Raw genomic sequence first — 115,343 nt, 5'->3', positions numbered from 1 at the left:
CCGGCGGTGCGGGTCGTCGACACCACGGCCGCGGGCGACAGTTTCGCGGCCGGCTATCTCGCCGCGCGCATCGCCGGGCTGGCACCGGAGGCCGCCGCCGGCGAGGCCCATCGCCTCGCCGGGGCGGTGATCGGGCATCGCGGCGCCGTGATTCCCCGGGACGCGATGCCGGCACCCGCCGTCCGGCAGCCCGCTCCGGACGCCTGAGGGTCGCCGGGACCGGGGGCCGCCCTTGAGGCGGACAGGCGCAACCGCTACCTCTGCTCCCGGGGGACGATCCCCGCAGCTTCATCGCCGCGCGTGGTGCGGCCGAGAGGGCACCCGTGGCGCCGAGTCCCCCGCCGATTCCCCCGCCGATCCAGATTCCCGAGCCCGACGCCGCCGCGGGCGGCGGCGCCCCGAAGACGCGGGTCAGCGCGCGCGGCCGGCTGCGCACCTACTTCCTCACCGGGATCATCGTCGCCGGCCCCCTCGCCATCACCGCCTACATCACGTGGTGGTTCATCGCGCTGATCGATTCGTTCGTGAAGCCGCTGGTGCCGGCGAGCTACCTGCCGGACCATTACCTGCCGTTCTCGATCCCGGGCCTCGGCCTCGTGATCGCCTTCCTGGCGGTCACGCTGCTCGGCTTCCTCACGGCCAACCTCGTCGGCCGTTCGGTGATCGAGTTCGGCGAAGTCCTGCTGGCGCGGACGCCGGTGATCTCCGGCCTCTACAAGGGCCTGCGGCAGATCTTCGAGACCCTGTTCTCGGCCAACGGCACGTCGTTCCGCACGGTGGGGCTGGTGGAGTTCCCCGTGAAGGGCACATGGTCCGTGGTCTTCCTGTCGGCTCCCGCCGGCCACGAGGTCGAGGGCGCGCTGCGCGCCCGGGGCGCCCCCGCCGACGAACTCGTCGGCGTCTTCCTGCCCTGCGCCCCCAATCCGACCACGGGCTTCTTCTTCTACCTGCCCCGCGCCGAGGTGGTGGAACTCGCCATCAGCGTCGACGACGCCGCCAAGCTGGTGATGTCGGCCGGGGTGATCCAGCCCGAGGATCCGCAGGGGCGCCTCAACGCCATGGCGGCGACCCTGCGGACGGCCCAGCAGGCCGGCGGAACGGTGTCGCGTCGGGAGCCGCAGGACGCGTGAGGCCGCGCTTCCGGGCCAGGCCCGCTTCGGGCGCGTCGCCCGCCCGGCTCCGAGACCGACCCGTCACCGCGCGCACAACACGGCGACCCGGTCGCGGCCACCCGCGCGGCGTGACGCGCCGCCGGATTGCGTCGTCTCCCTCGCAAAGCCCCTGAAGGCGGGGCCGATGCCGCCTGCAGGGCGGACGAAAAAGGCCGGCCCGCACAGGTGCGGACCGGCCTGGAATGCCTTGGAAATCCCGTCCGTTCCGCGGCGGCTCAGCGCTGCAGCGAAGCCGTCTGCGGAGCGATGGTCGGCGGGGTCGCCTGCGCGACCGTCACGGCGCTGCGGGGGGGCGTCGGCCCCCAGCCGGCGGCGCATTGGAGCGTGAGGGCGAGACCCAGCGCGATGCACAGCCCGTTGGCGGCCAGCCAGAAGGGGCGGGCGGCCCGCCGCACGGCGGCCTGCAACTCGTCCGCGGTCTTGCCGGCCGCCTCGGCGGCGCGATCCGAGATCGGCAGCAGCCAGGGCTCGGTCGGCAGGGCTTGGATACCGGCCATCTCGTGGGAGCCCGGCAGGTTTTGGAACAGTCCGTTCGACATGTCCGTCCTCCAGATTCGTCCGTGATGTCCCGGCTTACCGGGCCATTCGTTCATCTCCAGTTAAGGGAAGAATATGGCTGATGCAAGATCGCGCGGCCTGTCCGGAGCCTGCCGGGCCGCCGCCAAGACGCGGCCAAGCTTCCGCCTAATCCCAACAAGTTCTTAATAAGATTGGTCTTTCCCGAGAGCCTGTGACATTGCGGCATCGGCCTCCCGGCTTGGCCGAGCGAGGGCGATTCCAGCCCCCCACCGTTCAGGAACACCGGACTTTCCTGAACGAAACCGTTCATCCGGCGCCGATCAAGCGGATCGCAGCCTCGCGCTCGAACAGGTAGAGCAGCACCCGCAGCGCCTGCCCGCGGGGGCTCTTCAGTCCGGGGTCGCGCTCGACGATCATGCGGGCATCGTCGCGGGCGGCTTCCAGCAGGGCGGCATCGCTCTCCAGGCGGGCGAGCCGGAACGCGGCCATGCCGGATTGCCGGGTGCCCAGCACTTCCCCCTCGCCGCGGAGCTTCAGGTCGGCCTCGGCGATGCGGAACCCGTCCTCGCTCGCGCGCATCATCTCGAGCCGGGCCCGCGACACCTGCCCGAGCGGGCCCCGGTAGAGCAGCAGGCAGGACGAGGCCTTCGAGCCGCGCCCGACCCGGCCGCGGAGCTGGTGCAGCTGCGCCAGCCCGAACCGCTCCGCGTGCTCGATCACCATGATGGTCGCCTCGGGCACGTCGACGCCCACCTCCACCACGGTGGTCGAGACGAGGAGCTTGGTCTCCCCGGCGGCGAACCGGGCCATGGCGGCATCCTTCTCGGGGCCGGGCATCTTGCCGTGGATCAGCCCGACCGCATCGCCGAAATGCTGCCGCAGGTCGTCGAAGCGCTCGGCCGCGGCGGCAAGGTCGACGAACTCCGATTCCTCCACCAGCGGGCAGATCCAATAGACCCGCTCGCCACCCGCGATGGCCCGGGCGAGGCCGGCCACCACCTCGTCGATCCGCTCGGTGGGCAGGGTGATCGTGCGGATCGGCTGGCGGCCGGCGGGCTTCTCGTCGAGGATCGAGACGTCCATGTCGCCGAAGAAGGTCAGCGCCAGGGTGCGGGGGATCGGCGTCGCGGTCATGACCAGGAAGTCCACCGCCTCGCCCTTGGCGCCCAGCGCGAGGCGCTGATGGACGCCGAACCGGTGCTGCTCGTCCACCACCGCGAGGCCGAGATCGCGGAAGGTGACCGCCTCCTGGAACAGGGCATGGGTGCCGACCAGGATGTCGATCTCGCCCGCGGCGAGGGCGGCGAGCGTGCTCTTGCGCTCCGCGGCCCGGTCGCGGCCGGTCATCAGGCGCAGGCGCAGACCGCCGGCCAGGGGCTTGAGCCGCTCGAAATGCTGCCGGGCGAGGATCTCGGTGGGGGCCATCAGGGCGGCCTGACGGCCGGCCTCCACCGCCGAGGCCATGGCCAGCAGCGCCACCGCGGTCTTGCCCGAGCCGACATCGCCCTGGAGCAGGCGCAGCATCCGGCGGGGCGCGGCGAGATCGGCGCGGATCTCCGCCACCGCGCGCGCCTGGGCGCCGGTCAGCGCGAAGGGGAGGGCGGCCTCGATGCGGGCGCTCAGGGCGCCGTCGCCGGCATTGACCCGGCCGGCCTTTCGCCGCTGGCGGGCGCGCAGGAGGGCGAGCGCGAGCTGCGAGGCCAGGAGTTCATCGTAGGCCAGCCGCTTCCGGGACGGGGTCGCGGGCGGCGGCTGGAGCGGATCCTCGGCCTTCGGGGGCGCCTCCTCGGGGCGGTGCTCGAGGCGGAGCGCATCCGCGAAGGCCGGCAGGCGATTCTTCTCCAGCCAGGCCGGGTCCTGCCATTCCGGCAGGACCGGCAGCCGGTCGAGGGCCGCCACCGCGAGCTTGTTGATCGCCCGCGAGGTCAGCCCCTCCGTGGCGCCGTAGACCGGCTCGACGGCGGGCAGCTCGGCGAGTCCCGCCTCGTCCACGATCCGGGACGGGTGGACCATCTGGCGGGTGCCGTCCCAGAGGTCGATCCGGCCGGTGATGTAGCGGTGTGCCCCGAGCGGCAGCATCTTCTCCACCCGGGCGCGGGGCATGCCGAAGAAGACCAGGGAGATGTCGCCGGTGGCATCCTCCACCAGAACCCGGTGCGGGCGCCGGCCCGAACCGATCTGGGCCGGCCGGTGCGCCACCACGGTGACGCCGATCGTCACCGGCTCGCCGACGGGCGCGTCGCTGATCGAGCCCATGAGCTTCCGCGCCACGCCGCCCTGGGGCAGGTGGAACAGCAGGTCCACGACCCGGGCCTCGCGCTCGGGGGTGCCGAGCAGCTTCTCGATGAGGGGCGCCATCTTCGGGCCGATGCCCGGCAGGGCGCGGGCCGGCGCGAACAGGGCGTCGAGAATGCTCGGGCGCAGGGCGGGTGCGTCGGCCGATGCGGCGGGGCGCGCACGGGCGGCCTCGCCCTCGGACGACTCGGCCGCGTCGGGGTCCTTCAAGGCCGGGTCCTGAGTCGCGCGTGCATCTGTCATGGCGGTTCGGCGGACATGGTGCCGGAGGCGCCTTATCATCCGGTGCATCCCGGCGCGCCAGTGCGGCCGATGAAGACCGAGCCCAGAGACCGATCCCATGGCCAGCGACTTCCTGCCGGGCTTCGACCGGCACCGGATCGAGACCGCACCGGGCGTGACGATCCATGCCCGCTCGGCCGGCTCGGGCCCGCCGGTGCTGCTGCTGCACGGCCATCCGCAGACCCTCTCCACGTGGCTCCACGTCGCCCCGCAACTCGCGGAGCGCCACAGCGTGGTGGCGATGGACCTGCGCGGCTACGGGGATTCGTCGAAGCCCCCGGGCGGGGACCGGCATACCAATTACGCCAAGCGCGCCATGGCGGCCGACGCGGTCGCGGTGATGCGGGCGCTCGGCCACGACCGCTTCGCCGTGGTCGGGCACGACCGGGGCGGGCGCGTCGCCCACCGCCTCGCCCTGGACCATCCCGCCGCGGTCGAGCGGATCGCCCTGTTCGACATCGCGCCGACCGCGACCATGTACGCGCGCACCGACAAGGATTTCGCCACCCGGTACTTCTGGTGGTTCTTCTTCATCCAGCCCCATCCCCTGCCGGAGACGCTGATCGGGGCCGATCCGGAATACTTCCTCCGCCACCACGTCGAGGGCCAGTCCAAGACGCCCGGCTCCACCCCGCCGGACCTCTTCGCCGAGTATCTGCGCTGCTACGCCGACCCCGCCTGCCGCCACGCGATCTGCGAGGATTACCGGGCGGCGGCCGGGATCGACCTGGAGCACGACGCCGCCGATGCGGAGGCGTGCGTCGCGGCGCCCCTGCTGGCGCTCTGGGGCGCGAAGGGCGTCGTCGGCCAGACCTACGACGTGCTGGCGACCTGGCGCGAGAAGGCCACCACCGTCTCGGGCCGGGCGCTTGATTGCGGCCACACCCTCCAGGAGGAGCGGCCGGACGCGGTCGTCTCGGAGCTGACGGCGTTCCTGGGCTGACGGCGGTCAGCCGCCCGGAACAGATCGACCGCGAGGTGGGCCGACAGGGTCTCGGCCCGGTCGAGATCGCCGGGCTCGGCTGCCGCCCAGGCCTCCGTCGCGGCGGGCGCCCGGGCGTCGGCCACCGCGGAGAGGACGGTCCGGCCGGGCGGGATCGGTCCGGGCCCGGCGCACCCGCGCCACCGCGATGCCGTATCCCGCGACCGCGTAGCCCCCTGCGACGAGGGGCAGGGACATCGGCCCGGTGCCGCAGCAGGCGTGGCGGCGCGCCTCCGGGATCCGGCGCGTGGCGCCGCAGCGCGGCGCCACGCTGGCGAAGCGGGAGGTCGGATCGAATCGCGACGGCATGCGGATCTCCGGGCGTGCGGCGCTGTGGCCTGCGCGGATCGGGCTTGGCAGAGAGGGCGGAATGCTCAGATACGGGCATGGGCCGCGCCGACGGGAGACCGTGGCGGCGGCCATCTCCCGGACGGGGGGCGCGGAGCCCGGCCGACCCAGGAACGAGCGGAGCGCGTGCGGGGCAACATGTCCGAAGGAGCCAAGGTCGAAGCGGGCCAGGTCGGAGGCGCCGCGACGCCGTTCGAGGTCGCCGTGGTCGGGGCCGGGGCCGCGGGTCTCGCCGCGGCGCTGGCGGTCGCCCGGGAGGGGATCCCCACGGCGCTGGTCGGCCGCCACGCCCCCGTGGCGGACGGGCGGACCGTCGCGCTCCTCGATGGGTCCGTGCGCTTCCTGGAGGCGCTCGGCGCCTGGGAGGCGGTGGCGCCGCACGCGAGTCCCCTCTGCGAACTCCAGATCGTCGACGACACCGGCAGCCTGTTCCGGCCGCCGCCGGCACGCTTCCGCGCCGCCGAGATCGGCCTCGACGCCTTCGGCTGGAACGTCGAGAGCGCCCGGCTGGTCGAGAGCCTGCGCGCCCGCGCCCGGGCGCAGGACAACCTCACCCTGGTCGAGGCGGACGCCGCCGGCGCCGTGCCCGGCGAAGCGACGGCACGCATCGCCCTGGCCGATGGCGCCGCGGTCGAGGCCCGGCTGGTGGTGGCCGCCGACGGCGCGCGCTCGCCGCTGCGGACCGCCAGCGGCGTCCGCGTGCGCGACTGGACCTACCCACAGAGCGCGATCACCACGATCCTGGCCCATGCGCGCCCGCACCGGGACGTCTCCACCGAGTTCCACACCCGGTCCGGTCCCTTCACCCTGGTGCCGCTGCCGGGCGGTCACCGGTCCAGTCTGGTCTGGGTGACCGGGGAGGGCGCGGCCCGGCGTCTCGCAGCCCTCGACGACGCCGCTCTGGGCCAAGCCGTGGAGCGGCAGGCCCGGGCGATGCTCGGCGCCATGCGGGTCGACGGCCCCCGCGGCCTCGTGCCCATGCGCGGCCTCGCGGTGACCCGGCCGGTGGCGAATCGGCTGGTTCTGATCGGGGAGGCGGCCCACGTCTTCCCACCCATCGGCGCCCAGGGGCTCAATCTCGGCCTGCGCGACGCAGCGACCCTGCGCGATACCCTGCTGGTCGCCGCCCGGGACCGCCGCGATCCCGGCAGCCGCCCGGTGCTCGACACCTATGCGCGGGCGCGCCGGGTTGACACGGCGGCGCGCACCGCCGCGGTGGATCTCCTCAACCGCAGCCTGCTCACCGGCCTGCTGCCGGTGGACGCGCTCCGCGGCCTCGGCCTGCTGGCGATGACGCAGCTCGGACCGCTGCGCCGGCTCGTGATGCGGGAGGGCGTGCTACCCCGGCTCGGCGCCCCGGAGCTGATGCGGGCGGCCCGCTGAACCGCGGGCGCCGCGACAGCCGGCGTCTTTGCGCGCGCCGCAATCCCCCGGGGCATTTCGGCGCCCGACGGCGCACGCGGCCCTGAGATCGATTCGCTGCGCGCGCACGGACGAGACGGTTCAGGGACGCCCGTTAAGGCGGTACGGGGACCTACGGCCTCAGAGATCCGGCTGGGCGGCCACGTAGGCGCCGAGGCGGGTCGCAAGGTCCACCGGGCCGCCGGCCCGGGCCCCGCCCGGATCATTGATGAGGATCACCGGGATGCCGCGGTCGCGGAGATGGCCGCGGAGGCGGGCGGCGCGGCGGGCATAGGCGGGATCGCGGCGGGTGGGCGCCTGAAGCAGCACCGCGGCCGGCCGGGCGATCACGGCCAGCACGTCGTCCGCCGCCTCCATCGAGGCGGTCACGCTCGCATAGCCGAGGCTGGCCAGCTCGCCCGAGAGGGACCGGTCCACGGCGCGGACGCCGTCGTCGACCACGAGCACTTGTTGCAGCGCACCCATAAGCTTGAGCGGTACTCCATCCCGGACGACTTGGAAAGATAGCCGTCACGACAATCCGATGCAGAACCCGCCAACAGGCGGTTCGGATCCCGTGGGTCCGTGTGCAGATGCGAGATTATCTGCGCCGCCTGAGCGCCGGATGAACCGGCGCGGCGCCGCCGTTCAGGTCGCCGCGACCGCCACGGCCGTCCCGCCCGACAGGAGCAGGCGGTAGCCCGAATCTCGCCACGCGCGCGGATCCGTCTCCGGGTTTCCGCTCCGGGGAAGCGCCTGTGCGGCGCAGGCCGGCCCACGACAGCCGAGGCCGCCCGCGGGCCCGTGGCCGACGTCCAGGAGCGTGCGCGGCAGGAGCGCGTCCTCCGGATGGGCCAGGGTCGCGGCGAGGTCCTCCAGGCCGGGGCGCGTGAGCACCAGCGCCTCGCCCAGGACCAGCGAATCGAGGCGCTGCGGGCCCGCGAGCCCGGCGCTCCGCCGGGTCAGCCGCGCGGGCGCACGATGGACCACGTCGAGGACGCGGACGGTCCAGGGCAGCGGCAGAGCGGCAATGGCCGATTCGACCAGGGCCGGGACCACGAGCCGGGTGGGCACCGGCCGCAGGAGGGCGGCGCGGAACCCGGCCTCGTCGAAGGGCAGCACGGTCTCCAGGCCGGCGCCCGCCGCCAGGGCGGCGCCGAGGCCGGTCACGAGGCCGCGCAGGTCGTGGCCGGGCAGGAGCGTCAGGACCCGCTCGTCCGCGGACAGGGGCAGCGCGTCGAGATGGGCGGCGATCGCCGCCGCGAGCGCCGCGGCGCTGCGGTAGACGGGCCGGCCGGGATCGCCGCCCGCGAAGGTGACGAGGCCGCGGCTCGGCGCCGGTTCGACCACGCCCCGCTCCAGGGCCATCGCGTCGAGGCTGATCACGCCGTCCGGCACGCTCGGACCGAAGGCCGCGAGGTAGCGCAGGCCGAAATGGCGCATGGCCGCGCGGGTGAGGTCCTCCGCGGGCCGACGCGCGCCGCGGCGGCCCTCCGTCAGAACGGCCACGAGGCCGGCGGACTCGATCCCGGCGGAGAGCTCGGCGCAATCCCAGACGGCCGGCATCGCGCAGGGGAGGTGGCCCGCCGCCTCGACGGCGAGATGGGCGAGGGTCGATTCGGCGCCCCCCGAGAACCACAGGCCGATCCGGCTGCCGGCGGGAAGCCGCCACGCGCCGATCCCGCGGGCGAGCCGCCCGACGATCTCGGCGGCGGCCGCGTAGGTCCAGGTGATGGCCGGGCGCCCGCACCAAGCGACGCGGTCACCCGAATCACGCAGGACCGTGCGCTGGGGGCCCGTCAGAGCCGCCGCGAAGAGGCGGGCCGCGAGACCCTCGGACAGGCCGCCGAAGAAGCTTTCGGACAGGCCTTCGGGCGCGTCCTCGGATCGCGCGGACGCGTCCAGTGCGGCGTCGGCCGCCCACTCCGCCACCGCCAACGCGCTCACACCCGCCGCCCCCGCCGATCCTGCAGAACTCCTACCATCTCGGCCCGGCAGGGTTAACCGACCGCTAAGGGGGCCGCCGCCGGAGGGCGGCCGCCGGCGGCCGACGGCGTGCCCCGATCACGCGCTCGTGCCTCGCGCCCGCGCAACGTCGTGCTTGCGGCCGGGCGTATGGGGGCCTATCGGGGGCCGGGCGCGGCCAGGACGGTTCCGACAGCCTCCCCGGCCGCGGTGTCATGCCTTCGCCTCATTCAAGGGGAAAGGCAGGCCGCCCGGTCGCCGGGGTGAGGGATGCGCGCAGACGGGCGCCCGTCCCGCCCGATGGCCGGACCGATTCATCCGGAGTTCCGGGCGGCACGCCAACGCGGCGGGCATCCGGACGGTCCGGCGGACCTGCCGCCAGGCCGGCTCCGCATCCTGCCAGCCACACCACGTCTCTTCCAAGGGGTCAGAGCCGATGTCCTTCACCCGCACCGCGACGCTCGCGCGCGCCGCTCTTTTCGGCCTCGCGGGCCTCGGTCTCGCGGCCGCGCCGGCCCTGGCGCAGCCGAAGAAGCCCGCCGCTCCCGCGCCGGCCGCGCCGGCGCCGACCGCCCCGGGCACCCCGGCGGCGAACACCCCGGCCGCCCAGACCGGCCCGCAGATCGTCGCCGTGAAGTCCGAGCCGAGCCAGGCCGACTGGACCAAGGTCTGCGGCAAGGATCAGGGCTCGGGCACCGACATCTGCTACACGACCCGCGACTTCGTGTCCGACCAGGGCCAGCCCGTGCTGGCGGTGGCGGTCTACGAGATGAAGAACGCCGCCCAGAAGCAGGAGGTGCGCGTGGTGCGCTACCTGCTGCCGCTCGGCCTGCTGCTGCAGCCGGGCATCCGCTTCAGCGTCGACGGCCAGGCGGCGACCGCCGGTCGCTTCGCGGTCTGCTTCCCGAACGGCTGCTTCGCCGAGGCAGGCGGCGTCGATGCCGGCGTGATCGCCGCGATGAAGAAGGGCACGACCCTCAACGTCTCGGTCCAGAACCAGACCCAGCGCGAGGTCACCTTCGCGGTGCCGCTGACCGGCTTCGGCAAGGCCTTCGACGGCCCGGCCATCGACCCGAAGGTCCTCGAGGAGCAGCAGAAGAAGCTCCAGGCCGAGCTGGAGAAGCGCTCCGAGGACATGCGCAAGAAGCTGGAGCAGCAGCAGGGCTCCGCTCCGGCCGCCGGTGCCGCGGCGCCGGCCCCCGCCGCCAAGTAAGGGCTTCTCGTCCGCGGTCCTCCGGGACCGCGAGCGCCATCGACCCGCCGCGCGGCGGGTCCGTATCGGGGGCCGGACCGCGAGGTCCGGCCCTTCGCGTTTGAGGCGCCCGGCGCCGGGATCTACCGGGTCCCCGCCGGGCCCGAACCCGGCTGGACGATCAGCACGCGCAGATCCTGGTCGGGAACGTAGTCCCGGGCCTCCCAGCGGAACGTGGTCGGCCCGGTCTTCCGGATGCCCGTGCGGCAGAAGCTCACCACCGCCTCCGGGCTGCCCTTGTCGACCGTGAGGGTGAAGCGCCCGATCGGCGCGGCCCAGTTGCGCGCCGTGGTGACGATGTAGGGCACCACGGTGGCGCGCAGGTAGCCGCTGGGATCCGCCGCCTTCGCCTGCAGGCGCCGGATCGCCGTGAGCCCGGCCTCGTCCAGGCAGTAGGTCGCCCGGTAGCCCTCGCGGGAGGCGTCCTTGAGGTCGAGGAAATGGAAGCCGTTCACCGGCGCGTAGCTGTGCGCGATGCGGACATCCTGCCCGGGCGGGAAGGTCTGGAGCCAGTGGAACTTCGCCTCGCTGCGCCACAGGCCCTCGGTCATGCGATCGGTCATCCCCTCGGATTCGGGGAACAGGCCGGCCTTGACCAGTTCGGCCCACGCGGCGGTGCCGATCCGCTTCTCGGCCGCCTTGATCGCGTCGAAGCGCAGCGGGTTCAGGGGCAGGTCGTGGCGGCGGAGGAGGTCCGTCACCTCGCGCTCGCCCACGAAGGCCCGCTCCTCCAGCTCCGGTGCGAGCGGCTTTCCGTCCACCGTCACGGTGAAGCCGACGAAGTTCGGGCTTTCGGGCTGCGGCAGCGCGAGGGCCGAGAAGCTGAGTTCGCGCCCGTCGATGGGCGGCAGCGGGAAGGCGATCCGCACCGTGCGGGGCTCCTGCCCCTGATTGCGGAACAGGTAGGAGACGCCGATCCGGTCGCTGGCGATCGACAGGTCCTCGCTCGCCAGCGCGATTCCGGGCTCGCGCCTCAGGACCAGCCCGCCGGCATCGAGTTCGGCGGCGCTATCGTTGGCGCGGGCCTGGATCGAGAGAAGGCCGGCGGCCAGAAGCGCGGCGGCGACAGGTCGGATCATGGCGTCGGGCCCGTGCGACGGCACGGGCCGTCACGGAAGGCTATCGCGGCGGCGTTGCCAGGATCTTGACGAGTCCCGGCCCGCTCAGTTCGTGGGGCGGTCCCGCATCCGGTATGCGCCGGCGGCGTCGCGCTCGAACATCTCGGCGATGCCGGCATGGCGCAGGGCTTCGCCCGACGTGTCGGGCAGGAGGTTCTGTTCCGACACGTAGGCCACGTACTCGGTCTCGGCGTTCTCGGCGAGCAGGTGGTAGAACGGCTGGTCCTTGCGCGGCCGGACCTCCTCGGGGATCGCCAGCCACCATTCCTCGGTGTTGTCGAACACCGGGTCGACGTCGAACACGACGCCGCGGAACGGGTAGATCCGGTGGCGCACCACGGCGCCGATCGCGAATTTCGCGGTTCTCAGTGTTACGTCCGTCATGGTTCAGTCCGTCCAGAACGGACAGATAGGTCCGTTGACGGGGCCTGTCACCGGGTCGGTGCCGCCGACCGGTAACGGCGCGCACCGGCCTGCGCGTCATCGGGTGACGGACGCGGGTTCGGGAGGCCGGATGCCGCGTTCGGCCGCGATCGCCCGGGCGGTGGCCTCGCGCCGAGCGGTGAGGTCGGCGGCGGCCGCCCGCGCCCGCGCCACGATGGCCGGCGGGGCCGTCCGGGGCGTGCCGCTGTCGAAGGGCGGCTCGGGGGCGTATTGCATGCCGAGCTGGATCGCCTGCGCGGCCTCGTCGCCGCGCAGCGCGGCGGCGAGCCGCAGCGCCCCGTCGATGCCCGCGGTGACCCCGGCCGCGAACACCCAGGTGCGGCCGTCCGCGTCGCGGTCGATCACGACGCGCTCATCCACCGGCTCGGCCCCGAAGAACGGGAGCAGGTGGACGGCGTTCCAGTAGGTCGTGGCCCGCCGCCCCACCAGCAGACCGGCCGCACCGAGGAGGAGCGCGCCGGTGCAGACCGAGAGGACGTGGCCGGCCCCGGCCGCCTGGTCGCGGATCCAGCCGAGCACGGCCGCGTCCCGCATCAGGGCCTCCTGGCCCTGGCCGCCCGGGACGTGCAGCACGTCGAGCCGCGGGGCCTCCGCCAGGGTGGCATCCGGCAGGATCCGGAGGCCGCGGACGTCGCGGACGGGGTCCAGGCTCGGCGCGTAGACCCGGTAGGTGCTGTTGGGCACCCGGGACAGGACCTCGAACGGGCCGGTGAGGTCGATCTGGTCCAGCCCCTCGAACAGGAGCGAGCCGATCTGCAGATGGGTGTCGGGCGGGATCATGCCGGGCCTCCGTGGTGGACCGGGACACCCTACCGCGTCAGGATCTGGCTGAAATGCCAAAGAGCCCTCGTTTCTCGCCAGATCCGCCGCGACCGGTCGAGGTGCTGGCCTTCCCGTCGGTGCAGCTCCTCGACGTGGCCGGGCCGCTCCAGGTCTTCGCCACCGCCAACGAGCACGGCGGCGCCGGGACCCCATACGCGCCGCGGGTGATCGCGGCCGGCGACCCGGGGCTCACCGCCTCGGCGGGCTTGCGGCTGGTGGCCGACCCGCTGCCGGATCTCGCGGCGCCGGTGGACACGCTGGTGATCGCGGGCGGCCCCGGCGTCGTCGCGGCCTGCGACGACGCCGCCCTGGTGGCCTGGGTGCGGGCCCGGGCGGGCCGGGCCCGCCGGGTCGCCTCGGTCTGCACCGGCGCGTTCCTGCTCGGAGCGGCGGGGCTCCTCGACGGGCGGCGGGCCGTGACCCATTGGAAGCATTGCGGCGCGCTCGCCGCGCGCTACCGGCGCGCCCGGATCGAGCCCGACCCGATCTTCGTGCGCGACGGCCCGGTCTGGTCCTCGGCGGGGGTCACGGCGGGCATCGACCTGACCCTGGCGCTGGTCGAGGAGGATCTCGGCCGCGCGACCGCCCTGGCGGTGGCGCGCCACCTCGTGATGTTCCTCAAGCGCCCCGGCGGGCAGGCGCAGTTCAGCGCGGCGCTGGCCCTGCAGGCGGGCGAGGAGCGGTTCGGGCGGCTCCACGCCTTCATGGCGGACAACCTGTCCGGCGACCTGTCGCTGCCGGCGCTGGCCGCGGCGGCCGGGATGAGCGCGCGCAGCCTGAGCCGGCACTATCTGGAGGCGACCGGCCTCACCCCCGCCAAGGCCGTGGAGCGCCTGCGGGTGGAGGCGGCCCGGCGGGCGCTCGCCGAGACGGCGCAGCCGGTGAAGCGCATCGCCCGGACCTGCGGCTTCGGCTCCGAGGAGACGCTGCGGCGCAGCTTCCTGCGGCACGTCGCGGCGACGCCGCAGGCGTATCGGGCGCGGTTCGGCGGGTGAGGGGGGACTAGACCGTGTCGCGGCGTTCGAGGGCCGCCAGGATCGTCTCGCGCACGCCGTCGCGATGGTCGTGGATGTCCGCGTTCGGGATGCGGAGCAGGGCGAAGCCGAAAGATTCGAGGATTTCGGTCCGCATGGCGTCTCGGACGAGCTCGGCATCCGTGGAATGCGTTGCCCCGTCCACTTCGACGATGAGTTTGGCCTCTATGCAGGCAAAATCGACGATGTATCGGTCGATCGGGTGCTGGCGGCGGAATTTCCAGCCGTTCAGGGCGCGGTTTCGCAGAATGCGCCAGAGCTTGGCCTCGGCGGATGTCTGGGTGCGGCGCAGGCTTCGGGCTCGCGGGGTCGACTTGATCACTGGACTGGCCCGAAAGGGTGATTGCGAGTCCAGGCGAGGTTACTGGCACATCGCTTGTGCGGGGCCACCTCCAGCTTGAATTCCTTGCCACCGGCTCAGAACAGAGCGCGGGTCCCCTCTCCCGTTCGGGAGAGGGACAGGGTGAGGGGTGCGACCTATCCGGAAAAACCTGATCCCTCACCCCAACCCTCTCCCGCACGGGAGAGGGGGCACGTCGTGGCTTGCGGACACCGATCTGTAATCAACAGGGGGGCGCACTCGGCAGCCGCTCACCCCAGCTTGTAGACCGCCGCCAGCTCCGGATCCTTCGCGGCCACCAGCTTGGCGAGATCCACGATGACCTTGGCCTGCTTCCAGGTGGCGTCGTCCTGCATCTTGCCGTCGAGCATCACGGCGCCGGTGCCGTCCGGCATGGCCTCGACGATCCGGGCCGCGAAGGCCACCTCGGCCGGGTCCGGCGCGAAGACCCGCTTGGCGATCGCCACCTGGCTCGGATGCAGCGTCCAGGCGCCCGCGCAGCCCATCAGGAAGGCGTTGCGGAACTGCGCCTCGCAGGCCGCGCCGTCGGAGAAGTCGCCGAACGGGCCGTAGAACGCCTTGATGCCGTTGGCCATGCAGGCGTCGACCATCTTGGCGATGGTGTAGTGCCAGAGGTCCTGCTGGGCGCTGGCCCGGGGCGCGTCGCCCGCCGGGTCCGCGATCACCCGGTAATCCGGGTGGCCGCCGCCGACCCGGGTGGTCTTCATGCCGCGGGACGCCGCGAGATCCGCCGGCCCGAGGCTCATCCCGTGCATCCGCGGCGAGGCCGACGCGATGGCGTCGACGTTGGCGACGCCCTCGGCGGTCTCCAGGATCGCGTGGACCAGGATCGGCTTCGTCACGCCGTGGCGCGCCTCGAGCTGGGCGAGGAGCTGGTCGATGTAGTGGATGTCCCACGGCCCCTCGACCTTGGGCACCATCACGACGTCGAGCTTGTCGCCGACCTCGGCCACGATCGTGAACAGGTCATCGAGAATCCAGGGCGAGTTGAGGGCGTTGATCCGGGTCCAGAGGCCGGTGCCGGTGGCGGCGAAGTCGGTGGCCTGGGCCATCGCCACGAAGCCCTTGCGGGCCGCCTCCTTCTGGTCGGCCGGGACCGCGTCCTCCAGGTTGCCCAGCACCACGTCGACCGTGCCGGCGAGCTCCGGCACCCGGGCGCGGACCTTGTCGTTGTGGGGCGGCACGAAGTGGATCATCCGCTCCAGCCGCACGGGCAGCTCGCGGAACGGGGCCGGCGCGCCGGTGGCGAGGGGCTGGAAGAAGCGGCGGGGCAGTTTCATCGGGTGCCTCTTGTCAGGGCTGGCGTCTGAGCCCCGTTAAGGCAGCTGGGGCGGGCGCGTAAAGCCGCGCCGCGCCGAAGAAGTCTCGAACTTTCGGCTCAGGCGGTCGTCAACCCTGTCGCGCTTCAGCCCCGGCTGCCGCGGCGCCCGGCCAGGCCGATCCGGTTGAGGATGCCGCCGGCCTCGCTGCCGGCCACCACCACGAGGCGCCGGACCTCGCCGCGCAGGAAGGCCTGCAGGAAGCGGTTGTAGTCGCGGAAGGAGACGCAGCCGTTCGAGGCGCCGGGCTGCCGCAGCATGTAGGTGTGGGCCAGCAGGCCGTCGCGGCCGTGGATCGCGGCGCTGCCGCCCACCGGGTTGAGGCGGATCGCCCGGACCCCGTGGAACAGGCGCTCGCGCTCGGTCAGCGTGTAGGTGCCGGGCGGCGTCGAGCCGCGCATGCGCAGGTGGACGTAGCGCGGGTTGTCCATGGCCTCGCCGAGTCCGGAATGGGCCTCCAGCACCTCGCCGGAGGGCAGCGTCACCGTGCGGGCGGTGATGTCGTAGACGGCCGTGCCGGCCACCGAATCGGGCTCCGGGCTGATCCGGGTGCGCGGCGCCTCCTGCGGCAGGGCGTCCGGGCTGGCATAGGCCAGCGCCTGACGGGGCTCCTGGCGGCTGTCCTGTGACGGGGCCGCGGAACCGACGCCGAACAGCTTCTCGAAGAAGGACGGCTCCTCGGCCATCGCGGCGCGGAACACGTCGCGGGTCCGGGGCAGGGCGCGGGTCGCCACCCGCGTGGCCGGGACCGCGGGCGCACGCCGCAGCTCGGGCGGACGCGACACCGGCAGCGGCACGAGGACGGAGGCGGGCGCGAGGGCGGCGGGCGTGGGCTCGGCCGCGGCGATCCGGACCGGGGCGGCCGGCGCCTCCGCGGTCGTCTCGCCCATCTTGGCCTGGGCGATCCGGCTCTGGGCCATCCGGATCTGGGCCTGCTCGGCCGTCTGCGCGGCCTTGGACTGCTCGGCCCGGGCAACCTGCCGGGCGATCTCGCGGATCGCCGGGGACGGCTCGGCACGGGCGATCTGGAAGGTGGCGGTCGGCGGGGCCTCGCCGAAGGCCGTCGCGGAACCGGAGCCCAGCGCCGGGCTCGGATCGAGCATCCAGGCGATGCTCGGCTTCGGCGCGGCGTTGCGAGCGGCGTGCCGGATCGGGGCGGCGACCGGCGGGAGCCCGGACATCGCCCCGGTCGCGGCGACGGTCTGCTGGTCGATCCGGGCCGGCCCCTGCGGGTGGCTGAACACGGCCCAGCCGGCCAGGGTTATGCCCGTCAGGGAGATGAGCGCCGTCAGCCGGGCGCGGCGGCGCGCGCGCCGCATGGCGCTCGGGTAGGGTGCCCGGGTGCGGATGACGGGATCGTAGACGGTCTCGACGTAGGTGATGCGCGGCGGCGCCCGGCGCAGGGGCGCCGCGCTCGGATACGCGGTCTGGAACGCGGCTTGGGACAACGCAGCCTGGGCCATTCGGGGAACTCGCGTACGCGCTTCCCCGTGGGCAGCCGCCGCCGTTCGCCCGCGAAAGCTTGTTTCCGCGCACGTGGCCTGGGTCGCCCGTCTGGGGAGGACATCAACCGTCCACCCCATTAAGCCGTGCTGTGGTTAATCCCCGCTAAAGAGACAGTTTCCGCGCGCGTTCCCGTGTTGGGACACAGCCTCAGATCGCCTGTCCGGGCGTGTCCATGGGCCCGTGGCGGCGCGCGACCAGCAGGCAGAGCAGGGCCACCGGCACGCCGATCAGGGACGTGCCGACGAAGAACCACGTGAACCCGGTCCGCTCGATCACGAAGCCCGAGAACCCGGCGAGCAGGCTGCCCGGCAGGGCGCAGAGCGAGGTGAGCAGGGCGTACTGGCTCGCCGCGTGCGCGGTCGCCGAGAGCCGCGACATGTAGGTGATCAGCACGATCGACGCGAAGGCGTAGGCAAAGCCGTCGATCCCCACGGTCAGCGCGAAGGTCCAGAACGCCGCCCCGCCATGGCCGCCGTGCCACGCGAGATAGGCCAGCGCGAGGTGCGAGGCCGAGGCCGTCACGGTGCCGATCAGCAGGCTCGCCATCATGCCGATCCGCGGGATGATGGCGCTCGCCAGGAAGGTGCCGCCCAGCGCGATCCAGAAGCCGAACAGCTTCGTCACGGTGGCGATGTCGGTGTTGGAGTAGCCGAGCGTCTTGAACAGCGGGATCGCCATGGCGTTCGAGACGTAGCCGGGCATCCGGAAGCCCGCGACCAGCGCCAGCACCGGCACGGCCAGCGGCCCGAGCCGGGCGAGGAGGTCGCGGATCGGCGCCCACACGGTCTCGACGAAGCCGCCGGTGGCGGGCGTCTCGGGGGCGGGGGGCTCGGGGGCGAGCAGGGCCGCGATCGTGCCGGGGGCCATCAGGGCGGCCATGCACAGGTAGGCGGCGCGCCAGCCATAGGCGTCGGACAGGTAGAGGGCGCCGGCGCCCGCCGCGAGGTTGCCGATCCGGTAGCCGATCTCCGACCACGACGACATCAGCGCCTGCCGCTCCGGGGGCGCGGCGGTGATGCGCCAGCCGTCGATCACCACGTCCTGGGTGGCGCCGGCCACGCCGAGCGCCAGGGAGAACGCCACCGTCCAGGCGAGCCAGTGGGCCGGATCGCCGAAGGCGACGCCGGCCAGCGCCAGGGCCACCAGGATCTGCGTGGCGACGATCCAGCCCCGGCGCCGCCCGAGCCAGCGGCCGATGAGCGGCGCGTCGTGGCGGTCGAGGAAGGGGGCCCAGAGGAACTTGAGCTTGTAGGCGATGGTCAGCTCGCTCATCAGCCCGATCGTGGCGAGCGGCACCTTGGCCTGGACGAGCCACGCCGACTGGGTCGCGTAGACGAGCAGGAACGGGATGCCCTGCGCGAAGCCGAGCCCGAGCACCGCGGCGACGCGCCGGTCGGTGAACAGGGGGGTGAGGAAGGCGTTTTTCTCGGATCTTGCCGGATCGGACGGGGCGCTGGCTGCGGCCGGGTTTGCCATCCACGCGTCTCCTGGGATTCGCGACGGAGAGAGCAGAGATGGGCGGGCGCTGCAACACACACGGCTTTCACACCTGCCCCCTCATCCTGAGGTGCCGAGGCCCGCTGACGCGGGCACCTCAGGATGAGGGAGTCTATCGGGCGGATCGTTACGCCGCCTTCTTCCCCCGCTCGGCGATCTTCACGAGGCTGCGCAGCACCTCGGTGGCGGTCTTGAGCCGGGCCGGGACCGTATTCAGCTCGCGCACGAACACGACGCTCATGTCGGGCCGCACCTTCGCGAAGGAGGCCTGCTCGGCCACGTAGGCGACGAGCCCCTGCGGGTTGGCGTAGGAGCGGTCGCGGAAATGGACCACCACGCCCTTCGGCCCGGCCTCGACCTTCTCGACATTCGCCTTGAGGCAGAGGATCTTGATCGTGCCGATCTTGAGGAGTTGCTCCACCTCCGGCGGCAGCGGCCCGAACCGGTCGATGAGTTCGGCGCCGAAGCTCTCCATCTCGGCATCGTCCTGGAGGGTGGCGAGGCGCCGGTAGAGCGCGAGCCGCGCGCCGAGATCCTCCACATAGGTCTCCGGGATGGTCACCGGGGCGCCCAGCGCGATGGTCGGCGACCACGCCTCCTCGGGCACGTCCTCGATGCCGGCCTTGAGCGCCGTCACCGCGTCCTCCAGCATCTGCTGGTAGAGTTCGTAGCCGACCTCCTTGATGTGGCCGGACTGCGCGTCGCCGAGCAGGTTGCCGGCGCCGCGGATGTCGAGATCGTGGCTCGCGAGCTGGAAGCCCGCGCCCAGGGTGTCGAGGCTCTGGAGCACCTTGAGGCGCTGCTCCGCCTGGGCGGTGAGCTGGCGGTTCGCCGGGGTCGTGAACAGCGCGTAGGCCCGGGCCTTCGAGCGCCCGACCCGGCCGCGCAGCTGGTAGAGCTGGGCCAGCCCGAACATGTCGGCCCGGTGGACGATCAGCGTGTTGGCGGTGGGGATGTCGAGGCCCGATTCCACGATCGTGGTCGAGAGCAGCACGTCGAACTTGCCTTCGTAGAAGGCCGTCATCACGTCCTCGAGCTGGCCCGCCGCCATCTGGCCGTGGGCCACCGCGACCTTGATCTCGGGCATCTCGGCGTCGAGGAATTTCTTGACCTCCGCCAGATCCTCGATCCTGGGAACCACGTAGAAGGACTGGCCGCCGCGGTAGCGTTCGCGCAGCAGGGCCTCCCGGATGGTCAGCGGGTCGAAGGGCGTCACGAAGGTGCGCACCACCAGCCGGTCCACCGGCGGCGTCGCGATGATCGAGAGCTCGCGCACCCCCGTCATGGCGAGCTGGAGCGTGCGCGGGATCGGCGTCGCCGACAGCGTCAGCACGTGGACGTCGGCCTGGAGCGCCTTCAGCCGCTCCTTGTGGGCGACGCCGAAATGCTGCTCCTCGTCCACGATGATCAGGCCGAGATCCTTGAAGGCGATGTTCTTGGCCAAGAGAGCGTGGGTGCCGACCACGATGTCGACCGTGCCGGCGATGAGCCCCGCCCGCGTCTGCTTCATCTCCCCGGCGGAGGCGAAGCGGGAGAGCTGCGCCACCTGGACCGGCAATCCTTTGAAGCGCTCCGCGAAGGTCCGGTAGTGCTGGCGGGCCAGCAGCGTCGTGGGGACGATCACCGCCACCTGCTTGCCGGAGATCGCCGCCGCGAAGGCGGCGCGCAAAGCCACCTCGGTCTTGCCGAAGCCGACATCGCCGCAGACCAGCCGGTCCATCGGCCGGCCGGCATTGAGGTCGTCCAGCACCGCGTCGATCGCGTTGGCCTGATCCTCGGTCTCCTCGAACGGGAAGCGGGCGGCGAATTCCCCGTAGAGCCCCTCCGGCGCCTTGAGGGCCGGCGCCTTCCGGACGAAGCGCTGGGCCGCGACCTTGATCAACTCGCCCGCCATCTCGAGGATGCGGCGCTTCATCTTGGCCTTGCGGGCCTGCCACGCGCCGCCGCCGAGCCGGTCGAGGGCGACCTCGGAATCCTCCGAGCCGTAGCGGGTCAGGAGCTCGATATTCTCCACCGGCAGCAGCAGCAGGCCGCCGGTGTATTGCAGCTCCAGGCAATCGTGCGGGGCACCCGCGGCGTGGATCGTCTTGAGGCCGACGAACCGACCGATGCCGTGGTCGGCATGGACCACGAGGTCGCCGGGCTGGAGCGCCTGCACCTCCAGGATCACGTCCTGGGGCCGCTTGGCCTTGCGCTTCTGGCGGACCAGCCGGTCACCCAGGATGTCGCCCTCGGAGACGACGGCCAGCTCGCCCGCGGTGAAGCCCGCCTCCAGGCCCCAGACGGCCACTGCCGCGTCGGTGCCGCGCTTGAGCGCGTAGACGTCGGTGAGCCGGGTGATCGCCACCGGCTTCTTGAGGCCGTGGTCGGTGAGCACGCCGCAGAGCCGGTCGCGGGATCCGTCGGACCAGGCGCCCAGGATCACGTGATGACCGGATCCCTGGAGGTCGCGGATATGCGCCACCGCGGCGTCGAACACGCTGGCATTCTCGTCGGCCCGCTCGGGGGCGAAGCTCCGCCCGGCCTTGGCGCCGCAATCGATCACGGCGCGCTCCGCGGATTCGGGCTGCGCGAAGGGCGTCAGCCGCGCCACCGTGGCGGTGGCGATCCGCTCCTTCAGCTCGTTCGGCGTCAGGTAGAGGGCCCGGGGCGGCAGCGGCTTGTAGGGAGCGACGCCGGCCTGCGGCGTCTTCATCGCGCCCTCGCGGGCCTGGTAATAATCCTGGACGAGGCTGATCCGCTCGGCGGCGGCGTCCTCGACCTGCGGGTCGAAGACCAGCGGCACGCCGCCGAGATAGTCGAACAGCGTGTCGAGGTGGTCGTAGAACAGCGGCATCCAGTGCTCGAGGCCGGCGTAGCGGCGCCCCTCGCTCACGGTCTCGTAGAGCCGGTCGTCCCGGGTCGCCGCGCCGAAGCTCTGGATGTAGCCCTGGCGGAAGCGCCGGATCGTCTCGGTGGTGAGCTGGACCTCGCTCATCGGCATCAGGTCCAGCGAGCGGAGCTGCCCGGTGGTGCGCTGCGTCTCCGGATCGAAGGCGCGGATCGATTCCAGCGTGTCGCCGAAGAAGTCGAGGCGGATCGGCGCGGCTAAGCCCGGCGGCGACAGGTCGAGGATGCCGCCGCGCACCGCATACTCGCCGGTGTCGCGCACGGTGCCGGTCCGCAGGAAGCCGTTGGCCTCGACCCAGGCGACCACGTCGTCCATGGACACGACGTTGCCGATCGCCGCCGAGAACGCCTCCTTGGCGATGTGGGTGCGGGGCGGAACCCGCTGCACCAGGGCGTTGACCGTGGTGCAGAGGATCCGCGGGCGGTCCTCGGCGGAGCGGGTGCGGGCGAGGCGGGCGAGCGCCGTCATCCGGGCGGCGGCCGTGGCCGTGGTCGGCGAGACCCGGTCGTAGGGCTGGCAATCCCAGGCCGGCAGGCTCATCACGTCCATCTCGGGCGCGACGAAGCCGAGCGCCGCCTGGAACGAGGCCGAGCGTCCGGAATCCCGCGCCACGTGGACCAGCACGGCCGGCGCGTCGACGGTGGGCGCCAGGGCGCGGGCGAGGTCGGCGAGCGCCAGCGCGTCGAAGCCCTCCGGGGCGTTCGCCAGGACCGGGCTGTCGCCGCGCTTCAGGGCGTCGATCGCCCGGGCGAGCGCCGAGGATTTCGGCAGGGCGAAGCGCGCGACCTGCGGCTTGGCGGCGGGGGCGGGGGGCTTCGGCTGAGGCTTGGCCATCGGGTCTTTCGCGGGAAATCCCGCCGGGCGCGTCAGGGGTAGAGGTCGGGTGGCGTTAGCCGATCGGGCCGCCGCGATAAAGCATGGCGGCGGCGGCCGGGCGGCGGGACAGAGCCTATATGGACGCTCCGTCGCGGCAGGGAACGGCCCTGCGCCGATGGGCGGCCGATCGTCGGTGAGCCGGGCCCAGGATGGCGCGCGGGTCCCCTCTCCAGCATGGGAGAGGAGACCCGCGCCGCATCGGGGCCGGGGATACCCCGGCGCACGCCCCTCAGGCGTCCGGCCCGACGATCTCCGCCAGCGCCGCCTCGACCCGGCCGCGGAAGAAATCCGCGTTGGGCATGTGCTCGGTCATCGCCCCGGCGCGCACCGTCGCCTGCCGCAGGATCTCGGCGCGGAGCGCCGGATCGGAGCGCTCCATCATCTCCAGCATGATCCGCACCACCAGCTCTGTGGCGATCGACCGGGCCGGGTGATCGTAGTTGGGCTTGGGTTCGTCCATCGCGGGCACTCTCGACCGGTCGCTCTCAGGAATGGATCGGCGCGTCGTGCCGGTGGAACGCCCGCACCCGCCGCCAGACCGACGTGTCGTAGTTCGACGGCGTCTCGACCTCGCCGGTGAGCCACTTGAACAGGTCGCGGTCCGGCACCTCGATCAGCGCCTCGAACTGGTCGAGCTCCGCCTCCGACAGGTCGCCGATCTCGGCATCGGCGAAGCGGCCCATGATCAGGTCCATCTCGCGGATGCCCCGGTGCCAGGCGCGGTAGAGGAGGCGGCGGCGGCGCGGATCGAGGTCGGCGCTCGTGCGGGTGGTGCCGGACATGGATCTCGGACCTCGGTTGAGGAAGGGCAGGAGCAGGGACGAGGGCTAGATAGGCGCCCGGGACCGGCGGATCCAGAACGGCGGCGCCCCTGGGCGGGTTACAACCGGCGCACGGGCGGCGTACGGGGGCCCAAAAACGAATTGCCTCCGGCGGGCGCTCCGTTATCTCGGGCTGCAACGCCCCGGACGGGGCGGCGAGCGGGAGCAGGACGATGCCGAAGGCGATCCGGGTCTACGAGTACGGCGGCCCCGAGGTGATGCGCTTCGAGGACGTGCCCCTGGCCGAGCCCGGCCCCGGGCAGATCCGCGTCAAGCAGGCCGCCATCGGCGTCAACTTCATCGACATCTACTTCCGCACCGGCGCCTACAAGTCCCCGCACATGCCCTACACCCCCGGCAAGGAGGGCGCCGGCACCGTCACGGCGGTGGGCGAGGGGGTCTCGCAGTTCAAGCCCGGCGACCGGGTCGCCTACGGCTCGGTGGCGGACGGCTGCTACGCCGAGGAGCCGGTGATCCCGGCCTCCGCGGCCGTGCCGATCCCCGAGGGGGTCGACGAGAAGACCGCCGCCGCCATGATGCTCAAGGGCCTGACCGTCGAGTACCTGCTGCACCGGACCTACGCGGTGAAGCCCGGCGACACGATCCTGTGGCAGGCGGCCGCCGGCGGCGTCGGCCTGATCGCCTGCCAGTGGGCCAAGCACCTCGGCGCCACCGTGATCGGCACCGCCGGCAGCCCCGAGAAGGCGGAACTCGCCAAGCAGAACGGCTGCGACCACGTCATCCTCTACCGCGAGGAGGATGTCGCCAAGCGCGTGCGCGAGATCACCGGCGGCAAGGGCGTGCCGGTGGTCTATGACGGCGTCGGGCAGGCGACCCTGATGGGCTCGCTGGACAGCCTCGCGCCGCTCGGCCTCCTGGCGAGCTTCGGCTCGGCCTCGGGGGCGATCACCGGGCTCGACCTCGGCCTGCTGGCCCCGCGCGGCTCGCTCTACGTGACCCGCCCGACGCTGGCGACCTTCACGTCGGACCGCGCCACCCTGGAGGAGGCGGCCGCCCGCCTGTTCAAGGTGGTGCGCGACGGCGCGGTGAAGATCGCGGTGAACGCCACCTACCCGCTGGCCGAGGCGCAGCAGGTCCACCGCGACCTCGCGGGCCGGGAGACCACCGGCTCGATCGTGATGCTGCCCTGAGGCCCGCGACCGTGACGCCCGGCAACGCCGACCTGCTCCTCGTCGTCGACGTGCAGGTCGATTTCCTGCCGGGCGGGGCGCTCCCCGTCCCGGGGGGCGACGCGGTGGTCGAGCCGATCAACGCGCTCCAGCACCGCTTCCGGCATGTGGTGCTGATGCAGGACTGGCACCCGGCGGATCACGTCTCCTTCGCCGAGACCCATCCCGGTCGGGCGCCGTTCGAGACCATCGTGCTGCCCTACGGGCCGCAGGTGCTGTGGCCCCGGCACTGCGTCCAGGGCAGCCGAGGCGCCACCTTCGCGCCGGGGCTTGCCACCGACCGGGCGAGCCTAGTGGTGCGCAAGGGGCTCGATCCCCGGGTCGACAGCTACTCGGCCTTCCTCGAAGCCGACCGGGCCACGCGCACGGGCCTCGCGGGGGCGCTCAGGGAGCGCGGCATCACCCGCGTCGCCGTGTGCGGCCTCGCCACCGATTTCTGCGTCGCCTGGAGCGCGCTCGACGCCCGCGACGCCGGCTTCGAGGTCCTCGTGGTGGAGGATGCGGTGCGCGGGATCGACGTGGACGGGTCGCTGGCGCAGGCCTGGGCGCGGATGGAGGCGGCGGGCGTCCGCCGGATCGCGGCGGCGCAGATCGGCTGAGCGCCCCCGGGGCGCGGGAGGCGAACCGCCGCATGCCGCGCGGGAGACCGCCCCCGCCCCGACGCGTTGGCCCGACATCGGCATCCGGGCAGGATGCCAGTCAGGAGCCAGCATGTCAGGCAAGCACCCGAAGACCGACACGCCCACGGACGCCGACCTCAAGGGCAATCCCGGGATCGGCACCTCGAAGGGGATGAGCGGCGCCGACCCGGCGGATCTGCAGGCGGATTCGACCTTCGAGGGCGACGTCGACAACGAGACGAAGCGCGACGGCGGCGTCGACCCGGACCACCGGCCGCGCAAGAACGCCTGACCGAGCCGGGGTGACGGCACGCCCGGGCCGGCCCGGCCCGGGCGATCCCGGTCAGCGGGCGCGGGCCGGCGGCTTCGGCCGCTGGGGCGCCGGGCCGGTCGCGAACCCGGCGGATGGGCCACTCGCCGGGACGTAGAGCTGGGCGGGGCTCGCGGTGTAGCCCAGGAGCTGCGCCGCGTTGGCGGCCCCGAAGGCGGCGGCGCCGTCGGCGCGGGCGGCGCCCACCGGGACGGTCAGCAGGAGCGCGGCGGACAGAGCCAGGACGGCGGGCTTCGACATGGGACGGACCCTTCGGTGCGCGCGGTCCCGGGAAATGCCGGTCCGCGCCGGATGGATCCCATGTGGGGGCGGCCGCGCGGGCCCGGCGTGCGCGACCGCACGACGATCCCGCGTCGCATCAGCGCGGGCCGCGCGACGGGGCCCCGCGACGGGGCGCCCCGTCAGAGCGCCAGCCCGAGCTGGAGCGGCGCCTCGGGCGCGTCCTGCGCGAAGCCCGACAGCGACACCCCGATCAGCCGCGCGCTGCGCCGCAGGGGGAACAGGCCGGCGAGCAGGTCGAGGCCGATCCGCTCCAGATTGGCCCGGTCGGCCACGGGAACGGTGAGCGATTTCGCCCGGGTAACCTGGGCGAAATCCGAGAACTTCAGTTTCAGGGTCACGGTCCGGGCGCGCATCCCCTTGGCCTCGGCCCCCGCCCAGACCTTGTCGAACAGCGGCGCCAGCCGGGCGGCCAGGACCTCGAAGGCCGCCGTATCCTCCGAGAAGGTGGTCTCCGCCCCGATCGACTTGCGCACCCGGTGGGCGCGGACCGGCCGCTCGTCGATCCCCCGGGCGACCGCGTGGTAGTAGGCGCCCGCGGAGCCGAAGGTCTCGCGCAGGCGCTCCGGCGTCCAGGCGCGGAGATCCGCCCCGGTCTCGATCCCGAGCCGCTTCATCTTCGCCTCGGTGACCGGACCGACGCCGTGGAACCGGCCGATCGGCAGTTCGGCCACGAAGTCCGGCCCCATGGCGGGGGTGATGACGAACAGGGCGTTCGGCTTCCTGTGGTCGGACGCCACCTTGGCGAGGAACTTGTTGTACGAGACCCCGGCCGAGGCCACGAGCCCGGTGCGCTCCAGGATCTCGGCCCGGATCGCCTTCGCCACGGCCGTCGCCGTCGGCAGGCCCAGGAGGTTCTCGGTGACATCGAGATAGGCCTCGTCGAGGGCCACCGGCTCGATGAGCGGCGTGTGCCGGGCGAAGACCGCGCGGATCTCCTCCGAGACCGCCCGGTAGACCTCGAAGCGCGGCTTCACGAACAGCAGGTCCGGGCAGAGCCGCCGGGCCGTGGCCGACGGCATGGCCGAGCGCACGCCGAACTTGCGCGCCTCGTAGCTCGCCGCCGCCACGACGCCCCGCTCCCGCGAGCCGCCCACCGCCAGGGGCTTGCCGCGCAGGGACGGGTCGTCGCGCTGCTCCACGGAGGCGTAGAACGCGTCCATGTCGATGTGGATGATCTTGCGGAGCGCGACCTCCGGATCCATCGCCGCCTCGGAGATCCGCGGTGAGTTCCTGCTCTGTTCCAAAGACCGCGGTGGGCCAGCGGGGTCAAGCCGCGTCGGAGAGGGCTTCAACAGGAGTCCGGCCCGCGCCCGTCATCGCGAGCGCAGCGAAGACGGGAATAGCCTTACGCCACGCTGCCGTAGAGGTCGTAGGCCTCGGCCCGGTCGATCTTCACGGTGACGATGTCGCCGACCCGCACCGGGCGCCGGAAGGCGGCGTGGACGGTGCCGTCGATCTCCGGCGCGTCGGCCTTGGACCGGCCCCGGGCGACCCCGCCCTCGACGGCATCGACGATGATCGGCAGCCGCTTGCCGACCTTGGCGCGCTGCAGCCGCAGCGCGATGCCGTTCTGCGTCTCCATGAACCGGCGCTTGCGCTCGGCCTTCACCGCCGGCGGCACGAGGTCGCCGAGCGCGTTGGCGGTGGCGCCCGCCACCGGCTCGTACTCGAAGCAGCCGACCCGATCGAGCTTGGCCTCCTGCAGCCAGGCCAGCAGCTCCTCGAACTCGGCCTCGGTCTCGCCGGGGAAGCCGACGATGAAGGTCGAGCGGATCGCGAGGTCCGGGCAGGTCTGCCGCCAGCTCCGGATCCGGTCGAGCTGGCGCTCCTGGTTGCCGGGCCGGCGCATGCGCTTGAGCACCGAGGGGCTCGCGTGCTGGAGCGGCATGTCGAGGTAGGGGAGCACCTTGCCCTCGGCCATCAGCGGGATGACCTCGTCCACGTGCGGGTAGGGGTAGACGTAGTGGAGCCGCACCCAGGCCCCGAGCTCGCCGAGCTCCTTGGTCAGGTCGTAGAACTTGGCCCGGACCTGCCGGTCGCGCCACGGGCTCTCGGCGTAGCGGATGTCGACGCCGTAGGCGCTGGTGTCCTGCGAGACGACGAGCAGCTCCTTCACGCCGGCCTTCACCAGCTTCTCGGCCTCGCGCAGCACGTCGGCGGCGGGGCGGCTGACGAGGTTCCCGCGCAGGGACGGGATGATGCAGAAGCTGCAGCGGTTGCTGCACCCCTCCGAGATCTTCAGGTAGGCGTAGTGGCGCGGGGTGAGCTTGATCCCCTGCGGCGGCACGAGGTCGAGGAACGGGTCGTGGGCCGGCGGCACCGCCTCGTGGACGGCGGCCACCACCGACTCGTAGGCCTGGGGCCCGGTCACCGCCAGGAGATCCGGATACTTCTCGCGGATCTCCTCCGGCTGCGCGCCCATGCAGCCGGTGACGATCACCCGGCCGTTCTCCGCCATGGCCTCGCCGATGGCCGAGAGCGACTCCGCCTTGGCCGAATCGAGGAAGCCGCAGGTGTTGACGATCACCACGTCGGCGCCGTCGTGCCGGCGGGCCAGCTCGTAGCCCTCGGCGCGCAGGTGGGTGAGGATCCGCTCGGAATCGACCAGCGCCTTCGGGCAGCCCAGCGACACGAACGAGATCTTGGGGGCCGTGATTTTGGATTCGGCTCCGGAAGCGGGGCCGCGGGGAGCAGGCGTGGCGGTCATGGCATTCGGGTCGGACAGGCCCGGCGCGGGCAACCGAGGATCGGTCGCCCGAAGCGCGAGGACGGGAATTCGGGATCGCGGTTCCTATACAAGCTCCCGCGCCGCCGCGCGAGACCGGCCGCCGCAGGGGTGACCGGACCGGCGCGCGCCGCTGACGCAGAACCGGAAACTTGGCCGTTTGACCAGGACTTTGCGCGCCTGCCCTGACATCCCACATGAAGCCGCGGGGACGCGGTCTGCGTCGGAAGCACGCCCTGTCTGCCCCCCGGGGCGGTCCCTGCGTGCAACTGCCGCTTCCCCCGCGGCATCGCCTGTGCGACGGCAGCGTGACAGGATCTGCCCCGCCCTCGCCCAGGACAACAGCCCGAACCCGGTCATGTGGACCCGAGAGATCCCCTTCATCGATCCCGTCGCGGCGGCGGCCCGGCTGCGCGCCCTGCCCGGGCTCGCCTTCCTCGACAGTGCCATGCGGCACGACTCCCTGGGTCGCCATTCGATCGTGGCCGCCGAGCCGTTCGCACGCTTCCGCTACCGCGACGGGCGGGCGACCCTCGACGGAAATCCGGTGCCGGGCGGTCCCTTCGCGGCTCTGCGGGCGTGCCTCGCGCCGTACCGGATCGAACCGGACGCCGAAGAACCCTTCCCCGGCGGGGCGATCGGCTATCTGGCCTATGACCTCGGGGCATCGCTGGAACGGGTGGCGCCGCCGGCCCGGCGGGCGGGGCTCACCGACGACATCGCCCTGAACTTCTACGACACGGCCCTGGTGATCGATCACGCCGCGGGCACCTGCCGGCTCGTCGCCACGGGGTTCCCGGAGACCGCACCGGCCCAGCGGCAGGCCCGCGCGGAGGCGCGGCTCGCCCGATTCGCCGACCGGCTCGGCGGCGCGGAGATCCCGAGCGCGGCCGCCGCCGGAGCGCCGGAGCCGCTCACATGGCGCTCGAACTTCGACCGACAAACCTATGAAGAGGCTGTCGAAAAGGTCCGCGCCTACATCCGGGCGGGCGACATCTACCAAGCCAACATCGCCCAGCGTTTCACCGCCGATCTCCCGGCCGGCTTCGATCCGTTCGCCCTCTACCGGCGGCTGCGCGCCACCAACCCGGCGACCTTCGGCGCCTATCTGGAGCTGGAGGGCCTGACCGTCGCCTCGTCCTCGCCCGAGCGGTTCATCCGCCTCGACGGCCGTCACGTGGAGACCCGGCCGATCAAGGGCACCGCCCGCCGCGCGGATAACCCCTCGGACGACCCGGCGGCCGACCGGGCGGCGGCCGAGGCGCTCCAGGCCAGCGTGAAGGAGCGGGCCGAGAACGTCATGATCGTCGACCTGCTGCGCAACGATCTGTCCCGGGTCTGCGCGCCGGGCAGCGTCGCCGTGCCGACGCTCTGCGGCCTGGAGACCTACGCCAACGTCCACCATCTGGTGTCGGTGGTGACCGGAGAGCTCCGCGACGGGCTCGACGCCCTCGACCTCCTGGAAGGGACCTTCCCGGGGGGCTCGATCACCGGCGCCCCGAAGATCCGCGCCATGGACATCATCACCGAGATCGAGGGCGACGCCCGGGAACTCTATTGCGGCGCCATCGGCCGGATCGGCTTCGACGGGGCGCTCGATACCGCGATCGCGATCCGCACGGTGTTCATGGACGACCGACAGGCGGTCCTGCAGGCCGGGGGCGGGGTGACCCTGCTGTCGGAGCCCGGCCCGGAATACGACGAGACACTCGCCAAGGCCGCCCGCGTCTTCGAGGCCTTCGCATGATCCTCGTCCTCGACAACTACGATTCCTTCGTCTTCAACGTCGTCCGCTACCTGGAGGAGCTGGGCGAGGAGGTCCGGGTCGTGCGCAACGACGCCCTGGACGTCGCCGGCATCCGGGCGCTGGCCCCCGAGGCCCTGGTGGTCTCGCCCGGCCCCTGCACCCCGGCGGAGGCCGGCATCTCCCTGCCGGCGATCCGGGAGCTGTCGGGGGCGGTGCCGATCCTCGGCGTCTGCCTCGGCCACCAGGCGATCGGCGCGGCCTTCGGCGGCACGGTGGCGCGGGCGCAGCGGCCCCTGCACGGGCAGATGACGCCGATCGCCCATACGGGCGAGCGGCTGTTTTCCGGGCTGCCGGCGCCGATGCCGGTGGGGCGCTACCACTCGCTCGTGGTGACCCCCGGCCCCGAGATGGAGAAGCACCTCTCCGTCGACGCGGTCTCGCAGGAGGGGGAGGTGATGGCCCTGTCGCACCGGACCCACCCGACCTACGGCATCCAGTTCCACCCGGAATCGGTCCTGACCGAGGGCGGCCACGCCCTGTTCGCCAATTTTCTGGGGCTGGCCCGGGCCTGGCGGGAGGGACAGCGCGATGCTGTGGCGTGACGGCGCCCTCGTCGCGGGGACGACCGCGCCGCTGGACCTCACCGACCGCGGCCTGACGCTGGGCGACGGCCTGTTCGACACGGCGCTGGCGCTGGGCGGCCGGGTCGCCTTCGCGGAGGCCCACATCGCCCGGCTCGTGACCTCCGCGGACGCGCTGGGGATCCCCGCCGCGCCGGACCGGATCCGGGAGGCCATGCGGGCGCTGGCCGGCGCGAGGAGCAGGACCGGGGAGCGGCTCGCGATCCGCACCACCCTCACCCGCGGTTCCGGCCCACGCGGCCTGAAGCCGCCGGAGGATCCGAGCCCGACCCTGTTCGCCACCGCGGCGCCGAGCGCCCGCAGCGCGGCCTTCGCGCCCCTGCGCCTGTGGCCGACTTCGATCGCCCGCAACGACACGTCCCCGGCCGCCCGGCTGAAGACCTTGGGCTACGGCGACGCGGTGCTGGCCGCCCGCGACGCCGCCGCGGCGGGGTTCGACGAGGCGCTGTTCTGCAACACCCGGGGACGCGTCGCATGCGCGGGCACCGGCAACCTGTTCGGCCTGTTCGGGGAGATCCTGGTGACGCCGCCGCTGACCGACGGCGTCCTCGCCGGGATCGTGCGGGCGGAGATCCTGGCGCTCGCCGCCGGATGCGGGCTCCGGGCGGAGGAGCGGTCGCTGAGCCTGCCCGACCTGATGGGCGCCGAGGCCGTGTTCCTGACCAATTCCCTGCGGCTCCTCGCCCCCGTGACGGCGGTGGGCGAGACGGCCTTCGCCAGCCTCGGGCACCCGGCGGTTGTCCGCCTCAGGGCGGCGCTCCGCGAGTCGGTGGCCCGCGCCTGCGGGGTGACGGAGGAGTCCGTCGCGTGACCGGGCAAGCGGTCGAGACGGGCCGCCGCCGGCTCCGCTACGGGCTCGCGGCCCTCTACGCCTTCATCGGGGTGGTGCATCTCGTGGCGACCGACGCGATGCTGCCGCTGATGCCCGACTGGGTGCCGCAGCCGCGGCTCGTCATCCTGGCGACCGGCCTGTGCGAGATCGCCGGCGCCGTCGGCCTGCTGACGGGCCGGTTCCGCCGGGCGGCCGCGCTCGGCCTCGCCCTCTACGCGGTCTGCGTCTACCCGGCGAACCTCAAGCACGCCTTCGACCACGTCGCCATCGCCGGCATCCCGGATTCCTGGTGGTACCACGGCCCGCGCCTGGCGTTTCAGCCGGTCTTCGTCTGGGCGGCGCTCTGGGCCGGCGGGCTGATCGACTGGCCGTTCGTCGGGGACCGCGGATCCGCCGGCGGCGCGCCCCGGACCGCCCGCGCTCCGCAGCGCCCGCCGACGCCACCGGGACGGGACGCGCAGGCCCCCATCCGGGATCCCTGATCACAGGATCCCCGGATCCCGGCAGGCCCTGATCACAGGATCCCGGGCGATGGACCGGCCGCCAGGCGGCCCGGAAGACCGCCCCCAGGCCCCGAACGGCGGACGACAGGCCGACGCGTCGCGACCCGGACCCGCCCGTCTCTGCCCGACGCGGTGGGGGGCGCCTTCGAAACCGCCCTCGACTACCTGTGCCCGGATCCGGCCGGAAGACGCGCCCGGACGGGGCGGCCGCCAAAACCCCGAAAGGTTCCTCCACAGGCCGAAGATATCGCCCGGATACAGCCGGCCGGACCGGGGTTCACCGAGGAGGCCGCCGACACCGACGGTGGCCCTTCAACGGAGACAGACCGCCATGGCCAAGCAGAAAACGCTGCAGGACGCCTTCTATGAGACCCTGAAGGACGTCTACTATGCCGAAAAGCAGTCGGTGAAGGCGCTCAAGAAGTCCGCCAAGGCGGCGGAGCACGACGCGTTGCGCCAAGCCTTCGAGACCCATGCGGAGGAGAGCGCCCAGCAGGTGGAGCGCCTGACGCAGGTCTTCGAGATCATCGGCAAGCCGGCCCGGGCCAAGACCTGCGAGGCGATGCAGGGGATCGTCTCCGAGATGGAGGAAGACCTCGACGACTTCGCGGGCAGCCCGGCGGCCGACGCGGTGCTGGCCGCCTGCGCCCAGGCGGTGGAGCATTACGAGATCGCCCGCTACGGCACCCTGAAGACCTGGGCCGCGCAGCTCGGCTACGCGGATGCCGCCAAGCTCCTGGACGAGACCCTGCAGGAGGAGAAGACCACCGACGCGCTGCTCTCCCGGATCGCCGGGACGATCAACGCGGCGGCCGATGCCGGGGAGGGCGAGGCGGAACCGGCGAAGGGCAAGGGCAAGAAGGGCGCCTGATCGCCCACGGGGCCCGGCGCCCCTCGCGGGTGCCGGACAGCGGGGCCGCCCGCCGGCCGGGCCCGGCTCAGTTCGCCTTCTCGATGGCGCTGAGCGGCGTCCAGTAGCAGCGGTCCTGCGCGTCCTTCAGGGCGAGGCAGCCGTAGCTCATCGTCCGGGACTCGAGCCGGACTTCCTCGCCGGGCTTGAAGGACCGGCACTCGCCGCTGGCGAGGCTGCCCTTCAGCAACTGCCCGAACCCGGATTCGTCGCCCGCCATGACCAGCTTGAACAGGCGGTCGGTGACCTCCTGGCTGTGGCAGCCGAACCGCTCCTGGACGACCGTCTCGGCCGCGGCGGGCCGGGACAGGGCGGCGGTGACAGCGAGGGCGGCGAGGACGGGCAGGGCGAAGCGCATGCGCGGAACATATCCGCGGACCGCCCCGTGTCGAGCCCTCGGCGCGCCGGGGAGCCGCGGAGGATCGCCGCGGGTAACCCCGGCGCGGATCGCGGCGCGGTCGATCAGGAACGTGGCACCGCTCGGCCTCGGAACCTGGACGGGGGAGGTTCCTTCAATCCGAGCCGGCGCGTCCGGAGCGGGAATCCCGGCGTCGGCGGTCCGCCGACGCGCGCCCGGAAGCCCCTTGTCGAGAGCGCGGGTGCCTCGCGGGATCAAGCCGCCCCCGGCTGCCGCGAAGGCCGCCGTCGCCGGAGTGCCGGGCGGCGAGGACGGGCAGTGCCGATTTGCCCTACGCGGCGACGGGCCTGACCACGACGTCCTCGGCATAGACGAGGGTTGCCATGACGCCGGACCGGATCCGATCGAATACCGCGTCGAGATCCCCGACGCTCTGCATCAGCACGGCGCACGAGAGGGCGACGATCTGCGGGGTGCGATCCGTCCCTTCGGCGAGGAAGTCGCGGATCGCATCGACGAGGGACGCGGTGGCGTCCGCCTCCGCGGAGGCGCCGAGGACATGCAGGCAATCCTGCCGCAGGGACACGAGATTGCCGTCAACGACCGAGACCCATTGCCGGTCGTGATCGTAGATGAGCCAGCGCACCGATCCCGCCGCCACGGGAGCCAGTCCCGCGAGATAGCGCTGAGCGGCTGCATCATCGAACATGGCGCGGGTTTAACGCCCGGCGGCCGGAACGCCAACGCGTCGGATCACCGTTGCGGAGCCCGGCGGATCCGCCGCGACGAGCCCGCAGATCGGGCCGCGGGCGTTCGAGCGGCGCGGCCTGACAGCGCCGCTCGAACGCGGACAGACGAAGGTCCCGGTCGCGGATCTCGCGAGGCGGTCGCCCGATTCGGATCCGGGCCACGCGCCGCTACGGCCCACCCCCCGCCTCGTCGCGCTTGGCCGCCTGCCACGCCGCCTCCATGGCGGCGAGGTCGGAGCGGCCGAGGGCGCCCCCGGAGGCCGCGAGGTGCCGCGCCATGGCGGCGAAGCGGCGCTCGAACTTGGCGGTCCCGTCGCGCAGGGCGGTCTCCGGGTCGATCCCGGCATGCCGGGCGAGGTTGGCCACCGAGAACAGGAGATCGCCGATCTCCTCGGACAGGGCCTGCGGGTCGCCCGCCGCCAGGGCCTCGGCGACCTCGTCGGTCTCCTCGCGGACCTTGTCGACGACCTGGGCGGCCTCGTCCCAGTCGAAGCCGTAGGCGGCCGCCCGCCGGGAGATCTTCTCCGCCCGGGCGAGGGCCGGCAGCGCCCGGGCGACGCCGCCGAGCGGGTCCGGCGCCGGATCCGGCGCGGCGCCTGTGTCCTGCCGCGCCTCTTGCCGCGCCTCTTGCCGCTCTTCCTGCCGCTCTTTCTGCCGGGCCGCCCGTTCCTGCGCCTTGATCGCCGCCCACTGGGCCTCGACCTGGGCCGGATCGCGCAGGGGCGAGCCGGCGGGCAGGGGCGTGCCGTCCGGGGTGAAGACGTGGGGGTGGCGCCGGACCAGCTTGTCGCCGATGGCGCGGGCCACGTCGTCGAAGGCGAAGGCGCCCTGCTCCTCGGCCATGCGGGCGTGGAACACCACTTGGAGCAGCAGGTCGCCGAGTTCGTCCCGCAGGTCGCGCAGATCCCCCCGCGCCACCGCGTCGGCGACCTCGTAGGCCTCCTCGATCGTGTAGGGCACGATGGTGGCGAAGCTCTGCGCCACGTCCCAGGGGCAGCCGGCGACGGGATCGCGCAGGGTCGCCATCAGGCGCAGGAGCCGGCTCAGAGGCGCCTCCTCCGCAGCACCCGCCGCCTTCGCCCCGCCCGGCCCAGGCCGGCCCGCATCGCGTGTCTCGCTCATGCGGATGGCGTTAGAGCATGGCGCGGCGCAGGGAAATCCGCCCGCCGGCGTGCCCCTCGGGATCGCGATGCAGGTCCGGCCGCGCCAGCGGGCCATCGACGCGCGGGCCCCGGGGGCATCCGACTCCGGCGGCCGTCAGCGCGTCGCCCGGACGCAGAGCGGCTCCCGGGGCAGCGCCAGGGTGAACGACCAGAGGATCCGGCCGGCCGAATCCGTCAGCACCGCGCCCCGGTCAGGAGCATGGGGCTGGCGGTCCGGCCCAGCTCCCGGGCACCACGGATCGCCGCCTCCACGCCGTCCGCCTCCAGGTGGTCGCTGGCGAAGGCGAGGCCGCAGCGGCCGTCCGCATGCTCAAGGGTGTGTCGGAGGCAGAAGGCCGGCATCGCTTGGGCCGCCGCGAGGCGAATCACCGGCCGCCCGGGGCGCGGGCACGAGCCGGGCGCCGACGTGAGCGGTGCCGCCGGTCGGCGCGACTGATCCAGATCAAGCGGAGGCGCATGCGCCGCCGTCCGGCCCGCGCGCCGTGTCGCAGGGTGTCGCAGGCCGCCCGCGCCGGGCCCGCCGCCCGCTGCGGGAGGTCCGCGCGAGGCCGTGCCGGGTCTTGTTCCAGCGCAGCGGGGCGCGGACCAGCTCGATCAGCGCCAGCCACGCGGCCAGGCTGACCAGCAGGAAGTAGACCGGCATCCACGGGACCGACTGGGCGAGGTCCCCCCAGCCGCGCCGGGCGCAGCCGGCGAGGGCGGGCAGGACCAGGGCGGCGAGCCCCGTCCCGAACAGGGTGATGGCGAGCCCGGTGGGCAGGTTGTCCAAGAAGGCGGGCGCGGCCGGGATCTCCAGGACCAGGAAGGACCACGCCGCCGCGACGAGGCAGACCGGGTAGGCGAGCGCCGAGGCCACCGTCCCCGGGACCAGCGCGACGGCGCAGAGCGTCTCCAGGCCGCCGAGGCTGCGTGCGGTGTCGAGGGGGCGCCGCCCGTGGGTGAGGCTGGTCTGGACCAGACCTTTGAGCCAGCGGGTGCGCTGGCCGAGCCAGGGTCCGAGACGGGCGGGGGCCTCCTCGAAGGTGGGGCTGGGCAGGTCGCCGACGGTGTAGCCCGCGAGCGCCAGCCGCAGCCCGAGATCCGCATCCTCGGTGACGTTGTGGGCATCCCAGCCGTGCAGCGCCCGCACCACCGCGGTGCGCAGGTGCATCGAGGTGCCGCCGAGGGGGACCGGCAGGCCGCAGCGGGCGAAGGCCGGGTTCAGCACGTCGAACAGGCCGGCATATTCGAGGGCGAAGACGCGGGCGAGATACGAATCGCCGGCATTGTCGATCACGAGCCGCCCCTGGAGGCAGGCGGTGCGCGCGGGCAGGCGCGCGAACAGGGCGGCCGCCAGCCGCAGCTGTCCGGGATCGGGCACGTCCTCGGCGTCGTAGACCGTGAGCAGGGCGCCGCGGGCCAAAGGCAGCGCGGCGTTGAGCGCCCGGGGCTTGGTGCGCGGGCCGCCCGGGGGCACCGTGATCACCTCGAACCGGGCCGGCAGGGTGTCCCGGGGGAGGGCGGAAGCGGTCTCCGCGTCGTCCGCCTCGAGCAGCAGCTTGATGTCGAGCTTGGCGGCCGGATAATCGAGGGCGGAGAGCGCCCTGAGCAGGTCCGGCACCACCGCCGCCTCGCGGTGGAGGGGGACGAGGACCGTGTAGACCGGCAGGTCGGCCTCGGCGAGGGGCGCCACCGCCTCCGGCTCCACCGGGGCCGCGATGGCGAGGGCCGCGATCCGGAGGGCCGCCATGGCCAGGAACAGGATCTGCCCGGCGATCACCACCGCGCGCGCCAGCGGGGGCGGCAGCGCCGCGCACAGGCAGAGCGCGGCGGTGACCGCGAGGGCGAGGACCAGCAGCCAGCGGAGGGCGGGCTCGGGGGCCGTCGCCCGCTCGGGCGCGCGCCGCCGCAGGTCGTGCGCCGCATGATCCGCCACCTGCTCGGGGATGGCCGCGAACACGGCCTCGCGCAGGCGCGTGGGGCTGGTGATCGCCGGCATGGCGGCGCGGCACGGAGCGCGGCCCGGGGCGTCGAGGAGGTCCGCGATCGCCCGGCCCCGGGGCGCCAGCACCCAGGGCGACACCGATCCCGGCGCCAGCGGCGCGAGACCGGCCACCAGGCTGTCGGGGAAGCGCAGGCCCAGGCCGAACGGGATCGGGCCGTCGAGGTAGGGGGCGCCGAGCGCCCGGGCCAGGGCTTCGTAATAGGCCGATTCGGCGATCAGGCCGGCATTCAGCAGGGCGGTCGCCGCGTCGGTCCCGGCCGCGGCCGCCGCGGCGGCCGCCCGGACCAGCAGCCGGCCGTCGACGCCCTCGGCCAGCAGGAAGGCGATCTCCGACGGCAGGGCCGCCGGCCCCGTGGGCGGGCGCTGGACCGACACGCCGCGCTCCCCCGGTGGCCCCAGGACGTGGTAGAGGAGGAGGGTGAGCCAGTCCCCGCCCCCACGCTCCGAGAGGAGCACCACCCCCTCCCGATCGTCAAGAGGCGATAGGACACGCATCCCATCCCGGTGCATGGCGGCCGTGCTCGCCGCCGCGCTCCTCGCGGCCCCGGCCGCGCCCGCCGGTGCTGCAGCCGGTGCCACCGCCGAGGCCACAGGTGTCACCGCCACCCCCGCCGTCACGGTGCCGGATTTCTGGAACCCGCGCAGCCGGGGCGAGCGGATCGAGGCGCCCCAGACCGGCCGGGCGGTCCGCTTCCTCACGGACGACGAGTTCCCGCCGCTGCACTTCGCCGGCCCCGACGGCAACCCGACGGGCTTCGTGGTCGAGCTCGCCCGCGCCGTCTGCGAGAAGCTGACGATCACCTGCACGGTGCAGGCGCGCCGCTTCGACACCCTGCTCGATGCCCTCGACAGCCGGCAGGGCGACGTGGTCGCGGCCGCCATTCCCCTGACGGCGACGCTGCGGCAGAAATTCCTGGCGACGCGGCCGTATTTCCGCTGGCCGGCGCGGTTCGCCGCCCGGACCGACAAGGGCCTGCCCGTCCCCTCGGCGGCGGCGCTCGCCGGCCGCAGCGTCGGGGTCATCGCCGGCAGCGCCCATGCGGCCTACCTGAAGGCGTTCTTCCCGAAGGCCGTGGCCAAGGACTTCACCGACCTGGCGGCGGCCGAGGGCGCGCTCAAGCGCGGCGAGATCGACTACCTGTTCGCCGACGGCCTGAACCTCGCCCTCTATGTCGGCGGCCAGGACGCGGAGACGTGCTGCGCGCTCATCGGCGGCGACTATCTGGAGAACCGCTATTTCGGGGAGGGGATCGGCCTGATCACCCGCCCGGAGGACGCCGCCCTCTCCCGGGCCCTGGACGACGCGCTCCAGCGGGTCTGGGACGACGGCAAGTACACCGAATTGTACCTGCGGTTCTTCCCCGTGAGCCCGTTCTGACGGACTTCCTTCCTGGGCGATGATGCCGCCGTCGACCGGTTCATGCCGGACGGGGCGGCGGAGCCGGGCGCCGCAGTCTCAGGCCACGAGCTCAGGCCACGAGCGCGGGCGCGCGATGGAACCCCGCATTGCACCGTCAGGCGTTCCGCTCCGATGCGAACCGCTCTAGGGTGCGCGCTCCCAATTCGCGTTCATCCCCGAAGACATGCAAGCCGCCCCCCCAGCCCTGACCCTCGACCCCGACATCATCGAGGCCGCCGCCAACGCCGCCGCCTGGCCCTTCGAGGAGGCGCGCAAGCTCGTGGCGCGGCTGGAGAAATCCGGCAAGACGGAGGTGCTGTTCGAGACCGGCTACGGCCCCTCGGGCCTGCCGCATATCGGCACCTTCGGGGAGGTCGCCCGCACCTCCATGGTGCGCCACGCCTTCCGGGTGCTCACCCGCGACGCGGTGCCGACCCGGCTGATCGCCTTCTCGGACGACATGGACGGGCTGCGCAAGGTTCCGGACAACGTGCCGAACCGCGAGATGCTGGCCGGCCATCTCAACCAGCCGCTCACCCGCGTGCCGGACCCGTTCGGCACCCATGACAGCTTCGGGGCGCACAACAACGCCGAGCTGCGCCGCTTCCTCGACGCCTTCGGGTTCGCCTACGAGTTCCGATCGGCGACCGAATGCTACCGCTCGGGCGTGTTCGACGCGACGCTGCTGCGGGTGCTGGAGCGCTACGACGCCGTCATGGAGATCATGCTGCCGTCCCTGCGGGCCGAGCGCTCGGCGAGCTACTCCCCGTTCCTGCCGCTCCACCCGGTCACCGGCCACGTGATGCAGGTGCCGATCGACGCGGTGAACGCCGGCAGCGGCACCATCGCGTGGCGCGATCCCGCCACGGGCGAGCGCTACGAGACCCCGGTGACCGGCGGCCACGCCAAGCTGCAATGGAAGCCCGACTGGGCGATGCGCTGGGTGGCGCTGGGCGTCGATTACGAGATGGCCGGCAAGGACCTGATCGATTCGGTCAAGCTCTCCGCCAAGATCGCCCGGGCGCTCGGCGGCGAGCCGCCGGAGGGCTTCAACTACGAGCTGTTCCTCGATGAGAAGGGCCAGAAGATCTCGAAGTCGAAGGGCAACGGCCTGACCATCGACGAGTGGCTCAAGTACGGCACGCCGGAATCGCTCGCCCTGTTCATGTACAACAAGCCGCGCGAGGCCAAGCGTCTGTTCTTCGACGTGATCCCCCGGCACGTCGACGAGTATATCGGCTTCCTCGACCGCTATGCCGGCCAGGACGCGAAGCTCCGCCTCGGCAACCCGGTCTGGCACCTGCACGCCGGCACCCCGCCGGAGCCCGAGACGGTCGAGGGCGCGAGCCTGACCTTCGCGATGCTGCTCAACCTCGCCGCGGTGGCCAACACCGAGGATCCGGCGGTGCTGTGGGGCTTCATCCGCCGCTACGCGCCGCAGACCGGGCCGGAGACCCATCCGGGCCTCGACCGGCTGGTCAAGCACGCGCTGAAATACTTCTCGGATTTCGTGCGGCCGGCCAAGACCTACCGGGCGCCGACCCCGGAGGAGCGGGCGGCCCTGGAGGATCTGTCGGAGACCCTCAGGGACCATGCCGGCTCCACCGATCCGGAGGCCCTGCAGGCGGCGGTCTACGAGGTGGGGCGGCGCCACTTCCCCGACACGTCCGGCAAGGCCAAGAGCCCGGACGGGCGGCCCGGCGTGTCGCAGGCGTGGTTCACGAGCCTCTACAACGTGCTGTTCGGCGAGGCGCGCGGACCCCGCTTCGGCTCCTTCGTGGCCCTCTACGGCGTGGCGGAGACCCGGAGCCTGATCGAGGCGGCCCTCTCGGGCGCGCTGGTGGCCGAGCACGAAGCCTTCGTGGCCGGCACGGCCAAGGTCGCGTGAGCAAGGACCGCAGGAGGGCGTGATGGTCGTCGACAGCCTCGCCGCCCTGGAGGCGATCTACACCGCGCCCCCGGCGGCCGCCTCCACCGCCAAGGTGGCGGATTCGGTCACGCCGGACTACGCGGCGCTGATCGAGGCCTCGCCCTTCGCGGTGCTGGCGACGAGCGGCCCGGAAGGGCTCGATTGCAGCCCCCGCGGGGACCAGCCGGGCTTCGTGCGGGTCGCCGATCCGCGCACGCTGATCCTGCCCGACCGGCGCGGCAACAATCGGATCGACTCGCTCCGCAACATCGTGCGCGATCCGCGGGTGGCGCTGCTGTTCCTGATCCCGGGCTCGGGCACGACGCTCCGGGTGAACGGGCGGGCGGTGATCTCGGCCGATCCGGATCTCCTGGCCACGTTCCGGGTCGACGGCCACGCGCCGCGCACCGCAATCGTGATCACGGTCGCGGAGATCTACTTCCAGTGCGCCCGGGCGATCATCCGGGCCAAGCTGTGGGATCCGGATGCCCGCGTCGATCCGGCGAGCCTGCCGACGCCCGGGTCGATCCTCGCGGCGCTCACCGCAGGCGCAGTCGGCGGCCAGCGCTACGACGCGGAATGGCCGGAGCGGGCGGCCAAGACGATGTGGTGAGGGACGAGTCTGGGCGCCGGCCTGTCCGACCCGCTGCCTCATCCTGAGGGGGGTAGACATTTCGGGCACCAGCCGGCGGGCCGCTCCGGGATCCCTCACCCCACCAGAGCGAGATCCTGCGTCTCGGTATCGGGGATGACGTCGACCTCGACCTTGAGGCGCTGCTTGCCCGAGCCGCTGACGATGCCGTCCACGGGGGCCACGTCGCCGTAGTCGCGGCCGCGGGCCACCACGATGTGGTCGTCCTGCACCGGCACGCCGTTGGTCGGGTCGAGGCCGAGCCAGCCGTCCCCGCACCAGACCGCCACCCAGGCATGGCTCGCATCCGCCCCGCGCAGGCGCGGGCGGCCCGGCGGCGGCACGGTGCGCAGGTAGCCGCTGATATAGGCCGCCGGCAGGCCCATGCCGCGCAGAGCCGCGATCATCACGTGGGCGAAATCCTGGCAGACCCCGGCCCGGAGCGCGAAGGATTCGGCGAGCGGCGTGGAGACGGTGGTCGCCTTGGCATCGAAGCGGAAGTCCCGGCCGATCCGCAGCATCAGGTCGTGGGCCGCCCCGTAGGCGCTGCGGCCGGCGGAGAAGCTCGGCCGGGCATAGTCGGTGATCGCGGGCAGCAGCGGCACCCGGCCGCTCGGGAACAGGAAATGCACCGGCGCCCGGCCGGCGAGGTCGCGCCCGGCCACCACGGCGTCGCGGACCCGCTCCCAGGCCATGCCGGATTCCGGCGGCGGCGGGGCCGGGCGCTCGACCCGCACGGTGGAGAGCGCCTCGACGCTGAAGGTGGTGTGCGGCGCCTCCAGGGTGATCGCCACGGCCTCGATCCCGAAATAGTCGCGCCGCATCACCGCGCGGGCCGGGCTCGGGTCGATCGTGACGGCGCTCGCCAGCACGCTCTGGCCCTCGCCCTCCTGCGGCTTGAGCCGCAGGGTGCAGCGGGCGAAGTGCACCGGCCGCCCGTAGCGGTAGGTTGTGCGGTGGCGCAGCGTGTAGATCACGCCAGCCCCGTCAGCTTCTCGGGGCGCAGCGCGTTCGGCCCGGTGGGGAAGTAGCGGGCCGCGATGCCGTCGGCCAGCCGCTCCAGGTCGGTCGCGAGCGCGGTGAGGCGCACGGCGTCGAAATCCGCGGCCTCGCCGCTGCGCAGCTCCGCCAGGATCCGGGTGGCGAGGCGGCAATGGGGCTCGGGGATGCCGTCCGCGGCCAGCGCCGGCAGGTCGGCGAGGTGCCGGGTGATCGCCTCGGCCTGGAAGGCGATCGAGCGCGGGTTGTAGGGATCGAGCAGCACCATGTCGCGGACCGGATCGAGGGCCGCCCCCTGCAGGTAGCGCCGCCCGTAGCTGATCTGCGAATCGCACAGCGACAGCATCACCCCGAGGCAGCCGGGCGTCGCCTCGTCGTTGGCGAAGGCGAGCGCGAAGGCGCCGGTGTTGATCGCCCGCTCGATGCGCCGGCCGAGCTCGATGAAGTGCCAGCCCTCGGCGCGGCTCATGTTCTCGTGGGTGAGGCCGGCGAGCGCCGCGAGCTGGCTCAGGGCCCGCTCGGCGCGGCCGGCGAGCTGCGACTCGGTGAAGGCCCGCTCGGTGTTGAGGGACAGGAACTCGTTCAGGTCGGCCAGCACCCGCCACGCCTCGCCGGACAGGCGGGCGCGGAGCGCGGCGGCGTTGCGGCGGGCCGCGAGGATGTGGGACCGCGCCGAGCCCGGCCGATCGCGCCCGGCGAGCGCCTCCAGGGCGAGGCGGGCGGTGGGCAGGTCGGCCGCGCCGATGGCGCCCCATTCGTGCAGGAGGGCCCGGAGCGCCAGGGCCGCGGGCGTGTCGAGGGCGCCCGAGATGTCGGTCCCGACGGCGTCGCCGACGCTGCGCAGATGGGCGAGCACCAGCCGGATCACCGCCTCGCCGCGCTCCAGGTAGCGTCCGAGCCAGAACAGGCCGTCGGCGGCCCGGGCGGGGAGATGGCCCCCGACCCGCCGCACCCGCGGGGCCGCCTGCGTGCCGATCAGGGGCGCGGCGACCGGCTTCTCGGACAGCACCCAGACATCGGCGGAGCGGATGCCGAGCCGCAGCTCGATCGGGTCGACGTCCTCGCGCTCGGAGACCCGGCAGAAGCCGCCGGGCATGACCTGCCAGCCGAGCGGCGTCCGCGTGGCGAAGACGCGGACCACGAAGGGACGGGGGACCAGGACGAGGCCGTCCGGCCCGCGCTCCCAGCCCGGCATGGTCGAGAGCGGCGCGGCCTCCTGGGCGACGTAGTCGAAGGGCCGGTCGCGCAGGGCGGCGACGACCCGCTCCCGCTCGGCCGCCAGGACCGGGCCCGCGAGGATCGCGTCGCGCCCCGCCCCGCGCTGGGGCGTGGCGGCCGGGCGCAGGGTCAGGCTGTCGAGGTTGGCCTGGGCGTGCGCCAAGCCCTCCAGGTCGCCGCACCACCACGTGCGCGGATGGCCGAGCCTTAGGGGCTCGCCGAGAACGCGCCGGGCGATGCCGTCGAGATAGGGGGCGAGCGCGGCCGACTCGACGAGGCCCGAGCCCGGCATGTTGGTCATCACCAGGGAGCCGTTGCGCAGGGCCTCGAGGATCCCGGGCACGCCGAGCCGCGAAGCCGGATTCAGCTCCAGGGGATCGAGGAAGTCGGAGTCGATCCGCCGCCACAGGGCGTCGGCCCGCTTCAGGCCCGAGACGGTGCGCACGTGCAGGCGGCCGTCCCGCATGACGAGGTCGTCGCCCTCCACCAGCATCAGGCCGAGATAGCGGGCCAGCGCCGCCTGCTCGACATAGGTGCTGCTGTAGGGGCCGGAGGTCAGCAGGCAGATCCGCGGGTCGACGCGCTCGGCCCCCAGCGCCAGACCATCGCGAAAGGCCTGGAAGAAGGCCGGCAGGCGCTCGACGTGGAGGTCCTGGAAGAAGTCCGGGAAGGTCCGGGCCAGGACCATCCGGTTCTCCAGCGCCCAGCCGAGGCCCGAGGGGGCCTGCGTCCGGTCGGCCAGCACCTGCCACCGCCCGTCCGGGCCCCGGCCGAGATCGGCGGCGTAGAGCTTGAGGTAATGGCCGCCGGGGGGCGTGACGCCGTGGAGCGGGTGCAGGAATTCCGGCGTGCCGGCCACGATCGCGGCGGGCAGCAATCCCTCGGCGACCAGCCTTCCATCCCCGTAGACGTCGGCGAGGATCGCCTCCATCAGCTCCGCGCGCTGGACGATCCCGGCGCTGAGGGCCGCCCACTCGGACCCCTCGATCACCAGGGGCAGGCAGCCCAGCGGCCAGGGATGCTCCCGCTGGTCGCCGGCGATGCGGAACGAGATGCCCGCGTCCCGGATGTGCCGCTCCGCCGCGACGAAGCGGGCCATGATCTCCGGCTCGGTGAGGCCGCCGAGACGGTCGAGCAGGCGCGGCCACGCCCCGCGCGGAGCGCCGTCCGGGCCCAGGAACTCGTCCGGCCGGCCGGGGGCGGGGCGGTAGCCCGCGCTCCAGCGGGCGACGCGCTCCCGCGGGCCCTCCGGCCGCTCGGCCCGGCCGCGGCTGCCCGCGAGCGCCGCCTCCATCACGGACCCCCGGTCACTGCGGCTTGCGCATCCACACAGCGTGGACGGCGACGCGGCCGCAGAAGGGAGCGCGGGTCCCCTCTCCCGTGCGGGAGAGGGACAGGGTGAGGGGTCGGGTCTGCCCGAAAGGGGCGCGTCCTGCCGGCGCGCCGACCCTGAAGCCTCTCGTCCCTCACCCCAACCCTCTCCCGCACGGGAGAGGGGGCGCGTCGCGCTCTGTCGTCCGCGTCCGTGTCCGACCCAGATGTGTGGACATCGCGGATCATTGCGGGGCCGGCATCCGCAGGTCGAGGGTGAGGGGGAACTCGGCGCTCGATTCCGGCCGGGGCATGTCGATCCGGCCGGGGGTATGGCCGTGCGGCTGGAACCGGGCGAGGCGGCGCCCCTCCGCCTCGTAGGCGTTCACCGGATGGGTCTCGTAGTTGCGGCCGCCCGGATGGGCGACGTGGTAGCGGCAGCCGCCGAGCGAGCGCCCGTTCCAGGCATCGAGGATGTCGAAGGTGAGCGGCGAGTGGGCCGGGATCGTCGGATGCAGCGAGGAGGCCGGCTGCCACGCCTTGAAGCGCAGGCCCGCCACGGCCTCGCCGCCGCGGCCGGTGCCGGTCATGGGCAGCCGGCGGCCGTTGCAGGCGATGACGTGCCGCTCGGGCACGAAGCCCTCGACCTTGACCTGCAGCCGCTCGACCGAGCTGTCGACGAAGCGCACGGTGCCCCCGCTGGTCCCTTCCTCGCCCATCACGTGCCAGGGCTCCAGCGCCTGGCGCAGCTCCATCCGGACCCCGCCCTGCTCGACCGTGCCGAAGACCGGGAACCGGAACAGGGCCTGCGCCTCGAAGGCGACCGGATCGAAAGCGTACCCCGCCGCCCGGAGATCCTCCAGCACCGAGAGGAAGTCGGACCAGAGGAAATGCGGCAGCATGAACCGATCGTGGAGGTTCGTGCCCCAGCGGACACAGCCGCCGGTCTGCGGCTCCCGCCACAGCCACGCCACGAGGGCGCGCAGGAGCAGCTGCTGCGCGAGGCTCATCCGGGCGTCCGGCGGCATCTCGAAGGCCCGGAACTCCAGCAGGCCGAGGCGCCCGGTGGGCCCGTCCGGCGAGTAGAGCTTGTCGATGCAGATCTCGGCCCGGTGGGTGTTGCCGGTGACGTCCACGAGGATGTTGCGGAACACCCGGTCGACGAGCCAGCGCGGGATGTTGGGCGCGTCGGGGGCGGGGATCTGGGCGAGCGCGATCTCCAGTTCGTAGAGCCCGTCGTGGCGCGCCTCGTCCATGCGGGGGGCCTGGCTCGTCGGGCCGATGTAGAGGCCCGAGAACAGGTACGAGAGCGCCGGGTGGCGCTGCCAGTAGAGCACGAGGCTCTTGAGCAGGTCGGGCCGGCGCAGGAACGGCGAATCGTCCGGCGTGACGCCGCCCATGACCACGTGGTTGCCGCCACCGGTGCCGGTGTGGCGCCCGTCGGTCATGAATTTTTCCGCGCCGAGCCGGGTTTGCCTCGCCTCGGCATACAAGTCGGTGGTGATGGCGACCGCCTCCCGCCAGGAGGCGGCCGGGTGGACGTTCACCTCGATCACGCCCGGATCGGGGGTGACCTTGATCACGCCGATCCGCGGGTCGTAGGGCGGCTCGTAGCCTTCCAGCTGGATCGGCAGGTTCAGCTCGGCGGCGGCCGCCTCCAGGTGGCCGGCGAGTTCGAGATACTCGTCGGCGCGCTGCACCGGCGGCATGAACACCCGCACCACCCCGTCGCGGGGCTCGATCGAGAGCGCCGTGCGCACCGCGACGCCGGTGATCCCTGAACCGTTGACGGTGGTCGCGCCGGGACGCCCGTCGGTGAGGGGCGGGCGCGACTCCAGGGGGTCCTGCGGCTGGTAGTAGGGATAGTGCTCCGGCGGCACGTAGGGCAGGGACGACAGGGGCAGGCGGAAGCCCACCGGCGAGTCGCCCGGCACCAGGAAGGCGGCGCCGCGCCGGAAGTCCCAGGCTTCCGAGATCCAGACCCGGTCGGCATCGCCGTCCCTGCCGGTGGGCAGGCTCGCCAGCGGCAGGACGTAGCCCGCGGCCTCAGCCAAGCCCCGCTCGTAGACCCGCTTGATCCGGGCGTCGAACTCCACGGAGCCGGACCGGGCCGCGGCGGGCGTGACGTTGACCGGCAGTTCGGCGGCCTTCTTCTCCCAGACCTCGCTGTCCTCGAAGGCCGGGATGACGTAGTCGGCGAGGCCGAGGCGGCGGGCCAGCGCGTCGGCGAGGGCCTTGGCCTGCGCGATCGTGGCTTCGCCCGCCTGGCCTGCGGCCGCCTCGGGGGCGATCAGGTCCGGATTCCGCCAGATCGGCTGGCCGTCCTTGCGCCAGTACAGGGCGAAGGCCCAGCGGGGCAGGCTCTCGCCGGGATACCACTTGCCCTGGCCGTAATGCAGCAGCCCCCCCGGGCCGAACCGGTCGCGCAGGCGCCGGATCAGCGTGTCGGCGAGCCCCCGCTTGGTCGGGCCGACCGCGGCGATGTTCCATTCGGGCGATTCGAAATCGTCCACCGAGACGAAGGTCGGCTCGCCGCCCATGGTCAGGCGCACGTCCTGCGCGGCGAGGTCGGCATCGATCCGCTCGCCGAGCGCGTCCATGGACGCCCAGACCGCGTCCGAGAACGGCTTGGTGATCCGCGGCGTCTCGGCGACGCGGGTGATGCTCATTGCGAAGCCGAACTCGGTCTTGGCCGGTTCGACCGCCCCCGAGATCGGCGCGGCCGAGCGGTAATGCGGCGTCGCCGCGAGCGGGATATGGCCCTCGCCGGTGAGCAGACCCGAGGTCGCGTCCATGCCGATCCAGCCGGCGCCCGGCAGGTAGACCTCGGCCCAGGCATGCAGGTCGGTGAAGTCCGACGCGGTGCCGGTGGGGCCGTCGACCGCGACGGTGTCGGGCACGAGCTGGATCAGGTAGCCGGAGACGAACCGGGCGGCGAACCCGATCCGGCGCAGCACCTGCACGAGCAGCCACGCCGAATCCCGGCAGGAGCCGCTCTTGAGGCGCAGGGTCTCGGCGGGCGTCTGGACGCCGGGCTCCATGCGCACGCCGTAGGCGGTCTCCCGGGCGATCTGGGCGTTGAGCGCCACCAGGAACTGCACGGTGCTGGGTTCCGCGGGGAGCCGGGCGAGCAGCGCCGCCATCTCGGGGCCATCCGCATCCACCGGCGCGCGGTAGGGGGCCAGCTCCTCGGCGAGGTCCGGGTCGTACGCGAAAGGGTGGGTCTGGGCGTAATCCTCGACGAAGAAGTCGAACGGGTTGATCACCGCCAGGTCGGCGGTGAGGTCGACCTGGATCTTCAGCTCGTCGGTCTTCTCCGGGAAGACGAGGCGGGCGAGCCAGTTGCCGCTCGGATCCTGCTGCCAGTTCAGGAAGTGGTTGGCGGGCGTCACCGTGAGCGCGTAGGCCGGAACCTTGGTGCGCGCGTGCGGGGCCGGGCGCAGGCGGATCACCTGGGGGCCCAGGCTGATCGGCCGGTCGTAGCGGTAATGCGTGACGTGGTGCAGGGCGGCTTTGATCGACACGATGGCTCCGTCTGAAGGATCGAATCCGGCCTCGGCGCCGGTTCCGGACGTCACGGCGGGTCGACCATCGCCCCCCACCGCGCGGTTATGCGACACGAACCGAGACACAAGCAATTTCCGTGCGGCGGCGCCCAGGCCTCCGAACCTCTGGCCGGAACTTTGCCGCCTGGCCCCGCTTTGACCGGCAGGTGGGCCGGGTGCCGGCCCGGGACCGCGCGATGAAGATCTTCCAGTGCCAGGCCTGCGACCAGCCGGTCACCTTCGAGGCGACCGCCTGCGAGAGCTGTGCGCGGCAGCTGGGCTATACGTGCGTGGTCCACGAGGTCTCGGCCCTGGAGCCGCAGGGGGCCTCGGCGCACCCGCTGATGGGCGGCGCGCAGGTCTTCCACGCCTACGCGGATCCCGGACGGCGCTACCGCCTGTGCAACAACGCCGTTTCGGAGGCCTGCAACTGGCTGGTGCCGGAGGACAGCCCCGACATCTACTGCACCGCCTGCCGCCACAACCGCGTGGTGCCGGACCTGTCGCAGACCTGGAACCTCACCCGCTGGCGCCAGATCGAGGCCGCCAAGCGCAGGCTGTTCTATTCGCTGCTGCGCCTGGACCTGCCGCTCGCCACCCGCGCCCAGTACACGGACGGGCTGGCCTTCGACTTCCTGGCCGATCCGTCCGAGAGCTTCTCCGGCGGAATGCCGGTGCTGACGGGGCACATCAACGGCCTGATCACCATGAACATCGCCGAGGCCGACGATGTCGAGCGGGAGCGCCGCCGGATCCTGTTCGGCGAGCATTACCGCACCCTGCTCGGCCATTTCCGGCACGAGATCGGACATTACTTCTGGTACCTGCTGGTGATGAACAGCCCCACCATGGGGGCCTTCCGGGCGCTGTTCGGCGACGAGCGCCTGAACTACGTCCAGGCGCTGCAGAACCATTACGCGCGGGGCGCGCCCGCCGACTGGGACGAGGCCTACGTGTCGGCCTACGCCACGGCGCATCCCTGGGAGGACTTCGCCGAGACCTTCGCGCATTACCTGCACATCGTCGACACGGTGGAGACCGCCTCGACCTTCGAGCTGCACGTGCGCCCGCGCCTGCGCCACGGGCAGGCGGCACCGACCGTGATCGACTTCGACCCCTACAACACCCAGGATCTCGACCGGCTGATTGCGGCGTGGCTGCCGCTGACCTACGCGATCAATTCGCTCTCCCACAGCATGGGCCAGCCGGCGCTCTACCCGTTCAAGCTGACGCCGACGGTGATCGCCAAGCTCGCCTTCGTGCACGAGCGGATCTACGCCTCCCGCACCGGCATCCTGCCGGATGCCGGCGAGGCGGGCGCCGAGATGCTCCGGGCGGTGATCCTGGGCCTGCGCCAGAAGGTGCCTGCGCCGACGGTGTGAGGGCAGGGCGGACGGACGGGCGCCTCACGCCCCCCCGTGACGTTCCGCGAAGGCGCGGAACGCCGCCAGGGTCTCGGCGCTGACATGGTGCTCGATCCCCTCCGCGTCCCGCCGGGCGGTCTCGGGGCTCACCCCCAGCGCGCACAGGAAGCGTTCGACGATCCGGTGGCGCTCCCGCGCCTGGGCGGCGAGCCGGCGGCCGGCCTCGGTCAGGAACACGCCGCGATAGGGCCGCTGCTGGACGAACCCGTCCTCGCACAGACGCTTGAGCATCTTGGCGACGGTGGGCTGCGCCACGCCGAGGCGGGCCGCGATGTCCACTTGGCGCGCCTCGCCGCCGTCGCCGATCAGGTCGTCGATCAGCTCGACGTAATCCTCGACCAGCTCGGACCGCCGCGCCTCGCGGGCCTGCCGGAAGCTCTCCACGTGCCGCTCGGGATCGACCAGCGCGGTCTCGGGCGAGCCCGGCTCGGACGGTTCCTGCATCGGCTCTCCCTCTCGGCACGCACACGCCGCCCCGCCCCTGTCTAGCAAAAACCGGCGGCCGGAGGGGAGTCCCACGCGGCGCGCGGAAAACCCCTTGAATCCCGCGGCCGCAGCCCTGAATATAGCCCGAGCTATATCTTTGAGGAGAGGGTGAGCATGGTGGCGCCGAACGCCGGGACGGCCCCCGGGGGCGCCCCGCCCGGGGCGATGAGCCGGCGGACGGAGAGCGCCATCCGCGACGTCCTCGAAGGGCGGGCGGGTGGACGGGGCCGGTTCCTGCTGTTCGCGGGTCCGGCCGTGACGGCGTCGATCGCCTACATGGACCCCGGCAACTTCGCCACCAACATCCAGGCCGGCGCCCGCTACGGCTACGGGCTGCTCTGGGTGGTGCTGCTCGCCAACTTCACGGCGATGCTGTTCCAGGCCCTGTCGGCCAAGCTCGGCATCGTGACCGGCAAGAACCTCGCCGAGCATTGCCGGGACGCGACGTCGCGGCCGGTGCGCCTCACCCTGTGGGGCATCAGCGAGGTCGCCGCGATGGCCACCGACCTCGCGGAGTTCCTCGGCGGCGCCATCGGCCTGTCGCTGCTCACCGGCATGCCGCTGATGGCCGGGATGGCGATCACCGCGATCGTCACCTACGCGATCCTGCTCCTGGAGCACGAGGGCTTCCGGCCCCTGGAGATCGCCATCGGGGCGATGGTCGGCACGATCGGCCTCTGCTACGCGATCGAGCTGCTGATCGCCCCGGTGGCCTGGGGCGAGGCCGCGAAGGGCCTCGTCACCCCGCGGATCCCGGACGCGGAGGCGCTCACCATCGCGGTGGGGATCATCGGCGCCACCGTGATGCCGCACGCCCTGTTCCTGCATTCCGGCCTGACCCAGGGGCGCGGCAGCCCGCGGAACGAGGCCGACCGGCGCCTTCTGGTGCGCTACTCCAACCGCGAGGTGGTGGTGGCGCTGCTGCTCGCGGGCCTCGTCAACATGGCGATGGTGATCATGGCGGCGGCGGCTTTCCATGCCGGCCACAGCGGGGTCGCCGAGATCGGCGAGGCCTACCGGACCCTGACGCCGCTGCTCGGCCCCGCGGCCGGGGCGGCCTTCCTGGTGTCGCTGCTCGCCTCCGGGATCTCCTCCTCGGTGGTGGGGACGCTCGCCGGCCAGCTGGTGATGCAGGGCTTCACCGGCTGGCGCATCCCGCTCCTCGTGCGCCGGCTCGTGACCATGCTGCCCGCCTTCGTGGTGGTGGCGATCGGCGTCGATCCGACCCGGGCGCTGGTCCTGTCCCAGGTGGTGCTGTCGCTGGCCCTGCCGGTGCCGATGGTGGCGCTGGTGGTGTTCACCCGCCGCCGGAGCGTGATGGGTCCCTTCGCCAACGGGCCGCTCACCCAGGCGGCGGCCGTCGCGGGGGCGGCCGTGGTGCTCGCCCTCAACATGGTCCTGCTGGCGGCGGCCTTCGGGATACCGGTGCCGGGGCTAGGGTAAGCCCACGAGGCGGCCGGTCGATGTGATCGGCCGGCCCAGTTTTGCTCCTAGAACAGCGCGACGAGGGCGACGCCGGCGATCATCAGCACGCCGCCGAGGATGCGCCAGAGACTGGCGGGGTGGCGCTCGAAGCCGACCCACCCGAAATTGTCCAGCACGATCGATGTGGCGACCCCGGCCGTGACGAGGAGGCCCAGGAACGGGGCGGCCCCGATCTGGCGGGCCACGACGAACTGCGCCAGAATGATGCCTCCGCCCAGGACCCCGCCGAACCACGCCCACCAGGGCATCCCGAGGGCTTGCGCGGCCGTCGGCCAGGCGAGCCTCCCGGTGATGAGCCCCACCGCGAGGATGCAACTCGCGGTCCCGGCGGCAACCACGAGGCCGGCGACCAGCGATTCGGCCAGCCCCTTCGACAGCGTTCCGTTCTGTCCGGCCTGGACGGCGTTGGCCACGCCGGCCAGCAGCGCGAAACCGTAGAGGTACCACATGGCTGAGATCCCGCCCGGTCAAACCGATCCCTAGGGCAGCCCGGTCCGGACGTCCGTGTTCCTCGGCAGCCTCTGTGTCCGAACGCCGCGACGGCCCTCAGGCCGCGCCCCTCGGAGGCCGGCGGAGGGGCGGCCCCTCACGTCGCCCGCACCACCACCTCCACGAGGTTGGTCCCTCCCGACCGGATCCCGGCCTCGATCGCCGGGGCGATGTCGGCGGCCCGGGTCACGCGCTGCGCGGGGACCCCCATCGAGGCGGCCAGGGCCGGAAAATCGATGCGCGGGTCGGTGAGGTCCATGGCGATGAAGCGGTTGGCCCGCACCGAGGCGTAGTGCGCCTGGCCCTTCATGAAGGTCTTGAGGATGTTGTACTCGGCGTTGTTGATCACCACGAAGGTGACCGGAAGTTTTTCGTGCGCGGCGGTCCAGAGGGCCTGGGGCGAGTACATCGCGGCCCCGTCACCCACGACGCAGACCACGGGCGCCCGGTCGAGCCCCAAGGAAAACCCCACCGCGGCCGGCATGCCCCAGCCGAGGACGCCGCCGCGCATCGCCGCGTATTGATGGGCCGACGGGCTGTCGAGGAAGGTGCGCAGGTGGGTGAGCGTCGCGGGCGCCTCGTCCACGATGGTGGTCTCGGCCCCGACCGCGCGGGCCACCTCCCGGGCGGCCACTAGGGGCGCGATCACCGGATCCTCGAAGGCCGCATCCGCCGCGGCGGCGAGCGTCGCCCGCCGCTCGGCCCGGGCGGTCACCGCCTGGGCGCGCAGCTGCGCGAAGGCCTCGGCCCGGTCGGCGAGGCGGGGGCGGAGCAGCGGCAGCAGGGCGTCCAGCGAGGCGCGGATGTCGCCCACGGTCGAGAGGCTCGTGGCATAGGTGCGCCCGAGGTCGCGCACGTCGGCCGAGAGCTGGAAGACCTGCACCCCCGGCGGCACCGCCGAGACCTCCGAGTAGAGCACGGTGATCAGCGACTTGCCGCCCAGCGCGAACACCGCGTCGTAGCGCCCGAGGATGGCGGCGATGGCGTCGGCCCGGGTCGGCAGGTTCCCGGCCCAGAGCGGGTGCGCGGTGGGAAAGGGGATGTGGGCCGGCCAGGACGAGCCGTAGACCGGCGCCGCCAGCAGGTCGGCGAGCGCGACCATCTGGGCCGAGGCGTCCGAGGCGTCGATCTCGTCGCCGGCGATCAGGGCGAGGCGGCCGGGCGCGATGGCGGCGAGCTTGTCCGCCAGCCGGTCGAGGGAACCCGCCACCGCCCGCTGGTCGATGGTCGAGGTCTCGCCCGCCGGTACGGCGCTCATCGCCTCCATCACGTCCATGGGCAGGGACAGGAAGACCGGGCCGGACGGGGCGGCGGCGGCATCGTGGAAGGCCCGGCGCAGCAGGATCGGGATCTGGTCCGGGCTCGTCACCTCCCGGGCCCACTTCATCACCGGGTCGGCGATGGCCACGAGGTCGCCCATCAGCAGCGGGTCGGTCAGCGCGTGGCGGAGATCCTGCTGCCCGGCGGTGACCACCAGCGGCGTGCCGGAGACCTGGGAATTCACGAGCCCGCCCATGGCGTGGCCGAGGCCGCCCGCCGTGTGCAGGTTGAGGAAGGCGGGCCGCCGGGCGCCCTGCGCGTAGCCGTCCGCCATCGCCACCGCGGTCGCCTCCTGCAGGGCGAGGATGTAGGCGATGTCCGGCGCCTCGGTGAGCGCGTCGATGAGCGGCAATTCGGTGGTGCCGGGATTGCCAAAGATGTAGCGCACCCCCTCCGAGCGCAGCACCTCCACCAGGAGGTCGGCGCCCCGGCGCCGGCCGGCGGTCTCCACGGTCTCGATCGACATGCCCTGTCCTCTCCGGCGGAATCAGCGGGAGGCTAAACCATGGGCGGGCCGGGGCAATGCCGCGGCTCCGCCCGCATCCCGAGAGCCGACCGAGAGCCGAACCGTCACGCCGAGCGTGAAGAGGGGGCCGGAAGAGGGGGCCGGCGCCCGATGCGGCCCCCTTGCGGACGGCGTGCGGCGGGCCGCAACCGATCGGCAGCCTTTCTGGCGTAACCTGCCGTGGCCGGGATGCTCCCGCCCCCTCAGGCGCAGGCCTGAAGGTCCATGCCACCGACCAGGACGACACCCATGCGGATCGCGGCTCCCCTTGCGCTCCTGGCCACGCTGGGCCTCCCCGCCATCGCGCAGGCGCAAGGCTTGGAGCGCGGCGCCCAGGAGGGCGCCTCGCGCGGCGAGGAGATGGCGGGCCCCCTCGGGGCGATCGTCGGCGGCGCGATCGGTGCCGCCGTGGGCACGGCCAACGGCATCCTCGGCGTCGACCGGCGGGAGCGCTTCCGCATCTACGCCCTCGGCGAGCGCCGCCCGTCCGTCGCCCTCGCGGGCCCCGTTCGGGTCGGAACCGTGCTACCGGAGGAGGGCGTCGTGTATTACGATGTCCCGCGCGAGTTCGCTTTGCCGGAGTACAGCTACACGATCGTCAACGGCCATCCGGTGCTCGTCGAGCCGCGCACGCGCCGCATCGTGGAGGTGATCGACTGACGGTTCCCTCCCGGTGGGCGCGGCTGGCGCGGCTGAGGGTCGGCGAGATGGCGCGGGCGATCCGCTGCGGAGGACACAGGTGGCCCAGACCGCGATCCTGTCGGCGCCCCCGGTGACGGGATGAGCGCGCGCAACACCGCAGAGGCCGATCGGAGACACTGGTTCTACGACAACCGGCTCCTGGTCTGCGCGTTCTGTCTGCTCGCGTTCGTGGTCATCTTCTGGCAGGTGAGCCGGTTCGAAGGCTTCCAGCCCATCTTCACCTGCGCCCGGGATCAGGACGTCGATCGCGGGCTGCTCTCCGCCGGGATGCGGGCGTGCATGAGCGACGCGACCTCGCAGGCCGCCCAGGCCCGCTGCATGCACGTCGTCTACGTGCTGGCCTGCACGGAGGAGCGCTGGCGCTGACGCCGCCGCGTCAGGGCGCGCCAAACGCCACGACAGCCCCAGGCCGAGCGCCAGGGACGCCGCGGGCCCGGGGGCATCGGCGAGACGGATCGCCGTGCGGGCGACGCGGTTGCGCAGGCGCCGGGCCCGCCAGAGGGCGCCGGTCTCCACCGCGAGGCCGCGGGCGTAGAGGCTGGCGCGCAGGCTGCGGGCGTCGCAGGCCGGCGGCCTCGACGGCGTCGCCGATCACCACCGGCCCGTCGCGCCTCATGACCGGACGGAACGGCGGCCCCATCGGAAACCCTATGCGGATCGAGCCCGCGGACGACCCGCATCATGTCCGCGACCATCGCGGTGTTCCGCGCTCTCCCCGCCTCGGGCCCGGGGCGGGGGCCGGGCGACGCTCAGGCGCGCAGCTGCGCCACGAAGGCCCGGATGAACGGCGGCAGCCCGTCGAGGTCGCGCAGGCACAGGGTCAGGTCGCGCCGCGCCCAGGAATCGGCGAGGGGCACCACCGCCAGGGCGAGGCCCTGGGCGGCGCGGGCGGCGGCGCTCTCGGGAAGGACCGCCAGCCCGACCCGTGCCTCGACGAGCCGGCAGACGGCGTCGAAGTCCCGCAGCTGCACCCGCAGGCGCATCGGCCGCCCCTCCCGCACCGCCTGGGCGACGAGGAACCGGCTGATGGCGCTGCGCCGGTCGAGGCCGACGAGGTCGTGGCCGAGCAGCTCGGCGAACGGGATCGTCCCGCGCGCCGCCAGGGGGTGATCCCGGGCCGCCACCAGCACGAACCGGTCCTCCCGGAACGGGAAGGTCCGCAGCGAGCCGGTATCCACCGTGCCGGACAGGATGCCGAGATCGGCCGCCCCCTCGGCCACCAGCCCGACGATCTCCTCGGAGGTGCGCTCGTCGATTTCGACGCCGATCCCGGGGTGATCGGCCAGGAAGGCCGAGAGCGCGTCTGGCAGGAACTCGGTCAGCGCGTTGGTGTTGGCCAGCACCCGGATCTGGCCGAAGGCGCTCCCCGAGAAGGCCGCCATCTCCTCGCGCAACCGCTCCACCCCGGCCAGGACCTCCCGGGCGTGGACGAGGAGGGCGCGCCCGGCCGGGGTCGGGCTGACGCCCTGCCGGCCCCGGGTCAGCAGCGCCGCGCCGAGGGACTCCTCCATCAGCCGGATCCGCGTCGAGGCGGCCGCCAGGGCGAGGTTCGCCCGCGCGGCCCCGTGGGTGATCGAACCGGCCTCGACCACGTGCCGGAACAGGCCGAGATCGGTGAGATCGAACCGCATCATCGCGCAGGCGCCTCCCGACACGCCATCTGCACCGGCGCGGCCCGGGCAGCCCGGAACCGGCCCTGGACCTGCCCTGCCCTGGCCCGGCTCTGGCCCGGTCGCGCGTCGACGGCCCCGGCCGTCGCCGGGCCACGGTAGCGGCCGGCCGCCCGTCTGTCAGGAATTCCCACCGGCCGCGCCCCGGCGTCGGCCCGAGCCCGAGCCCAAGGGGGCGCTGCAGGAACGGCCGGGCGCGCCGGTCCCGGGCAGAGACGGACCAGTCCCGAGGTATCCGGCACGGTATAGCGCGCGATTTCACCGGTCTATCGACTTAGAAAATCCGGGTCAATTTCGGAACAAACCAAATATGGCCCTCGCAAAAGTCAATAATTCTGCAAATATCAGCAATCCTGTTTCAATTCAGATTTACCGGACGTTAACGCCGCATGTCTCAATGATCATCGAATAGTCTTGCAAGGCTTCGCGACGATGGCTTCTGCGTCAGAACATGGGATCGACCGGCCGTCCCGCGATCGCCTGCGGCGCTCCGGCTCCGATACGCCCGCGAACCGGTCCGGGCACCGCTGATGGACGCGCTCCTCGTCGACGACAGCGCCACCATGCGGATGCGCCTCCGCCGCCTGCTGGAGGCCAAGCCCGACATGTCCGTCACCGATTACGGCGACCCGGTCGCCGCGATGGTCGAGGCGCGGATGCGGGCCTTCGATATCGTCCTGGTCGACTGCCACATGCCCGGCATCGACGGGATCGCCTTCATCCGGCAGATGCGGACCATCCCGCATTACGCGCAGGTGCCGATCGTGATGATCACGAGCGACATCTCGGACGCCGTGCGGCTCGCCGCCCTGGAGGCGGGGGCGACCGATTTCCTCGACAAGTCCATGCAGGGCGTCGAACTCACCGTCCGGTTGCGCAACATGATCCGGCTCGCCCGGGCGGTGCGGCGGCTCGCCGAGCAGGCGGCCTGGCTCGACGGCGCGGTGGAGGCCGCCCTGCGCCACATGCGCGAGCGCGAGGAGGAGATCATCTTCCGCCTGGCGCTGGCGGTCGAGTACCGCGACAACGACACCGGCGATCACACATGGCGGGTGGCCCGCTACAGCCAGATCGTCGCCGAGGGGCTCGGACTGGCGCCGGATGTCTGCCGCAACCTCTATCTCGCGGCGCCCCTGCACGATGTCGGCAAGGTCGGCATCCCGGACGGCGTCCTGCTCAAGCCCGGCCGGCTCGACCGGGACGAGTTCGACCTGATCAAGACGCATCCGGCGATCGGCCGGCGCATCCTGGGCGGGAGCGCCTCCGAACTGATCCGGCTGGCCGCCGAGATCGCCGAGTTTCACCATGAGAAATGGGACGGCGGCGGCTACCCGCACGGGCTCGTCGGCGCCGCGATTCCCCTCTCGGCCCGGATCGTCGCGGTGGCGGACGTGTTCGACGCCCTGACCACCGCGCGGCCCTACAAGGCTGCGCTGCCCTTCGACGCGGCCCTGGACTGCATCCGCGCCGACAGCGGCCGCCACTTCGACCCGGCCTGCGTGGAGGCCTTCTGCGCGCGCTTCCCGGACATCCGCGTCGCCGGCGGGCAGAACCGGGCGGGGATGCGGCCGAATGCGGGGCCGGTCACCGAACCCTGGGCGCGGGTGCCGACCCTGCTCCGCGAGGTCGCCGCCCCGTCGCCGGCCCCGGCGGGATGGCGCGTCAGCAGCCCCGAGGCGCTCCTGACGCCATCGGTGAACCCGGGCTCGTCTGCGCCGTTGATCGCGGACTCGCACGGATCACGGACGGAGCCGCACCATGACCACGACCTGGAAGACGCTGCCGGAGATCGCCCTGGCCCGCCGGATCTCCCTGGACGCGGCCCGGCGCCTGGTCGACGGGGCGAAATGCCCCAAGGTGTTCCGCGCGGACGGCACCGTCTACCTCATCTGAGCGCGGGCCGGGCGGATGACGCATCCCCCGGGAGCCCCTAACCTTCCGGCATGCGCATCTTCCACACGCCCGATTCAGGCCGGCACGATCCCGAACGCTACCTGCGGCGCGGCACGCCGATCCCGCATCCCGAGCAGGCCGCCCGCTACGCGATCCTGCGCGACGCGGCCCTGCGGGGCGGCCACGACCTCGGCGAACCGGCCGATCACGGCCTCGACCCGATCCGGGCGGTGCACGATCCGGACTACGTGGCGTTCCTGGCCGAGGCCTGGGCGCGCCGGGGCGAGATCCCCGACATCGGCGACGAGATCCTGACCGGATCCTTCGCCCGGCCGCAGATGCACCGGAGGCCTGCCGGCCTCCTCGGGCGGCTGGGCCTCTACACCGCCGACACCTCGACGCCGATCCGCGCCGGCACCTGGGCGGCGGTCTACGGGTCGGCGCAATGCGCGGTCGCGGCCGCCGACGCGGCCCTCGCGGCGGGGCACGCCTACGCCCTGTGCCGCCCGCCCGGCCACCACGCCTATGCGGAGTCCGCCGGCGGCTTCTGCTTCCTCAACAACAGCGCCATCGCGGCCGAGCGGATGCGCGCCGCCACCGGCGGCCCGGTGGCGATCCTCGACATCGACGTCCATCACGGCAACGGCACGCAGGGGATCTTCTACGCCCGCGCCGACGTGCTGACGGTCTCGGTCCATGCCGACCCGTCCGACTACTTCCCGTTCTTCGCCGGCTACGCCGACGAGACCGGGACCGGGGCGGGGGCGGGGTTCAACCGCAACCTGCCGCTGCCGCCGGGCTCGGGGGACGCGCCCTGGCTCGAGGCCCTGGAGGCGGGTCTCGCGGCTGTCGCCGCGCACCGGCCCCGGGCCCTCGTGGTGGCGCTGGGCCTCGACGCCGCCGCGGACGACCCGATCGGCGCCCTCGCGGTGACCCGGACGGGGTTCGTCGGGGCCGCGGAGCGGATCGCCCGGGCCGGGCTGCCCACGGCCCTGGTGCAGGAGGGCGGCTACCTCTGCGCGGCCCTGCCGGACAACCTCGCGGCCTTTCTCGCGGCCTTCGACGCCGCGCGCTGAGCCCCGCATCGCGTCCGCCCCCGCGGTGCAGGCGTGATGCGATCGTGATCGCCGGGGCGCCGGATCGGCTACCCGGATGTGGTCGACCCGATGCCACAACCGACCTATCAGGGCGGGGCGGGCGCCGCCGACGCGTCCCGGGCGGGAGGAACGGACGATGGGCGCGGGCGAGGTGGGCTTACGCGAGGCGGCCAGCGCTCCGTGGTACGCGGGTCTCACCCGGCGCCACTGGCGGATCCTGTGGGGCAGCTATCTCGGCTGGATCTTCGACGGCTACGAGGCGGTGGCCCTGGTCTACGCCCTGCGTCCGGCGCTGGCCTCGATCCTCACCCCCGAGCAGGCCCAGGCGCCGGCCTCCTACGTGGGGCTCGCCATCGGCATCACGCTGCTCGGCTGGGGGATCGGCGGCCTCATGGGCGGGATCGCGGCCGACTATATCGGCCGCAAGCGCATGATGATGATCTCGATCCTCGGCTACGCGGTCTTCACCGGGCTGACCGCCTTCGCCGGGAGCTTCACGCAGCTCGCGATCCTGCGGTTCATCACGGGGCTCGCCATCGGCTCGGAATGGTCCACCGGCATCGCCCTGGTGGCCGAGACCTGGCCGAACCGGGCGCGGCCGAAGGGCTGCGGCTTCCTGCAATCGGGCTTCGGCGGCGGCGCGGTGCTGGCCGCCATCGTGTGGGCCGTGCTCGCGGCCACCGAGCCCCTGGGCCCGGAATCCTGGCGGATCCTGTTCGCGCTGGGTGCCCTGCCGGCCTTCGTCTGCCTGTACCTGCGGCGGGCGCTGGAGGAATCCGAGCAGTGGATGCAGGCGCTCAAGGCGCAGCGCTGGGCCGCCACCGCGGAGGATGCCGGCCACGCCCCGCGGGCCGCGCAACGCCCCTTCACCCTGGCGGAGATCTTTCGGGAGCCGGAGAGCCGGCGGCGGGTGCTGCTGGCCACCGCCATGTCGTTCGCCACCACGGTGGGCTGGTGGGCGGTCTCGTCCTGGCTGCCGGCCTACACGGAGGGGCTGGCCAAGGCCGCGGGCGAGCCGGCCAACCTCTGGGGCCCGCGCATGGGCATCATCTACAATGTCGGGGCGATCACCGCCTACGTGATCTCGGGCTTCGTGGCCGACGCGATCGGGCGCCGCGCCTTCCTGCTCGTCACCTATGTCGGCTGCATCGTCACGTCGCTCGCCTGCTACCTCTGGACCGGCGGGCTGGTGCCGTTCATGGGGCTCGCCTTCATGAACGGGTTCTTCACCCTGGGCTTCGCCTTCTCGTGGATGGCGATCTACCTCGCGGAGCTGTTCACCCCGGCGGTGCGGGCGACGGCGGCGAGCGTGGTCTTCAACGGCGCGCGGCTGATCGCCTGGATCTTCCCGATCCTCGCCGGGCAGATCGTGACCGCCTTCGGGGGCGTCGCCGCGGCGGCTCTGACCCTGTCGAGCGTCTACGTGATCGGCCTCGTGGTGCCGTGGTTCATGCCGGAGACGCGGGGCCGGCCGCTGCCGGAATAGATCGATCCGCCGGGTCCCGCCCCGCCGGCGGCCGGCGGTCCCGGGCCCGGCCAGACGCAAAGCGGCCCCCGACTCCGGTGGAGCGGGGGCCGGATCCTGCGCAGGCCGCCATGGGCCCGCCCGGCCCAGGGGGCAGGGCGGAGGCCGGTCCTAGTCCTCGTCGTCCTCGTCGTGGTGCCGGCCCTTGAGCTTGGCGAAGACCGAATCGGCATCGAGCCGCTCCTCGCGGCCGCCGTGATCGTCCGCGTGCTCCCGCTCGTCCGCCTCGCGGGCCGTGGAGACCTCCGTCGGCAGCAGCGAGGCGCCGGATTCGGCCGCCACCGCGGCCGGGCGGTCGGCCGCCGCGCGCTGGACCTCGAAGTCGAGGTTGATCTGGGTGGTGAGCCCGAGGGTCACCGGGTCCATCGGCTGGAGCGAGCCCGAGTTCCAGTGGGTGCGCTCGCGGATCTGCTGGATCGTCGACTTGGTGGTGCCCACCAGCCGGATGATCTGCGAATCCTTCAGCTCCGGGTGGTTGCGCAGCAGCCACAGGATGGCGTTCGGCCGGTCCTGGCGGCGGGAGAGGGGGGTGTAGCGCGGGCCCTTGGTGGTGCGCTTCACCTCCGGCAGCTTCACCTTCGAGACGGCCGGCTTCAGCTTGTAGTGCGGCGCCTTCTGGGCCTTCTCGATCTCGTCGCGGGTCAGCTGGCCGGTGGAGACCGGGTCGAGCCCCTTGATGCCGGCCGCGACCTCGCCGTCGGCGATGCCCTTCACCTCCAGCGGGTGCAGCTTGCAGAAATCGGCGATCTGCTCGAAGGCCAGCGAGGTGTTCTCGACCAGCCAGACGGCGGTCGCCTTGGGCATCAGCGGACCCTGGGACATGTCTCTCGTGCTCCGGCCTGGCGGGACGGGGGCCGGGCATCGGGCCGCGGGCTCCGGATGACCGATCCGGATGTCCCGTCTCACGCTGTCGAATGGGGATGAGGCACTATAGGCCCGGGCGGGGAGGGGCGCAATCACGGGTTCGGCGGTTCGGAGAGCCCGCCTGCGGATTCACCGGGGGCCGGGACGACCGGCCGCCCCTCAGCGCGGCCGCACCCCGTCGAGGAACAGCCGCACCGCCGCCTGCCGCCGCCGCTCCTGCGTCTCCGGATCGGTGGCGATGCCGTAGAGGGCCGCCTGGGACGACCGGCCCAGGACGAGGCTGAGGAACAGGTCGGCCGCGATCTCGGGATCCGCCACGGCGATCCGGCCGCGCTGGGCGAAGGCGTCGAGCAGCTGCGCCACGGCGCGCACGCCCCGCAGCCAGCCCTCCTCGTGGGCCAGCCGCGCCAGTTCGGGAAACTGCAGGGCCTGGGCCACGAGGTTGCGCTTGAGCATGGCCGCCCCCGGCGACTGCCCGTGGGCCAGCAGGGTGCGGCTGAGATCCTGCAGGGCGGTCTCGACGTCGTCGCTCCCGCCCTGCGCGGCCTGGGCCTCGGCGGCGGCGGAGAGCGGCGCCAGCCACGCGGCGATCCGCTCGCGCAGGACCGCCTCGAACAGGGCCCGCTTGTCGCGGTAGCGGGCATAGACCGTCGGCTTGCTCATCCCGGCGGCCTCGGCCACCGCGTCGATGGAGGTGGCGTCGAAGCCGCGCTCCAGGAACAGGGTGGTCGCCACGGCGATCAGGTGCGCCTCGCGCCGGACCGCCTCCGCGCGCGTCGGCCGGCCGCCCCGCCGCTGTCCCGCCTCCGCTCCCGCGATCTCCGTGACCGTCACCCGCGATTCTCCTTGCCCGAAGCCGTCCCGCGCATTATCAAAACGATACCGTACCGTTTTGATTCTGGCCAGACCCGATGGACGCACGTCGCAGCGACAGCTTCAAGAGTGCCGACCCGGTCGCGGGTGCCCCGGCGCCCGCCCCGGTCGCCGCCGCGGCCCAGGTCCCGGCCCAGGTCCCGGCCCAGACCCAGACCCAGACCCCGGCCCAGGTCCCTGCGCCGGCCTCCGCATCGGCGTCGCGTCGCCGCCGCGCGCGGATCGTGCTGCCCCTCCTCGGAGTTCTCGCGCTGGGCGGCGCCGGAACCTACGGCTGGCACTGGTGGACCGTCGGCCGCTTCCTCGAGGTGACCGACGACGCCTATCTCCAGTCCGACAAGGTGACGGTGGCCCCGCGCATCGCCGGCACCGTCGCGGAGGTGCGGGTCGGCGACAACCAGCCGGTCAAGGCCGGGGACGTCATCGCCCGCCTCGACGACCGGTCCTACCGGGTCCAGCTCAAGCAGGCCGAGGCCGAGGTCGAGAAGGACAAGGCGCAGGTCCTGGGCGTCGCCGCCGCGATCATCCAGCAGCAGGCGCAGGTCGCCTCGTCGCGGGCCGACCTCGCCAATGCCGAGGCCGCGCTGACCTTCGCGCAGCAGGAATACACCCGCTACCAGAACCTGCTGCAGACCGGCTCCGGCACGGTGCAGCGCCAGCAGCAGGCGGATGCCGACCTGCGCCAGCGCCACGCCGCCCGCGACAAGTCCGCCGCCGCGCTCGACGCCGCGCAGAAGCAGATCGACAGCCTGAAGGCCCTGGAGGCCAGCACCCGGGCGAGCCTCGAAGGGGCGCGGGCGAAGGTGGAGGGGGTGAAGCTCGACCTCAGCTACGCCACCATCCTGGCGCCCATCGACGGCGTGGCCGGCGACCGGGCGCTGCGGATCGGGCAGGTGGTCTCCCCCGGCACCGGGCTCCTGACCCTCGTGCCGATGGGCCGCGACATCTACCTCGTGGCGAACTTCAAGGAGACCCAGACCGGGCACATGGTCGAGGGCCAGCGCGTCACCGTCACGGTCGACGCCTTCGGCGACCACGCATTCGAGGGCCGGATCGAGAGCTTCTCCCCGGGCACCGGCTCGCAATTCGCGCTGCTGCCCCCGGAGAACGCCACCGGCAACTTCACCAAGGTGGTGCAGCGCGTGCCCGTGCGCGTCGCCCTCGATCCCGCCGACCCGCTCGTCGGCCGCCTGCGCCCCGGCCTGTCGGTGGAGGCGACGGTCCACACCGCCGACCCGGTGGAGCCGGTGGATCCCGCCCGCCGCAGGCCGAAGCCCGCCCCGGCGCTGGTCAGCGAGGCCCTGCCCCGATGAGCCCCGTGCCGGCCGTGGCCGGGCCCGAGGCGAAGGCGAGCGCCCGGGACTGGCTCGCCGTGTTCGGCGCGATCCTCGGCGCCTTCACGGCGATCCTCGACATCCAGATCACCAACGCCTCGCTCGCCGACATCCAGGGGGCGCTCGGCGCCTCCACCGAGGAGGGGAGCTGGATCTCCACCGCCTACCTGATGGCCGAGATCATCGTGATCCCGCTCACCGGCTGGCTGTCCTCGGTGATCGGCCTGCGCCGCTACCTCGCGGTGAACACCCTGCTGTTCACCGCCTTCTCGCTGGCCTGCGCGCTCTCGACCAGCTTGAGCCAGATGATCCTGTTCCGGGCGGGCCAGGGCTTCACCGGCGGCGTGCTGATCCCCACCGCCATCGTGATCGTGCGCACGCGGCTGCCGAAGAGCCAGCAGGCGGTGGGCATCGCGCTGTTCGGCCTGACGGCGACCTTCGCGCCGGCCATCGGCCCGACGGTGGGCGGCTGGCTCACCGACAACCTGTCCTGGCACTACATCTTCTACCTGAACCTGATCTTCGGGCCGATCGCGGCGGCGATCCAGCTCGGCGCCTTCGAGGCCGCGCCCGCCCGCTGGGGCGAGTTGCTCAAGGGCGACTGGATCGGCATCGGCCTGATGGCGACCGGGCTGCCGGCCCTGACCTTCGTGCTGGAGGAGGGGCAGCGCAAGGACTGGTTCGGCTCGCCCGTGATCGTCGAGGCGAGCTGGCTGGCCGTCGCCGGGATCACCGGCTTCATCGTCCGCGAGCTGACGGCGGCCAAGCCCTTCATCAACCTGCGGGTCCTGGCCAACCGCTCGGTCGGGGGCGCCTGCGTGCTGATGACCGTGCTGGGCGCGGTGTCGTTCGGGTCGATCTACATCATCCCGGTCTATTGCGCGCAGATCCAGGGCTACAATGCCGAGCAGATCGGCACCGTGGTGATGTGGTCGGGCCTGCCGCAGCTGGTCCTGTTCCCGATGATGCCCCTGCTCATGCGCGCCGTCGACGCCCGGCTGCTCGTGGTCACCGGGACGCTGTTCTTCATCGCGAGCTGCTGGATCAATGTCGGCCTGACCCACGATGTCGGCGCCGACCAGCTGATCCTGCCGCAGCTCATGCGGGCCATCGGCCAGCCGCTTTTCACGATCCCGCTCTCGCAGCTCTCCACCGTGGGCCTCGGCCCGCGCGACACCGCCGACGCCTCGGCGCTGTCCAACATGATGCGCAACCTCGGCGGCTCGATCGGCATCGCCCTGCTGTCGACCATGATCGACCGGCGTGAGCACTTCCACTTCTCGGTGCTGGCGGAGGCGATCACCGTCAACGCGACCCGCACCCAGGACCGGCTCGCGGCGCTCGCCGCCGGGATGCACGCCCGCATCGCCGACCCGCTGGCCGCCAAGGGCGCGGCTCTGGGCATGCTGGCGCAACAGGTCCGCCGCGAGGCCACCGTCATGGCCTACGCGGACGGGTTCTGGCTGGTGGGGGTGAGCCTCGTGGCGAGCCTCGCCGTGGTGGCGATCCTCAAGAAGCCCCAGCGCGCCGCCGGGCCGGTGGAGGCGCATTGACGGGCCGATGCGACGCCGGGGGCTACTTCCCCGGCAGGTTGTGGACGATCGGGAAGAACGTGTCCTTCCAGTCCTTGGGCTCGGCCTTGATGGTCTTCATCGCGTAGAAGTGCCGGGCCTGGAGCATGATCCCGTAGGGGGTGGTGGAGAAGTTCGTGCCCGGCTCCTTCATGATCGCGACCAGGGTCTCGGGGGGCGTCTTCTCGTTGGTGGCCGCGACGTAATCCTTGGCGGCCTGGAGCGGGTCCCGGGCGATCGCGGCATTGGCCTCGTCGATCGCAGCCACGATGGCGGCGGCGAGCTTGGGGTTTCGGGTGTACCAGCCGGCCCGGGCGTAGAGGATCGCGTTGCTCACCGGCTCGCCGACGAGTTCGAAGGAGTTCAGCACCGTGTGGATCGCCGGATCCTGCAGCTCGCGCTGCTGGAACGGCGGCAGCGAGAAGTGGCTGTTGATCTCGTTGTGCGGGCTCGCCAGCGCCGCCACCGCGTCGGGATGGCCGAGCTGGACGGTGAGCGGGTCGAGCTTGGTGGCGTTCTCGGGCCCGAAGGCCTTCTTGGCGGCGATCTGGAGCAGCACCGCCTGCGAGGAGACCTTCACGGAGGGCAGGGCGATCTTGTCCTTGCCGGAGAAGTCGCCGAGGGTCTTCACGTCCGGGTTGCGGGTGAGCAGCAGCATCGGCGTGGTGCCGACGCCGCACAGGCCCTTCACGTCGCCCCGCGTCCGGTCGTTGAGCAGCAGCATGTTGGTGGAGCCGCTGTCGACGATGTCGATATTGCCCGAGAGCAGCGCGTCGTTGCCGGCGGCACCGCTCGTCAGGTTGACCCACTCCACCGCGACGTCCCCGAGGCCGGCGGCCTTGGCGTGCTTCTCGATCAGCTTGTGCTGCTCGGCGAGGACGGCGGGCAGGTAGACGAAGCCCGGCTGCCGGCTGATCCGCACCTTGGCGTCGTCGGCCCGGGCGGGGGAGGCGAGCGCCAGCCCGGCCAGCAGGAGGGCCGGTCCTGCCCGCAGGAGCCGGCGGCAGCCCAGCAGCAACGCGCCCGTCCGCGACGTACCCACCATGACGCATCTCCCTGTGACCCCGGCGGATTCGTGTCCGATCCGGATGTGTCGTTGGGCGCGAGTGGACAGGTTCGGGTCGGCGCGCGCAAGGCCCCGCCGCCCCGATCCGCCGATTCCGGCGCGGCAACGTCCCCCGATGCGCGACCGGCGCGGCCGACGATCGGGCAGGCTCCGCACCGCCGGACGCAGCGCCCGCGCCGGGGCCGCCACCGTCGCGGGCACTCAGCCCGCCGAGAAGCCCCGGACCGCCGCCCGCACCAGCGCGTCGATCATCGGCCGCACGTCGTCCACGCCGAGGGGCCCGAGGCTGCCGAGATCGGCGAGATAGGTCATGCCGTGGACGCTGGACCACAGCGCCCGCGCCATCACGGGGATCTCCGCCTCGGCGAGGCGGCCGCCGTCGCGCAGCACCCCCTCCAGGATCCCGAACAGGGCCGCGATGTCGGCCTGCACCGAATCCGGCGCCGCCACGGTGCGGCGCTCGAAGATCGCCGCCCAGGCGGCATGGTGCCCCGCCGCGAAGGCGAGATACGCATCGGCCAGGCACAGGAGCCGCGCCTCCGTCCCCCGCGACGGACAGGCCGCCAGCGCCTCCGTGAGGGCGTCCCGGAGCCGCCGCATGGTGACGGCGTTGGCCTCCAGCCGCAGCACTTCCAGGCTGTCGAACTGCGTGTAGACCGAGCCCACCGCCGTGCCGGCCCGCTCCGCGACGCCGCGGGCGGTCAGCGCCGCCGCGCCGCCCGCGTTCAGGATCGCCACCGCGGCTTCGATCAGGGCCCGGCGATCCGCCGCGCGGTCGCCCGGCTCCTTCCGCGGCCGTCCGCGCACTTTTTTATGAACCTCGTTCATTTTATCCCTTGCGACGCGGCGCGCCGCGTGTTTTACCTATTTCATGAACGACGTTCAATAAATTACGGATGCGATCCGGCCCGTCGTTCTTCGCGAGGTGAACCGTGATGAGGACCCTCTCCTTCCTGATGCGCGGCGTGATCGCCGACAACGCCCAGGCGATCCACGACGCCCATGCCGTGACGATCCTCCGCCAGCAGATCCGGGAGGCCGCCGGAGCCCTGGCGGCCGCCCGGCGGGAACTGGCCGTCGCCCTGGCCTACCACGCCGCCGAGATGCGCGCCCTCGACGCCATCGGGACCCGCATCGACACCCTGTCGGACGGGGCGCGGCGGGCGCTGGCCGACGGCCGCGAGGATCTCGGGACCGGGGCGGCGATCCACATCGCCGCGCTGGAGGACGAGCGGGCCGACCGCCGGGCCGCCGCCGAACGCTTCGCCGCCGAGGTCGAGCGGCTGAAGCGCCTCGTCGCCCAGGGCGGCGAGCGGCTGCGGGATCTCGACCGCGGGCTCCAGACCGCCCGCACCACCGAGGCGCTGCGGCGGGCCGGCCTCGAGGGCCGCCGGGTCACGACCCTGTCGGCGGGGGCCCTCGGGGAGGCCGAGCGGACGCTGGCGCGCCTGCGCGAGCGGCAGGCGGCCGAGGCGGACGTCGCCGCCGCGCTGACCGAGCTCGAGGCCGATCTCGAGGCCGGGACCGCGGGCGGGATCGAGGCCGATCTCGAGGCGGCGGGCTACGGCCGCCCCCGCACGGACCCGCGGGCGGTGCTGGACCGCCTCAGGGCCGGGGCCTGACCGGCGCCGCACGAACCCCCGTCCGATCCTTCCTCAGGAGACCGCACCATGACACCGCAGATGCCCCATACCGGCGCCTGGAAGACCTTCACGCTGGTCAGCTTCGCCGCCGCCGCCGCCATGCTGACGATCGGCATCTTCTTCCTGCCCGCGGATATCTGGATCAAGGGCTACCTCGCCATGGCGTCGCTGTTCCTCACGGGCACGACCTTCACCCTGGCCAAGACCCTGCGCGACGAGCACGAGGCGAAACGGCTGATCAACAAGATCGAGGACGCCGCCACCGAGCGCGTCCTGCGGGAGGCGGTGCCGGGCCGGCTCTGAGCCGATCCCCGAGGTCGGCGCCGCTCAGTCCGCAGCCTCCAGGAACGCGGCGACCACCCGGGAGAATTCCGGGGTCCGCAGGTAGCCGTAGGATTTGTGCCGGTTCTCGGCGCCGTCCGGCCTCCGGTAGGCGTTGATCACCGGCACGTCCCGCACCCGCACGCCGGCGGCATTCGGCGCGTAGAGGGCCGCGAGGTCGTCGCCCACCGTGGCGATGTCCTGGCGGTCCATCAGGTTGGTCCAGGCGGTGAGCGCCGCCGGCACCCGGAGGTCGCCGTGCGCGTCGGCGAGCTTCAGCTTCAGCTCGGCGAGGCCGAGAGGGGCGCCGAGGGTAACCAGGGCGCAGCGGGGCATCGGCGTCCCCTCCGCTTCGGCGGCGCGCAGAACGTCGTAGGCGATCAGGCCGCCCATCGAGTGCGCGGCGATCAGCACGGTATCCGCCGCGGCCGCCGCCAGGACGTCGCGCAGGCGCGCCCGCGCCGCCGCCCGGAAGGCCGCGTCCTCGTGGTAGCCCCAGAGATCGTCGAGACGGTATTCCAGGATCAGGTCGTCCACCGGCGTCAGCCCGGCGGCCTCCTGCAGGTGCGACAGGCCGCGATAGATCCGGTCGGTGAGGGTCGGCTCGGCGCGGTCGGGCTCCCCCGCGGGGGAGGGGAACGGCCCGAGGCCGTGATCGGGGCGGTAGGGCTCGCGGTTGCGGTCGCCCGCGAGCGGCTGCGGGTAGCGCAGGTCCGCCCAGTAGACGAAGGTGAAGGGCAGGTCGGCCTCCGCCACCCGGAGCCCGCGATTGCGGTCGAGCCCCTCGCGGATCGCGGCGCGCCACCAGGCGGCCTTCTCATCCCGGGGCGGCTTGTTGGCGAGCCCGTGGATGCCGATGATGTGCGCCCGACCCAGTGTCCGCTCCCAGACCGACGCGAATGCCGGCGGCTCAAGATAGGGCCGCCCCGCACGGACGGAACTGCGGCTTAGTTTCCGCGCGCCCGTCGCCCCCGCGCGTCAACCCGTTCGTCGACCCAGTCGTCGACCCAGTCGTCGACCCATTGCCACCCGGCCGCTCCGCCATAGCTGCGCTGCGGGAACCGGATCGGGCCCGGGGCCTTCTCCCACGACAGATGATCCTGCCGCGCTTGCATCCCGGTGCGCGCGGCCAATGACGAGGACGGTGGCCCGATGCGGCGCGCCCACAGCATGGATTTCGGGGCCGAGATGGTCGAGGGCGGCGTCCGCTTCGCCCTCTGGGCACCCACCGCCAAGAGCGTCGCGCTCGTCGTCGACGGCGCCGATCACCCGCTGCCGGAATCCGGCGGCGGCTGGCGCCGCACCGCCCTGCCCGGGGTGAAGCCCGGCGCCCGCTACGGCTTCCGCATCGACGGCGACCTCGTGGTGCCCGATCCCGCCTCCCGCTTCCAGCCGGACGACGTCTCGGGCCTCAGCGAGGTGATCGACCCGCGGGCCTTCGCGTGGTCCGACGCGGACTGGACCGGGCGGCCCTTCGAGGAGGCGGTGATCTACGAGTGCCATGTCGGCACCGCGACGCCGGAGGGCACCTATGCCGGCCTGCAGGCCCGGCTGCCCGACCTCAAGGCGCTCGGCGTCACCGCCATCGAGCTGCTGCCGCTCGCCGACTTCAAGGGCGCGCGCAACTGGGGCTACGACGGCGTCCAGCCCTACGCCCCCGACGGCGCCTATGGCCGCCCGGACGACCTCAAGCGCCTGATCGACGCCGCCCACGGGCTCGGGCTGATGGTCTATCTCGACGCGGTCTACAATCACTTCGGTCCGGCCGGGAACTACCTCCACGCCTACGCCAAGACCTTCTTCACCGAGCGCCACCAGACCCCCTGGGGCGCGGGCATCAACTTCGACGGCAAGGAGAGCGGCGCCACCGTGCGCCAGTTCTTCATCCAGAACGCCCTCTACTGGCTAGAGGAATACCGCTTCGACGGCCTGCGCTTCGACGCCGTCCACGCGATCCTCGACGATTCGCCCCGTCATTTCCTGGCCGAGCTCGGCGAGACGGTCCGGAAGACCTTTCCGGACCGTCAGATCCACCTGATGCTGGAGAACGAGGCCAACCAGGCCCGCTGGCTGGAGCGGGACGCCGCCGGGCGCCCGAAGATGCACGATGCCCAGTGGGCCGACGACCTGCACCATTGCTGGCACGTCCTGCTCACGGGCGAGGACGCCGGCTACTATAAAAGCTTTGCCGACAAACCGGTCGCGCACCTCGCCCGCTGCCTCGCGGAGGGTTTCGCGTATCAGGGCGAACCGTTCGCCACGCTCGACAACCATCCGCGCGGCGAGCCCTCCGGGCACCTGCCGCCCTCGGCCTTCGTGACCTTCCTCCAGAACCACGATCAGGTCGGCAACCGGGCGCTGGGCGAGCGGTTGAACCACCTCGCGGATCCGAAGAAACTCGATCTCGCCCGGGCCGGGCTCCTGCTGGCGCCGCAGATCCCGATGCTCTGGATGGGCGAGGAATGGTCGGCCTCGGCGCCGTTCCTGTTCTTCGTCGACTTCGCGCCGGACGAGGACCTGAACAAGGCGGTCCGCGACGGCCGCCGCCGGGAGTTCAAGAGCTTCGCGGCGTTCGCGGACGACACCTCCAAGATCCCCGACCCGACCGAGCGCGAGACCTTCGCGGCCTCGAAGCTCGACTGGTCCGAGCGGGAGCGCTCGCCCCACCGCGAGGTGCTGGCGGAGACGACGCGCCTCCTGGGGCTGCGCCGCGACGTGGTCGTGACGCTGGCGAAGTCCGGCTATGACGGCGCCGCCGCCACGATGCCGCGCGCGGACGTTGTCGACTGCACGTGGCGCTTCGGCGCCGGCACCCTGCGCTTCGTCGCCAATGTCGGGACCGAGGCCTTCGCGGTCGATCCGGGCGGTGCCCGGCCGGTCTGGACCAACGCCCCCGACGGGGCCGGACGCGATCTCCCGTCCTGGACGGGCGTGTTCCTGACGGAGTCCCACGCGTGAGCCCCCTCGAAAGACTCGCCGACCTCGTCGGCGTCGCCGCCGGCTACACCGACGCCTTCGGCAAGCCCGTCGAGACGCCGCTGGCGGTGCGCCGCGGCCTGCTGGCGGCCCTGGGCTTCGCGGTCCAGGACGAGGCGTCGATCGCCGGGAGCCTCGCCGAGGTCGAGCGCCTGCGCCGCGGCCTGATCCCGCCGCTCCTGCCGGTGGAGGCCCGCCGGGCCGCCCGCGTTCCGGTCCGGCTGCAGGACGGGGCGCCCCACACCCTGGTCTGGCGCCTCGTCGACGAGCGCGGCACCGCCCGGGAGGGACGGGCCAACCCGCAAGGGTCCGATCCCGGCTTCGAGCTGCCGCCGCTGACCCCGGGCTATCACCGCCTCATCGTGCAGGCCGGCCAGAGCCGCACCGAGGCCTGGGTGATCGCCGCGCCGCAGCGCTGCTGGCGCCCGCGCCCCTACACGGATGAGGGGGCCTCCGATTGGGGGCTCGCCGCCCAGCTCTACGGCCTGCGCTCGGCGACCAATATCGGCATCGGCACCTACGCGGATGCCGGCGAGGCCGCCCGCGAGGCGGCCCTGCGCGGGGCGGCGTTCTTAGGGCTCAGCCCGGTCCACGCCCTGTTCGGTTCCGACCGGACCAAGATCTCCCCCTACTCCCCCTCCTCGCGCCTGTTCCTGGAGACGCTGTTCATCGCCCCGCGCAGCCTGCCGGGGCTCGCCGGCTCCCGGGCCGAGGCGCTGCTCGATGCGCGCGCGGACGCGATCACGGCGCTCCGCGAGGCGGCGCTGGTCGACCACCAGGGCGTCCACGACGTGCTCGACCCGGTGCTCCGGGCCCTCTGGGCGGACTCCCCCGCCCGGGCCGGCACGGACGCGGATTTCGCGCGCTTCCGGCAGGCGGGCGGCGAGGATCTCGAATCCCACGCCCTGTTCGAGGCCCTGTCGGAGCATTTCCGGGGGCAGGGCGCGCATTGGCTGGGCGACTGGCCGGACGCGTACCGCCGGGCCGGCACGGAGGCGGTGCGGGCCTTCGCGGCGGAGCATGCCGAGGCGGTCGGCTATCACGCCTGGCTGCAATACCTCGCCGACCGGCAGCTCGAAGAGGCCTCCGCGGCGGCTCTGGGCGCCGGCATGCGGGTCGGGCTGTACCGCGACCTCGCGGTCGGCGCCGACCGGGGCGGCTCCGAGATCTGGTCCCATCCCGAGCGCTTCGCCGACAAGGTGTCGATCGGCGCGCCGCCGGATCTGCTGGCGCCGAAGGGCCAGAACTGGGGCCTGCCGGCCTTCGATCCGCTGGAGATGGAGCGCGACGGGCTCGCCGCCTTCCGGACCCTGGTCCAGGCCAACATGCGCCATGCCGGCGCGATCCGGATCGACCACGCCTTCCAGCTCGCCCGCCTGTTCCTGATCCCGCTGGGCGCGGGCGCCCAGGCCGGGGCCTACGTGGCCATGCCGTTCGAGCCGATGCTGGCGGTGCTGCGGCTGGAGAGCCACCGCAACAAGTGCCTCGTCATCGCGGAGGATCTCGGCACCGCCCCGGAGGGCTTCTCGGACGCGCTGATGCGGGCCGGGGTGCTGAGCTACCGGATCCTCGCCTTCGAGCGGGAAGGCGACGGACGGTTCAAGGCGCCGTCGGCCTATCCGCGCGACGCGCTCACCGCCATCACCACCCACGACCTGCCGACCTTCGTGGGCTGGTGGCGCGGGGTCGACACCGACACCCGCCAGTCGCTCGGCCTCTACGACCAGGAGCGGGCCGAGGGCGAGCGGGCCGAGCGCGTCGTCGAGCGCCGCCGCCTCGCCGAGGCGCTGGCCGGCGAGCAGCTGCTCCCCTCGGCCGAGCCCCCGGATGCCGCGCCCTTCGAGGCCGCCGCCCGCTACCTCGCCCGGGCGCCCTCGATGCTGACCGCCGTGCAGTACGAGGACGTGGTCTCCGAACTCGCCCAGGCCAACGTGCCGGGCTCCACCGAGGGCTACCCGAACTGGCGGCGCAAGCTCGACCGGGACCTCGCGGACATCGCCGCCCCCGGCGGGCCGCTGGCCAAGCTGGCCGCCGCCCTGTCGGCGGAGGCACGGGGACCGCGCTCGGGGGCCGCGCGGCTCGCCGCGCCGCCGCCGCGCTCGACCTACCGGCTGCAGTTCCACAAGGACTTCACCTTCGCGGATGCCGGCCGGATCGTCCCCTACCTGCACCGGCTCGGGATCAGCCACGTCTACGCCTCGCCGCTCCAGACGGCACGGCCCGGCTCGACCCACGGCTACGACATCGTCGACCACGGGGCGATCAACCCGGAACTCGGCGGCGAGGCGGGCTTCGTCCAGCTCGCCGAGACGCTCCACGCCCACGGGATCAAGCTGCTCCTCGACATCGTCCCGAACCACATGGGCGTCGGCGGGTCCGACAACCCGTGGTGGCTCTCGGTGCTCGAATGGGGCTCGCTCTCGCCCTTCGCCGACGCCTTCGACATCGACTGGCAGCGGCTCGGGGCCGGGCGCAACCTCGTGATCCCGTTCCTGGGCGAGCGCTACGGCGAGGCCCTGGAGCAGGGCACCCTGGTGCTCAAATTCGATCCCGAGAAGGGCGCCTTCAGCGTCTGGCACTACGAGCACCAGCTGCCGATCCGGCCGCTGAGCTACCCGACCATCCTCAACCGGGTGATCGCCGCCATCGGGGCGGTGGACGACGACACCACCGCGGAGCTGCTCGCCATCTCCGAGCGCCTGCGGGCCATGGCGATCGACACCGACGAGACCCGCCGCAAAGGCTTCCCCGAGGAGGCCGAGGGGCTGAAGCGCCGGCTCGCCGAGATCCACGGCGTCTCGCCGCTGATCCAGGAGGCCACCGCCAGCACGCTGGCCCTGCTCAACGGCTTCAAGGGCCGCCCGGACAGTTTCGGGCCGCTGCACCGGCTGCTGGAAGCGCAGGCCTACCGGCTCGCCCATTGGCGGGTGGCGTCGAGCGACATCAACTACCGCCGCTTCTTCGACGTGAACTCGCTCGCCGGCCTGCGGGTCGAGCTGTCCGACATCTTCCACCGCTCGCACGAAACCGTGTTCCGGCACATCCGCGAGGGCCGGATCGACGGCTTGCGCATCGACCATATCGACGGGCTGGCCGACCCGCTGGGCTACGCAAGGGCGCTCCAGGCGGCGGTCGGGCCGGGCTTCTACGTGGTCGTGGAGAAAATCCTGGAGCCCGGGGAGCGGCTGCGGCCCTGGCCGGTGGCCGGGACCACGGGCTACGACGTGCTCAACCAGCTCGACGGGATCCTGGTCGACAAGGGGAAGCGCGGCAAGGTCGAGCGCCTCTACACCTGGGCCACGGGCTTCGACGAGCCCTACGGCTTCCAGCTCCGTGCCGCCAAGGCCGAGATCCTGGAGATCAGCTTCGCGAGCGAGCTGGAGGTGCTGACCACCGACCTCAAGGAGGTGGCCGATTCCGATCGGCGGACCCGCGACTTCACCGTCAACGCGCTCCGCCGGGCGCTGATCGAGATCATCGCGCGCTTCCCGACCTACCGGAGCTACCTGCCGCCGGAGCTGGAGGAGGGCGAGGTCGAGCCCGAGGACGTGCGCCTGATCGAGGGCGCCGTCGCCAAGGCCAAGCGCTGGTCGAGCCTGCCGGACCGCTCGGTCCACGACTTCGCCGCCGACGTCCTGCTCGGCCGGATCGAGACCGCAGGGGCGGGCCGGCCGGATCCGCGGGTTGCCTTGCGCTTCCGCCGCCGGTTCCAGCAGCTCACCGGCCCGGTCATGGCCAAGAGCCTGGAGGACACGCTGTTCTACCGCTACGCGTGCCTGCTCGGCCTCAACGAGGTCGGGGGCGATCCGGGCGAGTACGGGATCGACGCGGAGCACTTCCACGACCTCCAGATCGCCCGTGCCCGGGACTGGCCGAGCGCCATGATCACCACGGCGACCCACGACACCAAGCGGGGCGAGGATGCCCGCACGCGGCTGCTCGCCCTCTCGGAGATCCCGGAGGAATGGGCCAAGGCCTGGGACCTGTGGCAGCGCACCGCCGGCCCGCACCTCGCCCGCATCGACGGCGAGCCAGCCCCCGACGCCAACGACCAGTGGATGTTCTTCCAGGCCATTCTGGGCGCCTGGCCGCTGGAGCTGCTGGAGCGGGACGAGGCCGGGGCGATCGAGGATTTCCGGGACCGGCTGATCGCCTACGGCGAGAAGGCCATGCGCGAGGGCAAGCGCCGGTCGAGCTGGGTCAATGTCGACGCGGTCTACGAGGGCGCGGTCAAGAAGCTGTTCACCGCGCTGATCGCCCCGGGCTCGGACTTCCTGGCGCAGCTCCGGCCCTTCGCCAGGCGGCTCGCCCATCTCGGGATGCTGGCGAGCCTCGGCCGGACGGTCCTGAAATGCACCCTGCCGGGCCTGCCCGACACCTACCAGGGCACGGAGATCTGGGACTTCTCCTTCGTCGATCCCGACAACCGCCGCCCGGTGGACTACCCGGCCCTGGGGCGGATGCTGGACCAGGGCGGCGTGCCCGCGGAGCTGCTGGCGCACTGGCCGGACGGGCGGGTCAAGCAGGCGACCCTCGCGGCGCTTCTGGCCGAGCGGGCCGAGCGACCGGACTTCTACGCGAGCGCCGCCTACGAACCCGTCCCGGCCACCGGCGCGCGGGCCGGGCACGTGATCGCCTACCGTCGGACCGATCCCGGCCAGGAGGGCGGCGACCTGTTCGTGGCGGTACCGCGGCTGGTGGCGGGCTTCGTCGGGGAGGCGGTCTGGCCGGGTGAGGCCTTTAATGGGACCCGGGTCGATCTCGGAGCGGGGACCCGCTGGCGCGACCTCGCCTCGGGGCGGATCGTGGCGGGGGAGGGGGCCGACCTCGGCGAACTCCTGCGGGATCTGCCCTACGCGGTCCTGCGGCGGGAGCCGTGAGGGGAGCGGCCGGATCCGCGGATCGTCTTCCCCCCTCCGCGGGGGAGGGGGGGCCGGCATGAAGGCCGCCGCCTTCTCCGGCAGCATCGCGCCCCCGTCGCGGGACTTCGTCCCGCCCCGCCGTCCTTCGGGGACCACCCTTCCCCGCAGCGGCGGGAGGGAGCGTGCGCGGGTCCGTCCCTGCCACGAAGACCATGTCGGCAGGTCCCTCGCGGTCCTGTCATGCGAATCTGCTGAGAGGCGGACGGCGCGGACCTGACAATCCCCGCCGTCCCACGCGAAGGCACGCCCGGGCGGTTCGGGCGTTACGACACAGGAACGGGAGCCAGAAGCCAGCATGAACGCACCGACCAAAGCCGCTGCGACGACCGGAGCCGAGGCCGTCCTGCCGGCCGCGCTGGCGCCCCGGGCCGAGGGGCCGCGGATCTACAACCTGTTCCCGCTCCTGGTCGGGCGCGTCGCGGACTGGACCGCCGAGCTGCCGCGGATCGCCGCGCTCGGCTTCGACTGGATCTACCTGAACCCGTTCCACCAGACCGGCGGCTCCCGGAGCCTCTACGCGGTGGCCGATCCCGAGCGGCTCGACGAGCGGTTCCGCGACCCGGACGGCACGCCGGACGACGCGCAGATCCAGCGCTTCTGCGCGGCCGCGCAGGCCCTCGGCCTGTCGGTGATGACCGACCTCGTGATCAACCACACCGCCGACAACGCCCGCCTCGCCACGGAGCGGCCCGACCTGTTCATGAAGGAGCCCGACGGCTCGATCATGCACCCGGCGGCGGTGGATCCGGACGATCCGTCGATCCGCACCGTCTGGGGCGACCTGGCCGAACTCGACTACCACACGCCGGCTGCCCGGGATGAGCTGACCCGGATCTGGGGCGCCTACGTGGCCCGGCTCCAGGACCTCGGCGTGGCGGGCTTCCGCTGTGATGCGGCCTACAAGGTGCCGCCGGAAACCTGGCGCGTCCTGATCGGGGAGGCCAAGGGGCGCGATCCCGCCTGTCTCTTCGCCGCCGAGACCCTGGGCTGCACCTTCGAGGAGGCCCGGGCCACGGCGGGCGCCGGCTTCGACTACCTGTTCAACTCCTTCGCGTGGTGGGACCTGAAGAAGCCCTGGGCCCTGGAGCAGTACGAGCGCCTGCGGGTGCTGGCGCCCTCCATCGCCTTCCCGGAGAACCACGACATGACGCGGCTCGCCGCCGGGATCGGCGGCAGCCCTGAGGCGGTGGCGGCCCATCTGCGCACCCGCTACGCGCTGGCCGCCTTCTTCTCGGCCGGCGTGCTGATGCCCATCGGCTACGAATGGGGCTACCGCCGGGCGCTGCACGTGGTCGAGACCACCCCGGGCGACCGCGAGCACGAGACCGGCATCGACATCTCCGGCTTCATCCGGGCGGTCAACGCCCTGCGGGCGGAGCTGCCCGCCGCCAATGTCGAGGGCGCGCAGATCCGGATCTCGTCCCCCGACAGCGACTGCGTGGCGCTCGCCCGCTTCGACACCGGCCACCCGGCCTCGGCCCGGCACGGGCTGATCGTGCTCTACAACCCGACCGACAAGCCGGTGCCGGTCGAGGCTGGGTCGCTCATCGCCCGCACCGGCGGCATGCTCGGCACCTTCGTCGACCGGACGCCCGACGCCGAGCCGATCGCGTTCCATCCCGGCAGCGCCATCGACCTGATGCCGGGCGAGCTGCGCATCCTGGCGGCCAGCGCCCAGGAGGTCGCCCGGCTCCCCGAGCGCGGCACCCCGGACGGGGAGGGGCGGGTGGTGATCGAGGCGGTCAGCCCTGAGCTCGACGGCGGCCGCTCGCCGGTGAAGCGGATCGTCGGCGAGTCCCTGCGGGTCGAGGCCGACATCTTCTCCGACGGCCACGAGATCATCGACGCCGCGATCCTGTCGCGGGTCGCCGGCAGCGACGCGTGGCGCGAGGACCCGATGGTCTTCGTCGACAACGACCGCTGGGCCGGGCACTTCCCCCTGGAGCGCAACGCCCGCTACGAGTTCACCCTGATCGCGTGGCGCGACGCCTTCTCGTCCTGGGTGCGCGACACCCTGAAGAAGCGCGGCGCCGGCGTCGATGTCCGCCTGGAGACGATCGAGGGCGTGGCCCTGGTCGGGACCGCCGCCTCGCTGGCCCGGACCCGGGGCGGCCGCGACGCCGACCGGCTCGCCGCGCTCGTCGCCGCGCTCGCCGCCGAGGAGACCGGCTCGGCCGCCCAGCTCGACCGGATCCTCCAGCCCGACGCGTCGAGCCTCGTGCGCCGCAACGCCGAGCGGGTGAACCTGACCCGCTATCCCGTGACCCTGCCGGTGATCGCCGACCGCCTCGCGGCCCGGTTCTCCGCCTGGTACGAGATCTTCCCGCGCTCCCAGTCGATGGACGTGAACCGCCACGGCACCTTCGACGACGTCATCCGGCGCCTGCCCGAGATCCGCGAGCTCGGCTTCGACGTCCTCTACTTCACGCCGATCCACCCCGTGGGCCGGACCAACCGCAAGGGGAAGAACAACACCCTCACGGCCGAGCCCGGCGATGTCGGCTCGGTCTACGCGGTGGGCGCGGCGGAGGGCGGCCACGAGGCTGTGCATCCCGACCTCGGCACCCTTCAGGATTTCGAGCGTCTGGTCGCGGCGAGCCACGCCTACGGGATGGAGATCGCCCTCGACTTCGCGATCCAGTGCTCGCCCGACCATCCCTGGATCAAGAACCATCCGGAATGGTTCGAGTGGCGCCCCGACGGCACGCTAAAATTCGCCGAGAACCCCCCGAAGAAGTACGAGGACATCTCGAACGTCCACTTCTACGGCGGCGCCCTGCCCGGGCTGTGGATCGAGCTGCGCGACATCCTGCTCGGCTGGTGCGCCCGGGGCGTGCGCATCTTCCGGGTCGACAACCCCCACACCAAGCCGATCCCGTTCTGGGAATGGGTGATCGGCGAGGTCAACGGGCGCTATCCGGACGCGATCTTCCTCGCCGAGGCCTTCACCCGGCCGAAGATGATGAAGAAGCTCGCCAAGGCCGGCTACCAGCAGAGCTACACCTACTTCACGTGGCGCAACACCAAGCAGGAGCTGACCGACTACGCCCTGGAGCTGGCCGGCGAGATGGGCGAGTACTACCGCCCGAATTTCTTTGCGAATACGCCCGACATCAATCCCTACTTCCTTCAGACCAGCGGACGCGCCGGCTTCGTCATCCGCGGAACCCTGGCCGCGACCCTGTCGTCGGTCTACGGCATCTACAACGGCTTCGAGCTGTGCGAAGCCGCGCCGTATCCGGGCAAGGAGGAGTACCTGAACTCGGAAAAGTACGAGCTGAAGGCCTGGGACTACGACCGGCCGGGCAACATCCGCGAGCACATCGTCAAGCTGAACACGATCCGGCGCGAGAACCCCGCCCTCTGGGATTTCCGCAACGTCGTCTTCACCGGGGCCTTCAACGACCAGATCATCGCCTACGCCAAGGCGACGCCGGAGCGCGACAACTGCATCTTCACCATGGTCAACCTCGACCCGAAGAACCGCCAGGAATGCACCTACGAGGTGCCGCTCTGGCTGTTCGGCCTGCCCGACGACGGCGCCGTCGAGGTCGAGGACCTGCTCCAGGGCTACACGTTCGAGTTGCGCGGCAAGTCCCACCGCATCGCCCTCGATCCGGCCGAGCGATCCTGCGTCATCTGGCGCCTGCGGGCGCCGCGGCGGGTTGCGGGCTGAGGCCACCCGTGGCACCTGACCGTGGCACCTGACCCCGGCGGCGGGCCTTCCCGTCGCCGACCATTGCACCCGCGCGGCGGTCGTCCGCCCGCTCCCGGCCGGTTCCCACCGCCGGTCCCGTCAGATTCGACCGATGAGGCAGCGACGCGATGATCGATCGCAGCGACCCGCAATGGTACCGTGACGCCATCATCTACCAGATCCACGTCAAGTCGTTCTTCGACTCGAACAACGACGGGATCGGCGACTTCGAGGGCCTGACCCAGCGCCTCGACTACGTCCGCGATCTCGGCGTCACGGCGATCTGGCTGATGCCGTTCTATCCCTCGCCGCTCCGCGACGACGGCTACGACATCGCCGATTACCGGGACATCAACCCGTCCTACGGGACCATGGAGGCCTTCAAGGCCTTCGTGGAGGCGGCGCACGCCCGGGGCCTGCGGGTCATCACCGAACTCGTGATCAACCACACGAGCGACCAGCACCCCTGGTTCCAGGCCGCCCGCGAGGCGCCCCCCGGCTCGCCGGAGCGCAACTTCTACGTCTGGTCGGACACCGACGAGCCGTACCGGGACACGCGGATCATCTTCCTCGATACCGAGGCGTCCAACTGGACCTGGGACCCGGTGGCCAAGCAGTATTTCTGGCACCGGTTCTACAGCCACCAGCCGGACCTGAACTTCGACAACCCGGCGGTGCTCGAGGCCGTCATCGAGGTGATGCGCTACTGGCTCGACATGGGCGTCGACGGCCTGCGCCTCGACGCGATCCCCTACCTGATCGAGCGCGACGGCACGAACTGCGAGAACCTCGCCGAGACCCACGACGTCATCAAGAAGATCCGCGCCGCCCTCGATGCCAGCTACCCCGACCGGATGCTGCTGGCCGAGGCCAACCAGTGGCCGGAGGAGACCGCCCAGTATTTCGGCGACGGCGACGAATGCCACATGGCGTTCCACTTCCCGCTGATGCCGCGGATGTACATGGCGATCGCCCGGGAGGACCGGCACCCGATCACCGACATCATGCGCCAGACCCCGGAGATCCCCGAGGGCTGCCAATGGGCGATCTTCCTGCGCAACCACGACGAGCTGACGCTCGAAATGGTCACCGCCGAGGAGCGTGACTACCTCTGGTCGTTCTACGCCGCAGAGCGCCGCGCCCGGATCAATCTCGGCATCCGCCGCCGCCTCGCGCCGCTCCTCGAGAACGACCGGCGCAAGATCGAGTTGATGAAGTCCCTCGTCCTGTCGATGCCCGGCACGCCGGTGCTCTACTACGGCGACGAGATCGGCATGGGCGACAACATCTATCTGGGCGACCGCGACGGCGTGCGCACGCCCATGCAATGGTCCCCGGACCGCAACGGCGGCTTCTCCCGGGCGAACCCCCAGAAGTTGTTCCTGCCGGCGATCCAGGACCCGATCTACGGCTTCGACGCCATCAACGTCGAGGCGCAGACCCAGGCGCAGACGAGCCTGCTGAACTGGACGCGGCGCATGATCGCGATCCGCAACAACAGCGTCGCCCTCGGGCGCGGCACGATCCAGTTCCTCTATCCCAGCAACCGGAAGGTCCTGGCCTGGATCCGCGAGCACGAGGACGAGCGGATCCTGTGCGTGGCGAACCTGTCGCGGGCGCCCCAGGCGGTGCAGCTCGACCTGTCGGAACTGCGCACCGCGGTGCCGATCGAGCTCACCGGCGGCACCGAGTTCCCGCCGATCGGCGATCTGCCCTACCTGCTGACCCTGCCGTCCTACGGTTTCTACTGGTTCAGCTTGAGCGCCGCGCGCTCCGGGGTGGTCGGCCCGCAGCAGGAGCCGCCGGAGCTGTTCACCCTGGTGCTCACCGGCGGGATCGAGACCCTGATGAGCGGGCGCGAGCGCGTCGCCTTCGAGCGCACGGTGGTGCCGCCGTTCCTGACGAGCCGGCGCTGGTTCGGCGCCAAGGGCTCGCGGATCAAGGCCACGAAGGTGGTCGACTGCGCCGCCCTGAAGGACGTCGACGGGAGCGCGCGCTTCCTGCTGCCGCGGCTGCAGGTGCAGCTCGCCAACGGCGAGAGCCATGAGTACTTCATGCCGGTCGGCGTCGAGGAGGGCCGCGAGGACGAGGCGCTGATGCCCTTCGCGGTGGCGCGGGTGCGCCGCGGCCCGCGGACCGGGCTGCTCTACGGCGCGGCCGGCTCCAACGACTTCGCCGCCTGCCTCATCGACGACATGCGCCAGGGCCGTGTGATCCCCACGGAGAGCGGCCGCCTCGTCTTCGCCGTCACCTCGGCCTTCGACCCGGAGGTCACGGTCGACGTGGCCGATATCCGCCGGCTGTCGGCGGAGCAGAGCAACACCTCGATCGCCGTCGGCTCGAAGATGATGCTCAAGCTGCTGCGCCGCCTGCAGCCGGGGCTGCATCCCGAGATCGAGGTCGGGCGCTTCCTCACCGAGCAGGCGGGTTTCTCCAATACCCCCGCCCTGCTCGGCACGCTGGAGCACGTCGCCGAGGACGGGACCCGGACGGCCCTCGCGATCCTTCAGAAATTCGTCGTGAACCAGGGCGATGCCTGGACCCTGATGCTGGAGGGCCTGCGCCGGGACTTCGAGACCGTCGTGCTCACCCCCGAGAGCGAGGCCGCCAGCCCCGAGGAGGCGTTCCAGGCCCACCGGCCCTGGGCGGATCTGCTCGGGCGGCGCACCGCCGAGCTGCACGCGGCGCTGGCGATCGAGACCGACGATCCGGCCTTCGCGGCCGAGCCGTTCACCGGGGACGATCTCGCGGTGCTGGCGCGCGACGCCCGCCACCAGGCGGAGCGTGCCTTCCGGGCGCTCAAGGGCCTGGCCGACCGGGGGCTCGATGCCGGCAAGCCGGCCTGCGCGGAACTCGGCCAGCGCCGGGGCGAGGTCGAGGCCCTGATCGCCGCGCTCACCGCCGAGCCGGTCCGGGGCGCCCACAAGACCCGCATCCACGGTGACTACCACCTGGGACAGGTGTTGGTCGCCGAGAACGACCTGATCATCGTCGACTTCGAGGGCGAGCCCTCGCGTCCGGCCGACGAGCGCCGGGCCAAGTCGATGCCTCTGCGGGACGTCGCCGGGCTGATGCGCTCCTTCGCGTACGGCGCCGAGACGGTGATCCGGGAGATCACCGCCCGGTTCGCCGATTCCGAGGGGCGGGCGCGGGACGCCGCCACGGCGTGGCGCGGCATGATCGAGGCGGCGTTCCTCGCCGGCTACGAGTCCGCGGTGGAGGGCTCGCGCGCCGCCGTGACCGACCTGGCAAGCCGGGCGCGGCTGCTGCGCCTCTGCCTGCTGACCAAGGCCCTGTACGAGGTCGATTACGAGGCCAACAACCGGCCGGACTGGATCGAAATCCCCGCCCGTGGGGTTCTGACCATTCTGGACACGGACGGACACGAGCCCGGAGCATTGGAATGACGGCGATCGACGAGACCTTCGCACGACGGGCCGCCCCGGAAGCGGGGACGGCGCGGAACGCGGATGTCCCGGGCTCCGGCGTCGCGCAGACGCCGAGCGTCCATCCGGACGCGATCGCGGCCCTGATGGCGGCCAATCACGGCGACCCGTTCTCGGTGCTGGGCCCCCACCGGGTCGGGCCCAAGGCCTGGGAGGTGCGCGCCGTGCTCCCCGAGGCGCGGGCCGCCACCCTGGTGATGGACGGCCGCACCGTGCCGTTCGAGAAGCGCCATCCGGACGGATTCTGGGTCGCGCGGGTCGAGGGCGAGCACCGGCCGCTCTACGAGATCGAGGTCGAGTCCTGGGACGGCACGAAGCGCCGCCGCTACGACCCCTACGGTTTCGGCTCCTCGATCGAGCAATACGACGTGGCGACGCTGCGCGAGGTCGGCACCAACCTCGTGTACCGGATGCTCGGCGCCCAGTCGGGCCAGCTCGACGGCATCGACGGCTTCCGCTTCGCCGTCTGGGCCCCGAACGCCCGCAAGGTCAGCGTCGTCGGCGACTTCAATGACTGGGACGGGCGCCGCCACCCGATGCGCCTCTGGCAGGACGGCGGCATCTGGGAGCTGTTCGTGCCGGGCCTCAAGGCCGGCGTGCGCTACAAGTTTGAGATCCGCGGCCCCGACGGCGCCCTGGTGCCGCTCAAGGCCGACCCGGTCGCCTTCGCGGCTCAGCACCCGCCGGAGACCGCCTCGGTCACCCACGGGTCGGGCGAGTTCGACTGGCGCGATTCGGGCTGGATGAGCACCCGCGGCGCCAAGGACCCGCGCCACGCGGCGATCTCGGTCTACGAGGTCCATCTCGGCTCCTGGGCGCGGGTGCCCGAGGAGGGGAACCGCTACCTGACCTACCGGGAGCTCGCCGAACGGCTGATCCCCTACGTCAAGGATCTGGGCTTCACCCATATCGAGATGCTGCCGATCACCGAGTTCCCGTTCGACGGGTCCTGGGGCTATCAGCCGGTCTCGCTGTTCGCCCCGACGAGCCGCTTCGGCACGCCGGAGGATTTCGCCGCCTTCGTGGACGCCGCCCACGAGGCCGGGATCGGCGTGCTGCTCGACTGGGTGCCGGGCCACTTCCCCCTCGACGCCCACGGGCTCGGCCAGTTCGACGGCACCCACCTCTACGAGCACGCCGATCCCCGCCAGGGCTTCCACCAGGACTGGGGCACCTACATCTACAATTTCGGGCGCACCGAGGTCGCGACGTTCCTCGCCGCCAACGCCCGGTTCTGGCTGGAGCACTACCACCTCGACGGCCTGCGCGTGGATGCCGTCGCGTCGATGCTCTACCTCGATTACTCGCGCCGCCAGGGCGAGTGGATCCCGAACCGCTACGGCGGCAACGAGAACCTCGACGCCATCGACTTCCTGCGCAAGACCAACGAGGCGACCTACAGCCACGCGCCGGGCACCATCACGGTGGCGGAGGAATCGACCTCCTGGCCGGGAGTCTCGCACCCGACCTATACCGGGGGCCTGGGCTTCGGCTTCAAGTGGAACATGGGCTGGATGCACGACACCCTGCATTTCATGCAGGAGAACCCGATCCACCGCCGCTACCATCACCACAATCTGACCTTCGGGCTGCTCTACGCCTTCTCGGAGAATTTCATCCTACCCCTGTCCCACGACGAGGTGGTGCACGGGAAGGGCTCGCTCCTCAACAAAATGCCGGGCGACCGCTGGCAGAAATTCGCGAATCTCCGGGCCTATTTCGGCTTCATGTGGGGGCATCCCGGCAAGAAGCTGCTGTTCATGGGCGGCGAGTTCGGCCAGGAGCGGGAGTGGAACCACGACACCAGCCTGGACTGGCACCACCTCGACGACCCGCTGCACAAGGGCGTCAAGGACGTGGTCCGGGACCTCAACCGCCTCTACGTCTCGACGCCGGCCCTCTACAGCCGCGACGTGGAGCACACGGGCTTCCAGTGGCTGGTGGCGGACGATCAGGACAACAGCGTCATCGCCTGGGCCCGCAAGGGCGCCAAGCCCGGCGAGATCGCGATCGTGGTGTCGAACTTCACGCCGGTGCCGCGCGAGGGCTACCGGATCGGCGTGCCGCAGGCGGGGTTCTACCGCGAGGCGTTCAACTCGGATGCCGGCGTGTATGGCGGCTCGAACGTGGGCAATGCGGGCGGCCGCCACACCGACGATCAGGCGAGCCACGGCCAGGGCCAGAGCCTGTCGCTCACCCTGCCGCCGCTGGCGACGATGATCTTCCTGCTGGAGGGGTGAGGGCGAAGCGCTTCCCTCCCCCCTCTGCGGGGGAGGGTGGCCTGCGAAGCGGGTTGGGAGAGGGGAGCACGCTTACGAAAGGGGCGCCGGCTTTCATGAAGGCCAGCGCCTCAGATCTTTGAAGCCGCTTGGCCGAGCTGACTGCGTGGGGTCGGCAACACCCCGGCCGCATGATGCGCGCCCTTTCCCGGACAGGTGGAGCGCCAGCGGAACCTGATCCGGGATCCAGCACACAAAGCGCCGCGCAAGCGGCACAGGTTGATCGAGTCGGGCGCTTCGCGACGTCTTGTGCTGGCTCCCGGGGCGCATTCCGCTGACGCTGCATGCGCCCGGGAAAAGGTCGGCGGAGAAATCCCTACGCCATCCGCCAGCGCAGCCCGACGCTGTTGCCGATCGCCCGCCCGTAGAGCCCGGCATAGTTGTCGGCGGCCTGATCCCAGCCGAAGCGGGCCGACATCGCCCGGCGCCGCATGGCGTTGAGGCGCTTCTTCTGGCCGAAGGCCTCCAGCGCCCGCCGCACCGCCGCCCCGAAGGACGACGCTGACGGCTCCGCGAAGGTGAAGCCCGTCACCCCGTCCTCGACCGTGTCGGCCAGGCCCCCGGTGCGCCGCACGATCGGCAGGGAGCCGAAGCGCTGCGCGTACATCTGGGCGAGGCCACAGGGCTCGAAGCGCGAGGGCATCAGCAGGAAGTCGCTGCCCGCGAACATCCGCCGGGCCTGCGCCTCCTCGAAGCCGACATGCACGCCGACCGCGTCCGGGTGACGCCTCGCGAGCCCCTGCAGGGCCTGCTCGAACCGGCCCTCGCCCTGGCCGATCACCACGAGCTGGCCGCCCCCGGCCACGATGGACTCGGCCGCCTGGAGGCTCAGGTCGATGCCCTTCTGGTGCACGAGGCGCGACACGATCGCGAAGAGCGGCCCGCGGGAGACCGCCAGCCCGAATTGCCGGCGCACCGCCTCGGCATTGGCGCGCTTGCCCTTCCAGTCGTCGACCTCGAACCGCGTGGCGAGGTGCGGATCGGTGCTCGGATCCCAGGTCTCGTCGATGCCGTTGAGGATGCCGGCGAGCCGGCCCTGGCCGGCACGGGTGCGCAAGAGCCCGTCGAGGCCGCAGCCCAACTCGGGGGTCTGGATCTCCCGCGCGTAGGTCTCGCTCACCGTGGTGACCTGCGAGGCGTAGAAGATCCCGGCCTTCAGGAAGGACAGCTGCCCGTAGAACTCGGCGCCGTCCACCTGGAAGGCGGAATCCGGCACGCCGAGCCGGGGCAGGGCGTCCCGGGGAAACAGGCCCTGATAGGCGAGGTTGTGGATCGTCAGCACGCTCGGCACCCGCCGGCCGCGCCATGCGAGATAGGCCGGGGCCAGAGCCGCCTGCCAGTCGTTGAGGTGCAGCAGGTCGGCCGCCCAGTCGGGATCGGCGCCGGCGGCGAGGTCCGCCGCCGCGAGGCTGAGGCGGGCGAAGCGCAGGTCGTTGTCGCCGAAATCGCCGTGCTGGTCGCCGTAGGGCGTGCCGTCGCGCTCGTAGAGGTCGGGGCTCAGAAGGACGTAGATGCGCAGGCCGTCGGCCGCCTCGACCAGGCCGAGGTCGCACGGCGGAACGCCCGCGAAGCCCTCAAGGCGTGCCACCACCGGGATTTCGGGAAACGCCGCCCGCACCTGCCGGTAGCCGGGGATCAGCACGCGGATGTCGTAATGCGGCACCAGCGCCCGGGGCAGGGCGGCCGAGACCTCGCCGAGGCCGCCGGTCTTCACGAAGTCGGCCATCTCGGGCGTGGCGTACAGGATGCGGCGGCGCAGCGAGGCCGGACGGGCCGGCACCGGTACGGATACGACGCCGTCCCCCTCGCCGGACGACCACTCGGCGAAGGAACCACCACAGCGCGTATCGAGCATCAGCATTGATCCTGGCCGGGCGGAATGCCCCGGTCTGGCAGACGATCGGGCAGGCACGGCTGTCGCGATCTCAACCACGGCTAATACTCCTCCGTCGCGACGGTTCCGCTGCGACGCACAAAATAGGCCACCGTGAGAATTAAGCTTCACTTACCTATGTGGCGTCGCAGCACGAAATCGTGGCGGCGCGGCAAGTTTCGGCAGGCCGGGCGGCTTCCGGGATGGGGCGGCATCGGCCCGACGTCGATGCACAGGGCCGCGCCGCAGCGGCACCGCCCTATCCCGAATCACGTTCTGCGCGCCTGGACCGTGTCCGGCTGGGGGCTTCGGCCCTGCCGTCTCTGCGAGCGGAGCGAGGCCATCCACCCCGCGCCCGACGGCCGACGGCGCGCAGCCCTGAGGCACCGCACCGCCGCGCGCGCGTGATGACGGTCGAGGGCCGCAGCAGCCAAAGGCTCCGGCCGCAAGCCATGTCGTGCCCCCGGCTCGGACCATGAGGCGCCGCCGGGCCGTTGGACCGGCGCCCGCGCCGAGGCGCCGCGCCCGGATGGGCGGATCCGGTCCGGCTCACCCGCCGCGGCGCAGGATCACCCCCTCGGCGGGTCCGAGCGCCAGGGTGAGGCCGACCGTCTCGCCCGCCCGCCCCGCACGGGTCGAGAGCAGCACGGTCCAGTCGCCCTCGGGCAGCGGCAGATCCTGCGACGCCGCGCCGAAGTTCAGGAGCACGCGCAGAACGGCATCGTCGGCGAAGCGCTCGTAGGCGAACACCGCGGCGATCCCCAGCGGCACCTCCCGGTAGCCGCCCACGGCGAGCGCCGCCTGGTCGCGGCGCAGGGCGAGCAGCCGCCGGTACAGGGTGAGCATCGAGCCCGGATCCGAGCGCTGGCTCTCGACGTTGCAGGCTGCCCAATCCTCCGCCAGCGGCAGCCAGGGTTCGGCCGTGGAGAAGCCGGCCTGGGGATTGTCGTCCCACTGCATCGGGGTGCGCGCCGGGTCGCGGCCGTGCCCGGGCTCGTTGTACTCCCAGGGATCGCGGGCGCGCTCCGGCGGGATCGGAACATGGCCGAGCCCGATCTCGTCGCCGTAATAGAGGGTCGGCGTGCCCCGCAGGGTCAGCAGCAGCATCGCGGCGATGCGGGCCTGCGCCTGCCCGACCCGGGCGGCGATGCGCGGCTGGTCGTGGTTGCCCAGCACCCAGTTGGGCCAGCCGCCCTCGGGCAGGGCCGCCTCGTAATCGGCCACGAGTTCGGCCACCGCGTCGGCCCGCCACGGGGTCTGGATCAGCTGGAAATTGAACGGCAGGTCGGCGCCGGTGAGGTCGGGGCCGTAATAGGCGACCAGCCGCTCCACCGGCAGGTAGATCTCCCCGATCAGGACGCGCTCGCCGTAGTCGCGCAGCACCGCCCGCATGCCAGCGATCACGTCGAAGATCTCGGGCCGGTCGGCGGAGTAGACCTGGGTGAAGCGGTTGATCTCCGGGGAACCCGGCGCGTAGTCGGGATTGGCCGGGTTGTCGCGGAACCCCGCATCCTTCATCAGGTGCCAGATCACGTCGACCCGGAACCCGTCGACCCCGCGCTCCAGCCAGAAGCGGAGCACGTCGTGCATGGCCGCCCGCACGGCGGGGTTGCGCCAGTTCAGGTCCGGCTGCTCCGCCAGGAAGGCGTGGTAGTAGTACTGGCCGGTGGCCTCGTCGCGCGTCCAGGCCGGGCCGCCGAAATTCGACAGCCAGTTGTTGGGCGGCCCGCCGTCGGGGGCGGGATCGCGCCAGATGTACCAGTCGCGCTTCGGGCTCGTGCGCGACGACCGGCTCTCGGCGAACCACGGATGCGCGATCGAGGAATGGTTCGGCACGAAGTCGAGGATCACCTTCAGCCGGCGCCGATGGGCCTCCGCCACGAGGGCATCGAAGTCGGCCAGCGTGCCGAACAGCGGATCGATCCCGCAGTAATCGGCTACGTCGTAGCCGAAATCCGCCATGGGCGAGGGATAGACGGGCGAGATCCAGACGGCGTCGACCCCGAGCCAGGCGAGGTAGTCCAGCCGCGCCGTGATGCCCGGCAGGTCGCCGACCCCGTCGCCGTTCGTGTCGTGAAAGGAGCGGGGATAGACCTGGTAGACGGTCCCGCGCTTCCACCAGACAGTGTCGGTCATGCTGCCCCTCCCGTTGGCGGCCCACGCTTAACCGCTGACCGGCGTGCTGGCGACCGGCGACGGATGCGCTTCGGGCGCGTGCCGGGCGGGCGCCGGCGGCCGCGGATCGGCGCGCCCGACACGGAGCGCCCGTCGAGAACCGCGTCCCGGGCATGACCGTGAGCCGCATCGCCGGCGTGCATGACCTTCGCGCAGCGCCGTCGCGCAGATCTGTGCCTGGAATGTCACGCCGCCGCGCCATATGTCTCTCAGCGTACCCGCGGGCTCCGATCGAGCGGCGCTGCCACGACTTCGCCGGAAGCCGACCGCATCGTCGGATGCTTCGGGGCACGGATCGTCCGTCCGTTCATGCGGCGGCAATCCATCAAAAGAGATAATCCGCCCACGATACCCCCGGCGCTAGAATCCGGGGCGACGACTTTGGGGGACCCGCACGTGTTGAACGATGTTCTGACCCGGCCTGTGCCACAAGATGTCGCGCGCGACGAGCGCGCTCCCGAGGCTCCGGCCGCAGGCTCCTGGACCGCCCCGGTGCTGTCCGCAAGTGGTGACGCGGGGGTCGACCTGCGGGAGTCGATCCGCGCCAAGCTCACCTTCGCGCTGGGCCGCACGCCCGAGACCGCACGCCCGCGCGACTGGTTCGCGGCGACCGCCCTGGCCCTGCGCGAGCGGATCGTGGCGGCCGCCCTGGCCGCCGAGCGCAGCGTGCCGAACAAGCGCGTCTACTATCTGTCGCTGGAATTCCTCATCGGCCGGCTGATGTCGGACGCGATGAACAACCTGGGCCTGACCGAGACCACCCGCGCCGCCCTGCGGGAACTCGGGGTCGACCTCGACGCCGTGCAGGAGGCCGAGCCCGACGCGGCTCTGGGCAATGGCGGCCTCGGGCGGCTGGCCGCCTGCTTCATGGAGAGCATGGCGAGCATCGGCATCCCGGCCATGGGCTACGGGATCCGCTACGACCACGGCCTGTTCCGCCAGTCCTTCGAGGACGGCTGGCAGCGCGAGGCGCCGGAGACCTGGCTCGCCGAGGGCAATCCCTGGGAATTCGCCCGGCCCGAGGCGACCTATGCCATCGGCTTCGGCGGCACCGTGACCATGTCCTCCGCGGAGGAGGGGGTGATCCGGCGGCACTGGCAGCCGGCCGAGACCGTGCGGGCGGTGGCCCACGACGTGCCGGTGGTCGGCTGGCGCGGGCGCCACGTCAACGCCCTGCGCCTGTGGAAGGCCGAGGCCGGCGAGCCCGTGGACCTCGCCCGGTTCAACGGCGGCGACCATGTCGGCGCGGTGGCGGCGCGGATGCGCGCCGAGGCGATCTCCCGGGTGCTCTATCCGAGCGATTCCTCGGCCGAGGGCCAGGAGCTGCGCCTGCGCCAGGAATACTTCTTCACCGCGGCCTCGATCCAGGATCTCGTGGCCCGCCACGTGGCCGAGCGCGGCGACGTCCGGTCCCTGCCGGACCACGCCGCGATCCAGCTCAACGACACGCACCCGGCCATCGCGGTGCCGGAGCTGATGCGCGTCCTGATCGACGCGCACGGCCTCTCCTGGGAGGATGCGTGGCACGTCACCACGCACACGCTGCACTACACGAACCACACCCTCCTGCCCGAGGCGCTGGAGACCTGGCCGGTGGAGCTGATGGAGCGGCTGCTGCCGCGCCACATGCAGATCATCTACCTGATCAACTGGATGCATCTGGAGGAGCAGGCCAAGCACGCCCGCCAGGACACCGCCTCCGACAACGCCGCCTACCTCGCCTCGATCTCGCTGATCGACGAGTCGCACGGGCGGCGGGTGCGCATGGGGCATCTCGCCTTCCACGGCGCGCGCCGGGTCAACGGCGTCTCGGCGCTCCACACCGACCTGATGCGCTCGACGGTCTTCTCCGACCTGCACGCCCTCGACACGGACAAGATCGTCAACAAGACCAACGGCATCACCTTCCGCCGCTGGTTCCACAACGCCAATCCCGGCCTCACCCGGCTCGCCGTGGAGACGGTGGGCGCCGGCGTGCTGGACAATCCCGAGCTGCTGCGGGGCCTGGAGGCCCATGCCGAGGACCCGGTCTTCGTGGCGCGCTACGCCGCCGTGCGCCGGGAGCGCAAGGAGGCCCTGGCCGACCTCATCGCCGAGCGCACCGGCATCGACGTCGATCCGGCCGCGCTGTTCGACGTGCAGGTCAAGCGCATCCACGAGTACAAGCGCCAGCTTCTCAACATCCTCGAGACCGTGGCGCTCTATCAGGCGATCAAGGCCGAGCCGCACCGGGACTGGACGCCCCGGGTGAAGATCTTCGCCGGCAAGGCGGCGCCGAGCTACGTCCAGGCCAAGCTGATCATCAAGCTCGCCTGCGACGTCGCCAAGGCGGTCAACGACGATCCCGAGGTCGCGGGCCGGCTGAAGGTGGTGTTCCTGCCGAACTACTCGGTGAGCCTCGCCGAGGCGATCATCCCGGCCGCCGACCTGTCGGAGCAGATCTCCACCGCTGGGCTGGAGGCCTCGGGCACCGGCAACATGAAGTTCGCCCTCAACGGCGCGCTCACGGTGGGCACCCTCGACGGCGCCAACATCGAGATCCGCGACCATGTCGGGGCGGACAACATCTTCATCTTCGGCCTGGAGGCCGACGGGGTGAAGGCCCGGCAGGCCGAGCCGGACTACGCGGCCAAGGCGATCCAGGCCTCGCCGCGGCTTGCGGCGGCCCTCGACATGATCGCCGCGGGGCGGTTCTCGCCGGAGGAGCCGGGCCGGTTCCGGCCGCTCACCGACGACCTGCGCCGGCGCGACCAGTACCTGCTCACCGCCGATTTCGACGATTACTGGCGGGTACAGCGCGCCATCGACGCCGCATGGCGCGATCCGCGCGGCTGGTGGGCGAAGGCGATCCGCAACACCGCCCGCATGGCGTGGTTCTCCTCCGACCGGGCGATGCGCGAATACGCCGAGGAGATCTGGCGGGTCCGCCTGGGCTGAGCCGTCGGCCGCCCGACCCGCTCCCATGCGGAAGCGGGTCGGCGCGGGGCCCGCCCGCTCCGGAAGGCTCCGGCCCTCAGGCGGCGCGAACGCCGACCAGGAAGCGGTCCATCTCCGCCGACAGCCGCTCCGACTGGCGTGACAGGGCCGTGGCGGCCGCGAGCACGTGATCGGCCGCCACGCCCGTGCGCTCCGAGGCCTCGGCCACCCCGACGATGGTGCCGGTCACCGCCGTGGCACCCCGGGTCGCGTGGGCGATGTTGCGCACGATCTCCTGGGTCGCCGCGCCCTGCTCCTCCACGGCCGCCGCGATCGCGATCGCCACGCCGTTGATCTCGCGGATCCGGTCGATGATCCCGCCGATCGCGCCGACCGCGGAACCGGTCACGCCCTGGATCCGGCCGATCTGGGCGGCGATCCCGTCGGTCGCTTTTGCGGTCTTCTCGGCCAGGGCCTTCACCTCGGCCGCCACGACCGCGAAGCCGCGCCCGGCATCGCCGGCGCGCGCCGCCTCGATGGTCGCGTTGAGCGCGAGCAGGTTGGTCTGCTCGGCGACGGACGCGATCAGCCGCACCACGTCGCCGATCTCGGAGGCCGCCTGCTGCAGTTCGGCCACGAGGCCGGCGGTCTGGTCGGCCTCGCCGACCGCCTGCTGCGCGAGGTCGGACGAGCCGCTCGCCTGATGGCCGATCGCCTGGATGGCGCTGCCGAGCCGCTCGGTCGAGGCCGCCACCGCGTTGATGTTGGCCGCCGCCGCCTCGGCCGCCGCCGCCACCGCGCCGGACTGGCTGGCCGTCTCCTGGGCGGTCGTCGTCATCTGGTGGGCCGTGCCCTCCAGTTCTCCCGCGGCCGACGAGACCTGCTCGACGATCCTGGCCACCGCCTCCTCGAAGGTCCGAGCGAGGTCCATCGTGGCCTCCTTGCGCACGGCGGCGGCTTCGGCGTCCGCCCGCCGTCGGCGCTCGGCCTCCGCGGCGGCGTTGCGGGCGACCATGGTCCTGATCGCCTCGACCGCCCGCCCGACCATCCCGATCTCGTCGCCGCGCTGCGCCTCGACGATCGCGGCCTCGACGTCACCCTGCGCCATGCGCCGCAGGACGGCGACGAGGCGCTGCAGCGGCCGCGTCGCGCCGAAGACGACGATCACCGCGGAGAGGCTCATGGCGGCGAGCAGGCCCGCCAGGGCGGAGCCGATCAGGACCGTCCGCGCCTGCTCGGCCTCCTGCCGGGACGCGCGCCTCGCCTCGCGGAGGCGGGCCGTCGCCTGCGCCTCGTAATCCTGGGCCGCCCTGTCGAACTGCGCCCGGACCTCACGGCTCGCGACGACGCCGACCTGGATCGCCGCAGACCGGTCGTTCCGGAGGGCGAGGTAGTTGGAGCGGTCGAGCAGGTCGAAATAGTCCCGGGCGATCGCCCCGATCTGGCGCTGCATCGCCGCGATCTCCTCGCGCCGCGAGCCCTCGGCCAGCGTCTCGATGCCGTCGGCCACGGCCTTGACGTCCTCGTCGTAGCGCCTGCGAAAGAGCGGGAGGTCCCCTTCAGGGCGGCCGATGATCAAATTGCGATTCATGAGCGCGGCATCGACGAATTTTTCGCGAACTTTCGCGAATATCTCGAGCCTAGCGAAATAATAATCGACCAGATATATGTTTCTTTCCTCCATATATTTGAGACCCGAAATCGAATAAAATACGACCCCCGCAGTGACGATCACCATGAACACGATGGGCACGGACATTTTTACATGCAGGCTTGCATTCCGTAGAAACCGCATATCGTCCGATCCCCTCATGATTTCAAAATATCCCTTAGCATAAGACCGCGGCAGAGATCCACGCGCCGCCATGATCGTCTGGCGACGACAGATCAATCGAAGAATGAAACGAATATTTATTCATATGCAAATACTGATAATATCGAAAAAATACATCAGCGCCATTGAAACAATCGAGCGGTGTGGGCGTGCGTCCGGGAGCGCCTGGCCGATCCGGGTCGGGGATGGAGCGGTCTCGCCGGCGGGCGCGGGCGGGCGCCGTGAGGCCCGGCGTCCCCTTCGCGCCCGGCCCGGGCCGGAATCTCAGGCCCCGCGGACGAGGCCGACCCGCGGTCCGAGGCGGCGCAGGCCGCGCCGCAGCCGGTGCAGCAGGCGCGCGGCGCGCTGGGCGAGGCTCAGCCTGCGCCGGCAGACGACATGCGACACGCGCCCGATCCGCGGGCCCGGATCCGGCGCCCCCTTGCGCAGGGCGATGTCCGGCCGCTCCGCCGATTGCGCGATCGTCAGCGCGCGCGCCGCCGGCAGGGTGACGCTGCGGAACATCGAGCGCGTGTAGTAGGAGAACTCGTCGTAGGCGACGAGATCGTGCCCCCGTCCCTTCGCCGGGTCCTGGACCGTCAGCGTGCCCGCCTGGGGGCCGTAGGTCACGAGGAGACCGATCACGTCGCGGGGCCGCCCGAGGGGGACGGTGACGCGGGTGCCCTCGGGAATCTCCAGGAAGTCCAGCGGGATGCCGTTGCGGCGCAGGGCGAACCCGCAGGTCAGGCCGGGGAGGGCGCGCAGCGGCACGGCCTCGAACCGGCCCGGCAGGTCCCGGAACCGGTCGATATAGGCGCGGCCCGGGGGCGGCGCGCGCAGGAAGCTGTAGACCAGGGTGCCGTAGAGGTCGGCGCCCACCGGCGTGACGTGGGTCGCATCCGTCAGGAGGTAGGTGATGTCGCCCGCGCCCGCGGCCGCCACCGGGGCGGCGATGTCGAGATAGGGGATCCCGTAGAGGGCGCGGTACTCCGCCAGCAGGCCGGCGACGGGCTCGGCCGCGTAGTCGACGCCGCCCTGGTGGAGGTTGAGGAAGGCGACGGGCAGGTCCCGCCGGGCGGTCGCCGCGAGGATGTCGTCGAGATAGGCCCGCATCGTCGCGCCGTCGAAGTAGCGGACGTTGCCGGTGAACAGCTCGAGGAGGACGCCGTCGCAGGGGAGCGCGTCCAGGATCTCGTCGATCAGGGCGGCGATGGAGGGCAGGGAATGGCCGCCCCAGCCGCTGCGGAGGAAGGTGACCGGACGCCCCTCGGCCTCGGCCAGGGCGTTGGCCCGCTCGACATAGCCCGGCAGCTCCGTGACGCTGTAGCCGAGGCAGAGGACGCGGACCATCGGGGCTCGGATCGGGCTCAGGATCGGCCCCGTGCGGCCGGCCCGGCGCCGGTAGCAGCCGGACGCCGCCGCGTCGAGGCGACGGCGGTCAGTCGATCACGATCGGGTAGCAGCGGGCGCCCACCGCGGCGGCGAGCACCTGCACGGCGCCGACCGTCGAGACGTCGCCCGCCACGTGGACCACGTCGGTGGCGCGCAGGCTCGGCAGGTGGGCGCTGAGCGGGCCGGAGCGCACGTCCGGCGGCCGCTGGCGGCCGCGATCGGCGCAGAGCACGATCCGGCCGACGCCGGTGCGGCGCAGCCAGTCCAGGCTCTCGCGCATGTAGAGGTCCAGGGCGTCGCGGGCGCCGACGGCCAGGGCCATCTCGCGGGCGGGCTCGACGTAGCGGGCCGCCCGGGCGATCGCCCAGATCGCGCCGAAGCCGGCGCCGGCCGCCACCAGCACGAGGCGCCCGCCCCCGGGGCGGTACTGCCCCCGGCCGACCGGCCCCTTGAGGCGCACCGGCTGGTCGAGGCGGAGCGCGTCGAGGGGATCGCCCTCGGGGTCGCGGGCGACGTGGAACACCACGTCGTTGATCTCGGTCGTGCCGTCGACCCGCAGGGTCGGGGACAGCGTCAGGGTGGGCAGCCCCGCGAAGGTCACCAGCGCCTGGTGGCCCGGCTCGCCGGTGGGGCGCCGGGTCAGGGTCGCGACGACCTCGAGGATTCCGGGGCTGAGCCGGCGGATTTCCGTGACCGTGCCCTTGCGGACGGCCACGGGCGGCGGCGCCGCCGCCTCCTGGCCCTGGATCGGGGCGCCGGGGAGGGCCGGGCGCAGGGCCTCGGCCCTGGCCCGGCGGGCCGGATGACGGCGACCGGACGGTGCGGCGCTGCCCTGAGCGAGGCCCTGGCCGGCGAGCAGGTTGCCGGGCTGCGCCTGGAGCGGAGCGATCATGCCCTCGGCCAGCGCGGCCTCCAGCGGCGTATCGCCGGTCGAGACACGCACCGACCGACCGTTGACGACGAGCGAGCAGCGCGCCCCCATGGCTCTCCCCCGCATGCGCTTGTGACGGATCAGCGGGCGCGGATCAGGAGCGAGTCGACCAGGGCCGCCCAGCGCTCGCGGGTCGCGCGGACATCGTCGGTCGGGGCCGAGTCGGTGAGGAGCTGGCGCTGCGCCCGCAGCGACTCGACCTCCTGCCGCTGGGCCCGGAGCACCGCCTTCATCACCTGCAGCTCGGTCTCGAGGCGGGCGATCTCGTCGGCCTCGTCCAGCGCATCCGACGGATCGTCGAAGGCCTCGGGGGATGGATCGGCATGGCGGGGATCGCGGAGCGGCATCCGGGTCCGGGCCTGCTGCTCCAGCCGGACCGGCCGGGCCATCAGGCGGCGCACGAGGTCGGAGCCCCCTGCCTGCTGGTAACGCCGTGCCGCCTCGGCCATCCGACCATCCCCTTCCCGGGCGCTGAAGGGCCCGTCCATCCACAGGAGCTTGGTCGAACATGGTTAAGGGTGGCTTAAGCCGATCGACGGCTTTCGCCGTTTCGGCCTTCAGGCCGCGTCCGCCTGCAGTATCGCGCGGGCGGCCAGCGCGTGGGTCTCCGTCCGGGCCTCCCGGACCTCCGGGGTGAAGTCCGCGCCGAGGCCCTGTTCCAGGGGCCACGGCAGGGGCGCGCCCACCGGCGCGCAGGGGGCGTCCTGCGTGTCGGCCACGGGCCTTGCGTCCGAAGCCTGGAGCGCCGGCGCCCCGGTCTCCGGATGGTTCGGGCTGGCCACCGCCGGCCCGAGCATGGCCGTCGGCATCTGCTCGGTCCTGTGCGCGGGGAAGCAGGGATGCACCTGCGGGGCGACCTCGAACAGGCGGCCTCAGGACAGGTCGGCCGTCCCGGCGATGGGCCGCACCTTCGCAAAGCCGTCCCGCACGAGCCTGACATGGTCCGGAGTCATCGCATCCCCGGCCGCGATGGTGTCGGTGGCCGGCAGCACAGCTGTCGGCCCCGCAGGAGGGATCTCAGGCCGCCTCAGGCGCCGCGCCGACGATCTGGCGGGCCTGCAGCATGGTCATCGGCTCGCCGAAGGCGGGGCCCAGCGCGTATTCGCAGCCGAGCCCGGCCAGCGCCTGGGCGTCGGCTTCCGATTCGCAGCCCTCCGCCACGATGGCGAGGTTCAGTTCGCTCGCCATGCGGACGATGGAGCGCAGGATCGCGGTCTGCCCGGTGCCGATCTGGCGCACGAAGGTCGCGTCGACCTTGATCGTGTCGAAGGGGAAGCGCTGGAGATAGGAGAGCGCAGAGTAGCCGGTGCCGAAATCCGACAGGCACAGGCCGGCGCCGAGGTCGTGGATCCGGGCCAGCATCTGGGCGGCGTATTCCGGATTCTCCATCACGAGGCTCTCGCTGAATTCCAGCTTGAGCGAGCCGGGCAGCGCCCCGGAGCGGGCCAGCACGGTCTTCACGTCGTGCAGGAGGTCGTGGCGCAGGAGCTGGCGCGAGGACAGGTTGCAAGCCGCGAAGATCGGCGGCTCGACCTCCAGGGAGCGCTGCCAGGCGGCGAGTTCCAGCGCGGTGCGCTCCAGGGCGAAGATGCCGAGATTGACCACGAAGCCGCTCTCCTCGGCGAGCGGCATGAAGGTCGAGGCCGGGATGCGGCCGAGCTTCGGATGGTCCCAGCGCAGGACGGTCTCGAACCCCGCCACCGTGCGGTCCTCGAGGCGGACCACCGGCAGGAACAGCACCCGCAATTCGTTGCGCTCGATCGCCTTGCGCAGGTCGCTCTCCAGCATCAGCCGGTCGGAGCGGTCGGTGCGCATATGGGCGCGGAACACCTCGATGCGGTCGCCGCCGTTGCGCTTGGCCTGGATCATGGCGATCTCGGCGCTCTTGAACACCTCGTCGCGCTTCAGGTTGGCGCCGGCCTCGTAGAGGGCGAGCCCGATCGAGACGGTCAGAAAGATCTCCCGGTCCGCGTAGGTGATCGGCGTGGCGATCGCCCGGCGGATCATCTCGGCGAAGGCCAGGATCCGGTCGGGGTCGCGCTCCGACAGGAGGATCACCGCGAACTCGTCGCCCGCGACCCGGGCCAGGGTGTCCTGCGGCCGCAGCAGCCGGCCGAGCCGGCGCGACAGGGTCAGCAGGATCGAATCGCCGGCCGACAGGCCGATGGCGTCGTTGATGCCCTTGAACCGGTCGACGTCGAGCACGATCACGGTGGGCTTGAGGCGCTGGTCCTGGCCGGCGAAGGCGAGCGCCGCATCGAGCCGGTCGCCGAACAATTCGCGGTTCGGCAGGCCGGTGAGGCTGTCGTGCACGGCGTCGTGGAGCAGGCGCTCCTCGGCGGTCTTCACCTCGGTGACGTCCGCGATGGTGCCGACCACCCGAATCACCTCGCCGTCGGCGCCGATCACGGGCCGCGCCTTCAGCCGGTACCAGAAGAACGCGCCGGCCTCCGAGCGCAGGCGGAAATCGTGGACGATGCGGCCACGCCGCTCCTCGATCACCGTGTCGAGGGCCGCCGAGTAGCGCTCCACGTCGAAGGGGTGGAGCGCGCCGAGCCAGTTGGTGGCCGGTCCCTCCAGCGTCCCCCGGGCGAGGCCGAGCTGGCCCTCGATCTCGGGGCCGACGAAGACCCGGTCGGCGGGCACGTCCCAGTCGAACACCACGTCGCCGGCGCCGGTCAGCGCCAGCGCGCGCCGCTCCGTGTCGGACACGAGGGCGTGGCTGAGCCCGCCCCCTGCGAAGGCGTGCTGGAGCACCGTGAAGCCGATCAGCATCACGATCAGCACGAGGCCGCCGATCAGCGCCGGCTGCACGAGGTCGCTGCCGATCTGGCCGGTGACCGCGAAGCCCGCCGCCGTCACCCAGACGACGAGGAGCAGCCAGGTCGGCACCAGCAGGATGGCGCGGTCGTAGCCGTTATGGGCGGCGAGGTAGACGATCAGCAGCAGGCCGATGCCGGCCACCGCCGCGATGGAGATCCGGGCCACGCCCGCCGCCACCGGCGGGTCGAACACCGCGAGCCCCACCAGGCCGGCCAGGAAGGCGAGCCAGAAGAACGCCACATGGCTGTAGCGCACGTGCCAGCGGGCGAGGTTGAGATAGGCGAACAGGAAGACCAGCAGCGTCGCCCCGAGCACCGCCTCCGCGGAGGCCCGGTAGACCCGCTCGGCCAGTTCGGTGACCGGGAAGACCCGCTGCAGGAAGCCGAAATCGATGCAGGCATAGGCGAGCACCGACCACGCGAGCGCGGCGGCGGCCGGGAAGATGATCGCGCCCTTGACCACGAACACGATGGTCAGGAACAGGGCCAGCAGGCCGCTGATCCCGATGATGATGCCCTTGTAGAGGGTCAGGCCTGCGGCCTTCCGGCGGTAGGCGTCCTGGTCCCAGAGGCGGAGCTGGGGGACGTTGGAGCCGCGCAGTTCGGCCACGTAGGTGACGGTGGCGCCGGGATCCAGCGTGATGGTGAACTGGTCGGCTTCCGGGTTCTCGTCGCGCTCCGGGCGGATGCCCTGGCTCGCCGTGATGGCGGCGATCCGCGAGCCGCCGAGATCGGGCCAGATCACCCCGGAATCCACCAGCCGGAAATGCGGGGCGACGAGGATGCGGTCGATCTGCTCGTCGGTGTCGTTGGTGAGCGCGAACACGATCCAGTCGGGCCGGGCGCCGGCGTCGCGGGCCTTCACGACGATGCGGCGGACGATGCCGTCCTTGCCGGGCGCCGTGGAGATCTGGATCAGGTCGCCGTCGGAGCGGTAGCGCTCGATCGCGGTGGTCAGGTCGATCACCGGCGCGTCGAGGGTGACGCGGACCGCTTCCACGGCCCGGGCCGGCCCCCCCAGCGCGAGGGCACCGACGAGACCGCCGACCAGGGACAGGAGGAGGGCGAGGATGCGCAAGGGTGTCTTGACTTCCGGCCGTGCGAGGTTCGGCGTCAGCCGCCCGGGCGGCCTTGATCGATAGGGGTGGGCCTCACCTGGGGCAAGGTCGCCCCGGGGCCGGTCCACCGCCCGCGGATCGCGCCCCTTTGCGGCCAAATCAAGTTGGGCGGGGCGGGGGGCGGCTCCGCGGCAGGATTCTGAGCATCTCGGAACCGGTCCATTCCACACGCCCCCGCAGCCTGCGGTGCCCGCGTCGGCGGGCGCCTCGGGATGCGGGGGAGCCGGATCCCTGTTCGCGGAGATCCGACCGCCTCTCAGGCCGCTCGGAGCGCACCTGCGATCTTGTCGAGGGCGGGCAGCTTGCGGATCGGGCCGATCGCCGCCAGCGTCGGCGTGCCCTGCAGCATCGCGGCCGCCGCGGCCCGGACATCCGCCACCGTGACGGCGTCGACCTTGTCGATCACCTCTCCGGCGGGGATCACCCGGCCCCAGGCCAGGATCTGGCGGGCGTTGCGCTCGATGCGCCCGCCCGGCGTCTCCAGCGCCGAGAGCAGCGAGACCTTGAGCTGCGCCTTGGCGCGGGCGATCTCGACGGCGTCGAGGTCGCGGGCCGCCCGGGCGGTGGCCGCCAGCGTCACGTCGACGAGTTCGGGCAGGTCCGCCCCGGCGGTGCCGGCGCCGATCCCGAACAGGCCGCAATCCGAGAAGGGCCAGTGGAAGGCCTGGATCTCGTAGGCGAGGCCGCGGGTCTCGCGCACCTCCTGCCAGAGCCGCGAGGTCAGGCCGCCGCCCAGCACCTGCGCGAACATGTGCAGCGCGTAGTAGCGGTCGTCCCGGAAGGAGAGGCCCGGCAGGCCGATCACCACGTTGGCCTGCTCGAGCTTGCGCGGCATCCGCCGCTCGCCGCCGCCGTAGACGCCCGGCACGGAGGCGGGGGCGGATTTGGCGGGCCGCCCCCCGAAATGGCGCTCGGCCGCCGCCACGATCGCCTCGTGGGTCACGGCCCCGGCGCCGGCGACGACGATGCGGTCCGGCGTGTATTCCCGGTCGAGATAGGCGCGGATGCCGGCCTCGTCGAAGCTCCGGATCGTCTCGGGCCGCCCGAGGATCGGCCGGCCGACCGGCTGGTCCGGGAAGGCGGCCTCCGTGAACGCGTCGTAGACCACGTCGTCGGGGGTGTCCTCGACGGCGGCGTATTCCTGCAGGATCACGCCCTTCTCCCGGGCGAGCTCGCCCGCGTCGAACACCGAATCGGTGAGGATGTCGCCGATCACGTCCAGGGCGAGGCCGGCATCCTCGCCCAGGACCCGGGCGGTGTAGCTCGTCCCCTCCGTGGAGGTGGCGGCGTTGATCTCGCCGCCGACATTCTCGATCTCCTCGGCGATCTTCTGCGCCGAGCGCGTCCGCGTCCCCTTGAACGCCATGTGCTCGATGAGGTGGGACAGGCCGGCCTCGTCGGCGCGCTCGTTGCGCGAGCCGGCCCCGACCCAGACGCCGAGGCTGGCGGTGGCGACCCCGGGCATCGGCTCGGTGACCACCGTGACGCCGTTGTCGAGCCGCGTGGTGCGCAGGGACGGCGAGGCGGCGTGCGTGGAGAAGTGCTGGTTCATCGACGGCTCGTCGCGAAGGGGGCCGGATCGGGCGCGGGTCGCCTCTCCCGTGCGGGAGCGGTCTGCGCTCGCAGAGAGCCGGGTGAGGGCGGAGAAACCTCCGGAACGGGCACGCCCCTCACCCCGCCCCTCTCCCGCACGGGAGAGGGCGCGCGGCGCGCGCCCCGGGCAACGCTCACGCCCCCCTCGTGATGCGGGCGCGCTCGCGGATGAGCGTCTCCAGAGCGGCCTGGTCGTTGGCCACCCGGGTCAGGCGCTCGGGCCGGTCCATCAGGTCGGCGAGGTGCGGGGGCAGGGCGGGGCGCAGGCCGCCCGTGGCCTTGGCGACCGCGTCCGGGAATTTGGCGGGATGCGCGGTGGCGAGCGCCACCACGGGGGTCGCCGGATCCTGCTCCAGGAGCCGCCGCCCGGCCCGCACGCCGATGGCGCTGTGGGGGTCGAGCACCACTCCGGTGGCGGCCTGGGTCAGGGCGATTTCTTCCATCACGTCAGGCTCCGGCACCGCGACGGCGTCGAAGTCCGAGCGGACCGTGGCGAGAACCTCGGGGCTCAGCGAGAACCCGCCGGACTGCTTCAGCCCCGCCATCAGCCGCGACAGGGAGGAGGAATCGCGCCCCAGCGCCTCGAACAGCAGGCGCTCGAAGTTCGACGAGATCTGGATGTCCATGGAGGGCGAGGTGGTGGGAACGACCCCGCGCAGCTCGTAGGCGCCGTGCTCCAGGGTGCGCACCAGGATGTCGTTGGCGTTGGTGCCGATCATCAGCCGCCCGACCGGCAGGCCCATCTGCTTGGCGACCCAGCCGGCGAGCACGTCGCCGAAATTGCCGGTGGGCACCGCGAAGGAGACCGGGCGGTGCGGCGAGCCCAGCGCCACCGCGCTGGTGAAGTAGTAGACCGCCTGCGCGGCGACCCGGGCCCAATTGATCGAGTTGACGCCAGACAGCCGCACCGCGTCGGCGAAATCGGCGTGCTGGAACAGGGCTTTGACGAGGTTCTGGCAATCGTCGAACGTGCCGTCGACGGCCAGCGCGTGGACGTTCTGCGCCGGCACCGAGGTCATCTGCCGCCGCTGGACCTCCGAGACCCGCCCGTGCGGGTAGAGGATGAACACGTCGACCCGGTCGAGGCCGCCGAAGGCCTCCACGGCGGCCGAGCCGGTATCGCCCGAGGTCGCGCCCACGATGGTGGCACGGGCGCCGCGCTGGGTCAGCACGTGGTCCATGAGCCGCCCGAGCAGCTGCATCGCCACGTCCTTGAAGGCGAGCGTCGGCCCGTGGAAGAGCTCCAGCAGGAACAGGTTGTCGTCGAGCTGGGTCAGCGGGCAGACCGCCGGGTGGCGGAACGTCGCGTAGGCCGCGTCGATCATCCGGTCGAGGTCCGGACCGGCGATGTCGCCGTCGATCAGCGGGCGCAGCACGCACTTGGCGGCCTCCGCGTAGGGGCGGCCCGCCAGGGCGGCGATCTCCGGACGGCCGATCTGCGGCCAGGTCTGCGGCACGTAGAGCCCGCCGTCGCGGGCCAAGCCCGCCAGGAGCGCGTCCGAGAAGGAGAGCGGCGCGGCCGCGCCGCGAGTCGAGACGTGGAGCACAGGGTCCTCCGAGGGAAGGCGCTCCCTCTACACGATGCGGGCGGGCCTGTCGAAAGCTCCGGACGACGCGGCCGGTCCGCCCGGGGGGGCCGGCCTTTAACCGGGGCTGAACGGGCCGGTTCAGGGCCGGTTTCCTGGGCACGCCCTAGAGCCGGCGCACCCCGCGGCGCCCCAGCCGGCGGGGCGGATCGAGCCTCGGAGAGAGCCGACATGACCCGACTCATCGCCCTTGCGGGTGCCGCGGCGCTGCTGTGCGGCACCGCCGCCTTCGCGCAGGCCCCACCGCCGCCGCCCGGCGGCCCGCGGCCCGGCCCCGAGGCCGGCGCGCCACCCCCGCCGCCGCCGCCCGGCGACCCGAGGCGCGGCCCCGGGCCCGACGGGCCCCCGCCGCCACCTCCGCCGCCGCCACCCCCGTCGCGGGCCGCCCATATCGTGCTGGAGCGCGGCGACGCGCGCCTCGACGTGAAATGCGCCGACGACGATTCGACGAAGGCCTGCGCCGACGTCGCCCTGCAGATGCTCGACAGGCTCGCGGCGTTCCGGCCCTGAGGCCGACAGGCCCGTGCCCGCCGCGACGGTGGCGGGCACCCCTCAGGCGCGCGCGCCGGGTGCCTTGACCAGGCGGCAGCCGGTGATGCGCCACTGCCCGTCCGCGTCCCGGGCGAGGCTGTACTCGGCCGTCCAGTCGATGCCGTACTCGTCCTGGATCGCCACCGACTGGACCACGCCCGCCTCGTCCGTGTCCCGCGCCTCGCCGAACACGAAGCTGCGGTGGCGGTAGACCGGACGATACTGGTTCCGGACCATGCCGATGAACAGGTCGGCATTCGGGAACAGGTCCCGGATCCCCGGCGCGGCCTGCTCGTAGGCGGTCTGCGCGTCGTCGCGGCCCAGCGCCTGCTCCTGCTTGGCGATCACCGCCCGGGCCGCCGCGCGCGCCGCCTCGTCGGCCACCGCCGGTCCCGCGAGGCCGAGGACGAGGAGCAGGACGGGCCACACGCGCATCGATGTCACTCCGGCAGGGTCGGATCGAGATTTATCATTGTCGTGTGAAGATGGTCTCCGCTCCGTCGACGGCAATCGATGCCCGACATCGCCGGTAATCTTGCCGCACGAAAGCTTGTCTCGGCGGGTCGGCGCGGCCGGACGGGACGCGCGCACGGGTTGAGCAGACATCGCGCCTCAGTTGTGCAAGCCGCTGGAAAGATAGGCATTTTCGCGCCGCACGGGCGCCGCGGGTTTGACCCTCCGCCGCGGTTTTGCGAGCCTCCGCGCGTCGACTCGGTTCCGGCGGAACCGACCGGACGGAGCGTGGGACGATGATGCAGAGCCATGCGGACGATCGCGCCGGCCCCCGAACCGGGCCGCCCTTGGACGCGATCCCGGACGCGATCCCGGACGCGATCCCGGACGCGGCCGCTCCGGACCGTGGAGCCGGGCCGGTGCCCGGAGCCGGGCCGGTGCCCGGAGCGGGGCCGGCGCCCGGAGCCGGGCCGGCCATGAGCGTCGGGGTGTTCATTCCGATCGGCAACAACGGCTGGCTGCTCTCGGAGAACGCCCCGCAGTACCGCCCGAGCTTCGCGCTCAACAAGGCGGTCACCCTGAAGGCGGAGGGCTACGGCCTCGACTTCGCCCTGTCGATGATCAAGCTGCGCGGCTTCGGCGGCAGGACCGAGTTCTGGGACCACAACCTCGAATCCTTCACCCTGATGGCGGGGCTCGCCGCCGTCACCACCCGGATCCGGCTGTTCGCCACCGCGGCGACCCTGTGCCTGCCGCCCGCCCTCGTCGCCCGCATGGCCGCGACCATCGATTCGATCTCGGACGGGCGCTTCGGCCTGAACCTCATCACCGGCTGGCAGAAGCCGGAATACGACCAGATGGGCCTCTGGCCCGGGGATGAGTATTTTGCCAAGCGTTACGAATATTTAGCGGAGTATGCTCAGATTCTGCGCGATCTGTGGGAGACGGGTGTCAGCGACCGCAAGGGCGCGTTCTTCCAGATGAACGATTGCCGGCTGAGCCCCCGTCCGCAGGCCCCCATGAAGATCATCTGCGCCGGCCAGAGCGGCGCCGGCCTGGCCTTCACGGCCCAGTACGCGGACTACAATTTCTGCTTGGGGAAGGGGCTCAACACGCCGACCGCCTTCGCCCCCGTGGTGGAGAAGCTGGCGGAAGCCAGCGCGCGGACCGGGCGGCGGGTGACGGCCTTCGCCCTGTTCATGATCATCGCCGACGAGACCGACGAGGCGGCGATGGCCACCTGGGCGCACTACAAGGCGGGTGCGGATTCCGAGGCGATCGCGTGGCTCGGCCTCCAGGGCGCGGCCGACACCAAGTCCGGCGGCGACACCAACGTGCGCCAGCTCGCCGACCCGGCCTCGGCGGTGAACCTCAACATGGGCACCCTGGTGGGCAGCTACGCCGGCGTGGCCGCGATGCTCGACGCCGTCATGACCATCGACGGGGTGGAGGGCGTGCTGCTGGTCTTCGACGACTTCCTCAAGGGCCTCGACGCGTTCGGGACGCGGATCCAGCCGCTGATGCGGTCGCGCCGGCACGTGACGGCGGCGCCGCTGCCCGAGGTGGCCTGATGGACGCCCCCGCCGGATATCGCGACCCGAACGGCCGCCACGGCGGCGTCATCCTGCCGGCCCGCCCGGAGCCGATCGCCTTCGATCCCGCGACCACGGTCCTGATCGTCGTGGACGTCCAGAACGCCTATGCCAGCCCGGGCGGCTATCTCGACCGGGCCGGCTTCGACGTGTCTGGCACGGGCCCGGTGATCGCCCGGATCGCCCGGGCGGTGGCGGCGGCCCGGGCCGCCGGCATCCCGGTCCTGTGGTTCCAGAACGGCTGGGACCCGGCCTATGTCGAGGCCGGAGGCCCGGGCTCGCCGAACTGGCACAAATCCAACGCCCTCAAGACGATGCGCCGGAATCCTGAAGCGAACACGCAGCTTCTCGCCAAGGGATCCTGGGACTACGCGCTGGTGGACGCCCTGAGGCCGGAGCCCGGCGATATCGTGATGGGCAAGCCGCGCTACAGCGGTTTCTACAACACGCCCCTCGACAGCACCCTGCGGGCCCGGGGCGTGACCACGCTGGTCTTCACCGGCATCGCTACCAACGTCTGCGTCGAGTCGACCCTGCGGGACGGGTTCCACCGGGAGTATTTCGGGATCGTGCTGGCCGACGCCACGCACCAGGCCGGGCCGGAGAGCCTGCACCACGCGGCGCTCGCCAATATCGAGACCTTCTTCGGCTGGGTCTCGGACGTCCCCGCCTTCGAGGGGGCCCTCGGGGCGCCTTCACCCGCTGCGGTTGACGCTGCGGGCGTCGATCTGGCCGGATAAGTGCATCGCGCACCCGGCCGGTGACCGGCAGGGTGCCCGAACGCCGCCGCGCTGCGGCCTCCCGCGCAGCCTGCAAGGGCCGGCCGACAGGTCGCGTGCGGGAGGCGCAGGGGAATGCCCAAGCAGGTCGTGATACCGCCGGGAACCGGCAAGCCGCTGGCCCCCTACGTGCCGGGCACGCTGGCCGACGGGGTCCTGTACGTCTCGGGCACGCTGCCGCTGGATGCGGATGCCCAGGTGGTCCATGTCGGCGATGCGGCGGCCCAGACCCGCCACGTGCTGGAGACCATCAAGGGTGTGGTGGAGGCCGCGGGCGGCACGATGGCCGACGTCACCTTCAACCACGTCTTCCTGGCGGACTGGGCCGACTATGCGGCGATCAACGCCGTCTACGCGGAGTATTTTCCGGGCGAGAAACCGGCGCGCTACTGCATTCAGTGCGGCCTCGTGAAGCCCGAGGCCCGCGTGGAGATCGCCTCCGTCGCCCATATCGGCCGCTGATGGCCAGGCGCGCGGCGGGGGCGGCCTCCCTCCATCACGCGGTGGCGGGCCCGGCGGACGGGCGGCCGGTGCTGCTCTCGCCGGGGCTCGGCGGCGGGGCCGGCTATTTCGCGCCGCAGATGGCGGCCCTGACCGCGCGGTTCCGGGTCGTCACCTACGATCATCGCGGCACCGGGCGCTCGCCCGGCCCCCTCGGGCCGGACCACGACATCCCCGCCATGGCGCGGGACGCGTGCGCGGTGCTGGACGAAGCCGGGATCGATCGGGCGGACGTGGTCGGCCACGCCCTGGGCGGCCTGATCGCCCTCCAGATGGCGCTGGACGCGCCCGACCGGGTCGGGCGGATCGTGGTGATCAACGGCTGGGACGCCCTGGACCCGGCCACGCGCCGCTGCTTCGCGGCCCGCCGGGCGATCCTGGCGGGGGGCGGCCCGGAGGCCTTCGTGCGGGCCCAGGCGATCTTCCTGTACCCGGCGCCCTGGCTCTCCGCGCAGGCCGAGCGCGTCGCCCACGACGAGGCGCAGGCGCTGGCGCATTTCCCCGGCGCCGAGACCGTGCTGGCGCGCATCGCCGCCCTGGAGCGCTTCACGGTGGCGGAGCGTCTCGGATCGATCGGCCACGAGACCCTGGTGATGGCGGCCCGGGACGACGTGCTGGTGCCCTACACGCGGTCCGAGCGGCTGGCGGCGGCGCTGCCCAAGGCCCGGCTCGCCCTCGCCCCCGACGGCGGCCACGCCCACAGCGTCACCCGGCCCGAGGCGTTCAACCGGGCACTCTTGGACTTCCTCGACCGGGACTGAGCGTTTCTCCTACGGCCGCAGCGCGATCATCGGCAGCGCCACCGCGTCGAGAGCGGCGGCCAGCACCGGGAGCAGGGCCGGCCAGCGCAGGGCCGCCGCGGTGCCGATCCGCCCCCGGGCGAAGGCCAGAATTGGCATCGGCGCCAGCGGCAGGAGGTCTCGGATCTGCAGCCCGCCGGGGCCGCCTGCCGGGGCGAGGGCCTGCGCCCCCACCATCAGCCAGAGGCCGAGCAGCGCGCCCCCCGAGAGCCACAGCCGCTCCGCCCGCGGGGGCAGGGGGCCGCGCCGCAGCGCGACCAGCGGCACCAGCAGCGCGACGGCCCAGAGCCCGGAGAGGAAACCGGGCAGCGGGACGGGCAGGGCCATGGGCCCGTGCCCGGCTCCGGCGGGGTGCGGCGTCCCGAGGCTCGCAGCCGAGAGGGCCGGCAGAAGGGCCGGCAAGAGGGCGAGTGCGGCGAGGGGCAGCCGCTCCCGGCAGGTGCGGGCAAGCCGTCCCGGCGGCGGGAACGGCACCAGCAGCATCCCGGCGAGGGGGGCGCAGGCCGGCCGCGCCAGCACCACCAGGGCGATCGCCAGCGTCGCTCCGGCGAGGCGCGCCGGCCTGTACCGGCCCGTCATCGGCCGGGGGCTGAGCAGCGCGGCGGCGAGGGCCGCCAGCGCGAGGACGAGCCCGTCCGGACCGGAGGCGGCCGCGAGGGAGGCCGGCCAGCACAGCAGCGCGAACAGCGCGGCCCGTCCCCGGGTCGCCACGGCCAGGGCGGCGACACCCAGGCTCAGGAACGCGGCGATGCGGGCGAGCCGGACGAAGGCATCGAGGGCGGACGGGGTCTCGCCGGGCTGACCGACCCACGCCAGCGCGAGGCAGACCGGCAGGCCGAGGCCCAGGAAGGCGCAGGCCCAGAACCGGCCGTCCCCGGCGAAGGTCAGGTTCACGGCCGCATCCGGTGCGGCGCCGCGGCCCCGGCCCGGCCGATGAGGCGGCAGGCGGATATGACGGCGGATGTGACCGGGGATGCGCGGAGGGCGCTTCGGGTCGCGTGCGGCATCGCCATCCCGCTCAGCCGGCGGCCCGCGCGCGCGCGGACCCCAGGAGGTCCGGCACGAGCCCCGGCAGCGCCGCGGCCAGGAGGCCCGCCGCCCGCAGGACCTCCGCGGCCTCCCCGGGGGAGCGGCGGGCGAGGGCCAGGGCGAGCCGCAGGGGCACCTGCGCGCCGAAGCTCGCCGCCGTCAGGGCGAGGGCCGCGGCGACGCCGTGGTGCTTGCCGGCATAGAGGATCTGGCTGCGCAGGAAGTAGAACAGCCGCCGCGCCCGCACCTGCCGGGTCGTGCCCTGGCCGAGATGGCGGGCGACCGCCCCGGCCACGTGCCGCACGGAAAAGCCCGCCGCCCGGGTTCGGGCGCAGAGGTCGGCATCCTCCCAGTAGACGAAGAAGCGCGGGTCGAAGCCGCCGAGCATCCGGAACAGGTCGCGGCGGATCATCAGGAAGGCGCCCATCACCTGGTCGACGGCGCGGTCCGCGGCATGGTCCCATTCGAGGAGGAAGTGCGGCCGCAGGAGGCCGAGGCGGTCCAGCGCCAGGGCGCGGCCGAGGAGGCCCAGCGCCGAGGGGGTCCGGGCGCAGGAGCGCGCGGTCCGCCCGTCGGGTTCGACGAGGCGCGCGCCGACGATCCCGGTCCGCGGGTCGGCCATCAGCGCGGCCAGAGCCACGCTGAGCGCGTCGGGCGCGACCTGCGTGTCCGGGTTGAGGAACAGGATCGCGGGGGCGTCGCCGGCGGCGGCGCCCTGGTCGCAGGCCCGGCCGAAGCCGAGATTCGTGGCGTTCCGGATCAGCCGGAGCGGGCGGGGCAGGGCGGGCAGGGTCTCGATGGAGCCGTCCGTCGAGGCGTTGTCCACCACGGTGACCTGCACGGCCGCGGCGTCCTGCGCGGCCGCGAGGCTCGCGAGGCAGGCGCGCAGCAGCCCGCCGCCGTTCCAGTTGACGATCACCACGTCGAGGGCAGGGCGGTCGGTCACGGCAGATCTCTCGGCTCATCTCTGGGCAGATCCCGGGGCGGCCCGAGGCGCCCGAGGGCGCCGTCGCGGGCGGCCGCGAGGAGCCTGAGCAGCACGGCGGGCCGCCAGCCCGAATCCGCCCAGTACAGCCCGGCCTGGAGCGGCAGGTAGGCGGCCTGGGCGAGCTTCCAGCGCAGCGGCACGTGCGGCAGCCGCCACGCGTAGATCGCGTTGCGCAGATAGGTCCCCATGCGGAACAGGGGCTGGCGCGGCATCGCGATCCCGAAGGCCCGGATCGTCCCGCCGCCGACGCGGTGCGGGATCGCGACGGCGCGGGTCTGGTAGCAGCCGTAGCCGAGGCTCCAGGCGCGAAAGCACCATTCGAGCTCGACCCCGTCGATGAAGAAGTCGCCGCGGAAGGGCCCGACCCGGGCGAAGGCGGCGAGGTCGACGAGCGAGCCCGAAGTCGCCAGGAACTGCACCGGGGCGAGGTCGCCATGCCCCGGCGCGCCGGGACGGGGCGGGTAGGCGGGCGCCTTGTGGCCCGGCGCCGGTGCCGGGGCCGGGCCCACCACCGCCGCCGGGATCCCGGCCGCCCGCAGCCGGTCCTGGGCCGTCAGCAGCGCGGCGGCGAGATCTCCGGGCGGTTCGGCATCCTGGTCGAGGAGGAGGAGGGCCCCGGCGCCCGCGGCCTGGGCGGCCGCGGCGATCCGGTTGAGCGCCTCGGCGATGCCGAGATTTGTCCCCTCCGACAGCAGCGTGACGCCGGCCCGGGCGAGGCGCTCCGCCGCCCCGGCGGGGAGGCCGCCATTGTCGAAGGCGATCACCGCCGCGAAGCCGGCCGAGGCCAGGGCGCACAGGCGCTCCACCTGTTCCGGACCCGGCCGGAACAGGGTGACCCCGAGCACGAGGCGGCTGAGCCGCGGGTCAGGCACCGGTCGCGTCCCGGCGGCGATCGCGATCCCTCACGCCTGTTCCACCGCGGCGGTCGCCGCCTCCAGCGCGGCCGTGACGGCGGCGGCCTGCTCGGCGCTGAGCGGACCACGGGCGAGCCGCATCTGCAGGGCGAGCTTCAGACCCTCCTGAGCGCGCACCACCGAGGGCGGCGGACCGTCGCCCCGGGCGGCCTCGGCCTCCGCCATCCGGGCGAGGATCGCGTCGAGGACCGGGCGGTTGCCGTCCAGGACGGACTGCCCCTCCGGCGTGATCGTGTGCAGCCGCTTGGTGCCCTCCCCGGGGGTGACCGTGACGTGCCCGAGCTCCTCCAGCAGGGTGAGCGTCGGGTAGACCGTCCCGGGGCTCGGGCTGTAGGCGCCCCCGACCCGCTCCTCGATCGCCTTGATGATCTCGTAGCCGTGACGCGGCTTCTCGGCGATCAGGTGCAGGATGACGAGGCGCAGGTCGCCGTGGGCGAAGAAGCGCGCGAGGTCGCCCCGGCCGCCCCGGCCGAACATCCGGCGCTCCCCGGGTCCGCGACCGTGGTGGCCGTGCGGACTGTGCCGCCCGCGGGGATCGGCCCCCATCGGGCCGCGATGGGCACGGACGCGGAAGGCATCGAAGGGATCGGCGTGCAGGACATCCGGGCGGTGTGGGTGCATGATTTTCGACTCGATTTCGATATGTCTAAATATAAGATATATCGAAAACCGGATGCCCGCAAGGCGCCTGCCTCCGACCCGCGACGCCGCCATCCTGGGCGGACGGTGCCGGCGACCCACGGTTTACGGATTCCGCCGGTTCCGTTAGTGCGACAGGTGTCCGACAGGATGACCGCTCCCGCGCCGCCTTGCGCCCCCGACGCTGCCCGCCAGCTGCCGCCCATGACCCGATCAGAGCCCCGCGCCTCGACCGCGCCCGCCCGGCGGGCGGCCGATGGATGCCGCGCCTCGTGACGGCCCGCGGCGAACGCCCCTCCGCAGAGTCCTAAGATGCGCCGCGGCTCCGACGGGACCGGCCGGACCTCGGCCCTGACGCGGATGCGGCGCCGCCTCGGCCGGCTGCGCGATCCGCTGGCCAAGCCGGCGGCGCTGCACCGCCGCTGGGCCGGTGCGGCGACCGGTGCGGATCTCGAGGCGCGCCTGATCGGCGCCCTCGCCCCGCATGTCGACGCGGCCTTCTACGCGAGCTGGTACGGGATCACGGCCGATCCGGTGCGCGACTACCTCGTCCACGGCTGGCGCGAGGGCCGCGACCCGCGCCCCGACTTCGACTCCGCCGCCTACCTCGCCGACCGCCCCTACCTCGCCCGGGCCGGCATCAACCCGTTCCTGCACGCCCTCACGCGCCGGCGCGCCCGGGCCGGCGGCGAGGGTGGCGGCGAGGGCAGCGGCGCGGGCGGGGCAGCCGGCGCGCGCCTGCCCAAGCCCGACACGGCCCAGGCCGAGCGCCTCGCCCGCCGCCTCGTGGACGGGGCCTTCTACCTGGCCAACAACCCCGACCTCGCCGCCGCCGGCGTCGATCCGGTCGACCACTACATGGCCTCCGGCTGGCGCGAGGGCCGCGAGCCGGCACCGCAGTTCGACACCCTGGCCTACTGCCTCACCCGCGGCCTCACCTTCGCCACCCAGAACCCGCTGGTGCACTACGTCCGCAACGGCGGACCCGCCCGGCCCGACCCGGACGCGGCGCTGGCCCTGCGGATGGAGACCCTCGCCCCCTACTTCGACGCCGCCCATTACCGGCAGCGCCTGCCCGGCCCCCAGGCCGAGGCGCTGGCCGGGGCCTCGGACGCCGCGCTGCTGCGCCACTACGTGGCGGAGGGCTGGCGGGCGCGGGTCAGCCCGCGGCCGGACTTCGACCCGGCCGGCTTCGTGCAGGCCCGCGCGGGCAGCCGGGCGGTCGGCGACGACCCGTTCTTCCGCTACGTGGCCGAGACCCGGCTGTCCGGGGGCGCGCCGTTCGCCGAGCCGCACCGGCTGAACCTGCCGGCGGTGGATGCGGACTGGTACCGGGCGACCTACCCGGACGTGGGCGGGCGGGAGCCGTACCTGCACTTCGCCGAGGCGGGCTGGCGGGAGCTGCGCGACCCGGGGCCCGGGCGCTCGACGCTGGCCGCGCTGCTGGGCGTCTGCGGCCTGCGCCCGGCGCGGGCGCCGATCGCCGATACGGGCTGGCTGGGGGCGATCGGGCAGGCGGCCTGCGACCGGGACGGGCTCCTGGACCTGCAGGCGCGGCTGGTGGCGGGGCATTTCGACCACGGCTTCTACCGGGCGCGCTACGGGCTGTCAGAGGCGGACGACGCCGTGCGCGACTATTGCGACACCGGCTGGCGGAACGGCCGCAACCCCAGGCCGGATTTCGACGGACAGGCCTATTGCGACGCGCATCCCGGGGTGCGCGAGACCGGGCTGGCGCCCCTCGTTCACGTCCTCGCCACGGCCCTCCTGCACGGCGCCGACATCTCGGCCGGTGCCTTCCACCCCCGCTACGGCACGCCGGATTCGCGGGCGGCGGCGCTGGCCAACGAGGCCCGCCTGATCGCGCCGTTCTTCGACGCCGCCTTCTACGCCAAGCGCAACCCCGACGCCGCCGACGCCCCCGGCGGACCGCTCGCTCATTTCGTCGCCTACGGCCAGCACGAGGGGCGCGATCCGAGCGCGACCTTCTCCATCGCGTTCTACAGGGAGACCTACGGCCATCTCCTGGGTGCGGGGGAGTCGCCGTTCCTGCACTACGTGCGCACGGGCCGGGCCGCCGGGCTGATGACCGCCCCCGAGGATCTCGGCACCTATCCGCCCATGGAGGCCCCCGCGCCCGACGCATGGGACCGCCTGCCCCGGGCCCTGCCCATCGACCAGGCCCGGGTCGTCGTGATCGTCCCGGTCTACAAGGGCCGCGGCGAGACCCTGCGCGCCCTCCACGCCTGCCTGTCCCAGCCCCAGGCCACGCCCTTCACCCTGCTCGCCGTCAACGACCGCTCCCCCGACCCGGAGCTCACCGCAGACCTCGCCCGGCTCGCCGGCCGCGGCCTGTTCCACCTCGTCGAGAACGAACGCAACCTCGGCTTCGTCCGCTCGGTCAACCGCGCCCTCGGCCTGCGCCAGGGCCGCGCCGTCGTCCTGCTCAATTCCGACGCGCAGGTCTTCGGCGACTGGCTCGACCGGCTCGTCGCCCACGCAGAACCCAAGGTCGAACCCGAGGCCGAACCCGGGGCCGCCCCCAGGGCCGAACCCGGGGCGGGGCTGCGCGTGGGCAGCGTCACGCCGCTGTCCAACAACGCCACGATCTGCTCCTACCCGCGCTTCAACGCCAACAACACCATGCCGCTGGAGATCGACCGCGCCGATCTCGACCGCATGGCCGCGCAGGTCAACCGCGGCCACGCCGTGCCCGTGCCCACCGGCGTCGGCTTCTGCATGTACATGACCGCCGCCGCGCTCGACGCCGTCGGCACCCTCGACGCCGAGGCCTTCGGCAAGGGCTACGGCGAGGAGAACGACTGGTGCCTGCGCGCCATCAAGGCGGGCTTCGTCAACCTGCTCGCCGAGGACGTGTTCGTCTACCATGCCGGCCAGATCTCGTTCGGGCTCGACGAGGGCGGCGAGTACGTCCAGGGCCAGGCGGCCCTGCTGGCCAAGCACCCCGACTACCCGGCCCGGGTCGGCCAGTTCGTCCAGGCCGATCCCGGCCGGCGCGGGCGGGCGCGGCTCGACCGGGCGCGGCTGGCCCGGCACTTCGCCGGCCGGGCGCTCCTGTACGTGACCCATTCCTGGGGCGGGGGCATCCAGCGGCACATCGACGACATGGTCGCCCAGGCCCGGGCCGAGGGCCTGAGCGTCGTGCTCCTGCAGATCGACCGGACCCGCAACCTCGAGGTCCACGTCGCCTACCGCAGCCCCGAATTCCTGTACCTGCCCAACCTCGACAGCCTGTACCTGCCGCGGGACGCGGACGAACTCGCCGGCTTCATCGCAGAGCTGGCGCCGGTCCTGATCCACGTGCACTCGCTGGCGGGGCTGCGCTGGGCGGCGGCGCG

88 protein-coding genes and 1 pseudogene (1 of these 89 running past the window's edge) are annotated in these 115,343 nt (G+C 72.7%); 40 read left to right on the top strand and 49 right to left on the bottom strand.

What is annotated here, in order from left to right; all coding sequences use genetic code 11:
- Positions 1 to 207 carry the 3' end of a sugar kinase gene (locus GGQ91_RS13160; protein WP_182592175.1) on the top strand. 729 nt of this gene lie to the left of the window's left edge, so only the last 207 of its 936 coding nucleotides appear in the window; its start codon lies beyond the left edge, outside the window; the stop codon is at positions 205 to 207.
- 116 nt (positions 208 to 323) lie between these two features.
- Positions 324 to 1,130, top strand: coding sequence for a DUF502 domain-containing protein (locus GGQ91_RS13155; RefSeq protein ID WP_374701387.1), 807 nt, complete (start codon positions 324 to 326; stop codon positions 1,128 to 1,130).
- A 257-nt stretch (positions 1,131 to 1,387) separates the two neighbouring features.
- Here GGQ91_RS13155 and GGQ91_RS13150 read toward each other — a convergent pair whose 3' ends face one another.
- Positions 1,388 to 1,711 (bottom strand): hypothetical protein, encoded by a 324-nt coding sequence (locus GGQ91_RS13150; RefSeq protein WP_043357302.1) that lies wholly within the window; start codon positions 1,709 to 1,711, stop codon positions 1,388 to 1,390.
- A gap of 286 nt (positions 1,712 to 1,997) precedes the next feature.
- Positions 1,998 to 4,229, bottom strand: coding sequence for an ATP-dependent DNA helicase RecG (gene recG, locus GGQ91_RS13145; RefSeq protein WP_182592174.1), 2,232 nt, complete (start codon positions 4,227 to 4,229; stop codon positions 1,998 to 2,000).
- 97 nt (positions 4,230 to 4,326) lie between these two features.
- Here recG and GGQ91_RS13140 point away from each other — a divergent pair, with 97 nt between their 5' ends.
- Positions 4,327 to 5,211, top strand: a complete 885-nt coding sequence (locus GGQ91_RS13140; protein ID WP_182592173.1) for an alpha/beta fold hydrolase — start codon at positions 4,327 to 4,329, stop codon at positions 5,209 to 5,211.
- A gap of 525 nt (positions 5,212 to 5,736) precedes the next feature.
- Positions 5,737 to 6,981, top strand: coding sequence for a UbiH/UbiF family hydroxylase (locus GGQ91_RS13135; protein WP_043756817.1), 1,245 nt, complete (start codon positions 5,737 to 5,739; stop codon positions 6,979 to 6,981).
- Between the two features lie 159 nt (positions 6,982 to 7,140).
- Here the strand turns inward: GGQ91_RS13135 and GGQ91_RS13130 are convergent, their stop codons facing one another.
- Both GGQ91_RS13130 and GGQ91_RS13125 read right to left on the bottom strand, forming a co-directional pair.
- Positions 7,141 to 7,485, bottom strand: coding sequence for a hypothetical protein (locus GGQ91_RS13130; RefSeq protein ID WP_043357312.1), 345 nt, complete (start codon positions 7,483 to 7,485; stop codon positions 7,141 to 7,143).
- A gap of 162 nt (positions 7,486 to 7,647) precedes the next feature.
- Entirely contained in the window at positions 7,648 to 8,946 is a 1,299-nt protein-coding gene (locus tag GGQ91_RS13125; protein ID WP_274927521.1) for a class I adenylate-forming enzyme family protein, read from the bottom strand.
- Positions 8,947 to 9,400: 454 nt separating this feature from the next.
- Here GGQ91_RS13125 and GGQ91_RS13120 point away from each other — a divergent pair, with 454 nt between their 5' ends.
- Positions 9,401 to 10,177, top strand: a complete 777-nt coding sequence (locus tag GGQ91_RS13120) for an invasion associated locus B family protein (RefSeq protein ID WP_043379642.1) — start codon at positions 9,401 to 9,403, stop codon at positions 10,175 to 10,177.
- Between the two features lie 122 nt (positions 10,178 to 10,299).
- Here the strand turns inward: GGQ91_RS13120 and GGQ91_RS13115 are convergent, their stop codons facing one another.
- The 3 genes from GGQ91_RS13115 to GGQ91_RS13105 form a co-directional block, all read right to left on the bottom strand.
- Entirely contained in the window at positions 10,300 to 11,295 is a 996-nt protein-coding gene (locus GGQ91_RS13115; protein WP_182592172.1) for a DUF4424 domain-containing protein, read from the bottom strand.
- 84 nt (positions 11,296 to 11,379) lie between these two features.
- A complete protein-coding gene (hspQ, locus tag GGQ91_RS13110) occupies positions 11,380 to 11,718 on the bottom strand; it encodes a heat shock protein HspQ (RefSeq protein ID WP_043357318.1) in 339 nt (112 codons plus the stop codon).
- A 96-nt stretch (positions 11,719 to 11,814) separates the two neighbouring features.
- Complete coding sequence (locus GGQ91_RS13105; RefSeq protein ID WP_043357320.1) at positions 11,815 to 12,558, bottom strand: DJ-1/PfpI family protein; 744 nt, start codon at positions 12,556 to 12,558, stop codon at positions 11,815 to 11,817.
- 53 nt (positions 12,559 to 12,611) lie between these two features.
- On the opposite strand from GGQ91_RS13105, the gene GGQ91_RS13100 reads away from it, so the two are divergent.
- A complete protein-coding gene (locus tag GGQ91_RS13100; protein WP_043756811.1) occupies positions 12,612 to 13,595 on the top strand; it encodes a GlxA family transcriptional regulator in 984 nt (327 codons plus the stop codon).
- 7 nt (positions 13,596 to 13,602) lie between these two features.
- Here GGQ91_RS13100 and GGQ91_RS13095 read toward each other — a convergent pair whose 3' ends face one another.
- The 7 genes from GGQ91_RS13095 to GGQ91_RS13065 all read right to left on the bottom strand — a co-directional run bounded on the left by GGQ91_RS13095 (position 13,603) and on the right by GGQ91_RS13065 (position 22,865).
- Positions 13,603 to 13,956 (bottom strand): endonuclease domain-containing protein, encoded by a 354-nt coding sequence (locus tag GGQ91_RS13095; protein ID WP_182592171.1) that lies wholly within the window; start codon positions 13,954 to 13,956, stop codon positions 13,603 to 13,605.
- Between the two features lie 269 nt (positions 13,957 to 14,225).
- Positions 14,226 to 15,275 (bottom strand): HpcH/HpaI aldolase/citrate lyase family protein, encoded by a 1,050-nt coding sequence (locus GGQ91_RS13090; RefSeq protein ID WP_043756806.1) that lies wholly within the window; start codon positions 15,273 to 15,275, stop codon positions 14,226 to 14,228.
- A gap of 125 nt (positions 15,276 to 15,400) precedes the next feature.
- Positions 15,401 to 16,777 (bottom strand): tlde1 domain-containing protein, encoded by a 1,377-nt coding sequence (locus tag GGQ91_RS13085; protein WP_053608241.1) that lies wholly within the window; start codon positions 16,775 to 16,777, stop codon positions 15,401 to 15,403.
- 190 nt (positions 16,778 to 16,967) lie between these two features.
- Positions 16,968 to 18,296: an AmpG family muropeptide MFS transporter gene (locus tag GGQ91_RS13080; RefSeq protein ID WP_053608240.1), complete on the bottom strand. Its 1,329-nt coding sequence runs from the start codon at positions 18,294 to 18,296 to the stop codon at positions 16,968 to 16,970.
- Between the two features lie 148 nt (positions 18,297 to 18,444).
- Positions 18,445 to 22,041: a transcription-repair coupling factor gene (gene mfd / locus GGQ91_RS13075; protein ID WP_053608239.1), complete on the bottom strand. Its 3,597-nt coding sequence runs from the start codon at positions 22,039 to 22,041 to the stop codon at positions 18,445 to 18,447.
- Positions 22,042 to 22,312: 271 nt separating this feature from the next.
- On the bottom strand, positions 22,313 to 22,543 hold the full coding sequence (locus GGQ91_RS13070; RefSeq protein ID WP_043351867.1) for a hypothetical protein: 231 nt from the start codon (positions 22,541 to 22,543) through the stop codon (positions 22,313 to 22,315).
- A 25-nt stretch (positions 22,544 to 22,568) separates the two neighbouring features.
- Positions 22,569 to 22,865, bottom strand: coding sequence for an FAD assembly factor SdhE (locus GGQ91_RS13065; RefSeq protein ID WP_043351869.1), 297 nt, complete (start codon positions 22,863 to 22,865; stop codon positions 22,569 to 22,571).
- Between the two features lie 212 nt (positions 22,866 to 23,077).
- Between GGQ91_RS13065 and GGQ91_RS13060 the strand changes: the two genes are divergently transcribed.
- From GGQ91_RS13060 to GGQ91_RS13050, 3 genes are all read left to right on the top strand, one after another.
- Positions 23,078 to 24,055: a quinone oxidoreductase family protein gene (locus GGQ91_RS13060; protein ID WP_043379664.1), complete on the top strand. Its 978-nt coding sequence runs from the start codon at positions 23,078 to 23,080 to the stop codon at positions 24,053 to 24,055.
- Positions 24,056 to 24,066: 11 nt separating this feature from the next.
- Positions 24,067 to 24,693: a bifunctional nicotinamidase/pyrazinamidase gene (pncA, locus tag GGQ91_RS13055; RefSeq protein ID WP_053608238.1), complete on the top strand. Its 627-nt coding sequence runs from the start codon at positions 24,067 to 24,069 to the stop codon at positions 24,691 to 24,693.
- A 112-nt stretch (positions 24,694 to 24,805) separates the two neighbouring features.
- Positions 24,806 to 25,006, top strand: coding sequence for a hypothetical protein (locus GGQ91_RS13050; protein WP_043350668.1), 201 nt, complete (start codon positions 24,806 to 24,808; stop codon positions 25,004 to 25,006).
- 51 nt (positions 25,007 to 25,057) lie between these two features.
- Here the strand turns inward: GGQ91_RS13050 and GGQ91_RS13045 are convergent, their stop codons facing one another.
- From GGQ91_RS13045 to rimO, 3 genes are all read right to left on the bottom strand, one after another.
- Positions 25,058 to 25,285: a hypothetical protein gene (locus GGQ91_RS13045; protein WP_182592170.1), complete on the bottom strand. Its 228-nt coding sequence runs from the start codon at positions 25,283 to 25,285 to the stop codon at positions 25,058 to 25,060.
- 161 nt (positions 25,286 to 25,446) lie between these two features.
- Positions 25,447 to 26,529, bottom strand: a complete 1,083-nt coding sequence (dinB, locus tag GGQ91_RS13040) for a DNA polymerase IV (RefSeq protein WP_043350672.1) — start codon at positions 26,527 to 26,529, stop codon at positions 25,447 to 25,449.
- 143 nt (positions 26,530 to 26,672) lie between these two features.
- The gene (rimO, locus tag GGQ91_RS13035; protein WP_043379826.1) at positions 26,673 to 28,034 is read right to left on the bottom strand and encodes a 30S ribosomal protein S12 methylthiotransferase RimO; all 1,362 of its coding nucleotides are present in this window, start codon (positions 28,032 to 28,034) and stop codon (positions 26,673 to 26,675) included.
- A gap of 376 nt (positions 28,035 to 28,410) precedes the next feature.
- On the opposite strand from rimO, the gene pabB reads away from it, so the two are divergent.
- The 5 genes from pabB to GGQ91_RS13010 all read left to right on the top strand — a co-directional run bounded on the left by pabB (position 28,411) and on the right by GGQ91_RS13010 (position 32,646).
- Positions 28,411 to 29,799: an aminodeoxychorismate synthase component I gene (gene pabB / locus GGQ91_RS13030; RefSeq protein WP_043379677.1), complete on the top strand. Its 1,389-nt coding sequence runs from the start codon at positions 28,411 to 28,413 to the stop codon at positions 29,797 to 29,799.
- Positions 29,796 to 30,401, top strand: coding sequence for an anthranilate synthase component II (locus GGQ91_RS13025; protein WP_043379680.1), 606 nt, complete (start codon positions 29,796 to 29,798; stop codon positions 30,399 to 30,401). The genes pabB and GGQ91_RS13025 overlap by 4 nt, the downstream gene beginning before the upstream one ends.
- Entirely contained in the window at positions 30,388 to 31,251 is an 864-nt protein-coding gene (locus GGQ91_RS13020; protein WP_182592169.1) for an aminotransferase class IV, read from the top strand. The genes GGQ91_RS13025 and GGQ91_RS13020 overlap by 14 nt, the downstream gene beginning before the upstream one ends.
- The gene (locus GGQ91_RS13015) at positions 31,248 to 31,754 is read left to right on the top strand and encodes a DoxX family protein (RefSeq protein ID WP_182592168.1); all 507 of its coding nucleotides are present in this window, start codon (positions 31,248 to 31,250) and stop codon (positions 31,752 to 31,754) included. The genes GGQ91_RS13020 and GGQ91_RS13015 overlap by 4 nt, the downstream gene beginning before the upstream one ends.
- Before the next feature lie 352 nt (positions 31,755 to 32,106).
- Positions 32,107 to 32,646, top strand: a complete 540-nt coding sequence (locus GGQ91_RS13010; RefSeq protein ID WP_043756791.1) for a YciE/YciF ferroxidase family protein — start codon at positions 32,107 to 32,109, stop codon at positions 32,644 to 32,646.
- 67 nt (positions 32,647 to 32,713) lie between these two features.
- Here GGQ91_RS13010 and GGQ91_RS13005 read toward each other — a convergent pair whose 3' ends face one another.
- From GGQ91_RS13005 to GGQ91_RS12985, 5 genes are all read right to left on the bottom strand, one after another.
- On the bottom strand, positions 32,714 to 33,043 hold the full coding sequence (locus GGQ91_RS13005) for a hypothetical protein (protein WP_043355615.1): 330 nt from the start codon (positions 33,041 to 33,043) through the stop codon (positions 32,714 to 32,716).
- 331 nt (positions 33,044 to 33,374) lie between these two features.
- Positions 33,375 to 33,752 (bottom strand): hypothetical protein, encoded by a 378-nt coding sequence (locus tag GGQ91_RS13000; RefSeq protein ID WP_043379694.1) that lies wholly within the window; start codon positions 33,750 to 33,752, stop codon positions 33,375 to 33,377.
- Between the two features lie 208 nt (positions 33,753 to 33,960).
- A complete protein-coding gene (gene mazG, locus GGQ91_RS12995) occupies positions 33,961 to 34,914 on the bottom strand; it encodes a nucleoside triphosphate pyrophosphohydrolase (protein ID WP_182592167.1) in 954 nt (317 codons plus the stop codon).
- A 215-nt stretch (positions 34,915 to 35,129) separates the two neighbouring features.
- Positions 35,130 to 35,297: a hypothetical protein gene (locus tag GGQ91_RS12990; protein ID WP_236952917.1), complete on the bottom strand. Its 168-nt coding sequence runs from the start codon at positions 35,295 to 35,297 to the stop codon at positions 35,130 to 35,132.
- A 100-nt stretch (positions 35,298 to 35,397) separates the two neighbouring features.
- The gene (locus GGQ91_RS12985) at positions 35,398 to 37,398 is read right to left on the bottom strand and encodes a glycosyltransferase family 2 protein (protein ID WP_343066787.1); all 2,001 of its coding nucleotides are present in this window, start codon (positions 37,396 to 37,398) and stop codon (positions 35,398 to 35,400) included.
- A 49-nt stretch (positions 37,399 to 37,447) separates the two neighbouring features.
- Here GGQ91_RS12985 and GGQ91_RS12980 point away from each other — a divergent pair, with 49 nt between their 5' ends.
- The 3 genes from GGQ91_RS12980 (at position 37,448) to GGQ91_RS12970 (ending at position 40,860) form a co-directional block, all read left to right on the top strand.
- Positions 37,448 to 38,317, top strand: coding sequence for a transporter substrate-binding domain-containing protein (locus GGQ91_RS12980; RefSeq protein WP_210274695.1), 870 nt, complete (start codon positions 37,448 to 37,450; stop codon positions 38,315 to 38,317).
- 205 nt (positions 38,318 to 38,522) lie between these two features.
- Positions 38,523 to 40,226 carry a lysine--tRNA ligase gene (locus tag GGQ91_RS12975; protein ID WP_043756775.1) on the top strand — a complete coding sequence of 568 codons (1,704 nt, stop codon included), beginning with the start codon at positions 38,523 to 38,525 and terminating at the stop codon, positions 40,224 to 40,226.
- Positions 40,227 to 40,248: 22 nt separating this feature from the next.
- Positions 40,249 to 40,860, top strand: a complete 612-nt coding sequence (locus tag GGQ91_RS12970; RefSeq protein WP_043379707.1) for a pyridoxamine 5'-phosphate oxidase family protein — start codon at positions 40,249 to 40,251, stop codon at positions 40,858 to 40,860.
- Between the two features lie 95 nt (positions 40,861 to 40,955).
- On the opposite strand, the gene GGQ91_RS12965 is transcribed toward GGQ91_RS12970, so the two are convergent.
- The 3 genes from GGQ91_RS12965 to GGQ91_RS12955 all read right to left on the bottom strand — a co-directional run bounded on the left by GGQ91_RS12965 (position 40,956) and on the right by GGQ91_RS12955 (position 47,930).
- Entirely contained in the window at positions 40,956 to 41,855 is a 900-nt protein-coding gene (locus GGQ91_RS12965) for a transglutaminase family protein (RefSeq protein WP_043357963.1), read from the bottom strand.
- Complete coding sequence (locus GGQ91_RS12960) at positions 41,852 to 44,389, bottom strand: circularly permuted type 2 ATP-grasp protein (protein ID WP_043357961.1); 2,538 nt, start codon at positions 44,387 to 44,389, stop codon at positions 41,852 to 41,854. Before GGQ91_RS12960 ends, GGQ91_RS12965 begins: the two co-directional genes overlap by 4 nt.
- A 262-nt stretch (positions 44,390 to 44,651) precedes the next feature.
- Entirely contained in the window at positions 44,652 to 47,930 is a 3,279-nt protein-coding gene (locus GGQ91_RS12955) for a transglutaminase family protein (protein ID WP_053608326.1), read from the bottom strand.
- Between the two features lie 218 nt (positions 47,931 to 48,148).
- Here GGQ91_RS12955 and GGQ91_RS12950 point away from each other — a divergent pair, with 218 nt between their 5' ends.
- Positions 48,149 to 49,333, top strand: coding sequence for a zinc-binding metallopeptidase family protein (locus GGQ91_RS12950; protein ID WP_043379837.1), 1,185 nt, complete (start codon positions 48,149 to 48,151; stop codon positions 49,331 to 49,333).
- Positions 49,334 to 49,357: 24 nt separating this feature from the next.
- Here GGQ91_RS12950 and mntR read toward each other — a convergent pair whose 3' ends face one another.
- Positions 49,358 to 49,819, bottom strand: a complete 462-nt coding sequence (gene mntR, locus GGQ91_RS12945) for a manganese-binding transcriptional regulator MntR (protein ID WP_020093314.1) — start codon at positions 49,817 to 49,819, stop codon at positions 49,358 to 49,360.
- A gap of 156 nt (positions 49,820 to 49,975) precedes the next feature.
- On the opposite strand from mntR, the gene GGQ91_RS12940 reads away from it, so the two are divergent.
- On the top strand, positions 49,976 to 51,304 hold the full coding sequence (locus tag GGQ91_RS12940; RefSeq protein ID WP_043357949.1) for an Nramp family divalent metal transporter: 1,329 nt from the start codon (positions 49,976 to 49,978) through the stop codon (positions 51,302 to 51,304).
- A gap of 47 nt (positions 51,305 to 51,351) precedes the next feature.
- On the opposite strand, the gene GGQ91_RS12935 is transcribed toward GGQ91_RS12940, so the two are convergent.
- Together GGQ91_RS12935 and GGQ91_RS12930 are read right to left on the bottom strand one after the other, a co-directional pair.
- Complete coding sequence (locus GGQ91_RS12935) at positions 51,352 to 51,795, bottom strand: DMT family transporter (protein WP_182592166.1); 444 nt, start codon at positions 51,793 to 51,795, stop codon at positions 51,352 to 51,354.
- Positions 51,796 to 51,932: 137 nt separating this feature from the next.
- The gene (locus tag GGQ91_RS12930; protein ID WP_043756766.1) at positions 51,933 to 53,621 is read right to left on the bottom strand and encodes a thiamine pyrophosphate-binding protein; all 1,689 of its coding nucleotides are present in this window, start codon (positions 53,619 to 53,621) and stop codon (positions 51,933 to 51,935) included.
- Positions 53,622 to 53,909: 288 nt separating this feature from the next.
- Here GGQ91_RS12930 and GGQ91_RS12925 point away from each other — a divergent pair, with 288 nt between their 5' ends.
- On the top strand, positions 53,910 to 54,320 hold the full coding sequence (locus GGQ91_RS12925) for a DUF1236 domain-containing protein (protein WP_043356963.1): 411 nt from the start codon (positions 53,910 to 53,912) through the stop codon (positions 54,318 to 54,320).
- Between the two features lie 120 nt (positions 54,321 to 54,440).
- Positions 54,441 to 54,728: a hypothetical protein gene (locus tag GGQ91_RS12920; RefSeq protein WP_043356965.1), complete on the top strand. Its 288-nt coding sequence runs from the start codon at positions 54,441 to 54,443 to the stop codon at positions 54,726 to 54,728.
- A gap of 383 nt (positions 54,729 to 55,111) precedes the next feature.
- Here GGQ91_RS12920 and GGQ91_RS12915 read toward each other — a convergent pair whose 3' ends face one another.
- The gene (locus GGQ91_RS12915) at positions 55,112 to 55,996 is read right to left on the bottom strand and encodes a LysR family transcriptional regulator (RefSeq protein ID WP_081948571.1); all 885 of its coding nucleotides are present in this window, start codon (positions 55,994 to 55,996) and stop codon (positions 55,112 to 55,114) included.
- A 566-nt stretch (positions 55,997 to 56,562) separates the two neighbouring features.
- Between GGQ91_RS12915 and GGQ91_RS12910 the strand changes: the two are divergent.
- The 3 genes and pseudogenes from GGQ91_RS12910 to GGQ91_RS12900 all read left to right on the top strand — a co-directional run.
- Positions 56,563 to 57,663: pseudogene (locus GGQ91_RS12910) on the top strand (HD domain-containing phosphohydrolase); the annotation flags it as partial.
- Between the two features lie 312 nt (positions 57,664 to 57,975).
- Positions 57,976 to 59,001, top strand: a complete 1,026-nt coding sequence (locus GGQ91_RS12905; protein ID WP_182592164.1) for a histone deacetylase family protein — start codon at positions 57,976 to 57,978, stop codon at positions 58,999 to 59,001.
- Positions 59,002 to 59,158: 157 nt separating this feature from the next.
- A complete protein-coding gene (locus GGQ91_RS12900) occupies positions 59,159 to 60,508 on the top strand; it encodes an MFS transporter (RefSeq protein ID WP_182592163.1) in 1,350 nt (449 codons plus the stop codon).
- A 150-nt stretch (positions 60,509 to 60,658) separates the two neighbouring features.
- On the opposite strand, the gene GGQ91_RS12895 is transcribed toward GGQ91_RS12900, so the two are convergent.
- Both GGQ91_RS12895 and GGQ91_RS12890 read right to left on the bottom strand, forming a co-directional pair.
- Positions 60,659 to 61,369, bottom strand: a complete 711-nt coding sequence (locus GGQ91_RS12895) for a DUF1013 domain-containing protein (protein ID WP_043352024.1) — start codon at positions 61,367 to 61,369, stop codon at positions 60,659 to 60,661.
- A 201-nt stretch (positions 61,370 to 61,570) separates the two neighbouring features.
- Positions 61,571 to 62,245, bottom strand: a complete 675-nt coding sequence (locus GGQ91_RS12890; protein WP_182592162.1) for a TetR/AcrR family transcriptional regulator C-terminal domain-containing protein — start codon at positions 62,243 to 62,245, stop codon at positions 61,571 to 61,573.
- A gap of 77 nt (positions 62,246 to 62,322) precedes the next feature.
- On the opposite strand from GGQ91_RS12890, the gene GGQ91_RS12885 reads away from it, so the two are divergent.
- Positions 62,323 to 63,597, top strand: coding sequence for an HlyD family secretion protein (locus tag GGQ91_RS12885; RefSeq protein WP_182592161.1), 1,275 nt, complete (start codon positions 62,323 to 62,325; stop codon positions 63,595 to 63,597).
- The gene (locus GGQ91_RS12880; protein WP_043357661.1) at positions 63,594 to 65,171 is read left to right on the top strand and encodes a DHA2 family efflux MFS transporter permease subunit; all 1,578 of its coding nucleotides are present in this window, start codon (positions 63,594 to 63,596) and stop codon (positions 65,169 to 65,171) included. Before GGQ91_RS12885 ends, GGQ91_RS12880 begins: the two co-directional genes overlap by 4 nt.
- A gap of 22 nt (positions 65,172 to 65,193) precedes the next feature.
- Here the strand turns inward: GGQ91_RS12880 and GGQ91_RS12875 are convergent, their stop codons facing one another.
- Positions 65,194 to 66,234, bottom strand: a complete 1,041-nt coding sequence (locus GGQ91_RS12875) for an ABC transporter substrate-binding protein (protein ID WP_182592160.1) — start codon at positions 66,232 to 66,234, stop codon at positions 65,194 to 65,196.
- Positions 66,235 to 66,456: 222 nt separating this feature from the next.
- A complete protein-coding gene (locus tag GGQ91_RS12870) occupies positions 66,457 to 67,083 on the bottom strand; it encodes a TetR/AcrR family transcriptional regulator (protein WP_043756762.1) in 627 nt (208 codons plus the stop codon).
- Positions 67,084 to 67,190: 107 nt separating this feature from the next.
- On the opposite strand from GGQ91_RS12870, the gene GGQ91_RS12865 reads away from it, so the two are divergent.
- Together GGQ91_RS12865 and GGQ91_RS12860 are read left to right on the top strand one after the other, a co-directional pair.
- Entirely contained in the window at positions 67,191 to 67,877 is a 687-nt protein-coding gene (locus tag GGQ91_RS12865) for a PspA/IM30 family protein (protein WP_043357652.1), read from the top strand.
- 48 nt (positions 67,878 to 67,925) lie between these two features.
- Positions 67,926 to 68,201, top strand: a complete 276-nt coding sequence (locus tag GGQ91_RS12860) for a YiaA/YiaB family inner membrane protein (RefSeq protein ID WP_043357650.1) — start codon at positions 67,926 to 67,928, stop codon at positions 68,199 to 68,201.
- Between the two features lie 24 nt (positions 68,202 to 68,225).
- Here the strand turns inward: GGQ91_RS12860 and GGQ91_RS12855 are convergent, their stop codons facing one another.
- Positions 68,226 to 69,095: a lipase family protein gene (locus GGQ91_RS12855; protein WP_043379845.1), complete on the bottom strand. Its 870-nt coding sequence runs from the start codon at positions 69,093 to 69,095 to the stop codon at positions 68,226 to 68,228.
- A gap of 276 nt (positions 69,096 to 69,371) precedes the next feature.
- Here GGQ91_RS12855 and treZ point away from each other — a divergent pair, with 276 nt between their 5' ends.
- The 5 genes from treZ (at position 69,372) to glgB (ending at position 85,500) form a co-directional block, all read left to right on the top strand.
- Positions 69,372 to 71,177, top strand: coding sequence for a malto-oligosyltrehalose trehalohydrolase (treZ, locus tag GGQ91_RS12850; protein WP_043761086.1), 1,806 nt, complete (start codon positions 69,372 to 69,374; stop codon positions 71,175 to 71,177).
- Positions 71,174 to 76,075: a malto-oligosyltrehalose synthase gene (locus GGQ91_RS12845; RefSeq protein ID WP_182592159.1), complete on the top strand. Its 4,902-nt coding sequence runs from the start codon at positions 71,174 to 71,176 to the stop codon at positions 76,073 to 76,075. Before treZ ends, GGQ91_RS12845 begins: the two co-directional genes overlap by 4 nt.
- Before the next feature lie 337 nt (positions 76,076 to 76,412).
- Positions 76,413 to 79,793: a maltotransferase domain-containing protein gene (locus tag GGQ91_RS12840; RefSeq protein WP_182592158.1), complete on the top strand. Its 3,381-nt coding sequence runs from the start codon at positions 76,413 to 76,415 to the stop codon at positions 79,791 to 79,793.
- Positions 79,794 to 79,942: 149 nt separating this feature from the next.
- Positions 79,943 to 83,221, top strand: a complete 3,279-nt coding sequence (gene treS / locus GGQ91_RS12835; protein ID WP_182592157.1) for a maltose alpha-D-glucosyltransferase — start codon at positions 79,943 to 79,945, stop codon at positions 83,219 to 83,221.
- Complete coding sequence (gene glgB / locus GGQ91_RS12830; protein ID WP_182592156.1) at positions 83,218 to 85,500, top strand: 1,4-alpha-glucan branching protein GlgB; 2,283 nt, start codon at positions 83,218 to 83,220, stop codon at positions 85,498 to 85,500. The genes treS and glgB overlap by 4 nt, the downstream gene beginning before the upstream one ends.
- Before the next feature lie 355 nt (positions 85,501 to 85,855).
- Here glgB and glgA read toward each other — a convergent pair whose 3' ends face one another.
- Together glgA and GGQ91_RS12820 are read right to left on the bottom strand one after the other, a co-directional pair.
- Entirely contained in the window at positions 85,856 to 87,394 is a 1,539-nt protein-coding gene (glgA, locus tag GGQ91_RS12825) for a glycogen synthase GlgA (RefSeq protein WP_182592155.1), read from the bottom strand.
- Positions 87,395 to 87,961: 567 nt separating this feature from the next.
- On the bottom strand, positions 87,962 to 89,548 hold the full coding sequence (locus tag GGQ91_RS12820) for an alpha-amylase family glycosyl hydrolase (protein ID WP_043756748.1): 1,587 nt from the start codon (positions 89,546 to 89,548) through the stop codon (positions 87,962 to 87,964).
- A 435-nt stretch (positions 89,549 to 89,983) separates the two neighbouring features.
- Between GGQ91_RS12820 and GGQ91_RS12815 the strand changes: the two genes are divergently transcribed.
- Complete coding sequence (locus GGQ91_RS12815) at positions 89,984 to 92,524, top strand: glycogen/starch/alpha-glucan phosphorylase (RefSeq protein WP_043352566.1); 2,541 nt, start codon at positions 89,984 to 89,986, stop codon at positions 92,522 to 92,524.
- 76 nt (positions 92,525 to 92,600) lie between these two features.
- Here the strand turns inward: GGQ91_RS12815 and GGQ91_RS12810 are convergent, their stop codons facing one another.
- The 8 genes from GGQ91_RS12810 to thrC all read right to left on the bottom strand — a co-directional run bounded on the left by GGQ91_RS12810 (position 92,601) and on the right by thrC (position 103,719).
- Positions 92,601 to 94,298 (bottom strand): methyl-accepting chemotaxis protein, encoded by a 1,698-nt coding sequence (locus GGQ91_RS12810; RefSeq protein ID WP_403091220.1) that lies wholly within the window; start codon positions 94,296 to 94,298, stop codon positions 92,601 to 92,603.
- A gap of 303 nt (positions 94,299 to 94,601) precedes the next feature.
- Positions 94,602 to 95,666: a hypothetical protein gene (locus GGQ91_RS12805; protein ID WP_182592154.1), complete on the bottom strand. Its 1,065-nt coding sequence runs from the start codon at positions 95,664 to 95,666 to the stop codon at positions 94,602 to 94,604.
- Positions 95,667 to 95,754: 88 nt separating this feature from the next.
- On the bottom strand, positions 95,755 to 96,690 hold the full coding sequence (locus GGQ91_RS12800; RefSeq protein WP_085987674.1) for a ferredoxin reductase domain-containing protein: 936 nt from the start codon (positions 96,688 to 96,690) through the stop codon (positions 95,755 to 95,757).
- A gap of 29 nt (positions 96,691 to 96,719) precedes the next feature.
- Positions 96,720 to 97,088, bottom strand: coding sequence for a hypothetical protein (locus tag GGQ91_RS12795; RefSeq protein WP_043352571.1), 369 nt, complete (start codon positions 97,086 to 97,088; stop codon positions 96,720 to 96,722).
- Positions 97,089 to 97,196: 108 nt separating this feature from the next.
- Complete coding sequence (locus GGQ91_RS28130) at positions 97,197 to 97,448, bottom strand: globin family protein (RefSeq protein WP_246410690.1); 252 nt, start codon at positions 97,446 to 97,448, stop codon at positions 97,197 to 97,199.
- Positions 97,449 to 97,656: 208 nt separating this feature from the next.
- On the bottom strand, positions 97,657 to 100,533 hold the full coding sequence (locus tag GGQ91_RS12785; RefSeq protein ID WP_236952982.1) for an EAL domain-containing protein: 2,877 nt from the start codon (positions 100,531 to 100,533) through the stop codon (positions 97,657 to 97,659).
- 302 nt (positions 100,534 to 100,835) lie between these two features.
- Positions 100,836 to 102,131: a M16 family metallopeptidase gene (locus GGQ91_RS12780; protein ID WP_043379741.1), complete on the bottom strand. Its 1,296-nt coding sequence runs from the start codon at positions 102,129 to 102,131 to the stop codon at positions 100,836 to 100,838.
- 175 nt (positions 102,132 to 102,306) lie between these two features.
- The gene (gene thrC, locus GGQ91_RS12775; RefSeq protein WP_182592153.1) at positions 102,307 to 103,719 is read right to left on the bottom strand and encodes a threonine synthase; all 1,413 of its coding nucleotides are present in this window, start codon (positions 103,717 to 103,719) and stop codon (positions 102,307 to 102,309) included.
- Between the two features lie 210 nt (positions 103,720 to 103,929).
- Between thrC and GGQ91_RS12770 the strand changes: the two genes are divergently transcribed.
- A complete protein-coding gene (locus GGQ91_RS12770) occupies positions 103,930 to 104,268 on the top strand; it encodes a hypothetical protein (protein WP_043379745.1) in 339 nt (112 codons plus the stop codon).
- Positions 104,269 to 104,310: 42 nt separating this feature from the next.
- On the opposite strand, the gene GGQ91_RS12765 is transcribed toward GGQ91_RS12770, so the two are convergent.
- A complete protein-coding gene (locus tag GGQ91_RS12765; protein WP_043352578.1) occupies positions 104,311 to 104,724 on the bottom strand; it encodes a DUF4864 domain-containing protein in 414 nt (137 codons plus the stop codon).
- 494 nt (positions 104,725 to 105,218) lie between these two features.
- Between GGQ91_RS12765 and rutA the strand changes: the two genes are divergently transcribed.
- The 4 genes from rutA to rutD all read left to right on the top strand — a co-directional run bounded on the left by rutA (position 105,219) and on the right by rutD (position 108,375).
- Entirely contained in the window at positions 105,219 to 106,313 is a 1,095-nt protein-coding gene (rutA, locus tag GGQ91_RS12760; RefSeq protein ID WP_182592339.1) for a pyrimidine utilization protein A, read from the top strand.
- A complete protein-coding gene (gene rutB / locus GGQ91_RS12755) occupies positions 106,313 to 107,074 on the top strand; it encodes a pyrimidine utilization protein B (RefSeq protein WP_182592152.1) in 762 nt (253 codons plus the stop codon). The genes rutA and rutB overlap by 1 nt, the downstream gene beginning before the upstream one ends.
- A gap of 114 nt (positions 107,075 to 107,188) precedes the next feature.
- Positions 107,189 to 107,575 carry a pyrimidine utilization protein C gene (gene rutC / locus GGQ91_RS12750; protein ID WP_043756735.1) on the top strand — a complete coding sequence of 129 codons (387 nt, stop codon included), beginning with the start codon at positions 107,189 to 107,191 and terminating at the stop codon, positions 107,573 to 107,575.
- On the top strand, positions 107,575 to 108,375 hold the full coding sequence (rutD, locus tag GGQ91_RS12745) for a pyrimidine utilization protein D (RefSeq protein ID WP_053608220.1): 801 nt from the start codon (positions 107,575 to 107,577) through the stop codon (positions 108,373 to 108,375). Before rutC ends, rutD begins: the two co-directional genes overlap by 1 nt.
- Before the next feature lie 9 nt (positions 108,376 to 108,384).
- Here rutD and GGQ91_RS12740 read toward each other — a convergent pair whose 3' ends face one another.
- The 4 genes from GGQ91_RS12740 to GGQ91_RS12725 all read right to left on the bottom strand — a co-directional run bounded on the left by GGQ91_RS12740 (position 108,385) and on the right by GGQ91_RS12725 (position 111,966).
- The gene (locus tag GGQ91_RS12740) at positions 108,385 to 109,308 is read right to left on the bottom strand and encodes a hypothetical protein (protein ID WP_182592151.1); all 924 of its coding nucleotides are present in this window, start codon (positions 109,306 to 109,308) and stop codon (positions 108,385 to 108,387) included.
- A 124-nt stretch (positions 109,309 to 109,432) separates the two neighbouring features.
- Entirely contained in the window at positions 109,433 to 110,389 is a 957-nt protein-coding gene (locus tag GGQ91_RS12735) for a glycosyltransferase family 2 protein (RefSeq protein ID WP_043379762.1), read from the bottom strand.
- Entirely contained in the window at positions 110,386 to 111,303 is a 918-nt protein-coding gene (locus tag GGQ91_RS12730; protein ID WP_182592150.1) for a glycosyltransferase family protein, read from the bottom strand. The genes GGQ91_RS12735 and GGQ91_RS12730 overlap by 4 nt, the downstream gene beginning before the upstream one ends.
- 30 nt (positions 111,304 to 111,333) lie before the next feature.
- A complete protein-coding gene (locus tag GGQ91_RS12725; RefSeq protein WP_182592149.1) occupies positions 111,334 to 111,966 on the bottom strand; it encodes a PadR family transcriptional regulator in 633 nt (210 codons plus the stop codon).
- A 330-nt stretch (positions 111,967 to 112,296) separates the two neighbouring features.
- On the opposite strand from GGQ91_RS12725, the gene GGQ91_RS12720 reads away from it, so the two are divergent.
- A partial coding sequence (locus GGQ91_RS12720) for a glycosyltransferase (protein ID WP_182592148.1) occupies positions 112,297 to 115,343 on the top strand: 3,047 nt, incomplete at its 3' end.

It is taken from the genome of Methylobacterium fujisawaense (genome assembly GCF_014138435.1).
Taxonomy (GTDB): Bacteria; Pseudomonadota; Alphaproteobacteria; order Rhizobiales; family Beijerinckiaceae; genus Methylobacterium; species Methylobacterium fujisawaense.
Note: the sequence above shows the minus strand (reverse complement) of the source record. Positions and strands in the feature narration are given on the sequence as shown.

Coding starts and splice junctions, on each gene's coding strand:
- GGQ91_RS13150 (WP_043357302.1), bottom strand. CDS start 1,711: ATGTCGAACGGACTGTTCCAAAACCTGCCGGGCTCCCACGAGATGGCC.
- recG (WP_182592174.1), bottom strand. CDS start 4,229: ATGACAGATGCACGCGCGACTCAGGACCCGGCCTTGAAGGACCCCGAC.
- GGQ91_RS13140 (WP_182592173.1), top strand. CDS start 4,327: ATGGCCAGCGACTTCCTGCCGGGCTTCGACCGGCACCGGATCGAGACC.
- GGQ91_RS13135 (WP_043756817.1), top strand. CDS start 5,737: ATGTCCGAAGGAGCCAAGGTCGAAGCGGGCCAGGTCGGAGGCGCCGCG.
- GGQ91_RS13130 (WP_043357312.1), bottom strand. CDS start 7,485: ATGGGTGCGCTGCAACAAGTGCTCGTGGTCGACGACGGCGTCCGCGCC.
- GGQ91_RS13120 (WP_043379642.1), top strand. CDS start 9,401: ATGTCCTTCACCCGCACCGCGACGCTCGCGCGCGCCGCTCTTTTCGGC.
- GGQ91_RS13115 (WP_182592172.1), bottom strand. CDS start 11,295: ATGATCCGACCTGTCGCCGCCGCGCTTCTGGCCGCCGGCCTTCTCTCG.
- hspQ (WP_043357318.1), bottom strand. CDS start 11,718: ATGACGGACGTAACACTGAGAACCGCGAAATTCGCGATCGGCGCCGTG.
- GGQ91_RS13105 (WP_043357320.1), bottom strand. CDS start 12,558: ATGATCCCGCCCGACACCCATCTGCAGATCGGCTCGCTCCTGTTCGAG.
- GGQ91_RS13100 (WP_043756811.1), top strand. CDS start 12,612: ATGCCAAAGAGCCCTCGTTTCTCGCCAGATCCGCCGCGACCGGTCGAG.
- GGQ91_RS13090 (WP_043756806.1), bottom strand. CDS start 15,275: ATGAAACTGCCCCGCCGCTTCTTCCAGCCCCTCGCCACCGGCGCGCCG.
- GGQ91_RS13085 (WP_053608241.1), bottom strand. CDS start 16,777: ATGGCCCAGGCTGCGTTGTCCCAAGCCGCGTTCCAGACCGCGTATCCG.
- GGQ91_RS13080 (WP_053608240.1), bottom strand. CDS start 18,296: ATGGCAAACCCGGCCGCAGCCAGCGCCCCGTCCGATCCGGCAAGATCC.
- mfd (WP_053608239.1), bottom strand. CDS start 22,041: ATGGCCAAGCCTCAGCCGAAGCCCCCCGCCCCCGCCGCCAAGCCGCAG.
- GGQ91_RS13070 (WP_043351867.1), bottom strand. CDS start 22,543: ATGGACGAACCCAAGCCCAACTACGATCACCCGGCCCGGTCGATCGCC.
- GGQ91_RS13065 (WP_043351869.1), bottom strand. CDS start 22,865: ATGTCCGGCACCACCCGCACGAGCGCCGACCTCGATCCGCGCCGCCGC.
- GGQ91_RS13060 (WP_043379664.1), top strand. CDS start 23,078: ATGCCGAAGGCGATCCGGGTCTACGAGTACGGCGGCCCCGAGGTGATG.
- GGQ91_RS13050 (WP_043350668.1), top strand. CDS start 24,806: ATGTCAGGCAAGCACCCGAAGACCGACACGCCCACGGACGCCGACCTC.
- GGQ91_RS13045 (WP_182592170.1), bottom strand. CDS start 25,285: ATGTCGAAGCCCGCCGTCCTGGCTCTGTCCGCCGCGCTCCTGCTGACC.
- dinB (WP_043350672.1), bottom strand. CDS start 26,529: ATGGATCCGGAGGTCGCGCTCCGCAAGATCATCCACATCGACATGGAC.
- rimO (WP_043379826.1), bottom strand. CDS start 28,034: ATGACCGCCACGCCTGCTCCCCGCGGCCCCGCTTCCGGAGCCGAATCC.
- pabB (WP_043379677.1), top strand. CDS start 28,411: ATGTGGACCCGAGAGATCCCCTTCATCGATCCCGTCGCGGCGGCGGCC.
- GGQ91_RS13025 (WP_043379680.1), top strand. CDS start 29,796: ATGATCCTCGTCCTCGACAACTACGATTCCTTCGTCTTCAACGTCGTC.
- GGQ91_RS13020 (WP_182592169.1), top strand. CDS start 30,388: ATGCTGTGGCGTGACGGCGCCCTCGTCGCGGGGACGACCGCGCCGCTG.
- GGQ91_RS13010 (WP_043756791.1), top strand. CDS start 32,107: ATGGCCAAGCAGAAAACGCTGCAGGACGCCTTCTATGAGACCCTGAAG.
- GGQ91_RS13005 (WP_043355615.1), bottom strand. CDS start 33,043: ATGCGCTTCGCCCTGCCCGTCCTCGCCGCCCTCGCTGTCACCGCCGCC.
- GGQ91_RS13000 (WP_043379694.1), bottom strand. CDS start 33,752: ATGTTCGATGATGCAGCCGCTCAGCGCTATCTCGCGGGACTGGCTCCC.
- mazG (WP_182592167.1), bottom strand. CDS start 34,914: ATGAGCGAGACACGCGATGCGGGCCGGCCTGGGCCGGGCGGGGCGAAG.
- GGQ91_RS12990 (WP_236952917.1), bottom strand. CDS start 35,297: ATGCCGGCCTTCTGCCTCCGACACACCCTTGAGCATGCGGACGGCCGC.
- GGQ91_RS12980 (WP_210274695.1), top strand. CDS start 37,448: ATGGCGGCCGTGCTCGCCGCCGCGCTCCTCGCGGCCCCGGCCGCGCCC.
- GGQ91_RS12975 (WP_043756775.1), top strand. CDS start 38,523: ATGCAAGCCGCCCCCCCAGCCCTGACCCTCGACCCCGACATCATCGAG.
- GGQ91_RS12970 (WP_043379707.1), top strand. CDS start 40,249: ATGGTCGTCGACAGCCTCGCCGCCCTGGAGGCGATCTACACCGCGCCC.
- GGQ91_RS12960 (WP_043357961.1), bottom strand. CDS start 44,389: ATGGAGGCGGCGCTCGCGGGCAGCCGCGGCCGGGCCGAGCGGCCGGAG.
- GGQ91_RS12950 (WP_043379837.1), top strand. CDS start 48,149: ATGAAGATCTTCCAGTGCCAGGCCTGCGACCAGCCGGTCACCTTCGAG.
- mntR (WP_020093314.1), bottom strand. CDS start 49,819: ATGCAGGAACCGTCCGAGCCGGGCTCGCCCGAGACCGCGCTGGTCGAT.
- GGQ91_RS12940 (WP_043357949.1), top strand. CDS start 49,976: ATGGTGGCGCCGAACGCCGGGACGGCCCCCGGGGGCGCCCCGCCCGGG.
- GGQ91_RS12935 (WP_182592166.1), bottom strand. CDS start 51,795: ATGTGGTACCTCTACGGTTTCGCGCTGCTGGCCGGCGTGGCCAACGCC.
- GGQ91_RS12930 (WP_043756766.1), bottom strand. CDS start 53,621: ATGTCGATCGAGACCGTGGAGACCGCCGGCCGGCGCCGGGGCGCCGAC.
- GGQ91_RS12925 (WP_043356963.1), top strand. CDS start 53,910: ATGCGGATCGCGGCTCCCCTTGCGCTCCTGGCCACGCTGGGCCTCCCC.
- GGQ91_RS12920 (WP_043356965.1), top strand. CDS start 54,441: ATGAGCGCGCGCAACACCGCAGAGGCCGATCGGAGACACTGGTTCTAC.
- GGQ91_RS12915 (WP_081948571.1), bottom strand. CDS start 55,996: ATGATGCGGTTCGATCTCACCGATCTCGGCCTGTTCCGGCACGTGGTC.
- GGQ91_RS12905 (WP_182592164.1), top strand. CDS start 57,976: ATGCGCATCTTCCACACGCCCGATTCAGGCCGGCACGATCCCGAACGC.
- GGQ91_RS12900 (WP_182592163.1), top strand. CDS start 59,159: ATGGGCGCGGGCGAGGTGGGCTTACGCGAGGCGGCCAGCGCTCCGTGG.
- GGQ91_RS12895 (WP_043352024.1), bottom strand. CDS start 61,369: ATGTCCCAGGGTCCGCTGATGCCCAAGGCGACCGCCGTCTGGCTGGTC.
- GGQ91_RS12885 (WP_182592161.1), top strand. CDS start 62,323: ATGGACGCACGTCGCAGCGACAGCTTCAAGAGTGCCGACCCGGTCGCG.
- GGQ91_RS12880 (WP_043357661.1), top strand. CDS start 63,594: ATGAGCCCCGTGCCGGCCGTGGCCGGGCCCGAGGCGAAGGCGAGCGCC.
- GGQ91_RS12875 (WP_182592160.1), bottom strand. CDS start 66,234: ATGGTGGGTACGTCGCGGACGGGCGCGTTGCTGCTGGGCTGCCGCCGG.
- GGQ91_RS12870 (WP_043756762.1), bottom strand. CDS start 67,083: ATGAACGAGGTTCATAAAAAAGTGCGCGGACGGCCGCGGAAGGAGCCG.
- GGQ91_RS12865 (WP_043357652.1), top strand. CDS start 67,191: ATGAGGACCCTCTCCTTCCTGATGCGCGGCGTGATCGCCGACAACGCC.
- GGQ91_RS12860 (WP_043357650.1), top strand. CDS start 67,926: ATGACACCGCAGATGCCCCATACCGGCGCCTGGAAGACCTTCACGCTG.
- treZ (WP_043761086.1), top strand. CDS start 69,372: ATGCGGCGCGCCCACAGCATGGATTTCGGGGCCGAGATGGTCGAGGGC.
- GGQ91_RS12840 (WP_182592158.1), top strand. CDS start 76,413: ATGAACGCACCGACCAAAGCCGCTGCGACGACCGGAGCCGAGGCCGTC.
- treS (WP_182592157.1), top strand. CDS start 79,943: ATGATCGATCGCAGCGACCCGCAATGGTACCGTGACGCCATCATCTAC.
- glgB (WP_182592156.1), top strand. CDS start 83,218: ATGACGGCGATCGACGAGACCTTCGCACGACGGGCCGCCCCGGAAGCG.
- glgA (WP_182592155.1), bottom strand. CDS start 87,394: ATGCTCGATACGCGCTGTGGTGGTTCCTTCGCCGAGTGGTCGTCCGGC.
- GGQ91_RS12820 (WP_043756748.1), bottom strand. CDS start 89,548: ATGACCGACACTGTCTGGTGGAAGCGCGGGACCGTCTACCAGGTCTAT.
- GGQ91_RS12810 (WP_403091220.1), bottom strand. CDS start 94,298: ATGCGGTTTCTACGGAATGCAAGCCTGCATGTAAAAATGTCCGTGCCC.
- GGQ91_RS12805 (WP_182592154.1), bottom strand. CDS start 95,666: ATGGTCCGCGTCCTCTGCCTCGGCTACAGCGTCACGGAGCTGCCGGGC.
- GGQ91_RS12800 (WP_085987674.1), bottom strand. CDS start 96,690: ATGGGGGCGCGCTGCTCGCTCGTCGTCAACGGTCGGTCGGTGCGTGTC.
- GGQ91_RS12795 (WP_043352571.1), bottom strand. CDS start 97,088: ATGGCCGAGGCGGCACGGCGTTACCAGCAGGCAGGGGGCTCCGACCTC.
- GGQ91_RS28130 (WP_246410690.1), bottom strand. CDS start 97,448: ATGCCGACGGCCATGCTCGGGCCGGCGGTGGCCAGCCCGAACCATCCG.
- GGQ91_RS12780 (WP_043379741.1), bottom strand. CDS start 102,131: ATGAACCAGCACTTCTCCACGCACGCCGCCTCGCCGTCCCTGCGCACC.
- GGQ91_RS12770 (WP_043379745.1), top strand. CDS start 103,930: ATGACCCGACTCATCGCCCTTGCGGGTGCCGCGGCGCTGCTGTGCGGC.
- GGQ91_RS12765 (WP_043352578.1), bottom strand. CDS start 104,724: ATGCGCGTGTGGCCCGTCCTGCTCCTCGTCCTCGGCCTCGCGGGACCG.
- rutA (WP_182592339.1), top strand. CDS start 105,219: ATGAGCGTCGGGGTGTTCATTCCGATCGGCAACAACGGCTGGCTGCTC.
- rutB (WP_182592152.1), top strand. CDS start 106,313: ATGGACGCCCCCGCCGGATATCGCGACCCGAACGGCCGCCACGGCGGC.
- rutC (WP_043756735.1), top strand. CDS start 107,189: ATGCCCAAGCAGGTCGTGATACCGCCGGGAACCGGCAAGCCGCTGGCC.
- rutD (WP_053608220.1), top strand. CDS start 107,575: ATGGCCAGGCGCGCGGCGGGGGCGGCCTCCCTCCATCACGCGGTGGCG.
- GGQ91_RS12725 (WP_182592149.1), bottom strand. CDS start 111,966: ATGCACCCACACCGCCCGGATGTCCTGCACGCCGATCCCTTCGATGCC.